Source organism: Clostridium peptidivorans (assembly GCF_900205925.1).
Classification (GTDB): domain Bacteria; phylum Bacillota; class Clostridia; order Clostridiales; family Clostridiaceae; genus Clostridium_AK; species Clostridium_AK peptidivorans.
The window spans coordinates 1-98658 of sequence record NZ_OAOD01000013.1 but is presented as its reverse complement, the minus strand read 5'-3'; the positions used below and the strand labels follow the sequence as shown (position 1 = coordinate 98658).

Sequence of the window (98658 nt, the reverse complement as noted above, 5' to 3'; positions counted from 1 at the left end):
GAACTTATATTAAATAAATGATAAAATTTAATTTACAAGTTAAAGATAAGGTAATACAATAAAAGATTTCTGATAAAAAATAGAATAATTAATATCTTACGACCTATCGGTCTGCGGGCTTATCAGCCTTTTGATAAGCGTTAATTTATTAAAAGGACTTTCGACAAAGCGAAATTTCTTCTTTTAGTTAGGTAAGCCTAAATGATATTTTTAATGTTGAACATATAGTATGGGTTCTGCATTGTAGAAATCATTGAGTAAGCATTAGAAGCTCTTTATTTCAAAATTCAAATCACCGTTAAGAACTTTTTACTGTCTGAGCGACTGCGAGTTTAAAAAGTTTAGGTGATTTAAATTCTGAAATATTAGAGCTTCTTTGCACAGCGAACCGCTTTCCTAAATGCAAAACCCATACAGGATGTTCAACATTAAAAACGTCGTCTTATTTCTAAACATCGCCTTTATATATATCCCGTATGGCTTTTACCACTTCTTCCATTTCCTCGTAGGTATTAAAATAGCCCGGACTGAGCCTTACAGTGCCAGTTTTAGCTGTACCTATTATAGGATGTATAAGTGCTGCACAATGATATCCTGTTCGTACTGCAATACCTTTTTTATTTAATAAATACCCAACTTCAGAACTATCCATATTATCTGTATTTATAGAAATAACAGCAGCCCTTTTTTCTTTACAATCTAATCCATATATTTTTATATAGGGCATCTTTTTAAATTCACTTAAAAGATAGTCTATAAGGCCTTCTTCATGTTTTTGAATATTTCTTCTTCCAACTTTCTGAATAAACTTAACTCCTTCACATAATCCTGCAATTCCAGGAACATTAAGAGTTCCACTTTCAAACTTATCTGGCAAAAAATCTGGCTGCGTCATGGACATAGAATTGCTTCCTGTGCCGCCTTCTCTAAAGTTTGTCATATCTATGCCATCTCTTATAAATAATCCACCAGTTCCTTGAGGACCCATTAATCCCTTGTGACCTGGAAAAGCCAATAAGTCTATATTATATTTTTCTACATCAATGTTGATAGTTCCAGCACTTTGAGACCCATCAACCATAAATAGTATACCTGCATCCCTTGCAATCTTTCCAATGGTATTTATATATTGTAGTGTTCCTAATACATTTGAAGCATGATTTACAACTATAAGTTTTGTATTTTTTTGTATTTCCTTTTTTAAGTTATTTATATCTAACTTACCATAGGTGTCTACTGCAAGCAATGTTACTTTGACTCCTTTTTTACTTAAACTATTTAATGGCCTTAATACTGAATTATGCTCTATTACAGTACTTATAACATGGTCGCCAGGCTTTAATACCCCCTTTATTCCTATGTTTAATCCTTCAGTTGCATTACTTGTAAATATCATGTTAAAAGGACTTGTTATATTAAAAAAATTACTCAATATTTCCCTTGTTTCAGATAATTTAGATGAAGACTCCAGTGCCATAGCATGTGTACTTCTACCTGGATTTGCTGCATAATTTCTCATGCAATTTAATGTTTCATTATAAACCTCTTCTGGTTTTGGGAAAGAGGTTGCTGCATTATCTATATAAATTCCCATATTCATCCCCAACTTTCATAATAATATACTCTAATACAATATATTATTTTTAAATGACTAATATGTGATATATTTACCCATAAAAAAATAAGTACCTCACCGGTACTTATTTTTTTATTGTTACTTCCTTACTCACAAATGGATAACTTTGTCTCTTTGCCTTAGCAAGTTCAACTTGAGCTTCAATTAATCTGTTTTGAAGGTCAATTGTTTTATACTTATTAGATTGCATTTGAAATTTATATTCTTTACATTCAGCTTTAAGTATGTTATTTCCCTCCATGTATTTTTTACAGGTTTCTTGAAGTATTTCTCTTTCCTTTGTAATGTTTTCAATTTCTTTTGTTGTTACTTCCAGTTCTTTTTCCTTAACTTCTAACTGTTCCTTATACTTAGGTTCTTCTAAGACAACTGTGATTTCTTCTACATAAGCCTCTAGCTGTGAAATTTTTTGTTTGAGTATATCAATTTCTTGTTTATAGTTTTTTTCTTCTTCTTCTTTTTTCTTAACTATTTCAAAAGCATCATGAACTTCTTCCTGCTTTTTTAAATACTCATCTACTGTATTTATAGCAGTAAGTATAGCTGCAGAAGATGTACTCAATTTAGGATTACTTTCTATAAGTTCCCTAACTTTTTTATCCACATAACCAGCAACTTTATGTAAATATTCTTCTCTTTCATCACCCTTTAAGTTGTACTCTACTCCATTTATCCTAACAGTTACTATGTTCATATAAACACCTCTCAGATAAATCATATATTATTATATCTATTTTAACACAAATTAACTATGGTTAAAATATCAATTTGTCAGATTTATCTAAGTTGTGCTCCAAGTCTATTTTCAAGAGTTCTTACTATTTTATCATGAACCTTATTTACTTCTTCATCAGTTAAAGTTTTATTTTCTAATCTATAAAGAATAGAGTAAGCTATACTCTTTTTACCTTCAGGTATTTGTTTACCCTTATAAACATCAAATAATTTAACCTTTTCTACCATCTTTCCACCTTGCTTTAAGATGATATCTTCTATTTCTTGTACTAATATAGCATCATCTATTAAAAGAGCCATATCTCTTGTTACTGCTGGAAATTTAGGAAGTACCTTATATATCTTATTTAAATTTGCATTTGCAAATAACACATCCATATTTAATTCCGCAATATAGCATCTTTCTTCTATACCATAGTTTTCAGCTACATCAGGGTGAACTTCTCCTAAGGTTCCTAAAATCTCTTTTCTTATATTAACACAAGCTGTCTTTCCAGGATGGAATGTAGGATTTTCACTCTCACGTGCAAAGTTAAGTTTTTCTACTCCTAAATGCTCTGCTATATTTTCTACTACACCCTTTAAGTTTAAGTAATCAACATCTCCATACAATCCAATAGTCAGCATATTTCTTTCTTCTGGAACTTCATTCTTATTTTCTTTAGACATATATACCTTACCTATTTCAAAAAGCCTTGCTTCTTCATTATTTCTTGAATAATTTCTAGCTAATGCTTCCATCATAGAAGGAATTGTAGTAGTTCTCATTATGCTATAATCTTCACCTAATGGATTTCTTATCTTTATAGCATTTCTAAGCTCACTGTCTTCAGATATTTTTATCTTATCAAATACCTTAGGACTTACAAATGAGTAACTTATAGATTGATTTAATCCACTTCCCATTAAGGCTGCTATTACTTCATCTTCTAGATGTTGTTTTTTACTTTTTCCTCCTCTTTCACTTACACTTCTTATAAGTGTTGTAGGAATATTATTATATCCATAAATTCTTGCTATTTCTTCTGCCACATCTTCTCTTATGTTTACATCACATCTAAAAGTTGGAACATTTATGTGAAGCGTATCTTCACTTATTTCAGTAAATAAATCCAATCTGTCTAAGCAGCCTTTCATTTCTTCCTTTGACAAATTTGTTCCTAAAAACTCATTTATCCATTTTGAACTTATTTCTAATGTGTGTGGTTCTAACTTTTCTTCATATATATCTATGGTTCCTTCCATAACTTCCCCTGCATTTAATTTTTCTACTAAATAGCAAGCTCTGTTCATAGCAATTTCCACTAAATTAGGGTCTAAGTCCTTTTCAAATTTTGATGAAGCTTCAGTTCTAACACCTAGCTTTTGAGAAGATACTCTTATATTTGTACCATCAAAATTAGCACATTCAAATATTATTGCAGTAGTATCTTCCTTAACTTCTGAATTAAGTCCTCCCATTATTCCTGCAAGTCCTATGTTTGTTTCTCCATCCTTTATACAAAGTACATCTGCATTTAATGTTCTTTCAACTTCATCAAGTGTGGTAAACTTTTCTCCATCTTCTGCTCTTTCAACTACTATTTTACCTGAAGTTATTTGTCGTGAGTCAAAAGCATGCATTGGCTGACCAAGTTCAATCATTACAAAATTTGTTATGTCTACTATATTATTGATAGGTCTTACCCCTGCATCTATAAGTCTTTCCTGCATCCAAGAAGGAGATTCTTCTATCTTAATATTTTTAACTCCACGAGCCATATATCTTCTACATAATTTATCTTTTACTTCTACCTTTAATGAATCTTTTATATTTTCATTACATTTTATGCTATATGCTGTTTCAGGCATAGTATATGCTGTATTTAAAGTAGCAGCAGTTTCCCTTGCAATTCCAACAACACTTAGACAATCTGGTCTATTTGAAGTTATTTCAAAATCAATTACTGAATTATTTAATCCTAAAACTTCTTTAATATCTTTTCCAATAGGAGTATCATCTGGCAATATCATAAGTCCATGTACATGTTCTTCTGAAGCTATACCTAATTCTTCTTCTGAACACATCATTCCATTGGAAACTATTCCTCTTAATTTACCCTTTTTTATCTTTAATCCATTTGGTAATATAGAACCGTGTAATGCCACAGGAACTATATCCTGTTCCTTCATATTATTTGCTCCTGTAACTATTTGCACTGGCTCTTCTGTTCCTACATTTAGCTGGCATACTACTAGCTTTTCTGCATCAGGATGAGGTTTTATTTCAAGTATTTTTCCTGTTACTACATTTTGTATTTCATCTCCTGAAGTTATAACTTCTTCTACTTTGGAACCTGAAAGAGTTAATGCATCTCCGAGCTCATCTGGTGAAATATCTATATTAACATAATCTTTAAGCCATTTAACTGGTACTTTCATTTTTTATTCCTCCTTAAGTGATTTTAAAGTTTAATAAAATATTACTCTTAGAACTGATTTAAAAATCTCATATCACTTTCATATAAAAGTCTTATATCATCTATTGCATACTTCATCATTACCATTCTATCTACGCCAAATCCAAAGGCAAATCCTGAATACACCTCAGGATCAATTCCACAGTTTCTTAAAACCTGTGGATGAACCATTCCACAACCTAATATTTCTATCCATCCGCTTCCCTTACAAACCTTACAACCATCTCCATTGCATACAAAGCAAGTAGCATCCATTTCAGCAGAAGGTTCAGTAAATGGGAAATGATGAGGCCTAAATTTAGTTATAACCTTATCTCCAAACATTTTTTTTGCAAAAAGATCTAGTGTTCCTTTTAAATCTGCAAAGGTTATTCCTTTATCTATTACGAGACCTTCCATTTGATAAAATATAGGTGAATGAGTAGCATCTACAGCATCAGAACGATAAACCTTTCCTGGTGCAATCATCTTTATAGGAGGCTCTTGCTTTTCCATAGTTCTTATTTGTATAGGTGATGTTTGAGTTCTTAAAACCAAACTGTCGTTTATGTAAAATGTATCCTGTTCCCCTCTTGCTGGATGATTTTTAGGAATATTTAAAGCTTCGAAGTTATAGTAGTCAAGTTCTACTTCTGGACCTTCCTCTATAGTAAATCCCATAGAAATGAATATTTCCTTCATGCTTTCCAAGGTTAAATCAAGAGGATGCCTTTTGCCTAAAAATTGTTTCTTACCAGGCATTGATATATCAATAGTTTCATTTTGTAGACGATTTGCCTTTTCCTTTTCTTTTATAGCTTTATATCTATCTTCTATAAGTTCTTCAATACTACTTCTTACTTCATTTGCAACCTTACCTATAATAGGTCTTTCTTCAGCACTTAAAGCACCCATTCCTCTAAGTATTTGAGTAAGTTCCCCTTTTTTACCAAGGTATTTTACTCTTATGCTTTCTAATTCCTGAGCTTCATTAACTTTTTTTAGTTCTTCTATAGCATTGTCTCTTATTAAGTTTAATTTTTCTTGCATTTTTATTAATACTCCTTTCTCTATATAAGTTTTAAGACATATAAAAAAAGCCCCTCCCCATGAAGGGACGAACTTTATATCCGCGGTACCACCCTAATTGACTTAATGTCCAGCTTAAAATTATAACGGCTTAGCCGCTAACTGCTACTATAAGTTCACAGCTAGAACTCAGAAGTGAACTTCAATATAAATATCAATAAAAGGGCTTTCAGTCTATGACCCCTTCTCCCTGAAGTGAACTTATATTTACTCTCTTCTTCATAGTTTCATTATTTTATTATAACATCTTAATTCTAAATTTTACTTATTTTAAATTGAATTGTCAACCTTTTTTAAGTTTTGCCTCACTCTTTCAAACATCATAATGGATGCTGCTACTGCAACATTTAATGATTCAGCTTTACCAGGCATAGGTATTTTAAACTTCTCGTCACTTAAATTTAGTATTTCATCACTTATACCTCTACCTTCATTACCCACACATATTATAATGTTTTTATTTAAATTTATATCATAAAAATCATGACTTTCTTCTAAGGAACTTACTAAGACTTTAAACCCATTATCTTTTAAAGTTTTAGTTATAGAAAGATCAGTATCTTCTATTATTGGAATATGAAATATCGAACCCATGGTAGACCTTAAAGTCTTATCGTTATATACATCAACAGTTCTCTTAGTTAAAATTACTCCTAGTGCTCCCGATGCATGAGCACTTCTTATTATAGTACCCATATTTCCTGGATCCTGAACTTTATCTGCTAATATGTAAAAACCATCTTTAGCTTTCAATTCAATATCCTTATATCTTGCTACTGCTAATATTCCTTGAGGACTTTCTGTATTAGTTAAAGTTTTAAAAAGTTTATCTTCTAATGAATATACCTTTGTATACTCCTTTATTTTACATTTAAAATCATATCCATAAAACCTTTCCAAAGCTTCTTCTGATATAAATAATTCTTCAATATAAAAATTTGATTTTACTGCTTCTTCTACAAATCTAAAACCCTCTACTAAAAACTTTTTATTAGCCGTTCTATATTTCTTTTCTTTAAACTTTCTTACTTCCTTAATAGATGAATTATCTTTACTAGTTATCTTTTCCAAAAATATTCCACCTTTTTTTCTATTTACTATTTCCTATTTGACTTTCCAATTTATTTAATTCATCTGCACCGCCAATTGCAACTATTACATCTCCATCTCCTAACACATCATCTGCCATCGGAGATACATTTATATCATTATCCTTTTTTACCGCAACTACATTTATTCCATAATTAGCTCTTAAATTTAACTCTTGAAGAGTCTTTCCTTGCCATACTCTTGGATTTGCTATTTCAGCTATACTATAATCTGGTGATAATTCTATATAGTCTAATATATTTGAAGATACTAAGTTATGAGCTACTCTAACCCCCATATCTCTTTCTGGAAGAACAACTCTATCTGCACCTATTTTATAAAGTACCTTTGCATGAAGCTCACTATTTGCCTTGGCTATTATGTGCTTTACCCCTAATTCCTTAAGCAACAAGGTTACCATAACACTAGCTTGCAGATCTGAACCTATAGTTACTACAGCTACATCAAAATTTCTTATTCCAAGAGATCTTAAAGTATTTTCATCCATAGCCTCTGCTTGCACAGAATGAGTTACACTATCCGATATACTTTGTACTGTTTCCTCATCTACATCTATTGCTAATACATCATTTCCTAATGAATATAATGTTTTAGCCACAGAAGTTCCAAATCTACCTAAACCTATAACAACAAATTGTTTCTTTGCCATAATAACACTCCTTATCCAACTAATATCTTATCTTCAGGATACTTTATTTTATTTGAATTTGCTCTCTTTGCTAAAGCAAGAAATACAGTAAGTGGACCTAATCTTCCACAATACATAGTAAATATAACAATTGCCTTTCCTACAAATGATAATTGAGTTGTAAGTCCTAAAGTCATTCCCACAGTACCAAATGCCGAAGTTGCTTCATATAATAAATACTCAAGTGTTGCACTTGGCTCCGTTATAGAAAGCAGCATAGTAACTGTTATTACCAATCCTAATCCAATTGTGGTAATTGCCAAAGACTTATAAACAGCATCCTTTGTTATTCTCTTCTTATATATTTCAGTATCTTCTCTTCCTTTTATAATACTGAGTACCGTCATAACCAAAACTCCTGCAGTAGTTACTTTAATTCCTCCTGCAGTAGACCCTGGTGCTCCACCTATAAACATTAAAATTATAGTTAAAAATACTCCTGCATTAGTCATATCGCTGGTAGAAATAGAGTTAAATCCAGCAGTTCTTGGAGTTACAGCTGCAAAAAATGAGGATAAAACCTTTCCCTTAAAGGACATATTCTTCATGGTTCCCGGATTATTGCTTTCAAATATAAACATGAGTATAGTTCCAATAATGAGTAAAAAAGCAGTACCCGAAAGAGCTACTTTTGAATGAAGTGATAGCCTCCTTAGTCCCTTAAAATTGTAAATTTCTTGCCACACATAGAACCCTAATCCACCTATTATTATAAGACTACCTATTGTTAGAATTATAACAGGATTTTCTGCATATACTGTTAAACTTTTAAATCCACCTACAAGATCAAATCCTGCATTACAAAAAGCAGAAATGGAATGGAAAACACTATAATATATTCCTTTCCAAAGTCCAAACTCAGGTATAAATTGAGTTGATAATAATAATGCTCCAGCGAGCTGTATTGAAAATGTAAAAATCAATACATATTTAGCCATTTTCACTAATCCCTGAAGGGAAAATGAATTAAGAGCCTCTTGCATAACTAATCTTTCTTTTAAAGTAATTTTCTTTCCTAATAAAAGAGCTATTAATGTAGCAAAGGACATAAAACCTAACCCGCCTATTTCAATCAAAAACATTATTACAGTTTTACCAAAATAATTCCAGTGAGTTCCTGTATCTACTGTTATAAGCCCTGTTACACAAGTGGCTGACGTAGAAACAAAAAGACAATCTATAAATGGAGTCCTGATCCCATCCTGCGTGGCTATAGGCAAGTTTAATAAAATTGCCCCTATCAATATAACTGTTGCAAAACCTATTGCCAAGATTTGTACTGGTGTAAGTTTAAAGTACTTTCCTATACTGATTTTCATTTTTAAGCACCTCATAATTACTATAATTTCATAGCATTAACAATTATTATAGCATTTACATGCAAATTGTCAAACTTATGTACAATAAAAATTTATATAAATAATTCCGTAAAATTTAAAAAATGCAGCCTTTAAAGCTGCATTTTTTTATTAAGCGTTAAGCTGTTTTTTTACTACTTCTACTAATTCTGCAAAAGCCTTTGGATCATTTATAGCTATTTCAGAAAGCATCTTTCTGTTTATATCTATTCCTGAAAGCTTCATTCCATTCATGAATCTTGAATAAGAAAGACCATTCATTCTTGTTGCTGCATTAATTCTAGCTATCCATAGTTTTCTAAAGTCTCTTTTTCTTAACTTTCTTCCTACGTAAGCGTTTCTTAATGCTCTTATAACTGATTCATTAGCAGTTTTGAATAACTTGCTTTTTGCTCCATAGTAACCTTTTGCAAGTTTTAACACTTTTTTATGATATTTACGAGCGTTCATAGCTCTTTTAACTCTTGCCATTTAATAAACCTCCTTTTAACGTACCTATTATAGGTATGGTAATAATTTTTTCATTACTTTTTCCTGTGTTTCAGATACATATGCTGTCTGTCTTAAGTTTCTTTTTGTTTTAGCGCTCTTTTTATTTAAGATATGGCTCTTGAAAGCTTTAGCTCTCTTTAGTTTTCCTGTTCCTGTAAGCTTAAATCTCTTTGCAGCAGCTTTTTTTGATTTCATTTTTGGCATAATCTTTTCCTCCTCTCAATATCAAGCCCTTTTAGGAGCTAAAATCATTGTCATATTTTTTCCTTCTAATTTAGCTGGCTTTTCAACTATACACACATCTTCAAGTTTTGTCAAAAATAAATCTAATATTTTTTTACCTAGATGTGAATAATCAGCTTCTCTGCCTCTAAATCTAACAGTTACTTTAACTTTATCTTCTGCAAGTAAAAATTTCCTTGCATTGTTAGCTTTAATTTCTATATCATGCTCTTCTATAGTTGCACTTAATCTAACTTCTTTTATGCTAATAACTTTTTGTTTTTTCTTAGCTTCTTTATCCTTCTTAGCCTGTTCATAAATGAATTTTCCATAATTCATTATTCTACAAACAGGAGGTTTTGCAGTAGGAGCTATCATTACTAAATCTAATTCTTTCTCTTCTACAATTTTCAAGGCCTCAGAGGCACTCAATATTCCTAATTGGTCGCCATTATCGCCAATTACTCTTAACTCTTTTTCCCTTATATCTTCATTCATAAGGTAATCTTTACTAATAACATTCACCTCCCTAGAGAAATAAACATCAAATTAAATAAATATTATATGTATTAAAAAAAGGACGGCAAATGCCGTCCTTTATATGCAACAAAACAAAGATTGTCATCCATATAACCCTACTAGCAATGCTGTAAGGTGAGAAACGGCTCGTTTCTTCTTAACATATAGAATTCTACTACAATATTATTTACTTGTCAACATTTTTTTTATAAAATACAGCCTTCAGTGGATTTAGCTTTGATTTCCTCTTCTATTTTAGCTATGAAATCATTTAATTCCATTGCTCCTAAATCTCCACCTCTTCTTGTTCTTAATGCTATTTTTCCTGCCTGCATTTCCTTATCTCCAATTACTATCATATAAGGAATTTTTTGAAGCTGTGCTTCTCTTATCTTGTATCCTATTTTTTCATTTCTATCATCTAATTCTACTCTTAATCCTTTTTCTTTAAGAGTTTCAACTATACCCTTAGCATAATCTTTTTGTGAATCCGTTATATTTAACACTCTAACCTGTACTGGTGCAAGCCAAGTTGGGAATGCTCCAGCATAGTTTTCTATAAGTATTCCTATAAATCTTTCTATACTTCCAAATACAACTCTATGAACCATAACTGGTCTATGTTTTTCTCCATCTGCTCCTACATAAGTTAAATCAAATCTTTCTGGCATTTGGAAATCAAGCTGTATAGTACCACACTGCCATGTTCTTCCTAAGCAATCCTTTAGATGGAAATCTATTTTAGGTCCATAGAATGCTCCATCCCCTTCATTTACATTATAACTTAATCCTGCAGCATTTAAAGCTTCTTTAAGTCCGTTTGTAGCTGCCTCCCAATCTTCCTCACTACCCATGGAATCCTCTGGTCTTGTAGATAATTCAACAAAGTACTCAAAACCAAAACTCTTATAAAATTCATCTATTAATTTAATTACATTTAATATTTCATCTCTTATTTGGTCTCTAGTTAAAAATATATGAGCATCATCTTGAGTAAAGTATCTTACTCTCATAAGTCCATGTAAAGCTCCAGAAAGCTCATGTCTATGAACCATTCCTAGTTCTCCAAGTCTAAGTGGAAATTCCTTATAAGAATGCATTGAACTTTTATAAACAAGTATTGATCCTGGGCAGTTCATTGGTTTTACAGCAAAATCTTCTCCATCTATTTCTGTAAAATACATATTATCCTTATAATGGTCCCAGTGGCCTGACTGATGCCATAATTTTTCATTTAATATGATAGGAGTTCTTATTTCTTGATATCCAGCTTTAGTATGTGTTTCTCTCCAGTAATTTTCAAGAAGATTTCTAACTACCATTCCCTTTGGATGGAAGAATGGGAATCCTGGACCTTCTTCATGTAAGCTAAATAAGTCTAATTCCTTACCTAATTTTCTATGATCCCTCTTTTTAGCTTCTTCTAACATATGTAGATATTCTTCTAATTCACTCTTTTTAGTAAATGCTGTTCCATATATTCTTTGAAGCATTTTATTTTTTTCATCACCTCTCCAGTAAGCTCCTGCCACTGAAAGAAGTTTCATAGCTTTAACCTTACCTGTAGATGGCACATGAGGACCTGCACATAAGTCTGTAAAATCTCCCTGCTTATAGAAAGATATTACTGCATCTTCTGGAAGATCTTCAATTAATTCAACCTTATATGATTCATTATTTTCCTTCATTAAATCTATAGCGTCTTCTCTTGAAAGTTCAAATCTTTCTAATGCATAATTTTCTTTTATAATATTTTGCATTTCCTTTTCTATTTTATCAAACATCTCTGGAGTAAAAGTAAAATCAGCATCAAAATCATAATAAAAACCTGTGTCTATAGCAGGTCCTATTGCTAATTTCACCTCTGGATAAAGTTTTTTTACAGCTTGAGCAAGTATATGTGAAGCAGTGTGTCTTAATGTTAATTTACCGCCTTCATCTTCAAATGTTAATATTTCGAGTGAACAATCATCCTGTATTTCTGTCATCAACTCACAAGCCTCACCATTTATTTTTGCACCTAATGCTTTTTTATAGAGGGCAGGACTTATCTTCATAGCTATATCTGCTACTTTAGTTCCCTTTTCAACCTCTAAAACTTTTCCATCTTTTAAAGTCACCTTAATCATAATAGATCCTCCTTATTTTATTTAAAATATATTACAAAAAATAAAAAAATCCTCCCATATACTGGGACGATTTATAACCGTGGTTCCACCCAAATTAATAATATATAAAAATATACTATCCTCTTTGTACCTTTAACGCAGGCAACGGTAATACTTACTAAACTTCAGCATACAGCTCCAAGGTGGTTTTCAACAATATTATTAAGAAAATCTTTCAGCCAGTGGACTTTCCTCTCTAGTAATAATTTAATTGTTTACTCTTCCTTTTCATTGCTTTTTTTAATTATAGTATTAACATTAAATTCTGTCAATAAAAACTATAACTTTTATAACGGGCTTTTTCTCTTTATCTTATTACACATTTTGCACTCAGTACAAAATTCCACTCTTTGAATAAATACTTTACTTATTGTATTTATTATTTCCTGATTGAACGAATTTTCTGGACAATGTATAACTATTTTTTCAGGGCAATAAGTTATTAAATTGCTTATAAGCATATCTTCAAAATTCACGCCATTTAAAAGTTCAGTATTCATTTTATTTTTATGCATATCACTCATAAAGCTTTCCGTTATATCATTGCCATCTTTATCCCTAAGTATATATCTTCCCTCTATATCTATTATTATATTTAATTCATCTATTCTACTTTCTTGTATATTTACAAAGTATTGAAGTAATTTTATAAATTCATCATATTCTTTTTCAACCATGTGGTCTTCTACTATTTTTTCAATTATATTTTCTAAGTATATCTCCAATTCCTTCATTCTAAACATTACAAATCCATTTATATTTATTTCTTTATTTTCTTTTATACAGTCTATTATCTTATCTATCATTTCATTTTTTCTATTTAAATAAAATATATTTTTATCATCTATTAAAAAAGTTTCATTATTAAATATTTCTACACTTTTGTTTTTTATTTCTGTTATTTCATCACCTGTAAGAAAAAAATAGTTATCTTCTAAAAAATCTACGAGATTTTTTTTATAAAATTTCTTTACAACTTCCCTATACAATATATTAGCTATATACAAATTAAAAATTTGAAAATACTTCTCATTAAACTTTTCTTTAGCAAAATATATTTTAAGAAAGTGAGTGTTTTCATGTATGCTTTCCCATATTCCAACTTCTATTTTTTTATTTTTAAAATATTCTTTTAAACTATTAACACTATCTATAATATCTTCTACTTCATTTTCATATACCAATGTAAAGTGCTCCATACCATTCTCACTCCTTTCTAGCATAGTATATGTGAAATTTAAAAGTGTATACATAATATGCTTGAACATATTTCCTAGGAAATTTGACAAAAATAGCATAACTAACTTAATATGTATTATGGGTGAGAAATATGAAATATGCATTAGTTGATTATAGAATAAATATTGTAGAAAAAAGTAGTTTGGAAAGTCTAGGTTGCAAAGTCTTAATTTGTCCTCCTTATGAAAAATTATACGAATCAGTGTGCGGTCATCCGGATATGCTTGTTCATTTGATAGATAATAAAAATATACTAGTACATAGAGATATGCCATTTCATTTTGTCGAATTGCTAAAATCCTTAAATTTCAATGTGTTAAAATCTCATTCATCAATTTTAGCTAAATATCCTTATGATATTACACTAAATGCCTTGAGTTTATCAAACTTATTTGTGCATTATTTAAAATATACAGATCGAACACTACTTAATAAAGCAAAAAATAAAATTTTGGTAAATGTAAAACAAGGTTATACCAAATGCTCTACTGCTATAGTTTCTGAAAGAGCAATAATGACCAGTGATAAGGGTATAGCTAACTCTCTTAAATCTAATGATATTGATGTACTTTTATTGCCTCCAGGTGATATTGAGCTTCCTGGACTTGACTATGGATTTATAGGAGGATGTTGTGGCAAAATAGATGCTAATACTTTAGCCTTTTATGGAGATTTATCTTATTACGCTTATGGCAAAGAAGTGTTATCCTTTTTAAAAAAGCACGAGATTCAGCCTGTTTATTTAAGAAATGGTAGATTAATAGATAGAGGGAGTATTATAGTGCCACCCACATGGGTGGCACTATAATTACTATTCGAAAAAGTTTTTGTGGGAGACATTAATGTTATTACTTGCACCTATCTTTAAGTTAAAACTTCCACTTGCATTTTTCCCAACAATTCTAACAATATACTTTCCACTATTAGGTGTAGTAAAAATTATGTTTCCTTTATCATTTAGCTCGTTCTTTTTAGCCATAATATTATAATTCTTATCTAATACCACAATATAAAATTTACCTTTATCAATTTTTGTGTTATCACTTATAGTTATTTTGTTTCCCTTATCCGAAGTAAACTCCATTAAAGACCACTTACCTGTAAACTTGCCAAAATCAAAGCTTTGACTATCCTTAGTACTTTTCTCATTTTGTTTAGAATAAAAACTCTTTTCTGTTTCTTCTTTACTTGCTAAATAGTCATTTGAAACATTACAAAATAAATTACTTTTATATAATGTTATTCCCGCTCCCAGAATAATTATTATTGCTGAAAAAATAACAATAAGTTTATTTCCCTTTCTCATTTCACTCCTCCTTTAACTTTTTTAATACTATTAGACGACACACTAAAATATTTATTTTTTAATATTAATAACCGCAATCTCAATCATATAATATTATAACATTTTTGCTTAAATATGTTAAACCTTTAGAGCACTTTATGAAACTTTTTTATAACAATTAAGAGAACAGAAGAAAACACCTTAGTAACAGTATAATTACTCCCAACATTACATAACAATTAAAATAAGAGTAAATATAAGATAGTTAAAGAAATTTAAAAAGTCCATAACATTTAAGTTACAGACTTGTGCTTAATTTGTTTCTTACATTCTTTATTACTCTTTGTATTTGTACTAAATTGTGTTATTCCGTCAACTCCAATTAATTCTCTTTGTGTAATCTTTGGGTCTAATATATAAGCTTTTAATATAGCTTCGCTCTCTCTGTAAAATATTCTGTGCCTAACATACAGTTAATTGTACAAGGCTTATAATTTTTACTGTACATCTAAGCTGCATACTCTAAAAACTCGCCAATAGTAAAGTTGCCTTTCTGCTCCCTTTCTTGATGTAACGGTTCCATTACCGCTCCTGCTCCATTCATTGTTATGCGTTTTCTTGCCATTTGTAGCCTTCCTGATAACATAATCCGTTCCCCTGCCAGCCAACAAAGGTCTATGCTGTAAAACAACACAAAGGTCTTAACAGCAAATAAAAACAGCCTATACTGTTAACCCTCTGACAAGTTACAGTATAAGCTACTTTTAAATCACTGAATTAAATTGGAGGCGCCACCCAGATTTGAACTGGGGAATAGAGGTTTTGCAGACCTCTGCCTTACCACTTGGCTATAGCGCCATATGAAATTGGAGCGGAAGACGAGATTCGAACTCGCGACGTTCACCTTGGCAAGGTGACGCTCTACCACTGAGCCACTCCCGCATGTGGTGGCTGGACCAGGAATCGAACCAGGGACACGAGGATTTTCAGTCCTCTGCTCTACCGACTGAGCTATCCAGCCATTTGGCGACCCAGAAGGGGCTCGAACCCTCGACCTCCGGCGTGACAGGCCGGCACTCTAACCAACTGAGCCACTGGGCCGCAGTATCATGGTGGGAACAACAGGGATCGAACCTGTGACCCTCTGCTTGTAAGGCAGATGCTCTCCCAGCTGAGCTATGCTCCCATAAATACTTGCGCGTCATTCAGACAATTATTATTATATAAGCTGATATAACTTTTGTCAATAAACAAATTCAAAAAAATTATATTTTTCACTAACTATTCGTCATTAATTTATAATTAATAAAAGTATAGTATAAGAAAATTACAACATTTTTAATGTTGAACCTACCGTATGATATGTTTCATTAATTATGCAAATCTCATATGGTAGGTTCAACATTACTTTAAAATGTCGCACTTTTTCTAAACAACCACTAGAAAAAGCTAATTTTCTCTAATGTCTACTAAAAATTCGCTGTTATGTATGCTAGCCTCCTGAAGGGTATGCATATCACTCATCACACATAAAGCAGATTCTATTATTAAAAATTCTATAGGACAACCAGAACCTTCTCCTAATCTCATATCTAAATTCAAGTTTGCTTTAAGACCTATTTCATTCATAACATAAGCTGCTCCTGCTTCTACTGAAAGATGTGATGGAAACATGAAATCTTTCACAGTTGGATTTAACTTATAAGCACATAATGCAGCTGCACAAGATATAATTCCATCTATAACTATAGGCACTCTATTTTTAGCCGCTGCTAAAAAGCAGCCACATAATCCTGCTATATCAAAACCACCTATTTTTGATAAAACATCTATAACATCATTTTTGTCAGGCTTATTTAACTCAATTGCTCTTTTTATTACATTTTTTTTATTTATAAATTGTTCTTCTGTAAGTCCAGAACCTTTGCCTACTATTAAGTCAGAATCTATTCCAGAAAATACGCTTATAATTGCTGCACTAGTAGCAGTATTTCCCATTCCTGCTTCTCCAGTACCAAATAAATCATATCCTTCACTTACATGTTTATCTACCATTTCTATTCCTACTTCAATGGCTTTTATAGCTTCTTCCCTCGACATAGCAGCTTCCTTTGCCATATTTTTAGTTCCATAAGCTATTTTTTTATTTACTATCTTAGGATTATTAAACTCTCCATTTACACCTATATCTACTACACACACATCTGCTTTAGCATAATTAGATAAAACTCCTATACCTGTAATACCTCTTGTATAATTATCTGTAATAATAGCTGTAAGTTCTTGAGGACATGCACTAACTCCTTCTTCCAATACTCCATTATCCGCACTCATAACTATAGTTACTTTTTTATTTATTTTATTTTTTACTTGTCCTGTAATACCTGCAATCTTTACAGCTATTTCTTCTAATTTTCCTAAACTTCCTATAGGCTTACTAAGGCTATCCATTCTCTGCCAACCCTTTTCTATTGCCTCTTCATTAGCTGGTGTAATACTTTCCAATGTTTTTTTAAATAATTCCATTTCCCATTCCTCCTAAAATTTAAAAGTAGCAAAATACTTTATAATACCAAATAGCATTTGTTTTAAAGACCTTAAATATTATCATACTTCTAATGGAAAGATAAAAAATAATAATCCCCCTAATCAATAGGGAGATTATTATTTTTAACATGTAATACTTATAATATAATGTTTTTAAATAACTTACATATATTAAATATCATTACAAAATAAAATCCCTTGCAAAAGCAAGGGAATACATATCTAAGCTTATATCTTCCCTCCGAAGCATTGTAGCAATGTATTTCAGGCAGTTGTCCTGGCTTAAGTTTCTTCCTCCTACCTCCTCCCTAGAAATATCTAGTGGATAAATGGGATTTGTCAACTCTTACAGTAGCGGGGGCTGCAGTGGCTTTTCACCACCTTCTCTTTTAAACTATATTAGCACCTAAAATAATTATATTAAATTTTAATTAACTATGCATGATTTATAGAAATTTATAATTTCGTTATAAATCAGCACATCTCAAGCTATTGAGATGTTTCATAATAAAATTATATTACAGTTTTTAACCAATTACAATGTATTTTAATGGTTGTTGGCTCATGCTTAATCATCACTTTCTGATTTTTTCAAAATTTCTCCTATTTGTTCATTAGTAAATTCATAGCGTGTATTACAAAAGTGACACTTTAATTCCTCAGTTTTATTTTCATTATATATTTCAGTAAGGTCTTTTTCTCCTATGCTCATAAATATTCTTTCTACCTTATCTCTTGTACAATCACACTGATACTTGGGAGTCATATTATCTAATATTTTTAAATCCATATCTTCAAATATAAACTGAAGTATTTCTTCAATACTCATTCCCTGCACTATATAATCAGTTACAGATTTCATATCCTGAAGTCTATAAGTGACTAAATCAGCCGCTAATTCATTTGCTCCTGGCATCATTTGAATAATAAATCCACCTGCTGCTTTAATACTTAAATCAGTGTCTACAAGAACTCCAAGTCCAACAGCAGAAGGAGTCTGCTCGGAAACGGTAAAATAATAAGCAAGATCATCCCCTACTTCTCCTGAATAAATAGGTATCTGACCAACATAAGGCTCTCTAAGTCCCATATCCTTTATAACGGTAACCTTACCATTTATACCTATAGCTCCTCCAACATCAAGCTTTCCTTTACTATTAGCAGGTAAATCCACCTTAGGATTTCCTATATATCCTTTTACACTTGCATCAGGATAAGCAGTAACAACAACACCCTTTGCCTCACCGCCTCCAGACATCTGAATAGTTAAAGAGTCCTTTTCTGATTTTAACATTGCTCCCATTAGAGTTCCTGCTGTAAGCATTCTTCCTAGTGCTGCTGCTGCTGTAGGAGCACATTCATGAATTTTTACTCCTTCATTCACAAGTTCTGTAGTAATAGCTGCGATAATTCTTATGTCACCATTACTTGCAATTGCTCTAACTAATTTATCACTCATTCTTATTTCCTCCTGATTTCTTATTTTCTGAGTACATACACTATTCTTTCACTTGTAGAAGATATATCGTCATGTTCATAATTATCCAATACTTTTACTATTTCAAACCCAGATTTAGTGATAAAGTCTTCTAACTCATCCTCAGTGTATGCTCTTTCTGTATGGTGTTCATCAAATCTTCTATAAAGCTCTCCTTCTTTTAAAAAGAAGGTCAAATACATGTCCACTATATTGTCTTCAAATACATTTTCCCAAGTATAATATACGTCTTCTTCATCATAGGTAAATGTATTATTTCCTAATACATTAGAAAGTTTATAATATGAATTTATATCAAATATAAAAATACCTTCTTCTTTTAAATGCTTATGTACACCCTTAAGATAGTTTAATATATCTTCATTTTCTGTTAAATAGTTAGTAGAATCCAAGCAGCATGTTATAAGATCAAATTTCTTATTTAAGTCTAATTCACTTATATCTTGACATACAAACTTTCCCTTTATCCCTTTGCCTCTAAGCTTATTTTCAGCTTCAGTAAGCATATCATCTGATAAATCTACTGCCCAGGTATTTAAGAAACCTTTTGCTATATGTTCTGTTAAATTTCCAGTTCCACAAGCTAAATCTAAATACTCTCTTCTAGACACATTAAGCTCATTACATAAATCTAATATAATATTTGCCCATTTTAAATAATCCACATCTCCCTTGATGAGATTATCATAAATATGAGCAAATTCTTTGTAACATTCCATAACCCTTCCCCTTTATTCAATGCAAATATATTCACACATGATTTATACAAATCTTTGATTTCGCTATAAATCAGCACATCTCAAAATTCAGATGTTTCTTTAATAAATTTATATTATAAATTGTTTTTTTGCAAGTCAATATTTCTAGGAATATTCATTTGTTTTTTTCTTCTAGTCATTATTCCTCCAATTCTTCCTGTTTCCTCTGAAGTTAAGCTGCTCCAGCCATATTTCTCTACCTTATCTATCAAGCCCAATTCATCAGCAATTTCGTATTTAATTTGTTCTCTAAGCTTTTCTGCTTCAGTAAGCTCTCTATTTGATTTTAATTTAGCCTTTATAACCTTTTTAAGTGGTGTTTTTCCCATAATAATCCCCTCCGTAAAAAAATTAATTACGTTAGTTAATAGTTTTTACAGATAGGGGTTTATTTATTCAATTTTGTAAGACAAAATTAAGTAGCTAGTCTCTAATCGCTAATCTCTAGTGTTTAGAATTTGTGCTAGCTAAGAACTTCATCCATAAATATTAATCATTCAGTATTAAACATTAACTAAATTAAATCTAACTATTTTATCAAGCAATTCTTTAGATTTGATATATAGATTGCTAATTAAGAACTAGGAATTAGTGACTGGCGATTAAAAGCGCTTATCCTAGCACCTAAAAATAGCCCCAAAATCAGCTATTACACTGATTTTAGGGCCTTGCATAATTTATAGAAATCTATGATTTCGTTATAAATTAGCACATCTCATGTTAATGAGATGCTTCATTGCATAATTTATTATTTATCTTCAAATAAATGACATGCTACGAAGTGATCTTTCTCAACCTCTTTGAATACAGGTGAAACTTCACTGCATACAGGTTTTGCATATTTACATCTTGGTGCAAATCTGCATCCTGGTTTTGGATTTATAGGACTTGGTACATCTCCTTCAAGCATTATTCTGCTTCTGCTTTGCTCAATTTCTGGATCAGGAATTGGAATAGCAGATAAAAGTGCCTGAGTATATGGATGTAGTGGTTTCGCATATAAGTTTTCACTTGAAGCAAGCTCCACCATAGTTCCAAGGTACATAACTCCTACTCTGTCAGATATATGTTTTACCATTGAAAGATCATGAGCAATAAACAAATAAGTAAGACCAAGATCATTTTGTAATTTTATAAGTAAATTTACAACCTGTGCTTGAATAGAAACGTCAAGTGCTGAGATTGGCTCGTCACAAACAATAAACTTTGGTTCTACTGCCAATGCTCTTGCTATACCTATTCTCTGTCTTTGTCCTCCTGAAAACTCATGAGGAAATCTTGACGCATGCTCCTTATTTAAACCTACTAACTGTAAAAGCTCATATATTCTATCAGTTCTTTCTTTCCCTTTATATATACCATGTATATCTATTCCTTCTGCAATGATATCCCCTACTGTCATTCTTGGGTCTAGTGATGCATAAGGATCCTGGAAAATTATTTGTGCATTTTTAGTATATTCTTTTTTTGCTTTACCCTTTAATTTGTGTATATCGGTGCCTTCAAATAAAACTTCTCCGTCTGTAGCTCCATATAGTCCGAGTACTGTTCTTCCACAAGTTGTTTTACCACAACCTGATTCTCCAACTAGTCCTAAGGTTTCTCCCTTTTTTATATTAAAACTTACACCATCTACAGCTTTTAAAGTAGCATTTTTTCCAACTTTAAAATACTTTTTAAGATTTTTAACCTGGATTAAAATTTCTTTTTCCACCTATATTGCACCTCCTTCAAATTTTGGAGCCTCAACCTTTGGTGCAAGAGGATGCTGTAACCAACACTGTACTTCATGAGTTTCTGAAATCTTTGTTACTTCAGGCATTTCTTCCTTACAAATTTCCATACAATAAGCACATCTTGATGCAAAAGGACATCCTACTGGAGGTTTTAATAAATCTGGAGGAGTTCCTGGTATAGAGTATAATTCATTTTTATGTTTTGTATCAAGTCTTGGTACTGATTGTAAAAGTGCCCAAGTATATGGATGCTTTGAATTATAGAATAATTCTTCCCTAGTACCTCTTTCAATTATCATACCTGCATACATAACCTGAATTTTAGTTGCTACACCAGCAACCACTCCTAAGTCATGAGTTATAAGTATAACTGCTGTACCAAGCTTATCTTGAAGTTCTCTTATAAGATCCATTATCTGAGCCTGGATTGTAACATCTAATGCGGTAGTAGGCTCATCAGCTATTAAAACTTTTGGATTACAAGCAAGTGCCATGGCAATCATTGCTCTTTGTCTCATACCACCTGAAAATTCATGTGGGTACTGATTTACTCTTTTATCTGCATTTGGTATATTAACTAATTTAAGCATTTTTATTGCTTCATCTAACGCTTCCTTTTTATTCATTCCTCTATGAATAATTAAGTTTTCAGCTATTTGATCTCCTATTTTCATTGTAGGATTTAAGGATGTCATAGCATCCTGGAAAATCATACTTATATCTTCTCCTCTTAAATCCCTAAGTTCTTTGTCTGACATCTTTAAAATATCTTTTCCATCAAATAATATTTGAGAACCTTCTTTTATATCTCCCGGAGGAGTAGGTATTAATCTCATTATGGATTTAGAAGTTACTGACTTACCACAACCAGATTCTCCAACTATAGCTAAGGTCTCCCCCTTATCTACATAAAAAGATACTCCTCTAACGGATTGCACTTCACCTGCATATGTGTGAAATGTAACTTTCAAATCTTTAACTTCAAGCAAATGTGACATAATTATCTCCTCCTTTACTGACGAAGCTTAGGATCTAGAGCATCTCTTAATCCATCACCAAGTAAGTTAAATGCTAACATTGTTAATGAAATAGCTAGTGCTGGGAAAATTAATTGATATGGATAAAAATCCATAACCGCTTGTCCAAAGGAAGTCATTGCACCCCAACTAGTTTCAGGAGGCTGTATTCCAAGTCCTATGAAGCTTAAAAATGCTTCAGCAAATATAAATGATGGAATATCAAAAGTCATATAAACAATTATTATTCCAATAGTATTTGGTATTAAGTGTTTAAGTATTATTCTTTTAGGGTCTGCTCCCAATGCCTGTGCCGCAAGTACATATTCTGATTGCTTAAGCTGCATAACCTGTCCTCTAACCATACGAGCCATACTTGTCCAACCAGTAATACATAATGCAATCAACAGTGACATCATACCTTTTCCCATAAATATGGATAGTATTATAACTATTAGCATATATGGTATACTTATAAGTATTTCCACAATTCTCATCATTATGTCGTCTACTTTTCCTCCAAAGTATCCACTAATACCGCCATATATACAACCTATAACTACTTCTATTATAGTGCCTACTATACCTATAGTAATAGAAACTCTACCACCAATCCAAAGTCTTGAAAATAAATCTCTTCCTAAATTATCCGTCCCAAACCAATATTCACTGTTTGGGGAAACATTCATTTTATCTGTATTTTGAACAGAAAACTTATGTGGTGATATCCAAGGTCCTATTATGCACATAAGTATTATAATTACCAATAATATCATAGAAAACATAGCAACCTTATTTTGCTTTAATCTTCTCCACGCATCCTGCCAGTAGGTCAAATTAGGTCTTACTATAATATCAGCATTTTCTGCATCATATCCTAAAACTTTAAATTTTTCTTTATTTAAATTTACCATTATGCCTTTGACCTCCTATCTTTTTTCACCAGTAAGTCTTATTCTTGGATCTACTACTGTATATAATATATCAACTATTAATAATGAAACAATGTACAGTGCTGAATAAAAAATTGTAAGTCCCATAATTACATTATAATCATTTGTTAAAATAGCATCTATCATTGAGTTTCCAAGTCCAGGAATATTAAATATTCTCTCTACTACTATAGATCCTGTAATAACTGCTGCTACCTGTGGTCCAAGTATAGTAATAACAGGTAATATTGCATTTCTTATAACGTGTTTCCATGCTATAGCCACTTTAGATACGCCTTTTGACTCTGCTGTTAATATGTAATCTTGTCCAACAACATCTAAAACAGAAGTTCTCATATATCTTGCATAAGTTGCTAAACTCGAAAAGGATAGTGCTATAGTTGGAAGTATAGTATATTTAAATCCACTTAAATATTCTCCAGGTGCAAACCACCCTGCACTAGGTAGTCCTATTTTACCACCTACTGCCTTTTGAAGTAACGCTGCCAGAACAAAGCTTGGTATAGAAACCCCAAGTATTGCAAGGAATATTACTGAATAATCCACCTTTGTATTTCTTTTAAAAGCAGCTATTATACCTAATATTATACCAATAGTTAGTCCTAAAGCTATAGCTTGTAATCCAAGCTTTAATGAATTAGGAAACTTATCTTTAATTATTTGTTGTACACTATATCCAGGAGTTATAAAGGAATCACCCAATTCTCCGTGTACTATGTTTTTTAGATAAATAACGTATCTAGTTGTAAGTGGCTTATTAAGCCCATATTTTTCTCTTAATATTTCCTGAGTTTCTGGTGGAAGTTTTTGTGCTTGAACCATTACAGGATCTCCAGGTATAGAATTCATCAAAAAGAATGTTATTGTAGTTATTACCCATAAAGTTATTATCATATATCCTAATCTCTTTAATATATATTTTGCCATTTATATCCTCCTTCCTTGATTTCCAATTAAAATTTATGTCATCACTAGAATTTATTAATTCCATATGTTATTTTCATGCCCATAAAATACCATTTACCCCTTAACATACAAATACTACAACAAGGCTCTGCAACCCTCATTGTAGTATTCATATTTATTATATAAACTTATTTTCCTTCAACATATGCCCATTTTAATTCATAGTGTGGTCCAAATGCTGGGTATTGAAGTCCCTTTACATTATTCTGATAGAAAGATCTTCTATCTTTATAGAATATAGGAGCTATACCTGCATCTTCATTAACAAGTAATTTTTCAGCTTGTGCAAATAATTCTAATCTCTTAGCATTGTCAGTTTCATTTAAAATTTTCTTATATAATTCTTCATATTTAGGGTTATTATACTTACCATAGTTATTTCCGTTATCCTTTTTGAATATTCCTATAAATGAATCTGGGTCATTGTAATCTGCACCCCAACCAGACATAGCTATTTCAAAGTTACCATCATGTGTTTTCTTTAAGTAATCTGCAAAGCTTGCTGCTGAATCAAGCTGTACATTAACGCCTATTTTTGACTCCCATTGATTTTGGAAGAATTCAGCTGACTGCTTGTCAAATGCACTGCTATCCTGTGGAAGGTATCTTACAGTATGCTTAGCTGGATCTGGATCTAATCCAAGTTCCTTTAATCCTTCTATAAATAATGCTTTAGGATCTTTGTTTTGAGCAATTACTTCCTTTAATGGCTCTTGAATCTTATCTCTATATACTACATCTCCGCACTTAAGTATTGTAGGTACAAGGCCATTAGAAACAAATCCTCTCTTATAAATCTTATTAACATAAGTTTCTCTATCTATTGCAATGGAGAAAGCTAATCTAATTTTAGGATTTGTAAGAAGCTTATTCTTTCCAGTTTGATTAAATATCATATAGAAGGCAGTTGGATCCGCTTGCTCTAGGCCTGCAATCTTACCTGATTTCACATCATTTTTAAGTTTTTCAACGTATTCACCAGTAATTTGTATTGCATCTATTTCTTTGTTCATAAGCATCTGATATCTTGTTTGCATTTCTTTTATAACTGTTAAGTTAACTTCATTAGTTTTAACTACATCTTTATCATAATACTTATCATTTTTCTTTAATGTTAATTTAGCACCCTTCTGCCATGCAGTAATTGTATATGGTCCACAATAAACCATCTTAGTTGGATCTGTACCATATTTATCTCCCTGTGCTTTTACCACATCTTCTCTAACAGGTGAAAGTAATGGGAATGCTATCATTTCTTCAAAGTATGGGATTGGTCTTTCAAGTTCTACTACAAAAGTCTTGTCATCTTTAGCCTTTAATCCAAGATCTTCTGCTTTAGCTTTTCCTGCTGTAAAATTCTTCGCATTCTTAACACCACTTAAGAATTCAATGTATGTTGATTTAGTGTTTGGATCTAATATTCTTGTCCATCCATATACGAAATCCTTAGCTGTAACTGGTTTTCCATCTGACCAATTATAATCTCTTAATTTAAAAGTATAAGTTTTTTTATCCGCTGAAACTTCCCAGCTTTCAGCCCCAGCCTTTTCAACTTTTCCATTGTTAGTTCTTGCAAGTCCTTCAAAAGCAGCATTTACCGCAGTAAATGATGCTACATCTGAAGCTAACCCTGGATCTAAAGTTTTAATATCTGCAAGCTCTAAATTCATTACCGTTGCTTTAGTTTCTCCACCTGCTGGCTTCTTATCTCCACCGCCGCATCCAACAAATGTTGTAAGTGTAAGCGCAGCCGTTAAGATAAGTGCTAGTATTTTGTTTCTTTTCACTATAAACTCCCCCTTATAATTACTTATATTTACTTATATTTATATAATTAAAAAATTATACTGTTAACCTTGAATAATTAATAAAAATTTGTGATTGGATTATAAATTAGTACATCTGAATTGATTGAGATATTTCCTTATATAGCATATATTTATTACAGCTTTTGATTTATTTTTAATTTCTTTTTATATATTTAATTGTATTTTTATATATTTATTTATATTTTTATATAAATACAAGATAAAAGTGCAAGTCTTGCAATAATTATATATTTGCACAAAGAATAACCTCTAAGTAAATATGTATTTTTATAAAACTCGTATGTCTTTGTCCTATTATTTGTTACGTTTTTATTACATTATTTTAACCATATTAACACAGTTTTTTTTCAGTGTCAATCAGATGACTTCCCACCGCAATCATAAATTCCTTATATTAATTCATTTTAATGAATGCAAATTCACTAAAATTTTCTCACTAATGAAGGATGTTATTCTTTTTTATTTATTAATCTTCTCATTTATTGCTTTTAATATTATTGATAAAAAATTATACATAGTATTTCATTTATATGTTTATTCATTATATAATATAATAATATAAAACATCTCAATATAATATAAGATGTAATTATTTTTAAGGAGGGACCTTTATGAATTACAATGTTGCAGTAGTTGGTTGTACTGGAATGGTTGGCAGGAAATTTTTAGAAATACTAGCAGAAAGAAATTTTCCTATAGCAGAATTATATTTGTTTGCTTCTGCTAGATCCGCAGGGAAAAAACTTTCCTTCAAAGGAAAAGAATATATCGTGGAAGAATTAAAAGAGGATAATATAAAGGACAAAAAAATTGACTTTGCATTATTTTCAGCTGGAGGAGATACAAGCAAAAGCTTTGCTCCTATTTTCGCAAATTATGGAGCTGTAGTTATAGATAACAGCAGCGCTTGGAGAATGGATCCTAATGTACCACTTGTAGTACCTGAAGTAAATCCAGAGGATATTAAAAAGCATAAAGGGATTATTGCCAATCCTAATTGTTCTACTATTCAAGCGGTAGTAGCTTTAAAACCTCTTTATGATACCTATGGAATTAAAAGAATAGTTTATTCTACTTATCAAGCTGTATCTGGTGCAGGTATGAATGGATATAATGATTTAATGGAAGGATATAAGGGAGAAGCCCCTAAAAAATTCCCATATGCTATAGCTGGTAACCTTCTTCCCCACATTGATTCATTTCTAGAAGATGGATATACAAAAGAAGAAATTAAAATGGTAAATGAAACAAGAAAAATATTTCATGATGATAATTTAAAAATAACTGCTACTACTGTTAGAGTACCTGTCTTAAATAGTCACAGTGAAAGCATAAACGTTGAACTCTTAAAAGACTTCGATATTAAAGAAGTATTTGAACTATTTAAAAGTTCTAAAGGAATAATACTTGAAGATGATATCGCAAACTTAATATATCCTATGCCTTTAAATTCATCAGGAAAAGATGAAGTATATGTTGGAAGAATTAGAAGAGATTTCAGCTTAGATTCCGGATTAAATTTATGGGTAGTTGCTGACAATATAAGGAAAGGCGCTGCATTAAATGCAATTCAAATTGCAGAGTATATGATTAATGAATAATTTAAAGCAATAATATTACTCTTTGGAGGTGAATTATGAGTATATTTAAAGGTTCTGGAGTAGCTATAATTACTCCTTTTGATGAAAATGGTGTAAATTTCAACAAACTTGAAGAGCTTATAGAATGGCATATTAAAAACATCACCGATGCAATAATAATATGTGGTACTACTGGTGAAGCTTCTACCATGACTGAAGTCGAAAGAAAAGAAACTATTAAATTTACTGTAGATAAAGTTCATGGAAGAATTCCTGTAATTGCAGGTACCGGTAGTAATAATACTAAAGCTACTATAGAATATAGCAAATGGGCAGAAAGCATTGGAGTAGATGGTCTTCTTCTAATTACTCCTTACTATAATAAAACTACTCAAAAGGGACTTGTAGAACATTTTAAAGAAGTAGATAAAAATGTAAATATTCCTATTGTGCTTTATAATGTGCCAGCTAGAACTGGAATGAATATAAATCCTTCTACTTTAGTGAAAATATGTGCTGAGTGCAAAAATATAGTTGCAATTAAAGAAGCTAGTGGTAATATCAGTCAAATAGCTGAAATGAAGGCTCTTTTAAGAGATACAATAGATATATATTCAGGAAATGATGATCAAATAATTCCTATAATGTCTTTAGGAGGTATTGGAGTAATTTCTGTAGTAGCAAATATACTTCCAAAAGAAATGCATGATATGTGCAAGTATTATATGGAAGGAAAACTTGAAGAGGCCTTAAAGATTCAATTAGATGCTTTAGCTTTAACAAATGCCTTATTTATTGAAACCAATCCTATACCAGTAAAAACAGCAATGAATATTTTAGGCATGTCTGTAGGCGATTTAAGACTTCCTCTATGTTCTATGGATGAAAATAATCTTGCTGTATTAAAAAATGAATTAAAGGCTTATGGATTATTAAAATAATCTTAGGAGGATACAATGGTTAAAATACTTTTAAATGGATGTAATGGAAGAATGGGTCAAATCATATCTCATACTTCTTTATCATTTAATAATTTAAAAATAGTTGCAGGAGTAGATATAAATACATCTACAAATTCATCTTACCCCGTTTTTGCAAAGCTAGAAGATTGTGATGTAGCCTTTGATGTAGTTTTAGATTTTTCTTCAGCTAAATCTTTAGATGATTTACTAAATTTTTGTATACTAAAAAATCTTCCTTTAGTACTTTGTACTACGGGATATACACAAGAACAGCTCGAAGAAATAAAAAAAGCTTCTGAAAAAATCCCTGTATTTAAATCTGCAAATATGTCTATTGGAATAAATATAGTGAACAATATACTTAAAGAAATATCCTCAAAGCTTTTTAAAGACTTTGATATAGAAATAATAGAAAAGCATCATAACCAAAAATTAGATTCCCCTAGTGGAACTGCATTATTACTTGCAAACTCTATAAAAGACAGCATACAAGAAGAAACTGAATTTGTTTATGGAAGAGAAGGACTCTCTAAAAGAGAGAAAAAAGAAATAGGCATTCATGCTGTTAGAGGCGGTTCCATCGTTGGCGATCATGACGTAATTTTTGCAGGCAGTGGTGAAGTAATTGAGATAAGACACTCCGCTATATCAAGGGAAGTATTTGCCGTAGGCGCATTAAGAGCTTCCGAATATATGTATGGAAAAGCTCCAGGCGTATATGATATGGATGACGTGCTAAAGTAAGAATCTGTAGTCACTATCACTAACCGGTAATCTAGAGTTTTTGTTGCATAAAATAACTAATGATGTATCTTAGTTATTTATCAATAGTGAATATTTAATAAATGAGGGTGGAATTTCGTTTTTACGAAATTCCACCCTCATTTATACAATTACAGAAATTCAGCTTACTAAATTTCTTCCCTCATCAGGTTAAACTGATATTTTTAATGTTGAATTATAGTATGAGATTTGCATCGTAGAAAACATTGAATAAGCTTTAAAACGGCTTTATTTCTAAATTTAAAATCCCGTATAGAGACTTCTACTGTCTGAGCATAGCGAGTTTAGAAGGCTTAGGGATTTTAAATTTAGAAATATTAGCCGTTTTTAGCGAAATGAACGTTTTCCTAGATGCAAATCTCATGCTACCTATTCAACATTATCTTAAAATGTCACATCTTTAAGCCAATTTTCCATTCTATCTAGTGCTTCTTCTAATTGTTCCATGCTGTAGGCATAGGATATCCTAAAATATCCTTCTCCCCCTGTTCCAAAAGCAGAACCTGGTACTGCTGCAACCTTTGCTTCAATTAAAAGCTTTTCGCAAAACTCCTCACTTTTCATATTAAACTTTTCAATAGACGGAAATATATAAAAAGCACCTTTAGGTAAGTTTACCTCGAAATTCATATTTCTCAGTCTTTTATATACATAATCTCTTCTCTTTATAAATTCATTTTTCATGTATTCCACATCTTGAAGACAGTTTTTAAGTCCCTCTAGTGCTGCCCATTGAGATATAGATGGTGCACAACTCATGTTATATTGATGTACCTTTAATATATGTTTCATATATTGTTCTTCAGCACATACATATCCTATTCTAATCCCAGTCATAGAAAACATTTTAGAAAAACCACTTATAAGTATTACCTTATTCTTTATATCTTTAAATTGAGCTACTGAATAATATTTATCAAAACATAAAGAACTATATATTTCATCTGTTATTGCCAAAATTTCATTGTTTTTAATTATAGAATATAAATTTTCTGCATCTTCCTTAGTTAAAATTCCTCCTGTTGGATTTGATGGGAAGGATATTATTATTACCTTTGGCTTTTCCTTTTCTATAACTTTTTTTATTTCATCTATATTCAATGTGAAATCTTCATTTAAATTATAAGTTATAGGTGAAGCCCCCAAAAGCTTAGCACAACTTTCATAAGCAGGATATCCAGGTGTTGGAATCAATATCTTATCACCAGGATTTAATACCGCTGTAAAAGTATCAAATATAGCTTCACTTCCTCCTGCTGTTATGCAAATTTCTTCTGAAGTGTAGCTTATATTAAGCTTATCTAAATAATTTGATATTTCTTCACGCAATTCTAATATTCCAATATTTGAAGTATATGTGGTTTTATTATCTTCTATGGCCTTTATCATGGCTTCTTTTACCTTTTCAGGTACTGGAAAATCTGGCTGTCCTAACGTTAATGATATAACATCAGGGTATTTACTTACTTTATTAAAAAATTTTCTTATACCTGAAATTTCAATGTTTTTTACACAATTTGACACATATTGTTCCTCTAAATTAAATTTTTCCATAGTTAAGCCCCCTTTGTTTACTTATAATACCCGTCAATAGAAATATAAACCTTTTGAACATGTGGTTTTGATGATAATGGATAATCTTTTAATCTTCCACCAACAGAAGTTGAATGTTGACAAATTAAATAATCTTCTACATATCCATTAGAATTATATACGTAATCTGAAATAATCATGCTATGGTAGGTTTGCGGATAATTTCCTCCTAATTGTACTATATCTCCCGGCATCATATCTGCTAAGTCAGCAAGATGTGCCTTTAATCCATAACCTTTATTATATTGCACATAATAATTAAACTCCTTTGCCCCAGTCCAAGGTGCCACTCTTTTATCATTTGAGTACCAATACCACTTAACATAATCAGATGTTCCATAAAAATCAAATGGTATTCCTCCTGCATATATGCATTGAGAAGTAAAATTAGTACAATCTCCACCATATTCTTCTGATTCATAGTTTCCCCATTTTGGATTTAATTTAAGCGCCCACATTCTTGCATAGTTTACCGCATCTATTCTATTGTAATTGTACAATTTTTCCTTACTGACTATATTTTGCACTACATCATTTCTGAAACTTATATTTCTTACCTTTTGATCTTCTAGATAATTATTATAGTTTTGTCTTAATATAATCTCTTTTATTTCGTCTAAATAACTCTGACTTTTATCATAATTCATTACAAAGCTTTTGTAGTAATCATTATAAATATCTCGTATTATATACCATTTATCTTTAAATTTTTCTAAATAAATTTTATGTCTTAAATTGCTCATTTGAGATTTTATATTAGATGAAAATTTAAAATAAACATCATGATTTTCATCTAATACTGCCATAGCTTTGTTATCGTTGATACTTAAGCTTATATAATGAAGATAATAGTTATACTTAGAAAATTTTAAATCATGCTTTTGTAACTTTCTCTGATTTACATGCATTTCTAAAGCTGCTATTTCAAATATATAGTATTTTTTAGATCTGTCGTCATTTGGTAAAAAGAACTCTTTTATATCTTCTCTTACTTTTAATTCCCCTATGCTTTTGTACTTAATATCAAAATAATTTTCAATTGTATTGAATATATCAGCTTTTTCCATAAAAACTCCCTTTATATAAGTATTATTTAATCATTATTATAAATAATAGTTAATATAGAAAACTTATATTATTAAGGTTTATTGAAATTAATGTAGATTATTTATTAATTATTAAAATTATACTATAATATAATAAATTTATGTATAATAGTAAAATAATAATATTATTATTTTAGTCAAAGGAGGCTTTATTATGAATTATGATTTTACTAATCCATATGAAATAGCTAAATATATAAAAGAAGTAAAAAAATCTACTCCTCTTAAAGTTTATGTGAATGGGGATTTATCTGAAGTAAATAGCGGCAATATCGAGGTTTATGGTTCAAATAATTTCTACATGTTATTTGGAGAAAAAGAAGAAGTTCTAGAATTTTTAAATTTCAACAAAAACAAAATAACAAAATACAGATTAGAAAATGACAGAAGAAATTCTGCTATTCCAATGCTTGATATATCCAATATAGAAGCTAGAATTGAGCCAGGCGCTATTATAAGAGATAGAGTAAGCATAGGGAAAAATGCAGTTGTAATGATGGGCGCTGTAATAAACATAGGGGCTGAAATAGGCGAAGAAACTATGGTAGATATGAATGCCGTGGTAGGTGCTCGTGGAAAACTTGGAAAAAGAGTCCATTTAGGTGCTGGTGCAGTTGTAGCCGGAGTACTTGAGCCACCTAGCAAAGACCCTTGTATAATAGAAGATAACGTACTTATTGGAGCTAATGCCGTAATACTTGAAGGAGTACATATTGGTAAAGATTCAGTAGTCGCAGCAGGTTCAGTAGTTGTAGAAGATGTTCCTGAAGGAGTAGTTGTAGCTGGAACCCCTGCAAGAATAATTAAAAACATAGACGAAAAAACTAAAAATAAAACTGAAATTTTAGATGACCTAAGATAAGTTTTGCAAATCAAGATTTTAGTTGCTAGTCGCTTATAATTTTAAAGGAATTTCGTCAAAACGAAATTCCTTCCATCAGCAGTTTTAGTGATATTTTTAATGTTGAACCTATAGTATAGGATTCACATTGTAGAAAGCATTGAACAAGCATTAAAAGCTCTTTATTTCTGAATTTAAAGCACCGTTAAGAACTTTCTACTGTTTGAGTAATAACGAGTTTAGAAAGTTTAGGTGATTTAAATTCAGAAATATTAGAGCTTTTTTGCGTAGTGAACGCTTTCTTAAATGCAAATCCTATACTGGAGTTTCAACATTATCTTAAAATTCTACACTTCTATTCTTCTATTTCAAAAATTTCTTCAGTTTCTTCAGTTTCTTCAGTATCTTGTTCAATTTCTTCAGTTTCGCCATCTTTATTTACTCTTTCCATTTTAGATATAGAAACTTCATAAGCTACCTTTTTTATTGATTCATCTTCTGATACTTTCTTTTGATATTCTCTGCTTTGAAGTCTTCCCCAAACTCTTATATTATCCCCAACTTCCAAATCATTACAGTATCTAGAATTCCTTCCCCATGCTATAGTTGGAATATAATCAGACTTATTGTAAGCTCTATTTACAGCTAATAAAAGATCCGCTATTTCTCTTCCAAAAGGAGTTGTCCTATAAACAGGTTGTTTACATATAAATCCATTTAAAACTATTAAATTAGGATTTTTACTTTTTTCTATACAAGGACTTATATTTCTTGCGAAAACAGTTAATACGAGTCTATTGCTTCCATCTATAAATTTATTATATGATCTCAGCTGGCCTTCTATTATTAACTCCGCTCCAACTTTTATTTCCATGCCTACCATAAGTCTTTCCGATAAAGTTATAAATAAAACATCCTTAGCATCGCTAAGTCTTGGAACTTCAACGTTAAATGTATAAAATCCTTCTCCATACATTTCATGGCTAAATTCCAACTCTGAGCATACCTTTCCTTCCAAATATATTTTGTTGTTTTGTAATAAATTGTCCATGATAACCCCTCTCTCTCCCTTAGTATATAAGAATATTTTCTTATTTATAAATATTCTTAAAATGTCAATAATATTACTATTCATTTAAATATTTCTTCATTATTAAATATAAAATTTAATGATCTTATATCTACATTTTCTAAAAGTGCTATAGTTACTACTATCATATATCCATAGAGTTCATTGTTGTTGTTAAAACTTCTTTTTATAGGAAGCTCACAAGGCTCTACTGTATTTTCGCACATATTCTTCATATATCTTTGAAGGCAGTATACTAAATATCTCTCATCTCTTTCTGCACTTGAAAGTGTAACTGTATTTTTACTTCCAAATCCATAAGTAATTACATTTCCACTAATATTTAAATTATTTTTAAATTTCGAGTCCATGTTTACAAGATAATACAAGCCCTTAATATTCTTCAAATTATAATTAGTCTCTTCATTTATAATTACATAATCTGCTACAATTTCAGTGTCTTTTAAATCAACTAATTCATATTTAATATTTAACTGCAATAACTCCTTTTTTATAATATAAATTAAGTTTGTATTTTCTCCCATTACTGCTATTCTTCTCATATTATCAACCCCTGCTTCAATTTTCTTCTATATGTATTTTTAGCAAAGGTTGATATTTTATGCATTATATATTTCCATTATAATACAGTTATTATTTACCATCAATTACTTATCTGCTTACCTTCCAAATTTATTTTATAATTTTCCTTATATATTAAGTCTCCAACCTTAACGAAACTGTATCCTTTGTCCTTTAAAGCTTCTATTATTCTTGGTAAATTATATGGAGTAAATTTTGCATCACTATGAAATAGCATTATAGAGCCAGGTTTAACTTTTTTCATAACCCTTTCATATTCCTTATCTGCTCCTTCTGCTTTCCAATCTATACTATCTACATCCCATTGTATACAATAATATCCTGCAGACTTTACTGCATTTACTGCATTATCATTATAAGAACCTGATGGACATCTAAATAATTTAGTTCCTTGTCCTGTAATCTTCATTATTTTCGCATCCGCTGCACTTATTTCTCTTATTATTCTTTCTTTAGAGACTTTAGCAAAATCCGCATGTGTGTCTGAATGATTTCCAATTTCATGTCCTCTTTTGTATATTTCCTTAGTAAGCTCTGGAAAATCATCTGCCCAATTCCCTATTATAAAAAAAGTGGCTTTTATCTTATATTTATCTAAGATATCCAATATTTCAATTGTATTATCATTTCCCCAATTTACATCAAAGGTTATACTTACCTTCTTTTCCTGTGTATCTACTGAATATATAGGAATATTTTTATCCTGAATAAATACTCCTTTGCTGACATTTAAAAATATACTTGAAACAGTACTTATTGCGAGTAATAACACTGCAAATAAAACCTTTTTGTAAACCCTGCTCTTCAATTTACATTACCCTCCATATAAATTCCTTCTTATTTTTTATATGTAAAATTTAAGTTAAATATTCTAGTGAAATTTAATTAGCTTACCTTATTAACCCTTTCTTTCCTAAAACACTACAGTATTTATATTTGATATGAACAAATACTATAAGTGACTAATACATAATCATTTATAAAAAGGAGGTAATTTATTATGGCATTAGGACAATCAGGAAGTGGAAGAACTCAGCTTGTACCAAACGCTCATAAAGCTTTAGATAATATGAAATATGAAATAGCAGAATCAATGGAACTTGGAGTTCATCAAGGCTCAGAGGATTATTGGGGAGAAGTAACTTCAAAAAATTGTGGAAGAGTCGGTGGAGAAATGGTTAAAAGACTTATTTCCATGGCTGAAGAACAACTTGCAAATGGTAGCAAATAATAACTTTATATAAAAGTCGGCTGTAACAGCCGACTTTTTTTAGTTAATACTCAATTGTTAATAGTTAATAAGTTGTGATATAATAATTGATAAGTTTAACAATCAATATAAGGTTACTAGGAGGATTATGAATGTTTGAAGATACTTTAGAACTCGCAGAAAACAAACTCCTGCTGCTATATATATTTCATAAAATAAATGCCCCTATTTCCAATAATCAGATTACCCAGATGATACTCGAAAATAATTTCATGAATTATTTTACTCTTCAGCAATATATTTCAGAACTTGTTCAAAATAACTTTTTACAAATACTTGAAGATGAAAATAAACATAGGCTTTTAATTACGGAACAGGGTGAAAAAGTACTATCTCTTTTTATAAACAGGATTTCTAAAGTTAAACTTGAAACAATAGACATATATTTAGAAAATCAACATGAAAATATAAAAAGAGAGGTTTCTACATCTTCTGACTATACAATTGAAAATAAAAATAAATTTGTTGTTAGTTTAAAAGCTATTGAGGGTAATATAAATTTAATCGATTTAAAGATAACTGTAGACAGCAATAATTTAGCTCGTGAATTATGCACTAAATGGAAAAATGATTCTTCTAAAAAATATGAAAGGATATTACAAATACTTTTAGAAGATTAAATTAAAAGCATACCAGTAGGCTCTCCCCCTATTGGTATATTTTTTTTATTCCCACTTTCTAAGTCAATTTTTATAAGAATATTATTATAATTATCTCCTACATAAAGTTCATTTTCTTCTTTTACTATTCCTCTAGGCATTCCCCCTATCCTTATCCTATTTGTTTCTTCATAGTAATTTATATCTACGAAACTCAAAGTGCCATCTCCAAAGTTTGAAACATAGCAAACATTATCGTCTATAACCATATCTACTGGTGAATTTCCTACAGATATTCTATATAACACTTTAAGATTTTTAGTGGATAAAATGCTTATACTTCCCTTTTGATCTGAGCCTAAATTACTTTCACACACTACAATATACTCCCCATCTCTGGTAAATAAAGCCTTTATTGGATAAGGTCCTACCTTTATATTTTTTATATATCCTTTTTTTCCCGCACTAATTAAGGTTAAAGTATCATTTCCCATATTTGACACTACAAATAAGTTATTTTTTTCATTGAACTGAATATTATGAGGTAAATTCCCACAGGGTATTTCCTCCACGACCTTATTTTGTACAATATCAAACACCACTATATTATTCAATTCTCCACATACTATATATGCATAATCCTCTACGGTAACTACGTCATTACAGTGCATCCCTATAAAACAATTTTGTATTTCAATATTCTTAGTAGTATCTATTATTGAAATACTATTTGAATAACTGTTTGCAGTTATTAGGTTATCTTTATAGCGACATATTCCATGGGGCCCAATTTTATGATATCCATTATTTAATGTTATCTTGTTTTCTTCTTTGAATGTAGACAAATTTATTCTCGATATACAGTCAGAAGATGTGTTGCATATGAATAAATGACTCATTGTTTTCCCCTCCTCACAGATATAATATGTAAGTACATAAGAATTGGGCATAGCAAAATTAAACATCTCAAATAAATTGATATATGCTCTAAAAGATTAGTACTTGTGTATTAAATTTTAATAAGTTATAATTTCTTATATACTTTTAAAGGGGGAAATTTTGATGTATTCATATACTACAAAAGGTGTTTGTGCTAGAAAAATTGATTTTGATATAGTTGATAATAAAGTAACAAATGTTCGCTTCCTTGGAGGATGCAACGGGAACTTGCAAGGACTTGCAAGCTTAATTGAAGGAATGGATGTTAATGAAGCTATTAAAAGATTAAAAGGAATTCATTGTAAAGAAAAACCTACATCCTGCCCAGATCAGCTTTCAAAAGCATTGGAAGAAGCTTTAAATTCAGTTAATAGTTAATGGTTAATACTTAATATTTAAAGTTAAAAACCTTCCACTTTATGCGGAAGGTTTTTTAAACTTAGAAATTCATCAGATGAATTTCTACCATAACTATTCACTATTAACTATTAACTGCCCTTATGGTTTTTCTCATTTCTCCTATCATGTAAAGTGATCCACATATAAGTACTAAGTCGTTTTCATTGGCATAAGATAAAGCTTTTTCGTAGGCTTCTTTATAGTTTTCCATAGCTTCACAGTTAGTATTGTATTTTTTTATTATTTCCACTAGTTCAGAGGAATTTTCTGCTCTGTAACTTGGCGGAGTTACAGTTATTATATTTGAAGCTTCTGGCGTGATTACTTTTACCATATCTTCTACTTGCTTGTCTGAAAGTATGCCCACAATTAATATAAGCTTATTATATTTAAAATAAGTATTTATGCTATTTTTAAGACTTGTAATACCATCAATGTTATGAGCTCCATCTATTACAACCATAGGCTTTGACTTTAACATTTCAAGCCTTCCAGGCCACTTTACCTTTTTAAGTCCTTCTATAATATGTTCTTTTTTAATATCAACCCCAATATTTTGTAATTCTTCCGCTGCGTTTATCGCTACAGAACAATTTAATAACTGATGAGTTCCTAAAAGTGATAACTGTACTTCATAGGTATCCTTATTAGTATTAATAACAATTTCTTGACAAGGTACATTGTAAAGCTTTTCTTTTAGTATTGAATTTTCTCTTTTTACATATATTATAGGACTTTGTTTTTCATTAGCTACCTTTTCAATGGAAAGTTTAGCCTCTTCTTCCACAGGATATAGTACCACGGGAGTTTTTTCTTTTATTATTCCTGCCTTTTCATATGCAATTTCTTCTAATGTATTTCCAAGAATTTTTATATGATCATAACTTATTGAAGTTATTATACTTATCAAAGGATTTATTACATTTGTAGCATCTATTCTTCCTCCAAGCCCTACTTCAACTACTGCATAATCTACCTTTTCCTCATGAAAATATACAAACATTACTGCTGTTATTATTTCAAATTCTGTAGGCTCATCATATCCTAGCTCACAGGCTTTATCTACTGCTATTTTTACCTTTTCTACTACTTCACATAATTTTTCTCTAGGAATGTTATTATTGTTTATTTGTATTCTTTCTTCAAATTCCTCTATAAATGGTGAAGTATACATTCCAACCTTATGTCCAGATTCCATAAGTATTTGAGTAAGCATTGCTGTAGTAGAACCTTTGCCATTAGTTCCTGCTATATGAATACATTTTAAATCTTTATGAGGATTTCCTAAAAGCTCCAATATTTTGTTGGTTCTCTCAAGCCCCTTATTTCTACCAAACTTAGCTGTATTTTCTATATAACCCATGGCTTGTTTGTAATTCATATAAACCCTTCCCCTTTTCTACAATTAGTAACTAATAGTTAATAATTATGGAAGAAATTCAGCAAATGCTGAATTTCAACCTAAATTATTATTTATTAATTTTTAATTGTTATTTAAACTTTCTATTCTTTCAAGTACTGATGTAAGCATTTCTTTGTATTTATCACCTTTAGCTTTTTCTTCGGCTACTACTGCTTCTGGAGCCTTCTTTACAAAGCTTTCATTTGAAAGTTTCTTTTCTACACGTTCTATTTCGTTTTGAAGTTTTTCTTTTTCTTTATTTAATCTTTCAAGTTCCTTTTCAAGGTCTACTAAGTCAAGTAATGGCATATACATTTCAGCACCTTTAGTTACTGCTGAAACAGCATTTTCTGGTGCTTCTTCTTTAGAATTTAAGAAACTAACTTCACTTGCTGAAGCAAGCTTTTCAAAGTATACTGTTCCTTCCTTAAATGCTTCTTTTCCTTCTACTGCAAATATAGTAACTTTAGCCTTTCTTGAAGGTGGTACATTCATTTCTAATCTTACATTTCTTAAAGCCTTAATAGCTTCAATTATATAATTCATATTTTCTTCTGATTTTTTATCATTTAACTCTTCTCTATATTCAGGCCACTTAGAAGTAGTTATAGTATTTTCTGTGCTTTGAACATGAGTATAAATTTCTTCTGTTATAAATGGCATAATTGGATGTAAAAGCTTAAGTCCTGTAGTTAATACATCAAATAATACATTATAAGTTATACCTTTAGCCTTTTCATCTTCTCCATATAATACAGGCTTAACCAGTTCTATATACCAGTCACAAAACTCATTCCACATAAAGTCATAAACCTTCTGTGATGCTATCCCTAGTTCATATTTATCTATGTTTTCAGTAACTTCTTTTACTAAAGTATTTACTCTTGATAATATCCACTTGTCTGCTATAGTGTAATCCTTAACGTCTTTATATTTATCCATAAGATCTTTATCTAAGTTCATCATAACAAATCTTGAAGCATTCCATATCTTATTTGCAAAGTTTCTTGCCGCTTCAACTTTTTCTTCATAAAATCTTATATCATTTCCTGGAGCGTTACCTGTTACAAGCATAAATCTTAAGGCATCTGCACCATATTTATCAATTACATCTAGTGGATCAACTCCATTGCCAAGAGACTTTGACATCTTTTTACCATTTGAATCTCTTACTATACCATGAATAAGTACAGTTTCAAATGGAATATCATTCATACTATGAAGTCCAGAGAAAATCATTCTTGCTACCCAGAAGAATATGATATCATATCCTGTAACAAGTACACTTGTTGGATAGAAGTATTCTAAGTCTTCTGTTTTATCTGGCCATCCAAGGGTTGAGAAAGGCCAAAGAGCAGAACTAAACCAAGTATCTAATACGTCATTATCCTGTTTTAACTTAGAGCTATTACATTTATGGCAAGCAGTTGGTTCTTCTGTAGATACTATCATTTCGCCACAGTCTTCACAGTACCATACTGGAATTCTGTGTCCCCACCAAAGCTGTCTTGATATACACCAATCCTGAATGTTTTCCATCCAGTTGAAATATGTTTTGTCAAATCTTTCAGGTACAAAATTTACTCTTTTCTCTCTCACTGCATCAATGGCTGGCTTTGCAAGTGATTCCATTTTTACATACCACTGTTTTGAAATCATAGGTTCTATTACAGTGTTACATCTATCATGACATCCTACATTATGAGCATGATCTTTTATATTTACTAAGAAACCTTCTTTTTCCAAATCTGCTACTATAGCTTTTCTTGCTTCATATCTATCCATACCAGCATATTTTCCGCCAAGTCCATTTATTGTTCCATTTTCATTCATAACAATTATTTCTGGAAGGCTATGTCTCTTTCCAACATGATAATCATTTGGGTCATGAGCTGGTGTTATTTTAACTGCACCTGTTCCAAATTCCATATCTACATAATCATCAGCAACAATAGGAATTTCTCTATTAACAAGTGGAAGTATAAGAGTTTTCCCTACTAAATCAGCATATCTTTCATCCTTTGGATTGACAGCTACAGCAGTATCTCCAAGCATAGTTTCTGGTCTTGTAGTTGCTATTTCTATAAATTTGTCCTCTCCCTTTACAGGATATTTTATATGCCAAAAATGACCTTCATGCTCACTGTATTCTATTTCTGCATCTGAAATAGCTGTCATACATTTAGGACACCAGTTAACTATTCTATTTCCTCTGTAAATTAGTCCCTCTTCATAAAGTTTAACAAATACTGTTCTAACAGCTTTATTTAAATTTTCATCCATAGTAAATGCTTCTCTTGTAAAGTCAGCAGATACCCCTAGTTTTTTAAGCTGTCCTTTTATTCTATCTCTATACTCATGGCTCCATTCCCATACCTTTTCTAAGAAAGCTTCTCTTCCCATTTCCTTTTTCTTAAGTCCCTGCTTAAGAAGTTCATTTTCAACCTTAACTTCTGTAGCAATACTTGCATGGTCCTCTCCTGGAAGCCATAATGTACTATATCCCTGCATTCTCTTAGCTCTAATTAAAAAATCTTGAATACTATTATCTAATGCATGCCCTAAATGAAGTTTTCCTGTAATATTTGGGGGCGGCATCATTATTGTATAAGGTTTTTTATTCTTATCTACCTCTGGAGTAAAATACTTATTTTCCTCCCAATTTTTATAAATTCTGTCTTCAAACTCTTTAGGGTTATAGGTTGTAGCTATGTTTATATTTTCGTTCATATGTATACCTCCTGTTTTATTAATTTAAAATCTCTAGTCGCTAATCTCCGTATTAGCAACCAGGTTTTTAGTAGACAAATATTGTTGAAATTCAGCAAGCTGAATTTCTTCCTTTAGTTAGTACATATTAATTTACCTTTTTTAATGTTGAACCATAGTATGAGATTTGCATTGTAGAAGGCATTGAGCAAGCCGTAGAAGCTCTTTATTTATGAATTTAAATCACCGTTAAGAACTTTTTACTGTCTGAGCGACAGCGAGTTTAAAAAGTTTAGGTGATTTAAATTCATAAATATTAGAGCTTCTTTGCGCAGCGAACCGCCTTCCTAAATGCAAATCTCATACGAGAGGCTCAACATAAAAAAGCGCCCTGACATCCTTAAAAGGACGACAGCGCGCGTTACCACCTTTTTTCTTGAGTAAAACTCAAGCTCTCATATTATTAACGGATGATTAAACCCGTCTTTGCTTACTAAAATTTCAGCAAAGAAGCTCCAAAGCTACCTTCAAGGTCATTTGCACAGAAAGTCTTTCAGCCCATGAACTTTCCTCTCTTAGAACTATTAACCTTTACTCCTCTTTTTCAAAGCATTTTGATATAAAATTGTTGTTTAATTTATAATTTTTATTATAGCTTAAATCCTAAAACTGTCAACAATTATTTCATGTAATAATTAATAAATAATAATTGAAGAGGGGAAATTTAAGTTTTACCTAAATTTCCCTTTCACAGCTATTAAGTATTAATTCTTTTTTATTAATTTAACTAAAGTACTACTTTAGAAAGAAGGCCTTGCTCTATTTCATTTACATTTGATTCTAATTCTTCTATTTCCTTTTTAGCTTCATTTACAAACTCTTCGTCTTTTATAGATCCTAAGTTTATCTTTACATTATATAATGCTGAAAGTACTGCTGTTCTTGAAGACATTGCAGCTACTGCTCCATCTGTTACTGCATTTTGATTTCCTTTTTCTATTACAACTTTAGCTAAATCTAGTAATTTAAATGCATCCTTTGCAACATTTAAAGGTACTGTAGCTGCTCCCTTAAATGCACTTTGAACTGCTGCTGTTCTTACTTTCTTTTCTTCATCAGTTTCCTTTGGCATTTTAAAAGCTACCATTATTTTGTTAAAGGAATCTGAATCCTCATCAATATAATTTACAAACTTATCTTTGTATTCTCCTGCTATTTTCTTTATTTCTTCCATCTCACCTTGTACTGCTTCATAGCCTTTCTTACCTAAAGTAAGATTAGCTACCATAGTAATCAAAGCTGCAGCGGAAGCTGCACTTAATGCAGCTATACTTCCGCCACCTGGTGCTGGTGATTCTGAAGCTGTTTCATCTATAAAATCTTTAACTGTTAAATCTCTTAGCATGTTACTTTCCTCCAATTTTAAAATAATCCTGATATAACTCCGTTTTCATCAATGTCCATTCTATTTGCAGCAGGTACTTTTGGAAGTCCTGGCATAATCATTATATTACTTGTCTGACAAACTATAAATCCTGCTCCTGCTGATACTCTTACATCTTTAACATTTATTTTAAATCCTTTTGGAGCACCTACTAAACTTGGGTCATCTGAGAAAGAGTATTGAGTTTTAGCCATACATATTGGAAGTTTGTCTAAGCCTAATTCTTCAAGCTGCTTAATCTTTTTCATAGCAGCTGGATCTATTTCTACTCCATCTCCACCATAAATTTCTTTTACTATAGTGTTTAATTTTTCTGGAATTGATGCTTCAACTTCATAAAGTGGTGTATAGTTACTTTCTTCAGTTTCAATTATTTTTACTAGCTTTTCAGCCATCTCAACTCCACCTTGACCGCCTTTTTCCCATACTTCATTAAGTGAAACTTCTATTCCATGTTCCTTACATTGATTTGTTAATGCTTGTATTTCAGCTTCAGTATCATTTGAAAATTTATTCACAGCAACAAGTACTGGTAATCCAAACTTTCTAATGTTTTCTACTTGTTTTTGAAGGTTTGCAAATCCATTAGTTAATGCTTCTACGTTTTCAGTTCCAAGTTCTGTTTTCTTAACTCCACCATGCATTTTTAGTGCTCTTATAGTTGCAACTAATACTACTGCAGCTGGCTTTAAGTTTCCATATCTACACTTAATGTCTAAGAATTTTTCTCCACCAAGATCTGCACCAAAGCCTGCTTCTGTAACAAGATAATCTGAAATCTTTAATCCAAGCTTTGTAGCAATTAAACTGTTACATCCATGAGCTATATTTGCAAATGGTCCTCCATGAACAAGTGCTGGAGTATTTTCAAGTGTTTGAACAATGTTTGGTTTTATAGCATCTTTTAATACCAATGCCATAGCTCCATGAACATTTAAGTCCTTAGCTGTTACTGGCTGCCCTTCTCCATTATAAGCTACGATCATTTTTCCAAGTCTTTCTTTTAAATCCATAAGATCTGCTGCTAAGCAAAGCACTGCCATAACTTCTGAAGCAACAGTTATCATAAATGAATCTTCTCTTGGATAACCATTTGCTTTTCCACCTAATGCTACAACTACGCTTCTTAAGGCTCTATCATTCATGTCTAAAACTCTTTTCCAAACTATCTGTCTTATATCTATGTTAAGAGTATTTCCATGATTTATATGATTATCTATTGCAGCTGCAAGTAAGTTGTTTGCTGCAGTTATTGCGTGCATATCTCCTGTAAAGTGAAGATTTATATCTTCCATAGGAACAACCTGAGCATATCCACCACCAGCTGCTCCCCCTTTTACTCCAAATACAGGCCCTAAGGATGGTTCTCTTAAAGCAATAATTGCTTTTTTACCTATTTTATTAAGAGCTTGTCCAAGTCCTATAGTTGTAGTTGACTTTCCTTCTCCTGCTGGAGTTGGAGTTATAGCTGTAACAAGAATTAATTTCCCGTCTTTCTTATCTTTTAATCTATTAAAAATATCTAGTGAAATTTTTGCTTTGTATTTTCCATAAAGCTCTAATTCATCATCTAATATGCCGTACTCTTCTGCTACCTCAGCAATTTTCTTCATTTTTGCGCTTTGTGCTATTTCAATATCACTTGGTACTTTATTTGTCATAATATTTACACCCCATCTTCTTTAAATTTATAACATAAAAATATATATTAATTATTTATTGAACTACATTATTAATTTTACTAACCATGGAACTATTTCTCAAGTAGTATAGTATGCTTGTAAATACTATTATCTCAACTGGAAGCATTATTAAATCCTTTACAAGTCGTGGTGCTATAATTACCATAAATGCTTTTCCGGTAAGCATACTTAACCATATAGTATTCAAACCTAAATTTACTATGATAGTTTTTAAAACTGTAGCTAAAATAATGTTTTTATAGCCTATATTTTTCTTATAGAAGAAAAGTCCATATATTACACCTGATACAAAGGCACTTAGTGTAAATCCTAAAAATACAGCTCCTGTAGGAAAAACTGTAGCCCCTATCAAATCAATTGCTGCATCTACAATTCCTGCAAACAGTGGGCTAAATAACACTCCTGAAAGCATAGTTGGGATAAATCCAAATCCTATTCTAACTATTGGAGTAGTTATTGAAAAAAACCTACTTACTATAATTCCCATAGATATAAATAATGCTGTATATACTATCTTTTTAGTATTCACTTCTTCCCCCCCTTAATGCCCTATGTATTTTTCAAACGTCTACAAACCCTTATGGTATTTGCAGACGTCTGTAATTTTAAAAGAAACATCTCAAATAAATGAGATGTGCTGATTTACAACGAAATCATATATTTCTGTAAATCATGCAAGGTGGATTAGGAAATTATTCTAACAATCTCTTTTCAAGAATTTGGTTAATATCAAAGTTTTCAATTTGTAAGTAGTATTCTGCAGCATCAAGTAATGCCTTCATAGGAACTGTTCCTATAACTTCGCTGCCTACAACTGGAACTCCATATCTTTTAGCTTCTATCTTTATCATTTCAAATGCTCTATATACTGCTGTTTTTTCATAGTTAACTAAGTTCATAGACACTTGAACTTGGTTTCTTTCTTCTAATTTTAATCCTATAGCTTTTACAAATCTAAGACCGCCACCTATGAATCTAACCTTTTTAGCTATAGCATCTGCAACTTCAAGTCTATCAGTTCCTAAGTTTACATTAAATGCTACTAATGCTACTCTAGCGCCTACTGCTGTACATCCACTCTTTGCATTCATTTCTTGTGGACCAAAATCTGGTTTCCATTCTGGCTTTACAATCTTTTCAAAGAATCCTTCATATTGTCCTTTTCTTACATCTGCAAGATTTTTTCTTTCTGGTTTTGTTGCTGCATCCTCATATAAGTATACTGGAATTCCTAAACTTCCGATTTCTTTTCCTACTTCTTTTGCTATTTCTATACACTCTTCCATAGTTATATCTGCTACTGGAGTAAATGGTACAACATCTACTGCTCCCATTCTAGGATGTGCACCATGGTGAGTTGTCATATCTATTAATTCAGTTGCTACTTTAGCCATATTTACAACAGCTTCTTTTACCTTTTCAGGTGATCCAATGAAAGTTACAACTGTTCTGTTATGATCTTCATCTGATGAATAGTCTAAAAGCTTAACTTCTTTTACCTTTCTTACTTCATCTACTATCCTTTCTACAACTTCTTTATTTCTTCCTTCACTAAAATTTGGTACGCATTCAACTAATTTTGCCATAATAAGATCCCCCTTAATATATTAAAAATGTTATTTTATTTATTTTCATCCTTTGTCCAGCATCTTTATTACGTATTTTTTATAATATGTATTTAGAAGCTGTACTTTTATGAAATCATTTACTTTACACTTAAATTATATCATCATTTCATCAATAAAACGTCTAATTTTTATAATATATTCAAACAATTTAAAATCTTCCTATTATTTTGTAGACGATAAAAAATACGAATCATTTTTTTATGTTGAACCTCACGTATGGGATTTGCATTTAAGAAAGCGTTCGCTGTGCAGAGAATCTCTAATATTTCTGCCTTTAAATCACCTAAACTTTTTAAACTCACTTCGTTCAGACAGTAAAAAGTTTAGGTGATTTAAATTCAGAAATAAAGAGATTCTAGTGCTTGTTCAATGCTTTCTACAATGCAAATCCCATACTATATGTTCAACATTGAAAATATCTCCTATGCCTACCAAATGAAGAGATTGAATCACCTGAATTACTAGAACTATATTAATTTATAGGAGGTTTCGCCAAAGCGAAATTCCTTCCTTCAACAGTTTTCATGAATAAATTTTTAATGTTATGGAGTATAGAATTTTCATCGTAGAAGGCATTGAATGAGCTTTAAAACGGCTTTATTTATAAATTTAAAATACCGTTAAGAGCATCCTACTGTCTGAGCCATAGTGAGTTTAGGAGGCTTAGGGATTTTAAATTTATAAATATTAGCCATTTTTAGCGAAATGAACGCCTTCCTAGATGAAAATTTTATACGACCAGTTTAACATTAAAAATGTCTTTACTTATTTAAAGAAGTTAATAAACCATACGATGTTTGGTATTCCTATTAAATCTATTAAAAATGCTCCAACTAAAGGTACTATTAAAAATGCCTTAGTGGATGGTCCATATTTTTCTGTTACAGCTCCCATATTTGCTATAGCATTTGGAGTTGCACCAAGTCCATGACCTGCCATTCCAGATGCCATAACCGCTGCATCAAAGTCTTTTCCTAAGGATTTAAATACTACAAATATAGTATAGAAAATCATAAATGCTACTTGTGCAAATAACACTATTACCATTGGTCCTGCAAGAGTTGCAAGTTCCCATAACTTTAATGACATAAGGGCCATAGACAAGAATATTCCTAAGCAAACATCTCCTATTAAGTCTACAATATAGAAGTCAATTTTTATAAATTTAAACTTGTCATTGAGATTTCTAAATGCAACCGCTGTAAACATTGCTCCTACATATCCTGGAATTACTGTTCCAGTTTTAGCAATCCAAGCACATACTACTGAACCTATAGTCATACAAATTGTTATTATAGCTAATTGAACTAAAAACCCATGAGATGTAACATTTGAATTTGAGGCTATACCTGCTGCTTCTCTATAGGATTCTCCTTCAAAATCTTCCACTTCAGTAGGTTTTAAATTATTTTTATCTATTAAATATTTTGCTATAGGTCCTCCTATAAGGCCTCCAGATATAAGTCCAAATGTTGCTGCTGCCACTGCTACAGTAGTTGCACTTGCAACACCTAAAGCTTCTGCTGTTGGTCCAAAGGCTGCTGCTGCGCCGTGTCCACCTTCCATTGATACAGCACCCATCATTACTCCAAGCACAGGATGAATTCCAATCATTTTAGCTGTAGCAACACCTATAATATTTTGAGAAATTGCAAGTATGCTACAAAGTATCCAGTAAATTATTAAAGGTTTTCCACCCTTTTTAACTAAAGAAAAACTTCCACCTATTCCTACTGTTGTAAAAAATGCAATCATAAATGGGGACTGAAAAGTTGTATCCATGCTAATGGTGATTATATTGCTTTGTTTCAATATTAAAGCTAATACTGAAAATAAAAGTCCTCCAATAACTGGTGCTGGAATACAAAACCTTTCAAAGAATTTAACTTTCTTTCTTAAATAATACCCTAAAAATAATAGCAGTAATGCAACAGTTAATGTAGCAATCATGTCCATCTTAAATGTTAAGATACCTTTTACAGTTTCAATTTTCATAAAAATACCTCCCACCACATTTTATTATTTCACTAATTTATTAAAGCAAAATCTATGCCAAATATTTATGATCGAATTTTCTATCTTTTCTTAATATTTCCACTTGCTCTGCACTGCAAATTTTGCCACCCTGCAAATTTTGCCTAATTTCTACTATATATTTGCTAAATATATGGACTAAGAATTAACCACTGGATATTTAAGAAACCTTTAGCATTTTTAAAAGGAATCTTAGAGTTTTTGCAGAATACTCATAATAACTAATATAAATAGAAAAGAGGATAACTATGGAAGAAAGAATTCTTATTAACGGAAATATTAAAAAAGATACGGAGGTGCATCCTGGTTATATTATTTCAAATTTAAATACAGGCCTAATTGAGGAAATTAAGTTAGATGAAGTTTTTCAAGGTAAATTTCCAGGAATAGTGTATGATTATTCAAATGAATATATAATAGAAGCTGGAGATTTTAATGCTCATTCTCATCCCGAACAATCTATATATACAGATATTGTAGATAAATCTTGGGATCTAGGAACTTGGTGCCGTAATACAATCTATAAATATAGCGTAAAACTACAACCTGAATACATATATTATGGATGTTTAAGAGCATTTTCTCGTATGCTTACACTTGGAGTTACATCAGTTATGGTATCCTTTTATTGCCATGGCAATAAAGGCAACACTTTAGATAAAGAAGTATTAAGGGCTGCAAAAGACACAGGCATTAGACTTTATTTTGGCAGAATGAATTATGATATATTAACTGAAAATGCATATGAATCAAAAAAGAACTCTCAAAAAAGTTATTTCGAAACTGTCGACGAAGCAGAAATGAATTTTTACATGTTATTTGGAGAAATGTGTGATAAGGATATAATAGTTGCTCCTTCACTTCACAGCATACACGCTTCCACAAAAGAGGCTATAGTAAAAGGAATTAATTTAGCTTTTGAAAATGGAAAGTATATTCAATTTCATCTATCGGAAGATAAAGGAGATGTAGACTTATCCCTTGAGTTATACGGTATGCGTCCATTAAAGTTCTTAGAATCCTTACTTAAAAATAAAGAAATTAAAAGTCTTGAGCATGTAATTTTATCCGATTGTATCTGGCTTGATGATGAAGAATATGAAGTTATCAAGAAATATAATATGAATGTTGTATTAAACCCAAGAATGAATGAAAGAATAAAGGCTGGAGAAGCTAACTTAGAAAAATTCTTAGAAATGAATATACCATTATATCTAGGTACCGATGGAGAAGCTAGTAATGATGATTTATCAGTAACAGGAGAACGTAACTTTCTAAAAAATAAATTTACAAATATTAATCCTGAAGTAATTAATTCTCTAGGTAAAACCCCATTTAAATTTAACCAAGGATGCATTGGAACACTTGATAATGGTCATTTTTGTGATGTAAAAGTAACTAATAAAGAAGGCTATGTATCTGATGTATTTGTAAGCTCCAAAAATGTGGTTAAGGACGGAATTTTAATTACTTTAGACATGGACAAGGATATTGAAACTCCACTTAAGAACTTATTATCCAAATTATTTGTTGATTAAAATATACTAATGTTTTTCTATAAAAGTAGCATACATGGATTTTAATCGAAATCTATGTATGCTTTAAATTTTTAATCATTATTTTTGTATAAAAAGCCACCTCACTATTAACTGTGAGATGGCTTTTCTTTTAGTGCTCTAATTTAACTAATTTTTCAACTGCTTCTAATAACTTTCCGCTGCTTATTAATTCTGTAGCTTTATCCAATTCTTTATACATCTGTATATCAGTATCAAATTCTATGAAGTCTAAAGATTCTCTTACTACTTTATATGCTTCTTTAGTTCCTTTTCCTAATTCGAAACCTTTATCTTTTCTAAAATCTATAGCTTGGCATGCTGCCATCATTTCTGTTGCCACTACTCTCTTAGCATTGTCGATTATATCTCTTGCCTTTCTTGCAGCTATTGTTCCCATACTTACTAAGTCTTCTTGGTTAGCTGAAGATGGAATGGAGTCTACTGATGCAGGGTGAGCAAGAACTTTATTTTCTGATACTAAAGCTGCTGCTGCATACTGAGTTATCATAAATCCAGAGTTTAATCCACCATGCTTTGCAAGGAATGCTGGCAAGTCATTTAATTGATGATTTATAAGTCTTTCAATTCTTCTTTCTGATACGTTTGCAATTTCTGCTGCTCCAATTCCTAAGAAGTCAAAAGGTTGTGCCATTGGTTCTCCGTGGAAGTTACCTCCAGAAATTACATCTCCTTCTCTTGTTATTATTGGATTGTCTGTAACTGAATTGATTTCTATTTCAACTTTTTTCTGAACATAATCAATAGTATCCTTGCTAGCTCCATGAATTTGAGGTACGCATCTTAGTGAGTAAGCATCCTGCACTCTAAGTTCTCCTTGTCTTGTTACATAAGTACTTCCCTCAACTAATTTTAAGATATTTCTTGCTGTAGCCATTTGTCCTTCGTGAGCTCTTATTACGTGAGTTCTAGAGTCAAATGCATCTGTAATACCTCTTAATGCTTCCATTGAAAGAGCTGCTACTATATCACTAACTTTTAAAAGTTCAATTGCATCATATGTTGCTAACGCTCCTGTTGATGTTAAAACCTGAGTTCCATTGATTAAAGCTAGTCCTTCTTTAGCATCTAATTCAATTACTTCAACTCCTGCTTTCTCCATAGCTTCTTTACCTGACATTACTTCTCCATTATATTCAGCTTCGCCAAGTCCAAGCATTGGTAGAACCATGTGAGCAAGTGGTGCTAAGTCTCCTGATGCCCCAAGAGATCCTTTTTCAGGTATTTGTGGATGTACTCCTGCATTTAACATTGATATTAATGTATTTAATGTTCCTATTCTTATTCCTGAATATCCCTTTGCTAATGCATTTGCTCTTGTTAGCATTATAGTCCTTACTATATCTGCAGAGAATTTTGGTCCATATCCACAAGCATGTGAACGAATAAGATTTTCTTGCAATGTTTTACAATCTTCTTTTGATATACTCACATTACAAAATTCACCAAATCCTGTAGTTACTCCATACACTACTCTTTCATTTTCAACTATATCATCAATAATCTTTCTTGATTCTAATACGCCATTTTTAGCTTCCTCACTTAAAAAAACTTTAGCACCATATCTAGCTACAGATACCACTTCCTCTAAAGTTAAGTCATTTCCAGTTAATAATACTTCTCTTATTTCTTTCATCTTAAGTTCCTCCCTTTCAGTTATGTATTTATGTTAATTTAAAACTATTGTTGTCCATGCCATAATTATGGAAGAAATTCAGCTAAAGCTGAATTTCAACCTAAATTATTATTTATTAATTCTTACTTATCAATTATTATAAAAACATTGCTCCAACCATACCTGCTAGGAATAATGGTATATCATAGAATATAAATGTTGGTACACAAGTATCCCAAATGTGATCATGTTGTCCATCTACACTTAATCCAGAAGTAGGTCCAAGTGTACTATCTGAAGCTGGTGAACCTGCATCTCCAAGTGCTGCTGCTATACCTAATAAAAGTATAATTAAAGCTGGACTCATTCCAAGTTTTATTCCAAGCGGGCAGTATATAGCCGCTATAATTGGAACTGTACCAAAGGATGTTCCTATACCCATTGTTACAACTAGTCCAACGAAAAGCATTAAGAATGCTCCTCCCATTTTACCTCCTATCATACCTGCTGTAGCAGTAACTAGCGCTTCTATAGCTCCTGTTTCTCTTAAAACGTTACCATATCCTGCTGCCACAAGCATTACGAAAGCTATGAATCCCATAAGTTTCATTCCGCCATCCATAAGTTCGTCTACATCTTTCCATACTATTGATTTTGTTAACACCATAATTACTAAACCTGCCAATGCTCCAAGTGGAAGAGATTTTGTTAAAAGCTGAACCACAAATGCAGCTACTGCTCCAAGTAATGCAAGCCAGTGTTTACCTGTCATCTTTTCATCCACTGCTGCTGCTGCCTCATCAGCTTCATTCATCATCATTTCTCTATATTCTCTTGGTTTTCTATAGAATATGAATACTGCAAGGAATAAGCCTATAACCATACTTGCTCCGCCTATCCACATTACTGATGCAACGTCACTAGTTGTTACATTAACTCCATTTTGTATCATCTGGTCTCTTATAGTGTTATGGAATATAAGTCCAAATCCTACTGGTAATGTTACATAAGGTGCCTTAAGACCAAAGGTTAATGCACAAGCTACTGCTCTTCTATCTATTTTCATCTTATTCATTAAAGGAATTAGTGGTGGTATCAAAATTGGAATAAATGCAATGTGTACTGGAATAAGATTTTGTGAAAAACAAGCTACAAATGCAATAAGTAATGTAAACACTATAGCTTTTCCCTTAACTACCTTTGCAATTTTTTTTGCAAGTATTGTAGCAAGGCCTGTCTTATTGATTGCAACAGCTAAAGCTCCAAGTAATACGTAGCTTAATGCTGTTTCTGAGTTTCCACCCATGCCCCCTATTAAAGTTGTCATGGTGTCTGCTATTGGCATTCCAGCAGCCAAACCTGCAACAATTGCAGCTATAAGTATTGCTAGCATAACATTTAGCTTTAAAAGACACAGTGCTGACATTATAATAACTGATAATATAACCGGGTTTAATAATAGCATAATAATTCCCCCTTTTTAATTTTTATATGTGTAAAGTCCCCTCTGCTACGATGGTAACTTTTCCATCCAATTTTATACTTTTTATTTTTCCTTCACACCAGTTTACTTCAACTAAAAGTTTTCCACCTGGCTCATTTATTTCTATATTTAAATTTTCTTTTTTATCATAAGATAATGCATAAGCTAAGGCCGTAGTACCTGAAACACAACTTCTTTCCCAAAATAAGCTTTCAGTTTCTCTCACATATACTAGTGGCTCTAAAAAGGTTTTACGAGGTTCATAAAACATTACCCCAAAAGCATCAAGCTTGTCTAAATTAAGCTCAGATTTAAATTTTGTAAAAAAGTCTTGTTTATCTTTTATTCCATCACAATCTACTATAAAGTGAATTATACCAGGAAGTTCTACTTTTATTATATTTAACAAACCGTTTTCATAACTGAATTTAATTTTATCTATACTTACTGGTAAAGGCATATTAATCTTGGAATAAAATTCATTATTATTTTCTGTAGTGGATACTTCACACAAAACCATATCCCTTGCTCCAGATACCTCTAACTCTATCAAGTATTTATCTTCAACCTTATTTAAACTTGGATAAGAGCTATATACCATATAGGCTGCCAAGGATCTAGCTGCATTTCCGCAAAATTCTCCACCCATCATTTGAAGTCTTAAAGTTTCCTTTTTTTTACCTTCTTCTGTAACTGGTGTTTCAATAAATCCAACTTGTTCTGCATATATATTTCCATACTGCATTATTTTTTTTGCTATATCCTTATGTGTTCTTCTAGGTAAGTTGTCCTTTATAAACACCGTCATATTTTCCACTGGACTTACTTTTACAAAATTTAGCTTAATACCTAACCCCTCCCCTCAAACCTTAACCTCATGTTTTACAAGACTATTATATCATAATCTTCGTCAAATAATAGTCTATTGTGAATTTTTAAAAAAATAAAAATATTATTATGACTTTATACCTTCATTATCCTTTATTATAAATTATATACTATAATTTGGAAATAATTCACTTGTATTTTTATGAAAAAGCTATATTCTTCTATTATATGCACCTATTTTAGGGAATATTACCGTCTATAAAACGTCAAATGTCTTTATTACTTTCTCAATTTATTATACTAAATTGCCTCACTTGTCAGCTTAAAAATAAATAAAATATTTCAAATTTTCAACACAATGAAATAATTCAGTAATTTATTAAACTATTAACTTACTATCAAAGCATCTTTTTAATTCATTATCACTTTAATAATTTATCTTAATAAATTATTAAAACAATATATTAAAACTCTGTGTATAGCATTTTCTACAAATAAATACAATAAAAAAAGATTGCTCAAATCAAGAGTAATCTTTTTTCGTCATTAATTTCTAATTTACGTTAATAAGATACACCAATCACTCACAGTATGAGAAATGCAATTGGTGCAGTTAATATTAATGTAAATATAGTTCTTTCAATCCAAATTATAACTATATCTGTTAAGCTAATTGGAATATCCGTGGATAAAATACATGGTATTGAAGCTGAAAAGAATAATATGGAAGAAACTGATACTACAGCTATAATAAATTTAGTTACAAGTGGTGCCCCAACTACTAGCATCGCAGGTAAAAACATCTCTGCTATTTCAACCGAAGAAGCTTTAGCTGCTAAAAGTGGTTCTGGAATCTTTAATGCTAAAGTAAATGGATAAAAAATATAACCTAATATATCAAACACAGGAGTATACTTTGCAAGTATAAGTCCTAAAAATCCTACAGACAATATGGAGGGTAGTATTCCCATTGCCATTATAAATCCATCTCTCAAATTATCCTTTATATTTTTCCCTAGCGGTACTGCTTGAGCCGCTGATTTCATACCTTCATCCCAAGCATTTTTAAGCCTATTCCCCTTCACAACGGGCTCTGGGTCTCCTACTCCTGTATAGTAAGTATCTGGTTTTTTACTAAGAGGATATATTCTCGCAGTTATAGCAGTTACTATAAATGTAACAATTAATGTAACCCAAAAATAAGTGTTCCATAGATGCATAATATTTAATGTGCTACATATTATTATCATAAAAGTAGCTGAAACTGTCGAAAATCCAGTAGCAATTATAGCTGCTTCCTTTGCTGTATATTTACCTTCTTTATAAACTCTATTTGTAATTAATAGTGCTATAGAATAACTTCCAACAAAGGATGCAACTGCATCTATAGCAGATCTTCCTGGAGTTTTCCAAACAGGTCTCATAATAGGCTGTACTAAAGCTCCTGTGAACTCCATAAGACCATATCCTACTAAAAATGCAAGAAATGCTGAACCTATAGGAACTATTACTCCTACTGGAATAACCAGCTTATTGAACAAGAATGGTGCCATATCACCTTCAAACATCCAAGATGGTCCAATCTTAAAGAATATCATAACTCCAACTACAATTCCCATAAGTTTAAGAATAGAAAATACTAAAGTTACTTTATTTTTATTCCAAGTTTTTTTAATAAATGGATATAATCCTCCAAGAATTATAACTATAAGTGCATAAATATTGACAAGCTGTGGAGATGCTGCTTTAATAAAGTTTACCATGTGATCAATCGGAATAGTAGAACTGCCTTTAATCTTTATAGGAACAAAGAACATAAATATTCCTATAAGACTATATACCACAAAACGAAATACATTGGTAGTATTAGTAGGTGCGTTTGTACCTTTAACCGTTTGCATACAATTCCCCCCATTGATTATGTTTTATTATAGTTATATTCTACCATTTTAACTAATTTTAGTAAATAAGAACTCAACAGATTCTGCCATCTGATTCCCAATTTTTTCACCTTTGTTAATAGCAGTGTTAATAGCAGTGCCACCCACATGACAAGTGACAAGTATTGCTTACTTGTCACTTGCCATGTGGGTGGCACTAGTTTCCTCTCTTTATAACTTCTATAACTTCAATGCTATATTTATCCCCTGCTTCTTTTAAATATTTAATTGCCTCATCACAATAATAAGATACCCCTTTATCTAAATACTTACTAAAAACTTTATTTAAAGCTTCATTTAAAATCATATGAGATTTAATTTCAGCTTTTACTCTATATACAATTCCAAACTCTTGAGGGTTTTTAAGTCTTTCTGAATACATATCAGCATTTTTTAAATACTCTAAAGCTTCTGTATAGTTTCCTTCCTTTACATTTAATAGTGATAGAAAGGCTTCGACTATAGATCTTTTCCATATAGAATCTAATTGTCCAAAAATATTATATGCCTTTTCAAAATGTTCCTTTGCTCTATCATAATCCCCCATATCAAATGCTGAAAGTCCTGCATTTATATTAAATACAGATAGACTTACAAGAGCATTCTTATTTTCACATATAGATAATGCTTTATCAAAATAAGAAAGAGCTTCTGAAAATTTCATATTATATCGTCTAATTTCTCCAATATAATTATATGCTGCTGCAATATTTAATGCATATTTATCTGCAACTTGCTTTGTAACATTAAATATATTTATAGACTCATTTAAAAGTCTTTCCGCTTCATTATATTTTCCGCACATTATATTATAAAGACCTTTTAGTCTTAAGAGTATCCCTATTTCCTTATGATAATTACATTCCACTGCTAAATTTAAAGCTAAATCTATGTAATTTACCATAGTTTCTGTATCATTGGTTTGTACGCAATAGTATATCATTTGCTTATAGCCTTCTAATGCATAATCATTATCTTTTATTTCTATAGACTTTTCTATCATTTCTTTTATAAATACAGTACCTTCATCATAATCCCCTTCTCTTATAAGATACCTTCCTCTAATATGAAGATATGAAACTTCAATTTTCTTTAATTCATCTCCATAAACTTCTTTTTTCTTTACTTCCTTTAAAGACTTTTCTAAATGCTTAAGATGTTTTTCTGTTTGCTGTTTACTAAAATAAGCATACTTATACGCATTGCTTTCCTGATTAAATAATATTGGAAAGAGCTCATGACTAAAGTTCAAATAATAGCTTAAGCTTTTTATTCTATAGTTTAATGCTGCTAATTCATTATCACCGCTACTAAAATGATATATAAGTTTATGATAAGTATTTATATCACTCTTATCATTTTTAAGCTGCTTTTCTAATATGCTAGCTATCTTATTATGCAAAATTCTCTTTCTGCCTTCTGATTGCTTCAAATATACAAATTCTCTAAGTTTTTGATGAGTAAACTTAAAACTTGTCCCATTCTCTGTTATTACTTCTTTTAAAATAAATTTATTTGTAAGTTCTTCTATTATATCAATTATTTCTAGTTCATCCTTTTGAGTTATATTTTTTATAATCTCTAGAGGCGCTTCATCAAAGAAAAGAGATGCTATATTTAATATCTTTTTTCCTTCTTCAGAAATATATAAAAATCTACTTTGTAATACATCCTGCATTTTAACAGACATTATATTTGTATCACCTTTGGACTTTAATATATTTAAATATTCAGTTATAAAAAAAGCATTGCCTTCTGTCTCATCATATACCTTTTTAAATACTTCCTTTGAAAAGTTTTTTTGAGGTAATGCCTTAGTCACAAAACTTTCTACTTCTTTTAGATTAAATCTCTCAAGATTTACACAATGTATTTTTTCATATCTTTTCATTGTAGTTATGAAATTATCTATATTTTCATCATATTCATTTCTGCAAGTTGCCATAAACATTATATCGTTTTTATTTCCGTGAAGTATTATGCTACTTAAAATAAGCAAGCTCAAATTATCCATCCATTGTATATCATCAAAAATCATTATTATTTTTTTCTTTATTGTTATTTTTTTTAAGATATCTAGTAATGCTTCCGCTATCATTTCACATTTTAAACTATCTAAGTTTTCAAGCAATTTTATATTTGATGCAGCTTTTTTTTCTCCAAACTCAGGAAAAACATTTGATATAATATCTTCCCAAATAGTAGGAATACTAATATTATTAGCTTTTAAGATACTTGACACTTGAGAAATAATGCTGTTCCATGGCTTTAATATATATTCCTTTTCTAATTGATAACAGTTGGTTTCAAATAAGAATATTTCTTTTGTATCTATTCCTTCTAAAAATCTTTCTTTTAATCGGGATTTACCTATTCCAGCTTCTCCTTTTATTATGATTGAGCGTGCATTAGATGTTCCTTTAATAAAGCTATTATAATTATTTTCTAAAATTCTAAGCTCATTACATCTTCCATAAAAAAAATTCTTAGCTGCTTTAATGCTTTCTTTATCTGTAGAATTTATCTTATCAAGTATGGAATCAAATATAGCTGTAGTTTCTTCATCAGGAGAAATTCCAAGTTCCTTGTCTAAAATTTCTGTAAGTTTATTATAAAGCTCTAGCGCCTTGCCATAGCTACTATTCTCTTTATAATAATTCATAAGAGCTCTATATGCTTTTTCATCAAATTCATCTATTCTTATAAGAGTTTTTGTATACTTTTCTATTAAGCTATTTTTTGAATCTCCATTTGTAATTTTAGAAGCTATTTCTTCATATAAAGAGGATATATATACGCTCTTGTAATGTTCTCTAGTTTTATCTAACCAACTTTCAAATTCTTCTGCATTTTTTACAAAGAAGCCTTGTAAAAATTCCCCTTCGTAATCCTTAATATCTTTCTTATTACTTAAAAACTCCTCTACATCTGTTTTTATTTCCATCTCTGGATTTAATAAAATTACAGACTTTTTAGGAGAGATTATAACCTCTTCATCAAATGCTTTTTTTATCTTATATATAGCATTTCTCAAATTTTTCTTTGCTATATCTTCATCTTCCTCCGCCCAAAGCATTCCAGCTAACTCTTCACGACTAGCCTGCTTATTTATAAGCAAGTAATAAAAAAGAGCCTTTACCTTTCCATAAGGAAATAATATTTCCTGTCCATCCTTTGTAACTTTTGGTGTACCAAATAGTTTCCCATATATTTTACTCATTCTCAACCCCCCAATCTTCTTTCTAGGTGCCAGTTCTAGGGAGATCTTAATCTCCAGTTACTAATCGCTAAACTAAAGTTTTTAATACAATTTATAGACTATATGTTCTTTATAATTTCTATCTTTTAGAACCCTAAGCTTTACTCCTTACTTCTTAACCTTAACCACCGGTAAATGCAGTCCCTGTTTTATTGAAATCATTCTAACTGCAAATGTAACGAAAAAGCATATGTATGAAGCTCTATTTATACCCAAACTTTTATATGTAAGTATAAAACTTATACCTCCCAGTATGGAAGCCACTGCATATATTTCTTTTCTAAATACAAAGGGAATTTCCTGTGCAAACACATCCCTAAGTATTCCTCCTCCCACTCCTGTAAAAAGCCCTAAGGATACTATCATGAAGCTTGTAGGAAGTGTATGTAATGCTACATTTCCTCCTATAGCAGTAAAGGCCCCAAGCCCTATAGCATCAGAAATTTGTACAAGATGAGAAAGTTTATTCAATCTATTATAAAAAATAAAAACTATTATTGCTGTAGCTATACTTATAAAGCAATTAGTTGGGTTTACAAAGGATGTCGGTGGCAGTATTCCTACTACTATATCTCTAAAAATTCCTCCTCCTATAGCTGTAGTTATAGCAAGTATAATTGCCCCAAATATGTCCATTTCCTTTCGTATTCCAACTATAGCTCCTGAAAAAGCAAAAGCTACAGTTCCTATAAGTTCAAAAGCACTCATAAGGTTCAAATTTTTCTCACCTACTTTCTGATGTCGTTTACATATTATTATTGTAACAAAATTCAGAAGAAAATCAAATATTAAGAACTTACCTATTATTAGTATATATTACAAAAGGAAGTTTGCCTTTTACAAACTTCCTTTTCTTTCCTAGAGATTGGTTGCTGGCTAATCATTGCCTATTGGTTACTCATCACCACAACGCCATCTTTAATAGTCTTTTCTACTATATTTACTCCAGTATGATATGGCAAAAATTTATAAGAAGGATATTTTAATATTACTAAATCTGCTTTTTTGCCTTCTTCAATACTTCCTATGCTGTCTGCTCTTCCTATAGCTGCAGCACCGTTTAAAGTCATTGCTGTTATTGCTTCCTCAATACTCATATTCATATATATTGTAGCTAATGCAAACATAAGTGGTATAGAATTTGTAAATCCGCTGCCTGGATTAAAGTCTGTAGCAAGTGCCACAGCACATCCATTGTCTATCATAAATCTTCCTCTAGCATATGGCTCTTTTAAGCAAAATGCTGTGGTTGGAAGAAGAGTACTTACAACTCCTGCCTTTGCCATGTCCTCTATGCCTTTATCCGATGCATGTAAAAGATGATCTGCTGATACTGCACCTAATTCTGCAGCAAGTTCTGCTCCTCCAAGTTGTACTATTTCATCTGCATGAAGTTTTAATTTCATACCTAATTCCTTAGCTTTTAAAAGTATTTCTCTGGATTCTTCCACTGAAAATACTCCCTTTTCACAAAATACATCACAAAAATCTGCCAAATTTTCCTTTGCAACTTTTGGTAGTACTTCTTCAAGCATGAAATCAATATATTCTTGAGTTCTTCCCTTATATTCAGCTGGTACTGCATGAGCACCTAAAAATGTTTTACATATATCTACAGGATGTTCTTCATTTAATTTATCCATTACTTTAAGCTGTTTTAATTCTGTATCCAAGTCTAATCCATATCCACTTTTTCCTTCTACAGTAGTTACTCCAAAGGATAGCATGGAATTTAATCTTTCTTTACCTAAATTATATAATTCTTCTTCAGAAGCATCTCTTGTTCCTCTTACGCTGTTAACTATGCCCCCTCCTCTATTCATGATTTCCATGTAGCTTACTCCACTAAGTCTCCATGAAAACTCTTCTGCTCTATATCCCCCAAATACAAAATGAGTATGAGAATCTACAAATCCTGGTAAGATTGCTTTTCCTTCTGCATCTATAACCTGAAAATCTTCTTCATTATATGCATTTAATATTTCTTCTGTAGTTCCTACCTTTTCAATAATACCATTTCTTATAACAACTGTTCCATTTTTTATAATATTTAAATTGCCCATTTCCTTACCAAAGCTTGCTTTGCTTCCTAAAGGCGTTACTATTTCTGCTGCATTTTTTACTATTAAATTTCCTTTTAACATAAAATCACCTACTCCATTAATTTATATTCTATCACTTGCTCCATAGAAAAATCCTCTAATTGCAAATAGTACATTGCACTGTTTACTAAAGCTTCCATAGATACAAGTCCACTTATTTCGGTACCTATAATATTTAGTCCAAATTTTTCACTTTCTCTTTTAATCATCTCAAAAACTGTATAAAGACCTGTTTTATTATAATCGGTTAAAACCACAGCAAGATCTACAGTATCATTACTGCTTGGTTTTACTGCCAATGCCCTACAACATTTAAACCCTCTTTCAGAGCCGCGTATGCTTTTACCTATTTTTTTAATAAGTGTATCATTTGATGTATTAAACTTTATATTAAAACATACTAGAGGCATTCTAGCTCCTACTATGGTAATACCTCCTGTAGGATGTGGTTTATCAGGTCCAAAATCTGGTTTCCATTCTGGTCTTTTAAGTTTATTTTTTATCCCCTCATATTGACCCCTTCTTATATTGCATAAATCCACTCTATTAGGTCTTGAAGCAGATTTTTCATATAAGAATATTGGTATATTATAATTTAGAGATACTTCCTTTGCAAATTCTTTTGAAAGAACTATAGCTTCTAACATACTCATATTCTTTAATGGTATAAAAGGTACCACATCAACAGCTCCTACTCTTGGGTGATTTCCAGTATGTTTTTCCATATCTATAAGTTCTAAGGCTATCCCCATTGCATTCATCATTGCATTTTTAACATCCTTAGGCTTTCCCATTATAACTGCTGATGATCTATTGAAACTTTTATTATAACTATAATCTAAAAGCTTTATACCTTCAATTCCTCTAAATTCATCCATAATTTTATCTATCTTTTTTATATCTGTGCCTTCACTAAAGTTAGGGGCACAAGTTATTATCTTATCCCCATTCCCCATAAATCCTCCGTAAATAATTTATTAAATATCTCAATAAGTTAACATGTTATTAATAGAAAAGCCGGCATTTAACCGACTCTTCATTTTGAATTATTATTTATTATCTATTAATTATTATTTGTTAAAAACTTTTACTACTGCTTCTTTTACCATATTTTCATCTGCAATATATGGAATTGTTATATGATCAGTTCCTTTGTTCATCTTATTGTATTCAATAACAGTTTCTACTGAATGTTCATTTCTAGCCCATGAACGTCTAGCAACTCCGCCCATAACATCCCATGCCATAGCTGATTTTATTATTTCATCTACTCTATGACTTCCGTCAAGAACTAGTCCAAATCCACCATTTACGGATTTACCAATACCAACTCCACCACCATTATGAAGAGCTATTAGGCTCATTCCTCTTGCAGCATTACCAGCATAGCACTGTACAGCCATATCAGCCATTACATTACTTCCGTCTTTAATGTTTGAAGTTTCTCTAAATGGTGAATCTGTACCTGAAACGTCATGATGGTCTCTTCCAAGCATTACAGGTCCTACTTCACCTTTTCTAACCATATCATTAAATTTAAGAGCTATTTTGATTCTACCCATAGCATCTTGATATAATATTCTAGCTTCAGTTCCTACAACTAATGCATTCTTTTCAGCATCTTTAATCCAGTTATAGTTATCTCTATCTTGATATCTTCTTTCTGGATCTATACATTCCATAGCAGCATGGTCTGTTTTTCTTAAGTCTTCATGTTTTCCGCTTAAGCATACCCATCTAAATGGTCCATATCCATAGTCAAATAAATGTGGTCCCATGATATCTTCAACATAGGATGGCCAAATAAATCCATCTTTTTCATCTGTTCCATTTTTAGAAATTTCTTTAACTCCTGCATCGTATATAGCCTTCATAAAGGAGTTACCATAGTCAAAGAAATATACTCCTCTTTCAGTTAAAGTCTTTATAGTATCAAAATGATGTCTTAAAGTCTTGTCCACCAATTCTCTGAACTTAGCTGGATCTTCTGCTAAAAGTCTTGTTCTTTCTTCAAATGTAATACCTTCTGGACAATATCCACCTTCATAAACATTATGGCAAGAAGTTTGATCTGAAAGTAAATCTATATGGATATTGTGGTCTATTGCATATTGAAGTAAATCTACTATATTACCATGGTAAGCTATAGACATCGCTTCTTTTTTAGCTTTAGATTCTTCAGCCATTGCCCAAACTTCTTCTAAGTTTGATGACCATTTTTTAATCCAGCCCTGTTCAAGTCTTGTATCTACTCTTGACTTATCAACTTCCGCAACTATAGCAACAGCATTAGCTATTTCTCCTGCTTTACCTTGAGCACCACTCATTCCGCCAAGTCCTGAAGTTACAAATATTCTTCCTTTTAAATCTCCATCATTAGGAATTCCAAGTTTTGTTCTTCCTGCATTTAATATAGTGTTGAATGTTCCATGAACAATACCCTGTGGTCCTATATACATCCAACCACCTGCTGTCATTTGTCCATAGTTTGCAACTCCCATTTCTTCAGCAACTTCCCAATCTTTTAAGTTATCAAACATGCCTATCATAAGTGCATTTGTAATTATTACTCTTGGTGCCTCTGGCTTGGATTTAAATAATCCTAGAGGATGTCCTGATTCTAAAACTAAAGTTTGGTCTTGAGTCATTACTTCTAAATATTTTTTAATTAATCTATACTGCATCCAGTTTTGGCACACGCTACCTGTTTCTCCATAAGTTACAAGCTCATAAGGATAAAGTGCAACATCAAAATCTAAATTATTGTCTATCATTACTTGAAAAGCTTTACCTTCTACACAATTTCCCTTATATTCATCAATTGGCTTTCCGTAAAGTCTTCCTTCTGGACGAAATCTATATCCATAAATTCTACCCTTTGTAGTAAGCTCTTCTAAGAATTCCGGAATCAACTCTGCATGATACTTTTCTGGTATATAACGAAGTGCATTTTTAAGTGCTACCTCTGTTTGTGCCTGTGTAAGATGAAAACCTCTATTTGGAGCTCTTCTTATTCCTTGAACAACCTTAGGCATTTGTGGTAAATAATCATCAAGTTTAATTTCCATAGCATCTGAAATATCAAAATTTCCTATCATTTTAAAATCCCCCTATATATTAAATATTTATATCGCGTATTAATGTTATACTCTTATTATATATAAGCTTCGTCGTTAAAACGTCTATGTATTTTATAAATTCAGAAATTTCTAACTTAAATTTTACTTTTTTTGACGTTTATATTTATAGACGGTAAAAGTTCCATATCATTTCCGTAATCTATAGTCTCTAAAATTGTTATTTTCAACTTAATTTATATCAATTAACAATTAATTTAGCGACTAAGATTAGAGACTAGTGATTACTACAATCCGTATTCCTTAATCTTATATCTAAGATTTCTTTCACTAATTCCCAAAGCTTCCGCAGTATTTTTTCTGTTTTGTTTAAATTTTTTTAGGTTATATTCTATAACCTTTTTTTCTATAGTCTTCATATCCTCTCCCACATAAATTGGTATAAGATGATCTTTTAATAGGAGTATATTTTCTCTTTCAAAAATTTCTGGAGGCAAATCTTCTTTATCTATATATTCGTCTCTTGTTAGTACCACAGCTCTTTCCAATATATTTTGAAGTTCACGCACATTTCCATTAAATTTGTATCTTTCCAAAGCTTGTAGAGCTCCTGCTGTTATACCTTTTATTGCCTTTTCAAATTGATTACTATACTTTTTTATAAAGTATTCTATAATTTCAGGTATATCTTCCATTCTTTCTCTTAGAGGAGGAAGTTCTATATTTATTACATTTAATCTATAAAACAAGTCCTGTCTAAAATTGCCCCTTTTAACCTCTTCTTTTAAATTTTTATTTGTAGCAGATATAAATCTAACGTCTACTTTTATAATTTTATTAGAGCCAACAGGTCTTATTTCTCTATCTTGAATCACTCTTAAAAGCTTTGTTTGTAGATTTATATCCATATCACCTATTTCATCTAAAAATAATGTACCTTCATTTGAAAGCTCTATTATACCTTTCCTATCTTCTGTGGCACCTGTAAAAGCACCTTTTTTATATCCAAAAAGCTCACTTTCCAAAAGATTATCTGGTATTGCTGAGCAATTTATTACATTAAAAGCCTTGTCTTTTCTTTTCGCATTAAAATGAATTGCCCTTGCAACAAGTTCTTTTCCTGTGCCGCTTTCTCCTGTTATAAATACATTTATATTTACATCCTTAACTCTATCTATAAGATTAAAGACTTCCTTCATTTTGGAAGAGCTTCCTATTATATTATAATTTTTTTCTACCTTATCGCTTAAGTATTTTATTTTACTATTTAATCCTATATACTCCTCAGCTTTTTTCATAAGAAGGCTAAGTTCTTCCATATTAATAGGTTTTGTAATGTAATAAAATGCTCCATTTTTTATAGCCTCCACAGAGGACTCTATAGTTCCAAAGGCAGTCATCATGATGACCATTATTTCTTTATTTACAAACTTTATTTTTTTTAACACTTCTAGCCCATTTTCATCTCCTATTCTTAAGTCTAAAAGTATAATATTTATATTCACTTCATTTATAATAGCTAACGCAGTTTTTTCATCTTTTGCTGTAAAAACCTCATAATTATCTTCTAATGCAAAACTTAATGCTGTGCATATAGAACTTTCATCATCAATAACTAATACCTTAAACATTTTTATCATCTCCTAAGTTCTTAAATTCCAATATAAATGAAGTTCCTTCATCTCTTGTACTTGATACATGAATCTTGCCGTTATTTTCTTCCATAAGCTGATAGCATACAAAAAGTCCTAATCCCGTTCCAGATGCCTTTGTAGTATAAAATGGATCATATATTTTATTTAACTCTTCTTTATCCATGCCACAACCATTATCCCCTATCGTTACATAAGTCTTACCCAAGCTCTCCATTGCACTTATATTTATTGATTTTTGCTCCTTATTAAGCGCTTCTATTCCATTTAATATTAAGTTTATAATTATTTGCTTAAGGTGATTTTTATCTGCATATACAAATATATCTTTGGTAATATCTATATTTATTTTCACTTTTTCTTTTTGTATTTTATTAGATATTAAAGCTAGTATCTTTTCTATAATCTCATATATATTTACATTTTCTTTAAATGCCTTTTTAGGTTTAGAATACTCTAAAAGCTCACTTATTAAATTATTAAGTCTTTCTATTTCATAAGGTATATCTTTGCTTATCATTTCTCTAAACTTTGGATTATCATATTTTTTAGGGAGTAATTCTGCATAAGTTTTAATAGATGTTAATGGATTTCTTATTTCGTGGGCAATACCCGCCATTAAAATTCCGAGAGATTCCATCCTATCTTTTTTCCTTAAAGATTCATTAGCCATTTCTAAACTTTTAGTTTTCTTTTCCACTTCTTCTTTAAGCTTGTCATTCCACATATAAAGACAAAAGAGTATTACAAGAAATGTACACATAGCTATTAATGAATATTTAAGTGTATTTTTTACATACCAATTAGAGTATTTAAAAGATTGTCCAAACCATTTTCTATAAATCATATCATAGGTGCCATTTTCTTTTATTTCCTTTATGCCTTTATTTAGAAGTTCTAAAGTAGCTTTATCTCCTTTTTTTACCGCAATACTATATGCTGTAGAATTTAAAGGAGCACCTACAATTTTTAGTTTATTATTTATACTTAGCTTATTTGCATAATACACTCCAGTTAAGGTATTACCTATAAACGCATCTACTTCTTTATTTAGAAGCTTTTTAAAGGCATCTTCTTGATCCTTTGTAAATATTATATTTACCTTTTCCATGCTTTGTAAATTATTAATTGCCACATCTCCCTTTTGTATAGCTACTGTATTACGAGCTAAATCTTCATATTTATTTAAGTAATTATTTTCAGATAACACAAAAATACTTTGAGAATTTGTAAGTATTTCTTCAGAGAAATCATACAGTTTGTCTCTTTCAGTTGTTCGCTTCATCCCCTGTATTATATCTACTTCTCCCTGCTCAAGCTTTTCACAAGCATCCTCCCATTTCATAGGATTAAACTTGACCTCTATTCCACTTCGTAGTGCTACAGCTCTTATTAAATCCACATTAAACCCTACATATGTATGATTTTCATCTAAATATTCAAATGGTGGAAAATTTATATCACCTGCCACTTCTAGTACAACATTTTGTGGTTGTTTTATATCAAACTTATTCTTATAGACATAAAATATTATTAAACTTAATATTGATACAACTAGCACAAATATCAATACATTTTTTTTATTCCGTTTCAAAGTTATCCCCACCCAATTTTAGTTAATATTTAATAGTGAATAGTTTAAAAAAATTTTGCATGAGTAAAATTTCAATAAAAGTATTAATTGTTAAGTATTAACTATTCACTATTAAAACTATATTATCACATTTAATAATATCTTACATATTATAAGAATATAAAAAAGTTTAATCGGAGGATTTTATGAAACATAAAAAACATAAACTTATTTCTTATGTTATTATTATCATAACTTTAATGGTAACACTTGTATCTTGCAGCGGTAAGACTAAAACTGAGGAAAAGAAGATAGTAAAAGTGAATGTCAATGAAGTTGTTCGTTCTGTTTTCTATGCTCCTTTTTATGCAGCAATAAATAATGGCTTTTTTAAAGAAGAAGGCATAGAAATCAACCTTACAACAGGACAAGGTGCTGATAAAACTATGCAGCAGGTATTGAGCGGAAGTGCTGATATAGGTTTTTGTGGACCTGAACAAGTTATCTATATTTATAATCAAAACAGAGAAGATTTTCCAGTGATATTTGCAAATTTAACTCAAAAAGATGGTTCTTTCCTTGTAGGCAGAACAAAAGACGATAACTTTAAATGGGAATCTTTGAAAGGTAAAACCATAATTGGCGGAAGACCTGGTGGAGTACCTGAAATGGCATTAGAATATGCTCTTAAAAAGCATGGATTAGATCCTGCTAAAGATGTTAAGCTTATTACCAATCTAGCTTTTACTGCAACTTCAGGAGCCTTTAAAGCTGGCACTGGGGATTATGTAGCTTTATTTGAACCTACAGCTACAATGCTTGAAAAAGATAATTCAGGTAAAATAGTAGCTTCTATCGGAGAATCTGTTGGAGATATGGGCTATACTGCGTTTTTTGCAACCAAATCCTTCATACAAAAGAATGAAGCACTTATAGAAAATTTCACAAGAGCTTTATACAAAGGTCAATTATGGGTTAAAAATAATAGTGATGAAAAGGTAGCTGAATCTATAATATCTTTCTTTCCTGGAACAGACAAAGATGTAATAGTATCTGTTGTAAAGAACTATAAAAGTATAAATGCTTTTGCAGAAGACCCTATATTAAAAGAAGAATCCATGACAAAATTAATGGATGTAATACAGTCCTATAAATTAGATCTAATTCCCAAAAGACCAGCGTTTACTGATATTGTTAACAATAATATAGGAAAAAAAGTCATAACTAAAATTAAGTAAAAAATCGTATGATAAAAACCGCCTTATTTTTCGATAAGACGGTTTTTATTTTTTCTATTATTTAACATTTTTAAATAATTATAAATAAACATTAAGAAATTAATTTATAATTATAAATATTCAATCTTTATTATGCATTTTTTAAACACATTTGAAATTTTAAAAAATAATTACTTCATTTGTCAGATTTATGAAATTGACTTTATTTTAGCAAGGTATATAATGTACATATAGGAAATATTAACATTAAATTGATATTTTATGGAATTATATTTATTTAAATTAAGGGGGAATTTTTATGGAAATTAAATTGGACATGATGCAAACCACTGCATTAGCCGTAGTAATTTACTACTTCGGCGGTTGGGTAAAATCCAAATGGAAATTACTCTACAAATTTTGTATTCCAGACCCTGTTGTTGGCGGACTCATTTTCTCAATCGTAAACCTTTTCTTAAGACAAAGCGGTACTCTTAAATTAACTTTAGACACTACATTACAAAGTCCATTTATGATGGTTTTCTTCACATCTATAGGATTTACAGCAAGCTTGCAACTTGTTAAAAAAGGCGGACTTCAGGTTGCTATATTCTGGTTAGTAGCATCTGTTCTTGCTCTACTTCAAGATGCACTAGGTGTAACAATCGCTAAAGCATTAGGCCAAAATCCTCTACTTGGACTTATATGCGGTTCTGTTACAATGACCGGTGGTCATGGCACCGGCGGTGCCTTCGGTCCAGTATTTGAACAAATGGGACTTCAAGGAGCTACAACCTTCGCTATGGCAGCTGCAACTTTTGGACTTGTATCCGGTTCATTAATGGGAGGTCCTCTTGGTAGAAGATTAATAGAAACAAGGAATCTTAAATCTCATCCTGAATTATATGTTTCTCAAGAAGAAGTTAATGCTGCAAGTGAAGAAGCTGTATCATATGAAGAATTTTTCAGAAGCTTCGCTTTACTTTTAATAGCTCTTGGAATTGGCGCAGTACTTGGAAACTTCTTTAAAAAGTTAGGAATAACTCTTCCAGCTTACGTTAGCGCAATGATTATAGCTGCTATCATATTAAACGTTGGAGAATCTACTGGAAAATGGCATGTAAACCAAAAATGTACTGAAATAATAGGTTCAATAGGACTTAACATTTTCTTATCTATGGCATTAATTTCATTGAAACTTTGGGAACTTGCGGCAGTAGCAGGTCCAATGCTTGTAATATTATTAGCTCAAGTTGTTATGATGTGGTTATTTGCTTATTATGTAACATTTAATATAATGGGAAAAGACTTTGATGCAGCTGTAATGTCTGCAGGACACTGTGGATTTGGTATGGGAGCCACTCCAAATGCTATGGCTAATATGAGATCAGTCGTAGAAAGATTCGGAGCTGCACCAAGAGCATTCTTCGTATTACCTATAGTTGGTGCATTCCTAATAGACTTTACTAATGCAATAATCATAACTACCTTCGCTAATTTCTTTGGTAAATAGTTATATATAAATAGATATAAATAAGTCCATTCCTTATACCAGTATATTTATATACTGGTATTTTTTTATATTTTTTTGAATTTCGACAATAAAAATATTTCATATATTATTTTTTGCGCAAATATTATTAAATTGAATTTTTAGTAATAATATGGAATTTATTAGATTTTATTCCGTTAAAATTAACATTTTATTCACATTACCATTAATTTTTGAATTAGATATAAATATATATACATATTTTTTATATATTTTTTAAATCCAATCCAATCAGTTTATTTATTTAAAAGTCACATATCGCTTATAGAGCCTATAACAGTGATGCCTAGCTCTGCTCCCCTGCTAAGAATAGTGCTAACTTTATTTAATATGATTATATTTACTTGACTTATTTCGCCCAATATAGTCAATTTTTATATATTTTTTTGAAACTAATATAATATAATTATTAATTTTTTAATAATTTTTTGTATTATTATAAATTTAATCTTATATTATTCATTTTTAACTGACAAATGAAATATTTCGAAATGAAATTTCATTTTTTTCATTTTTTTGATTGCTTTTTTTATTATTATATGTATAATAATAATTGTACTGATGATTAACGTTTTCAGTACAAGCTATTAAACTTATTTTTTTATTAAATTTATATTAAAGGAAGGTGGACTTATTATGGAATTTAAATTAGACATGATGCAAACCACAGCTGTGGCAGTGGTAATGTACTACCTTGGAGAATGGATAAAAGGTAAACTTCCAGTTCTTCAAAAGTTTTGTATACCTGGACCTGTTGTAGGCGGTATAGTATTTGCTCTTGTAAACACTGTTCTAAGAATGAACGGAATACTTAAACTAAATATGGATACAACTCTTCAAAGTCCATTTATGATGGTATTCTTTACTACTATAGGTTTTACTGCTAGTTTAGATCTTATCAAAAAAGGTGGAATTCAAGTTATCATATTCTGGCTTTGTGCTGCTGCATTAGCTGCACTTCAAAATGGGGTAGGAGTTGCTATCGCTAAAGCAATGGGAGCTAATCCATTACTTGGAATTATAGCTGGTTCTGCTACAATGACAGGTGGACATGGTACTGGTGCTGCATTTGCTCCAATGTTTGAACAAATGGGACTTAAAGGTGCAATGACAGCTGCAATGGCTGCTGCTACTTGGGGTCTTGTGTTTGGCTCATTAATTGGTGGACCAGTTGCAAAACGTTTAATTGAAAAGAGAAATCTTAAATCAAGCGTTCAAACTCATGCTAATGATGCTGCAGCTAGTACAGCTGTTGACGAAGTTTTAAGCTATGAAGAATTATTTAAATCCTTCACTATAGTATTAGTAGCTATAGGTGTGGGAGCTGTACTTGAAAAGTTCTTTAAAGGTATGGGAGTTACCCTTCCATCCTACGTTAACTCAATGATTATTGCTGCAATTATATTAAACGTTGGTGAAGCTACTGGAAAATTAAAAGTTAATCAAAAATGCATGGATACAATAGGTTCAATTGGTCTTAACGCATTCTTATCAATGGCTTTAATAAGCTTAAAACTTTGGGAACTTGCTGATGTAGCTGGCCCAATGCTTGTAATATTAGTAGTACAAACAGTAATGATGTTCATATTTGCAACTTATGTTACATTCAACTTAACTGGTAAAGACTATGATGCAACTGTAATAGCTGCAGGACACTGCGGATTTGGTATGGGAGCTACTCCTGTTGCTATGGCTAACATGAGATCCGTTGTAGAAAGATTCGGACCAGCTCCAAGAGCATTCTTCGTATTACCTATAGTTGGTGCATTCTTAATAGACTTTGCTAATGCATTAATTATAACTACTTTTGCAAATGTATTCGGAAAATAATATTTTTAAATAAAAAAAGTACTGATGGACAAGTTCCTCAGTGCTTTTTTTATTTTATAAGCTTTATTAAATTGTAAAAATGCATAATATCTTAATTCCTTGGGAAAGATTTTAGATAGATATCTATTTAAAATATCAAGAAAGGATGAAGATATATGGAAATCAAACTAGACATGATGCAAACCACTGCATTAGCCGTAGTAATATACTACTTTGGAGAATGGTTAAGAACTAAATTTACAATACTTTATAAATTTTGTATTCCAGCACCTGTTGTTGGAGGACTTGTTTTTTCTATATTAAATTTAATATTAAGACTTAGTAATATTCTAAAAATCGACTTAGATACAACTCTCCAAAGCCCATTCATGATGGTATTTTTTACTTCCATAGGATTTACAGCTAGTTTAGAACTCATAAAAAAAGGTGGAATTCAAGTTCTCATATTTTGGGCATGTGCTGCTGGTCTTGCTGCATTACAAGATGCCCTAGGCGTGGCACTTGCAGGAATTTTAAACGTTAGCCCCCTACTGGGACTTATATGTGGTTCAGTTACAATGACAGGAGGACACGGAACCGGAGCCGCCTTTGCTCCATTATATGAAAGTATGGGACTTAAAGGTGCGATGACTGCTGCCATGGCTGCTGCTACTTGGGGTCTTGTATTTGGTTCATTAATTGGTGGACCAGTTGCAAAATCATTAATAGAAAGAAAAAAACTCCAACCAAATAAAGAAGAAAAGCCAAAAGGCAGTGTAGTAAATGAAATAGAAGAAAGAGTTACATATGAAGAATTATTTAGATCTCTTGCCCTTCTTCTTATTGCTATAGCTATAGGCGCAGTACTTGAAAAATTCTTTAAAAACTTAGGATTAACTTTACCTTCCTACGTTAACTCAATGATAATTGCAGCAATAATATTAAACACTGGAGAACTTTCAGGTAAATGGTCTGTAAATAGCAAATGTATGGATATATTGGGCAATATAGGACTTAATGTATTTTTATCTATGGCTCTCATAGGATTAAAGCTTTGGGAACTTGCAGAGCTGGCAGGTCCTATGGTAATAATACTTATAGGTCAAACAATAATTACAGGTTTATTTGCAATGTATATTACATTTAATTTCACAGGCAGAGATTTTGATGCCGCCGTAATGTCCGCAGGACACTGTGGGTTCGGCATGGGAGCAACTCCTGTTGCTATGGCGAACATGAAATCCGTTGTAGACAGATTCGGACCAGCTCCAAGAGCATTTTTCGTCTTACCTATAGTTGGTGCATTTTTAATAGACTTTGCAAACGCTCTTATAATAACAACCTTTACAAATATCTTTGCTAAATAAAAACTTATTTTAGTCGCTAATTTCTAATTGACATTAAATAACTTAATATCAATTAGAAATCAGCGACTATTTTTTTATTTTTTTAATCATTATTGGCCTCCCCTCTCTTTTCTCAAAATTTATATGCTAATGAAATATTGCATACGTCCTATTTCATATTTATGATAATACAACCAATATCAACATCTATTATTTTTTTATTTTAACTAATTATCAAGTAAGCTTATTCATAATTAATTAATACTTTTGTAAATATTTATAATACTCTATGCATTAATTTTATCATTATATTTAAATATATTAAAATATAGTATTTTAATGCATTTTATTGCTTAATAATTCATCTTGTAACCACTTATATTAGGACGTTTCATTGTTGTTTTTATATAATTATACTAACCCCATTTTACGACAAACTTAAATCCGTATTTGCATAGTAATTTTCAATTTATTTACATTATTTCTACTATATTTATAATTTTATAAACTTTTTGTTAAAAATTAAAGAATATTTATTCAAGAAGATAAATATTATTCAATTTTATTTGATAAATGAATTTTTTTTGATTTTTTATTCATTTTTTTAATTTTTTAGATTGATTTTTTTATCGTATTATGTATAATAATATGTGTACCCAATATATCGTTTTCATATTTTACAAATTTAATTAAATTTTTTATAAGAAAGGTGGACTTATTATGGAATTTAAATTAGACATGATGCAAACCGCAGCTGTGGCAGTGGTAATGTACTATCTTGGAGAATGGATAAAAAGTAAATTCCCAGTTCTTCAAAAGTTTTGTATACCTGGACCTGTTGTAGGCGGTATAGTATTTGCTCTTGTAAACACTTTATTAAAAGTAAACGGAATACTTACTCTTAGCATGGATACAACTCTTCAAACACCATTTATGATGGTATTCTTTACAACTATAGGTTTTACTGCTAGTATAGATCTTATCAAAAAAGGCGGAATTCAGGTTCTTATTTTCTGGCTTTGTGCTGCTGCATTAGCTGCACTTCAAGATGGAGTGGGAGTAGCTATTGCTAATGCAATGGGAGCCAATCCACTACTTGGAATCATAGCTGGTTCTGCTACAATGACAGGTGGACATGGTACTGGTGCTGCATTTGCTCCAATGTTTGAAGAAATGGGACTTAAAGGTGCGATGACAGCTGCAATGGCTGCTGCTACTTGGGGTCTTGTATTTGGTTCATTAATTGGTGGACCAGTTGCAAAGCGTTTAATTGAAAAGAGAAATCTTAAATCAAGCGTTCAAACTCATGCCAATGATGCTGCAGCTACTTCAGCTGTAGAAGAAGTTATAAGCTACGAAGAATTATTTAAATCCTTCACTATTGTATTAGTAGCTATAGGTATAGGAGCTATACTTGAAAAATTCTTCAAAGGTATGGGACTTACTCTTCCATCCTACGTTAACTCAATGATTATTGCTGCAATTATATTAAACGTTGGTGAGAGTACTGGAAAATTAAAAGTTAATCAAAAATGCATGGATACAATAGGTTCAATTGGTCTTAACGTATTCTTATCAATGGCTTTAATAAGCTTAAAACTTTGGGAACTTGCTGATGTAGCTGGCCCAATGCTTGTAATATTAGTAGTTCAGACAGTTATGATGTTCTGCTTCGCAACATTTATTACATTCAACTTAACTGGTAAAGACTACGATGCTGCTGTAATGTCTGCTGGACACTGCGGATTTGGTATGGGAGCTACTCCTGTTGCTATGGCTAACATGAGATCCGTTGTAGAAAGATTCGGAGCAGCTCCAAGAGCATTCTTCGTATTACCTATAGTTGGTGCATTCTTAATAGACTTTGCTAATTCATTAATTATAACTACATTTGTAAATATATTTGGAAAATAATATTTTAACATAATAAAAGGCATTGATGGACAAGTTCCTCAATGCTTTTTTATTTAATAATTCTTTATATAATAATCTTATCTATAACCCCAATTAAAATCTTCCCTATTCTTAATATATTTTATAATATGACCACACACCAATCAATTCCTTCATTTTCAATTAGTTAAAACTTTTCTATGCTTTATAAGTCGTCAGTTATACTTATAGATGACTATTTAAACTAAAATTAACTTACTTAAACTACTCCTAACTTAAACAAGTTACTTGTTTAACAATCACTTTACACTAATGCAAAATCCCATATAAATTAATGCTTATTTATTGTTTATAGACCCCTTTTTATCGACATTTTAACTTAAAATCTCTTAAGTTTTTCTGAAAAATATTGCATTATTAAAATTATTTATAAAAAAATGTTGAATTATGAAAATATTTATGCTAGTATATTAATTGTTCCTTAAGGATACCGGATATATACTTAATTTTTGAACTTTATATTATTTTTATATAATTAAAATTTTAACAATCTATGAATTAATTTATTAAGAAAGGTGGTATTTTTAATGCAGTTAAAATTAGACATGATGCAAACTGCCGCTATTGCAGTTGTTGTTTTCTACTTTGGTGGATGGCTTAGAACTAAAATAAGCTTACTTGAAAAATTTTGTATACCTGCACCAGTTATTGGTGGACTTGTATTTGCAATTGTAAACCTTATACTAAGACAAAACGGACTTTTAATGATTGATATGGATACTACATTACAAAAACCTTTTATGATGGTATTCTTTACTACAATAGGTATGGGCGCTAGTATAGAATTAATTAAAAAAGGTGGATTACAGGTTGTTATATTCTGGTTACTTGCTTCATTACTTTGTGTATTCCAGGATACTTTAAGCATTGTATTAGCAAACATTCTTGGAATTGATCCTAAACTCGGATTAATTGCTGGTTCTATAACTATGACAGGTGGACATGGTACTGGTGCTGCCTTTGGTGCTTTATTTGAAAGCCAAGGTATGCAGGGTGCCGTTACTGCTGCAATGGCAGCTGCAACATTCGGACTAGTTATGGGTTCTATAATCGGTGGACCTATAGGTCAAGGTCTTATTAAAAGAAAGGGTTTAAAACCTTCTGTTTCCACAGAAATTAAGCAAGCTGCAGCTACTACTGAAGTTGTAGAAGAAATTACTTATGAAGAATTATTTAAAACTTTTGCTATAGTTTTAGTTTCTATAGGTATCGGTGCAGTACTTGAAAAATTCTTTGTAAAAGCTGGACTTACATTGCCTTCATATGTAAGCTCAATGATAATTGCCGCTATAATATTAAACGTTGGTGAATCTACTGGTAAATGGCATATTAATTCAAAATGTACAGATGCAATTGGAAATATAGGATTAAATGTATTCCTTTCAATGGCTTTAATTGGATTAAAATTATGGGAACTTGCAGACATAGCAGGTCCAATGCTTATAATATTAATTTCTCAAACAATACTTATGGCTTTATTTGCAACATTTATTACCTTTAACTTCATGGGTAAAGACTATGATGCTGCAATTGGCGCTGCTGGACACTGTGGATTTGGTATGGGAGCTACTCCAAACGGTATAGCTAACATGACATCAGTTTCTCAAAAATTCGGACCAGCTCCAAGAGCATTCTTTGTATTACCTATAGTTGGTGCATTCTTAATAGACTTTACAAATGCAATCATAATCACTGCATTCGTAAACTTCTTCAAATAAATTTAATTAACATTTTATATTTGATAATTTTTAAAGAAGTTCCGCTTTGGTGGAACTTCTTTTTAGTTAAATTTTCTTATAACCTATTAATTATTATTTATATTTTAGATTCCTAAATGAACTCCTTCGTTGTATTCTTGAATAAAATCTTGCTTTTCTTCTCTATTACGTACTGTATTTTTTTCAAATTGAAGATTTTTATTTGCCACAGATAACATAAGTTTTATTCTATTTAACTGATTTACTTCACTGGCACCAGGGTCATAGTCTATAGCAGCTATATTTGCACCTGGATAAATCCTTTTAAGCTCTTTTATCATTCCTTTTCCTGTTACATGATTCGGAAGACAAGCAAACGGCTGCATACATATTATGTTTTTAACTCCACTTTCAATAAGCTCTACCATTTCAGCAGTTAAGAACCACCCTTCCCCTGTTTGATTTCCTAATGAAAGTATTTTAGATGCTCCTTCTGCTAAAACTTCAATACTTTGTGGGGCATTAAATCTATTACTATAGCCTAGTGCCTTTTTCATTTCTTTTCTGTAAAACTCCATAAATTTTATAGCTGAATTTGAAATAACTGCTGCAACCTTTGAACCTGCAAGTTCTTCATACATATATATGGCACCATGAGCACAATACATAAAGAAGTCTAATAAATCAGGTACTACTACTTCTGCTCCTTCTTTTTCTAAAATATCTACCACTTCATTGTTTGCAGTTGGATGAAATTTTACTAAGATTTCCCCTACCACTCCAACTTTAGGTTTTATAATATTCTTTATCTCCAAATTATCAAATTCTCTGACTATACCCCAAATATTATCTTGAAATTCGTTATGATTTCCACTTTTTATACTTTCCTTGCATCTATCCATCCATTTTCTAAAAAGCTGATTAGTAGAGCCAGGAATTTTTTCATAGGCCCTTACTTTATAAAGTACTCTCATAAGTAAATCCCCATAAATAAGAGCCATAAGTCCCTTATTAACAAGCCTTAAGCTTATTTTAAATCCTGGATTTTTTTCGATTCCTCCTACATTTGCAGATATAACAGGAATCCCACTAAAGCCTGCTTCCTTTAATGCTCTTCTTAAAAATGCTATATAATTTGTGGCTCTACATCCTCCCCCAGTTTGAGATATTATAACTGAAGTGTTGTTTAAATCATACTTTCCCGACTTTAAAGCTTCTATTATTTGCCCTACTACTACTATAGATGGATAACAAGCATCATTATTTACATACTTAAGTCCTTCATCTATTGCACTTCTATCTACAGATGGAAGTATTTCTAATTTATACCCTGCCTCATTAAAGGCTTCTTGTACTAATTCAAAATGTATTGGTGCCATTTGTGGACAAAGTATTGTATGCTTTTTTTTCATTTCTTTAGTAAAAATTACTCTTTTCTCTGGTTCAATTATCTTATGTGGTACAAATTGATTTTTATCTCTTTCTTGCATTGCCGCCATTAAAGATCTTACTCTTATCTTAACCGCACCTAAATTACTTCCTTCATCAATTTTAAGTACAGTATATATTTTACCATAGGAATTTAATATTTCCTGTACCTGATCTGTGGTTACAGCATCAAGCCCACATCCAAAAGAATTAAGCTGTATAAGTTCTAAATTTTTTTCCTTAGCTACAAAACTTGCTGCAGCATAAAGCCTTGAATGATAAACCCATTGATCTACAACACTTAGAGGTCTTTCTACATTCCCTAAGTGTGCTACAGAATCCTCCGTAAGCACAGCTATACCAAAAGATGTTATAACTTCAGGAATTCCATGATTTATTTCCGGATCTAAATGATAAGGTCTTCCCGCAAGTACTATTCCTTTTTTATCTGTAGTATTTAAATATTTTACTACTTCTTCGCCTTTTATTCTTATATCACTTTTAACTTTTCTATCCTCTTCATATGCAAGACTTAAGGCTCTTTCAAGTTCGATATTTGAAATATTAAATTCATTTAATTCTTCCTTTAGCCTTTTAAACATCTTCTTTTTATTATCAATAGGTAAAAAAGGATTTATAAATTTAATGTTTTTTTCCTTTAAAATATCCATATTATTTTTAATTACTTCAGGATAAGATGTAACTATAGGACAGTTAAAATGATTATTTGCCTCTTTAAATTCCTTCTGCTCATAAGGTATAGAAGGATAAAATATAAAATTTATTCCTCTATTCACAAGACTCATTATATGTCCATGAACAATCTTTGCTGGATAACAAGCAGACTCTGAAGGTATCGTTTCTAGTCCAAGTTCATAAATATTTTTAGAAGACCTTGGTGAAATTTCTACTCTAAATTTAAGCTCATTGAAAAGTGTAAACCAAAATGGATAGTTTTCATACATATTTAAAACCCTTGGTATTCCTACACTTCCTCTTATCGCCTTTTCCTTTTTCAAAGGTATATAATCAAATAATCTTTTATATTTATACTCAAACAAATTAGGTACATCTTCGCTAATAGTTTCTTTTTCTATTCCTCTTTCACATCTATTACCAGAAATAAATTTTGAACTATCTGAAAAATTATTAACAGTTAAAAGACAATTATTTGCACACTTTCCACATCTTTTCATAGATGTATTTGAGCTAAAATTTTCAAGCTTTTCTAAAGGAAGTAGTGTTGAGCCATGTCCTTCTTCATGTCTTTCCCTTGAAATAATTGCTGCTCCAAAAGCTCCCATAAGCCCTGATATATCAGGCCTTACAGCTTCTCTTCCCGAAACACACTCAAAAGCACGAAGCACTGCATCATTATAAAAAGTTCCTCCTTGCACAATTGGTTTTTTCCCTAAACTTTCAGTATTTCTTACTTTTATAACTTTGAAAAGTGCATTTTTTATTACAGAATAGGATAATCCTGCCGATATATCCCCTACAGTTGCTCCTTCCTTTTGAGCTTGCTTAACTTTTGAATTCATAAATACTGTACATCTTGACCCTAAATCCACAGGCTTTTTAGAAACAATAGCTTCCTTTGCAAAGTCTTGTACCTTCATATTGAGAGAATTTGCAAAAGATTCAATAAAAGAACCACAACCTGAAGAACAAGCTTCATTTAGCATTATGCTATCTATTACTCCATCCTTTATTTTAAGGCATTTCATATCCTGCCCACCAATATCTAATATAAAATCCACTCCTGGTAAAAAGAAATCTGCTGCTCTATAGTGAGCAATGGTTTCTACTTCTCCTATATCTACAGATAGTGCAGCTTTTATTAGTCCCTCTCCATAACCTGTTACTGTAGAATTTGCAATACTTGCTTCTTTAGGTAGCTTTTTATAAAGATCTTTTAAAATATTAATTACAGATTTTAATGGATTTCCTTCATTACTTCCATAATGCGAATACAAAAGTTCTGATTTTTCATTAATTAATGCTACCTTAGTTGTTGTAGAACCAGCATCTATACCTAAAAAGCAGTTTCCCTTATGTTCTTTTATATCTTTAGTTTTTACTTTATGCTCATCATGTCTTCTCTTGAATTTCAATAAATCTTCTTCAGATAAAAATAATGGTTGCAAAGCTTTAGTTTCTTCATTTAGATCTTCATTTAATACTTTTAATCTATCATTTAATTCATTAAAGCTAATTATCTTATCATCTATTGATGAAATTGCTGCTCCCATGGCAACAAAAATCTGGGAATTTTCTGGGAAAACAACTTGTTCTTCTTTCAAATTTAACGTTTCTATAAATCTTTGTCTTAATTCTGATAAAAAACAAAGTGGACCTCCTAAAAAAGCCACATTCCCTTTTATAACTTTTCCACAAGCAAGTCCACTAATGGTTTGATTCACTACAGCTTGAAATATAGAAGCTGCTATGTCCTCTTTAGCTGCTCCTTCATTTAAAAGAGGCTGTACATCAGTTTTTGCAAAAACCCCACATCTAGCTGCAATAGGATATATTACATTGTAATTTTTGGCTAGCTCATTTAATCCTCCTGCATCAGTTTTAAGAAGTGATGCCATCTGATCTATAAATGCTCCCGTGCCCCCTGCACAAGTTCCATTCATTCTTTGATCGAGCCCTCCTTTGAAAAAGGTTATTTTTGCATCTTCTCCTCCAAGTTCTATTGCAACATCTGTTTTAGGTATAAATTTATCTATAGTAGTTGTACATGCTATTACTTCTTGGATAAAAGGTATATTAAGCCACTTAGAAACTGCAAGGCCACCAGATCCCGTAACCATTATAGTTACGGGGTAATCACTAAAAATTTTATATGTTTCTTTTATTACTTTTATCATAGTGCTCTTAATGTCAGAAAAATGTCTTTCATATTTACTATATACTACATTAAAACACTCATCTAATACTGCAATTTTCACAGTGGTAGAACCCACATCTAATCCCAAATGCAATACCTTTTTCATAGCTCTCTCACCTTTTTAAACTTTCTATTTTATAATTTTATGCTTCAAAAAATACCCATATATTTTAAATATATGGGTATTATATAATTTTAATACCTTTAAAGCAAATCACATAAAAGGCTAATTTATTCTTAAAAGCGCCAACTTCTCTTACTTTTTCTTCTTTACAACTTTAAGCCTAAAGAAATCTTCTCTTTCCTTCTCTTCTAGTACTTCACTAATGTTTTTAACAGCTGCCTTAAACCTTGGTATTTGTATGTTTTCTAATGCATTGGCTCTCTTTTGTGTTTTTTTAACTTCCATTGCAAGTCTATATATTGCATTTTCTAGTTCTGCTAGCTCATATATGAGATATTTTACTTCATTGAAATCTTTATATGCCAAATCCATTGCAGTATTGCTCTTATAAAATCCATAAGATGGCTTTATATCTTCTTTATTAAAATATATATGTGGAACTTCTACTCCCATAACAGATTTAAAAAGTATATTATAATCATTTGCTTCAGGAACTGCCATAGCTATTTCTTCAACTTCATATATGCCTATGGTTATATTAGCTCTTTCAAGTGACTTATAAGCTTCAGAAAATATTTTATTAATTTTATCTTGAATACTTTTTGCCTTATCCACATATTCCATAAGTTCTCTTATAAGTACATTTCTTTTTCTATCTAAAAGTTCAAAACCTTGTTTAGAAAACTCAAGTGAACTTTTTGCACTTATTAAATTTGCTTTGGTAGGAGCTATATTTTCCATCAAGCTTCACCTCTATAGTATTCATCAAGTATTTTAGGATTTACCCTATCAAGTTCTGACTTAGGTAAAATTGAAAGTATATTCCATGCTAAATCTAAAGTTTCCTCTATACTTCTATCTTCTTCAAATCCTTGCTTTAAAAATCTTTCCTCAAATTGTCTTCCAAATTCCATATATATTTTATCTGTTTCCGACAATTCATCTTCTCCTATTACTTGAGCCAGTGCCACTACATCTTGAACATGAGAATAACTTGAAAAAAGCTGATTTGACACATCTGGATGGTCCACTCTTGTGTAATCTTCCCCTATTCCGTCTTTCATAAGTCTTGATAATGAAGGAAGTATATTTACTGGAGGATATATATTTTTTTGATATATCCCTCTATTTAAAACTATTTGCCCTTCTGTAATATACCCTGTCAAATCAGGTATAGGGTGTGTTATATCATCATTTGGCATGGTAAGTATTGGTATTTGTGTTATAGACCCCTCTCTTCCTTCCATCATTCCAGCTCTTTCATAAAGAGAAGCTAAGTCTGAATAAAGATATCCAGGATATCCTTTTCTACTTGGCACTTCTTCACGAGAAGATGAAATTTCTCTTAATGCTTCCGAGTAGTTTGTTATATCAGTCATTATTACTAAGATATGCATTCCCTTTTCAAATGCAAGGTATTCTGCTGCAGTTAATGCACATCGTGGAGTTGCAATTCTTTCTACTATGGGATCATTTGCTAAATTGGTATACATAACAACTCTCTCTAGAACCCCAGCTTCTTCAAACTTTTTTCTGAAAAAATTTGCATCATCATGCTTTATCCCCATAGCTGCAAATACCACTGCAAACTCTTCCTTTGAACTTTCACTTAACTTTGCCTGCCTTACAATTTGAGCAGCCAATTCATTATGGGGCATTCCATTTCCGGAAAATATAGGAAGCTTTTGCCCTCTAATAAGAGTAGTCAAGCAATCTATGGAAGATATTCCTGTTTGTATAAAATTTCTTGGATATTTTCTTGCAGCAGGATTCATAGGTCTTCCATTTATATTATACTTATTACTTGTATATATTTTTCCGCCACCATCACGAGGTTCTCCTACTCCATTAAACTCTCTCCCTAAAATATCCTCTGAAAGATTTATAGAAAGGGGCTCTCCTGCAAAACTTACAGCCGCATTTTGAGTAGATATGCCCGTAGTTGTTTCAAATACCTGTATTACCACCTTGTCTCCATATATTTGAACAACCTTGCCCTTTTTTCTTTCATTTTCATTTACTACTATATCTACTACTTCATCATAGGCTGCTCCCTTTACTTGAGATAATACTATTAAAGGTCCTTGAATTTTATCTAAAGTTAAATACTCCTTTTTCATATATTCCCCTCCCTTCTGCCATACTCATCTATAAGTTCTTTATAAAAACTTCTAACTTTTTCTTCTATCACATCTATACCACTTAAATCATCATTTGGTATGTTATATTTTATTTTTGTAATTTCTTCATATAAATCTTTATTCTTTATTTTAGAAATTGGAACGCCTTGCTTTACTACCTTATATGCATATTCATATAAATTATTTATAAGCTTTAGCATTTTAAATTGCTTATTTAATGGTACGAAGGTATCTTCTTTGTGATAAGCATTTTGCTGAAGAAATCCAACTCTTATTATTTTTGCAACTTCGAGAATAAGTCTTTGGTCATCTGGAAGTACATCTTCTCCTACAAGCTTTACTATTTCTTGAAGCTTATCTTCTTCAAATAATATCTTAAGCATTTTTCCTCTTAAATCCATCATTTCATCTGAAATATTTTCTTCATACCAATCTGTAAGCATAGGAATGTATCCACTATAACTTGTTAGCCAATTTATAGCTGGATAATGTCTTGAATAAGCAAGTTTTTTATCCAAACTTAAAAATGAACTTACAAATCTTTTAGTGTTCTGAGTTACAGGTTCTGAAAAATCTCCTCCTGCTGGTGATACAGCTCCTATAACCGTTAAGGACCCTTCCGTTCCGTTTAAATTTTCTACATAACCTGCTCTTTCATAAAACTCTGCAATTCTTGTAGGCAGATATGCCGGATATCCTTCTTCAGCAGGCATTTCTTCAAGCCTTCCTGAAATTTCTCTTAAAGCCTCTGCCCATCTGGAAGTTGAATCTGCCATTATAGCAACATGATATCCCATATCTCTAAAATATTCTGCAATTGTTATACCTGTATAAATAGAAGCTTCTCTTGCCGCTACAGGCATATTTGAGGTATTTGCAATTAAAACTGTCCTATTCATTAAAGGCATATTTGTTTCAGGATCTATTAATTTAGGAAAATCTTCTAACACCTCTGTCATTTCATTTCCTCTTTCACCACAACCAATATATACTATTAAGTCAGCATCAGACCACTTTGCGAGCTGATGCTGAGTCATGGTTTTTCCTGTACCAAATCCCCCTGGAATTGCAACAGTACCTCCTTTTGCTATAGGAAAAAAAGTATCTATTATTCTTTGTCCTGTTATTAGTGGAATATTTAAAGATTTTCTTTCCTTTACAGGCCTTGGCTTTCTTACAGGCCACATTTGATAAAGTGGAAGTTCATATTCCTTGTCATCTTTTGATAACCTTACAACTATTTCTTCTATATTGTAATTTCCACTTTCCGCTGCCCATGTAACCTTTCCTTCCATACCTGGTGGAACCATAAGTTTATGTTTTATAAGGGGCGTTTCCTGAACTTCAGCATATACATCCCCAGATTTTAAATATTCTTCTGTCTTAGCTTTTATAGAAACTTCCCAAAGCTTTTTATCATCTAAAGAAATAAGTCCTATACCCTCTGGAATAAATCCATAGGATATCTCATTTAATTTTTCTAAAGGCCTTTCTATTCCATCAAATATATTTCCTATAATACCTGGACCCAATTTTAATGATAAAGGACTACCAGTAGATACAACTTTTTCTTCTGCTTTAAGCCCTGCTGTCTCCTCATATACCTGTATGGTACCTATATCCCCTTCTAAAATAATTACTTCTCCTATAAGTTTTCTTTCACCTACCATTACCATTTCTCTCATTAGAAAATTACTCATACCTGAGGCTTTTACAACAGGACCATTTATTCCAATTACTGTTCCTTCTTTCATAAGATTTTACGCCTCCTCATTTAACTCATCCATAACCTTTGTACCTACTACTTCCTTTAATTTATATATCTTATAAATCAAACTATTATCCATTCTAAAACTTTTTTCTTCATCCTCTAATATAAATCCTCCAATTATGGGAGTTTTTGACGGTTTTATATTAAAAGACTTGGAAATGTATTGTAGCTCCTTTTCTATATCATCTTTAAATTTTTTAATATCCTTCTCAGACAAATATAAAGTAAAGCTTTCTGGAATTTCTTGACTTTTTAAATTTCTAATTTCACTTAACAGATAATTTTTATATTCCTCTGTACTACTGTATTCTTTTACACCTTCCTTTACTTCTTCTATTGTTTCTCTTATTATTTCTTCTTTTATATTTAAGAGTTTTCTTTGTGTATCCATTTTAACTTTAGATATATTTTCTCTTTGTTTTGATGTAATCTTCTTTTCTATATCCTTTATAGTTTTTTCTTTATAGTTTTCTACTTTTTCATTTTCTTTTGATAGAATTTCATTTATTTCGCTCCTATTTTTCTCCTCTTGCTTTTTAAATTGCTCCTCTATTTCATTAAATACTATTTTGGTAAATAACTTTAACTTATCTTCAATAGTAGTCATATATATCACCTCAAACCTTTAAAGTTTTAGCCCTATAGCTTCTTTTACATAATTTAAAAGATGATCTTCTCCTTTTTTAGAACCATGTCTATCAGGTATTTCTACCACAAGAGGTAAGAATTTAGATAATTTTATTTTACTTAACTCCCCCGGAATAAGATCTGCAATTTTTTCTGTAACTATTATAGTGCTTATTTCCTTGTCCTTTAATAAATCCTCTAATACTTCTAACACTTCTTCTCTTTCATGAACCACAGTTCCTTTTATTCCTGCTATTTTAAGTCCTACAAAACTATCTACATTATCACTTATTAAAAAAGCTTTCATACTTGTGAACTCCTTAGGTTAAATTCTTGAAAGTATCATTATAGAAATTATAAGCCCATATATAGCAATACCTTCTGCAAGGCCTACATATATAAGTGTTTTACCTAATATTTTAGGGTCCTCTGAAACTGCACCAAGGGCAGATGATCCCACAACCCCTACTGCATAGCCTGCACCTATAGTTGCAAGCCCTGTACATAGTGCTGCTGCAATGTATCCCATTCCTGAAGCTGTAGCAATTGAAGTAGTTCCTGCTGCACTTACTATATCTGGAATCATAAGTATTATTGCAGCACTTATAACTGGAATAAATGCTCCAAGATTTATTTTAAGTGCCCTTTTAACTTTTTTATTTCCTTCTAAATCATCCTTAACCTTTTGTGTAAATCCATAAGTTATTGTTCCTAAAACTATACAAAATGTAACTAATAATAAATAAAACATTATTTTTCCTCCTCATTTATCAATTTAGATATTTTCATTAATTAAATTTTCACTATTATCAAGCTTTATTGGCTGAAATTCTATGCCTCCTCCTTCATAATACTTACTAAATAACTCATAATATTCAAGTCTCAATCCTTGAATAAACACTATAAGCCCTTCAAGTCCAATTATTATGATATTTCCTAAAACATACATAAATATACTTCCTGCTTCAGAATTCATCATGTTTGCTAGTGAACTAAATGCTATAAATAATCCAACATGATTCAAAGCAAAAGCTCCTACCCTTATAAAAGATATAGTATTCGAAAACATTCCAAGAAGAGTTTCCAGTACTCCGAATCCTCCCTCAATAAAGTAATCACTTTTACTTTCTCGATAAAGTGGCCTTCTACCCGTTAGTAAATTTGCTAATGGCTCTTTAAATACCATAATCATGAGCATTGCTATAAATAAAACTATCCATATTGAAGTTCTAAATGTATTTATCCCTAAAACCTTTGAATAAACGAAGTAAAGCAAGAGCAGATAAAACAAAAGACCATTTACTCCATCTTTCCCAAATACCCCATTTTCTAGATCTCTTCTTTTAAAGTTATTAACTAAGCTAAATATAAATCCTATTACTAGAAGCATGCATCCAAATATTATTGCCATAATTAAGATATCTTGTATATTTTCCATAGGTCTTATAAAGGCTGCCGGAATTACATCTTCAAACCCAAATACGCTTCCATATAAAAACCCAAATATAGTTGAACTTATTCCGAGCCTTGCAAGTATTCCTCCTAAATTTACTCTCCTCATCTTATACTTTAAAAACAACCCTGCAAGTAAAAATACTATCCCTTGACCCACATCTCCAAACATGGCTCCAAATATAATCATATAACTAATTCCTAAAAACAATGTAGGATCTGTTTCATCATAGCACGGAGTACCATACATATTTACCATAACCTCAAAAGGTTTTACAATAAAATTGTTTTTAAGCCTTGTTGGTGGAGTTATAGTTTCATTATTTACTTCATCAGATTCTTTACTTAAAACAATTATTTTATCTCCAAAATTATCTAACTTTTTATTAAGATTTTCTATATCCCCTTCTAAAACCCATCCACAAAGATAAAAAAATTCACTTGTGCATGCAGCATAATTTTTAAGCTCAGAAGTTTTAAGCTGAAGTTTTAAGCTTATATTTAGTATATTTATTTCTTCCTTGTTTTCCTTATATATTTTTCTCATTTGTCCTTCTAACTGTAATATTTCTCTTTGCAGCACATTAAACTCTTGTTTAAGCTTTTCGTATATTTCAAGCGGTGTTCCTTCATATTGCCAAGGAATTTCGATAGTTTCTAAGTTTAAAGAACTTAATATTCTATCTGATTCCTTTTTTAACATTTTAGGAGTTATAATCAATTCTATCCTATAATCTTTAGCCTTATATATTTTTTTCACCATAGAAGGTATATTTTCATAATTAACCTTTAGCTTATGTGAACTTTCCAATGATAATTTGTATACCCCCACATAGAAATTGCTTAAGTTTTTTATTTCTTGTAAAGGTACGTCTATATCTTTAAGGTAAGCTATATTATTTAGGAATAACTTTAATTTTTCCTGTGCTTCTTTTTTATCCAGTAATTTTTCATAAATTTCTTCAAACTTACCATCCATCTTTATTATTTCATCTAAAAGTTCTTCATAATTTAAAATAAGTTCTTCCTCTTGTACCGGAAAATTTTCCTTCACGTTTACAATTTCTAAAATTCTTTTTACATGCGTTTCTATAGGTGTATAATCCCTTTCATGCCCATAAGGTTTTACATAATTTAAATCAACAATTTTTTCCAAGTTGTCCTCTGTAGCAGAAATAGTAAACTCCGTAGTACCTATTTCATTCATGGCATTTACAGGATGCAATCCATTAAAAAGCACCACCTGTTTAGCTACATTTTCAAGCAAATCCATAGTTCCTATAATATTTACCATTTTCATTTTTTCTACGGACACAAAGCTTCACCCCCCTTAAATTTTAATAATTATCTATATATCTATAGATCTCTTCTGAACTTAATGAATATCTTTTACCTTCAACTATTGATACTATATATTTTATTTCTAAGAATACTAATTCCAAATAAGAAACTACTACAGATACATCCATTGAATTTTCTTTGGCATATTTTAAATACAAACTTTTCATATATCTTAATATATCGCCTACTACTAAATAATCATCTTTTTTTCCCTCCCCAAATATCTCTACATATGGAGAATATTTTATTAAGCTAAAAAGTTCTTCTATACTTTTTGAATAGCATAGATTTTTTAAATCCTTTAAGTGAAGTCTATATCCATCATATATTGTGTAGTTTAATAAAATTTCTGGTGCTATATTATAGTATTTTTTGCCTCTAAAGATCCATTGTATATTTAAAAGATCACTGTATACACCTATTATATTTTTAAGAATTCCACGGCTTTCCTTATGAACTTTTTCCTCAATCTTTCTAAGTTCACTAAAATATGAAAAATCCAGTGACATTTCTATCCTAAACATTCCCCCTTCTTTTATAGAATTGAGTAGTGGGAAAATATGATTATAATATTTTGTATCTTTAAGTGTTTCAATAGCTTCTTCTATACTTCTTGCCGAAATTAAAGTGTCATAATTTATTTCACTTAAGGGACTTTTGTAGGTCATAAGTGACTCTATATCTTCTTTTTCTCTTCCTATATATTTACCCCTAAGTATTACCTTTAAGTCTTCTATTTCAAGCTTCATAAAAAGTACTTTTATTAAATTTTTATAGTCCCCTTTAAAATAGTGACTAAGTTTATAAAAAATTTTAGTATAATATTTTTTTAATATTTTTTCTAATTGTCCTCTGTGCAAATCCTGTACATTATAATCTTTTAGCACTTCTTTATAATTTGTATTTTCTTTTAAGTAGCTAAGAGCCTGTACATAATCTTTTGCATTTATAAGTTCATCATACTGCTCTTTTGTAAGGAGTTTACCCTTAAGTGCCTTTGCCTTAGTATTAACTGCAGCAAAATTTGCAACACTTCCCATAATTATTCCTCCTTAGTTAATGCAACAATATTTTCTATAGCATCCCTTACTACTTTATTTTTTATTTTTTCATATTTACTTTTAAATGCCTTTTCTTTTTCTTCTAATTGCTTTTCAATATCTGATATTATCATCTCTTGTTCAAGTTTCTTTTTGCTTATGATCTCTTCTTTTATTTTAGAAATTTCCTCATCTGTTTTCTCCCATAATAATTTTATTTTTTCTTCTACTTCCATTTTTTCAGTTTTTAATTCCTCTTCTTTTTGCATTTTTAATTTTTCAGCTTCTTTATCTATAGATATAATGCTTTTAATTGCATTTTGCATATATTCACCCCATTCATATAATTATCATGATAATTTTTATTATTTTTTATTCCTTTTTTTATATTTATTGTCTATTGTACTCCTGTAATTTTAGATTTAAAAGGCTCACATACCGTAAATTGCTTGAACTAATTAGTGCAAAACTAGTAATTTCTGCATGTAATCATCCTAGGTAGCTTGCTATTTGCTTTTATGGCATATTTCAGATGATTCATAAAATAAAATTAAGATTTAAAAATTTACTTAGGGATTATCTATTATTATTATTATTATTATTTAAACAAAGTTTTTTTATACTATCTCTTAATATAATATTCATTATCACTTTGTTCTTCATTCACATATACTAAAATATAGCTTTACTGATTGAAAATATTAAGGAGTTGGTTTTAGTGGATAAAGTAGCTGTTAAAGAGATATTTATGAATTATCACTCTTTATCAAATTCTACGATGGCAATTAACAATATATCATTTACCGTCAAAGATGGGGAATTTTTAAGCATAGTTGGTCCTTCTGGCTGTGGTAAATCAACAGTTTTAAATATAATAGCAGGACTTTTAAAACCATCTTCTGGAGAAATATTTATAGATGGTGAAAAAGTAGATAAAGTTTCTCCTAAAGTTGGATATATGTTTCAAAGGGATCATTTATTTGATTGGCTAACAGTGCGGGACAATATTTCATTAGGTTTGAAAATTCAACATAACTTAACAGAAGAAAGAAAGGACAAAATAAATCAACTTTTAAAGGATTATAATTTATGGGATTTTAAAGACCATTATCCTAAAGAGCTTTCTGGAGGAATGCGTCAAAGAGCTGCGCTTATAAGAACTCTTGCCTTAACTCCTGAAGTACTTCTTCTAGATGAACCATTCTCTGCACTTGATTATCAAACAAGACTTAATGTAAGTGATGATATATATAATATATTGAAAAAAGAAGGAAAAACAATAATTATGGTAACTCATGATTTATCAGAAGCGATTTCCATGTCTGATAGGGTAATAGTTTTATCTAATAGACCTGCTGAAATTAAAAGAGAATTAGAAATAAGTTTTTCTGGCTTAGAATGTAAATCCCCCTTAAAATGTAGAGAAGCTTCAAACTTTAGAGTGTACTTTAATGAACTTTGGAAGGAGCTGAATTCCTGATGGTTGACTTTAACAAAGAGCGTGAAAATTATATTGAAAATATCAAGAAAACAAAGTGGAAAATTACCTTAACTAGACTTTTCATATTAATATTATTTTTTGCATTATGGGAAATTGCTGGACAGCTAAAATGGATAGACCCATTCCTAACCAGCACCCCATCTAGAATGTGGAAGAGCCTTTTAAAAATATACAGTGAAGGTACATTATTTAAGCATATAGCAGTTACATGCTTTGAAACAATTATTGGATTTTTACTTGGCACCGTACTTGGGACCCTTATAGCAATACTTTTGTGGTGGTCTGATTTTTGGTGCAAAGTTCTTGATCCTTATCTTGTAGTTCTAAATGCCCTTCCTAAAGTAGCACTGGCACCCATCATAATATTTTGGGTAGGTAATGGAATGAAGGCAATAATAATGGTTGCATTACTTATATCCATAGTTGTAACTATAATAGGTGTACTAAATGGATTTAAAGAAGTGGATGAAGATAAAATAAAACTTTTAAAAACCTTTGGAGCTAACAAGTGGCAGATACTCTCTCACTTAATTGTGCCAGCATCTATTCCTACTTTAGTTTCGGCTCTCAAGATAAACGTTGGCCTTTCTTGGGTTGGAGTTATAATGGGAGAATTCTTAGTAGCTAAGGATGGATTAGGATTCTTAATAATATTTGGAGGACAAATTTCTCAACTTGATATGGTAATGATGAGCATAATTATACTTTCTGTACTTGCCTATATTATGTATGAAGCTGTAGCTCTAATAGAAAAAAAATTTAATACTCAATCTCGTAGATAAATTATGAATATTTTTTTAAGTTTTGGTTATTATTTCTAATGTAATATTTAAAGATCATATGAAATATATTAATAATAGGGGAAATGTAACCAAAGGAGGAAGTTTTCAATGAATTACTTTCAAGAGGCAAATGATTACTATAATTTAAAAGAATATAAAAAAGCTATATCTCTTTATCAAAAATCAATACTTGTTAAAGAAAACGAAGCAGCTTCTTTATATAATTCTGCAGTATGTTTTATAAAACTTAAAGATTATAACAATGCAATTCCTCTTTTAAAATCTGCAGTAAACTTAAAAAGGGATAGTAAGTACTTTTTTAATTTAGGATACTGTTATGCAATGCTAAAGGATAATAAGAAAGCTTTAATATATTTTAACACCGCTTGGGCACTAGACAACGAAGATAAAGATTGTGAAAAGGCTATAAATATAATTATGAAAAAATATAAAGTCTAAAAAATACGAAGCGATTAAAAATTGCTTCGTATTTTTTCTACCACTCTCCTGCGATATTTGCATCTTTATGATCTAGATCAAATCTTTTGCTATTAAAATAATCTCCGCCCTTATAAAATGTAGGATCTACATTTATCCACTTATCTTCCTCAGCAATGTATACTTGATTCCAAGCATGGCTTACCCAGCTTACTCCGTTAAATCCTTGCCCTGTAACTAATCTTACAGGTATATTATTTGCTCTCGCCATGGCTACATAAAGACATGCATAATCAAAACATATTCCTTCTCTAGTTTCAAATGTTGGTATCGCTCCTGACTCTACTTGGAAATTGTTATTTAAAACCTTATGTGCTTTATTATAATCGTACTCTATATTTTTCCCAATCCAAGTATATAATGTCCTTGCCTTATCTTTAGTTGTTTTTTGTTTAGATACGAGTTCCCTTGAAAAATTATCTATTTGCTTATTAGATTTTATACCCTCATTTAAAGTTACCCCGTTATAATATACAACAGTTCTCTTTGCTTGATTTGTTATATTTGTTGAATTATTTGATTCTTTTACAACTATTTTAAATGAATTGTTTATAACTTCTGGAAGCTTTTTGGCAAGATTTGAATTTGTTACAGGAATTATAGTAGTTTTACATACATAATTATATACCTTAGAATCTTCTAAATACTTATTAAACGAATCATTGGTATAAAATATTGATGCTATATTTAATGCTAAAGTAACAAATAAAATATAGGATATCGCTTTAGGAAACTGAAATATTCCACCTACTATACTTTTGAAAAATCCGCTTTTTTGCCTTAAGTGACTTTCTATTCCATCTAAAAGAGGATAAGATGTTATGCTATTTAAGGCATTAAGTATAAATAATGCTATCCTATATATAATTATCATTATTGCAGGTATTATAAATATATATATTATAAAAGGTTTACCTTCTATATACTCTACTATATTAGGAGGTATTGATTCATATAACCTTTTATATACTCCTGTATCATGCTGAATAAAAAGTTTTTTCCCATAAACTATACCTAAAAGCAGCGATATAATAAATGATATACTTTTGTTCATTTCTTGTATGTCAAATTTCAAATTCCTAGATGAGAACTTAAATACAAATCCCTTAATTATTGGATATATAAACACCAAAACCAAAGCCACAGTAATTGGATTTACACTCTTTAACATACTATCATCACTCCTTTCATGATTTGTAGAAATCTTTGATTTTGTTGCAGAATTTATAGAAATCTATGATTTCGTTATAAATTAGCACAGTTGGATTAATTTCAAATGTTTAATTACAAATCAGCACATCTCAATTAATTTAAGATCTCTCCTTTAACACCCGATTTAAAAATGACTTTACATCCTCCCAAGGGTATCCCCTTCGCATAAGATAATCTCCTAACTTTTTATATATTTTACGAGTATCCTCTTCCCTTTTTATAAGCTGTCCATACTTTGACATGCCAAGCTTTTCTAGAGAATCTTCTTCTTTTTCCTTATCTATATTTTGAAGTTTTTCTTTAATTATAGATTCATCTAATCCCTTTTGAATTAAAGAATACTTTATTTTATTTCTTCCTTGACTTCCCAATTTTTCTTTTACATACATCTCTGCAAACTTACTATCATCTAAAAAGTTATACTCCTTTAAAAATAAAATCACCTTATCTATGGTTGATTTTTCATACCCCTTTATTAAAAGCTTTTCCACAATTTGTTTTTGTGTTTTATAAGCCTTTTCTATGATATGGAGAGCGTCATTTTTGCACTTTATATAATTATCTTCTTCAATTATGCTTTTTATCTTGTCTATATCTATTTTTTCTCCAGATTTAAGTCCATAATTATAAATTATTTCCGCACTGCATGCAAATAAGAAATCTTCATTTACATAAACATTAACTCTATTTTTATTTCTCTTTTGTACTTCAATTTTTGTTATAATGTGTTCCAAAATACCCTCCTGCTATCTATAGTTAATAGTTTTAGTTGAAATTCATCCATTCTGAATTTCTACATTAATTATTATCTACTAGTTTTTAAAATGTGGATTGTTGGATTTGAAAGCACAGTATGTGCTATTTTATATATATCTTCTTCCTTAATTTCCTCAATTTTTTTCATATCATCTAAAAATCCCTGTATACTTTCTCCATCAATCATCTGATGTATTACATAATTACTTAAGTCAGTAGGATCTTCTAATGTAAATACTATTCCAGTCTTTAATACCTTTTTCATAAGATTTATAGTTGCATCATCAAATGATATTCTTGCCTCATTTATGTCTTCTAAACACTTATCTATAACTTTAATGCTTTCCTTTATATTTTCTTCTGCAACTGCAGTGTAAATATATAAAGATCTTACATAATCAGTAGTATCAAGATTTGTATATACATCATAAGCAAGTCCTCTTTCTTCTCTTAAGTTTCTAAATAACATAGAATTACCGCTATCTCCTAATTTATGATTTAATATTTTAAGTGCCATTTCTTCTTCTTTAGTAAGCTTTGGAAACGTAAATAAATAAATTATTGTACTTTGTTCTATATCATTTTTATAAGATGTGTGGATTCCAGGAATATTTGTTTCCACATTAACTTTTTTAATAATGCTTTCCTTAGCTGCAGCATTCTTAAAATATTTTTCTACTAATTTATACACAAAATCATGATCATAAGGTGATACTATACTTACATACATGTCATTAGGTATATAATGATTTTTATAAAAATCCATAAGTTTTTTTCTTGTAAAACTTTTTACATGTTTTTCTGTACCTAAGGTATCATATTTTAAAGGACTATTAAGATATGATAATTCATTTATTCTTTTAAAACTATAGTCTTCTACATCATCTTTGCTTGTCCTTATTTCTGCCAGAACTACTCCTTTTTCCTTTTTCAATTCCTCCTCAGGAAAACTAGAATTCAAAAGCATATCACTTACTATCTCCAGTGACTTTTCAAGCTCTTCACTTAAAGCAGTAACGCTGCAAACTGTGCACTCAAGATCTGTATAGGCATTATACTCTCCACCTAATTCCTCTAACTCCTTATTTATAACTTCATTACTTCTATTTGTAGTCCCCTTAAAAAGCATATGCTCAATAAGATGACAAATTCCCTTTCCATCTTCCTCTTCATATATAGAACCTATTTTAACTCCTGCATGTAATGAAAATACCTGCGTATCCTTTTTTATAGAAACCAAATTTAAACCATTTGGTAGTGTACTTAGTTTTGAATCAAACATATATTATCTCCCTCTATTTAGTTAATAATTAATACTTAATACTAAATCTTAAAGTATTGCAATTTTATTATAATTTATATACCCTTAAAAGTGAAATGAATATTTTACTACATATTTTTATGTTAATCTTAGTAAAATTACTTTTTGTAAAATACTGTGATATAATACAAGCAAATATATCCATAATTTATAAATTCAAGGAGTGGTTTTATGAAAAAATATATCTTAATTTGTGTTTTATTTATATCTTGTTTTTTTATGTTTGTAGGTTGTAATGACTCATCCACTAAAGAAAATGAAAAATCCCTAGTGATTTCAGCTGCATCAAGTCTTACGGACCCATTAAATGAAATAAAAACTAATTTTGAAAAAGAAAATAATATTAAAATAAATATAAACTATGCAGGTTCAGGCACTCTTAGAAAACAAATAGAAGAAGGCGCACCTGTAGATATATATTTTTCTGCGGATAAGGATAACTATGAAAAACTTTTAAAATCTAATACAATAGATAAATCTTTAGAAGGATACACTATAAAAAATGAAATAGTTCTTATAATAAATAAAAACTTTAAAAACCATGGAGATATTAAATCTATTGAAGATTTACGTAAAATAAAGTTAGACAAGTTATCCATAGGAACTCCAGAAACAGTTCCAGCAGGCAAATATGGACTTGAAGCTCTTAATTATTATAACATTTTTGATAATTTAAAGGATGATATTGTTTATGGAAAAACTGTAAAAGATGTCCTAAACTATGTACTTACGGGAAATGTAGATGGTGGAATAGTATTTAAAACAGATGCCTTAGGTAAAGAAGATAAAATAAGTATTATAAATATTCCATCACAAAGCCACAGCGAAATAGTTTATAAGTGCGGAATACTCACAAACTCTAAAAGCAAGGAAAATGCTCAGAAATTTCTACATTATTTAAATGAAGAGTCTAGTAAGAAGATATTTGAGAAGTACGGATTTAACTATTAATTGATAATTACCATTGTTAACATTGTGATATGAAAATTTCTTCTAAAAATCATTATTTATACGAAAGGTTTGGGACTTGCTATGGGTAATGCAATAATTTTATCTTTAAAGATTTCCATTATATCTACAATTACAGTTCTTATATTAAGCTTAATTGTTTTAAAACTTCTTTGGAAGAACAACTCTATAATGAGAGATTTTATTGAAACTATATTAAGTCTACCCTTAGTACTCCCTCCTTCAGTTATAGGATATATATTACTTATAGTTCTTAGTAAAAATAGCACCTTAGGAAAATTACTATATAATAACTTTAACCTTCAAATTATATTTACAACTAGTGCAGGAATTATAGCAGCTGTTATAGTATCCTTTCCTCTTATGTATCAAAGTATAAAATCTTCTATAATAAGTATAGACAAATCTTGTATCGAAGCGGCCCGTACTATGGGTGCCTCAGAGCTCCAAATATTTTTTTATATAATGATTCCCATGTGCTGGCCAGGACTTATAAGTGGAATTATCTTAGCCTTTTGCAGATGTATTGGAGAATTTGGAGCAACACTTATGGTTATGGGAAACATCCCTGGTAAAACTCAAACAATACCTCTTGCTATTTACTTTGCAGTAGAATCAGGTAATACTGATTATGCAAATATCCTTGTATTTATAGTTATTTTACTTAGTTTTTCACTTAACCTTATATTAAACTTATATTTAAAGAAAAAGCTCTCTTAGTATAATATATATTAACTTTAATATCATTTCGTTAAAAACATTTATACATATAAGAAAAGTCAGCCTATTGGCTGACTTTTTTAATTAATGGTTAAATTATTTTCCTATAAACATTTGTGTCCAGTAATTATTATAGAAACCTACACCTATTTCAGTAAAGTTACCATTTAATATGTTTGCTCTGTGTCCTGGTGAATTCATCCATCCTTTTACAACTTCTTCTGGAGTTCTTTGTCCATAAGCAATGTTTTCTCCTGCTGCTCTATAGGAAATTCCAAAAGATTTCATCATATCAAATGGTGAACCGTATGTTGGTGAATTATGGTCAAAATACTTCTTATCAACCATATCTTTAGATTTTATTCTAGCAACTTTGCTTAATTCAGCATTTAATGTTAGTGGTTTTAAACCTTGTTTTGATCTTTCAATATTTGTAAGTCTTACTACTTCTTT

80 protein-coding genes, 5 tRNA genes, 1 riboswitch and 4 other annotated features are annotated in these 98658 nt (G+C 30.8%); of the genes, 20 read left to right on the top strand and 65 right to left on the bottom strand.

Annotated elements, in window-relative coordinates; genetic code table 11:
• Nucleotides 1-448 precede the first annotated feature (448 nt).
• The 12 genes from CRN98_RS11725 to ytxC all read right to left on the bottom strand — a co-directional run bounded on the left by CRN98_RS11725 (nucleotide 449) and on the right by ytxC (nucleotide 13654).
• Nucleotides 449-1594, bottom strand: a complete 1146-nt coding sequence (locus CRN98_RS11725; RefSeq protein ID WP_097027612.1) for an aminotransferase class V-fold PLP-dependent enzyme — start codon at nucleotides 1592-1594, stop codon at nucleotides 449-451.
• A gap of 106 nt (nucleotides 1595-1700) precedes the next feature.
• Nucleotides 1701-2330 carry a cell division protein ZapA gene (locus tag CRN98_RS11720; protein WP_097027611.1) on the bottom strand — a complete coding sequence of 210 codons (630 nt, stop codon included), beginning with the start codon at nucleotides 2328-2330 and terminating at the stop codon, nucleotides 1701-1703.
• Nucleotides 2331-2413: 83 nt separating this feature from the next.
• The gene (gene pheT / locus CRN98_RS11715) at nucleotides 2414-4792 is read right to left on the bottom strand and encodes a phenylalanine--tRNA ligase subunit beta (protein ID WP_097027610.1); all 2379 of its coding nucleotides are present in this window, start codon (nucleotides 4790-4792) and stop codon (nucleotides 2414-2416) included.
• Between the two features lie 47 nt (nucleotides 4793-4839).
• Nucleotides 4840-5859: a phenylalanine--tRNA ligase subunit alpha gene (gene pheS / locus CRN98_RS11710; protein ID WP_097027609.1), complete on the bottom strand. Its 1020-nt coding sequence runs from the start codon at nucleotides 5857-5859 to the stop codon at nucleotides 4840-4842.
• A 60-nt stretch (nucleotides 5860-5919) separates the two neighbouring features.
• Nucleotides 5920-6130 (bottom strand) — a binding site (T-box leader).
• A gap of 38 nt (nucleotides 6131-6168) precedes the next feature.
• Nucleotides 6169-6969, bottom strand: coding sequence for a TrmH family RNA methyltransferase (locus CRN98_RS11705; protein WP_097027608.1), 801 nt, complete (start codon nucleotides 6967-6969; stop codon nucleotides 6169-6171).
• A 19-nt stretch (nucleotides 6970-6988) separates the two neighbouring features.
• Nucleotides 6989-7657: a potassium channel family protein gene (locus tag CRN98_RS11700; RefSeq protein WP_097027607.1), complete on the bottom strand. Its 669-nt coding sequence runs from the start codon at nucleotides 7655-7657 to the stop codon at nucleotides 6989-6991.
• 11 nt (nucleotides 7658-7668) lie between these two features.
• Complete coding sequence (locus tag CRN98_RS11695; RefSeq protein ID WP_097027606.1) at nucleotides 7669-9015, bottom strand: TrkH family potassium uptake protein; 1347 nt, start codon at nucleotides 9013-9015, stop codon at nucleotides 7669-7671.
• A 150-nt stretch (nucleotides 9016-9165) separates the two neighbouring features.
• Nucleotides 9166-9525 carry a 50S ribosomal protein L20 gene (gene rplT, locus CRN98_RS11690; RefSeq protein WP_035308179.1) on the bottom strand — a complete coding sequence of 120 codons (360 nt, stop codon included), beginning with the start codon at nucleotides 9523-9525 and terminating at the stop codon, nucleotides 9166-9168.
• A 27-nt stretch (nucleotides 9526-9552) separates the two neighbouring features.
• Nucleotides 9553-9750 carry a 50S ribosomal protein L35 gene (gene rpmI, locus CRN98_RS11685; protein WP_097027605.1) on the bottom strand — a complete coding sequence of 66 codons (198 nt, stop codon included), beginning with the start codon at nucleotides 9748-9750 and terminating at the stop codon, nucleotides 9553-9555.
• A 21-nt stretch (nucleotides 9751-9771) separates the two neighbouring features.
• A complete protein-coding gene (gene infC / locus CRN98_RS11680) occupies nucleotides 9772-10266 on the bottom strand; it encodes a translation initiation factor IF-3 (protein WP_242960925.1) in 495 nt (164 codons plus the stop codon).
• A gap of 68 nt (nucleotides 10267-10334) precedes the next feature.
• Nucleotides 10335-10452: a sequence feature (ribosomal protein L20 leader region), on the bottom strand.
• A 41-nt stretch (nucleotides 10453-10493) separates the two neighbouring features.
• Nucleotides 10494-12416, bottom strand: a complete 1923-nt coding sequence (gene thrS / locus CRN98_RS11675) for a threonine--tRNA ligase (protein WP_097027603.1) — start codon at nucleotides 12414-12416, stop codon at nucleotides 10494-10496.
• 59 nt (nucleotides 12417-12475) lie between these two features.
• Nucleotides 12476-12696, bottom strand: a binding site (T-box leader).
• Between the two features lie 46 nt (nucleotides 12697-12742).
• A complete protein-coding gene (gene ytxC / locus CRN98_RS11670; protein WP_097027602.1) occupies nucleotides 12743-13654 on the bottom strand; it encodes a putative sporulation protein YtxC in 912 nt (303 codons plus the stop codon).
• A 131-nt stretch (nucleotides 13655-13785) separates the two neighbouring features.
• Here ytxC and CRN98_RS11665 point away from each other — a divergent pair, with 131 nt between their 5' ends.
• Nucleotides 13786-14502, top strand: a complete 717-nt coding sequence (locus CRN98_RS11665; protein WP_097027601.1) for a DUF6873 family GME fold protein — start codon at nucleotides 13786-13788, stop codon at nucleotides 14500-14502.
• A gap of 3 nt (nucleotides 14503-14505) precedes the next feature.
• Here the strand turns inward: CRN98_RS11665 and CRN98_RS11660 are convergent, their stop codons facing one another.
• From CRN98_RS11660 to CRN98_RS11590, 15 genes are all read right to left on the bottom strand, one after another.
• Nucleotides 14506-15000 (bottom strand): hypothetical protein, encoded by a 495-nt coding sequence (locus CRN98_RS11660; protein ID WP_097027600.1) that lies wholly within the window; start codon nucleotides 14998-15000, stop codon nucleotides 14506-14508.
• Nucleotides 15001-15762: 762 nt separating this feature from the next.
• A tRNA-Cys gene (locus tag CRN98_RS11655) sits at nucleotides 15763-15837 on the bottom strand.
• Between the two features lie 9 nt (nucleotides 15838-15846).
• Nucleotides 15847-15921 (bottom strand) — tRNA-Gly (locus tag CRN98_RS11650).
• Between the two features lie 3 nt (nucleotides 15922-15924).
• Nucleotides 15925-16000 (bottom strand) — tRNA-Phe (locus CRN98_RS11645).
• Between the two features lie 3 nt (nucleotides 16001-16003).
• Nucleotides 16004-16080: transfer RNA gene (locus CRN98_RS11640), tRNA-Asp, on the bottom strand.
• A 9-nt stretch (nucleotides 16081-16089) separates the two neighbouring features.
• Nucleotides 16090-16165, bottom strand: a tRNA-Val gene (locus tag CRN98_RS11635).
• Between the two features lie 263 nt (nucleotides 16166-16428).
• Nucleotides 16429-17505 carry a nicotinate-nucleotide--dimethylbenzimidazole phosphoribosyltransferase gene (cobT, locus tag CRN98_RS11630; protein ID WP_097027599.1) on the bottom strand — a complete coding sequence of 359 codons (1077 nt, stop codon included), beginning with the start codon at nucleotides 17503-17505 and terminating at the stop codon, nucleotides 16429-16431.
• Between the two features lie 271 nt (nucleotides 17506-17776).
• Nucleotides 17777-17951, bottom strand: a riboswitch (cobalamin riboswitch).
• Nucleotides 17952-18094: 143 nt separating this feature from the next.
• Nucleotides 18095-18985 (bottom strand): Hsp33 family molecular chaperone HslO, encoded by an 891-nt coding sequence (gene hslO, locus CRN98_RS11625; RefSeq protein WP_097027598.1) that lies wholly within the window; start codon nucleotides 18983-18985, stop codon nucleotides 18095-18097.
• 20 nt (nucleotides 18986-19005) lie between these two features.
• A complete protein-coding gene (locus CRN98_RS11620) occupies nucleotides 19006-19743 on the bottom strand; it encodes a class I SAM-dependent DNA methyltransferase (protein ID WP_097027597.1) in 738 nt (245 codons plus the stop codon).
• Nucleotides 19744-19856: 113 nt separating this feature from the next.
• Nucleotides 19857-20111 carry an alpha/beta-type small acid-soluble spore protein gene (locus CRN98_RS11615; protein WP_097027596.1) on the bottom strand — a complete coding sequence of 85 codons (255 nt, stop codon included), beginning with the start codon at nucleotides 20109-20111 and terminating at the stop codon, nucleotides 19857-19859.
• A gap of 419 nt (nucleotides 20112-20530) precedes the next feature.
• Nucleotides 20531-21496, bottom strand: coding sequence for an ABC transporter ATP-binding protein (locus CRN98_RS11610; protein WP_097027595.1), 966 nt, complete (start codon nucleotides 21494-21496; stop codon nucleotides 20531-20533).
• Nucleotides 21497-22516: an ABC transporter ATP-binding protein gene (locus CRN98_RS11605; protein WP_097027594.1), complete on the bottom strand. Its 1020-nt coding sequence runs from the start codon at nucleotides 22514-22516 to the stop codon at nucleotides 21497-21499. It lies immediately after the preceding gene.
• Between the two features lie 14 nt (nucleotides 22517-22530).
• The gene (locus tag CRN98_RS11600; RefSeq protein WP_097027593.1) at nucleotides 22531-23448 is read right to left on the bottom strand and encodes an ABC transporter permease; all 918 of its coding nucleotides are present in this window, start codon (nucleotides 23446-23448) and stop codon (nucleotides 22531-22533) included.
• Between the two features lie 15 nt (nucleotides 23449-23463).
• Nucleotides 23464-24414, bottom strand: a complete 951-nt coding sequence (locus CRN98_RS11595; protein ID WP_097027592.1) for an ABC transporter permease — start codon at nucleotides 24412-24414, stop codon at nucleotides 23464-23466.
• Between the two features lie 167 nt (nucleotides 24415-24581).
• A complete protein-coding gene (locus CRN98_RS11590) occupies nucleotides 24582-26240 on the bottom strand; it encodes a peptide ABC transporter substrate-binding protein (protein ID WP_242960924.1) in 1659 nt (552 codons plus the stop codon).
• Nucleotides 26241-26893: 653 nt separating this feature from the next.
• On the opposite strand from CRN98_RS11590, the gene CRN98_RS11585 reads away from it, so the two are divergent.
• Genes CRN98_RS11585 through dapB form a run of 3 tightly spaced genes read left to right on the top strand, consistent with a single transcriptional unit; the run spans nucleotide 26894 to nucleotide 29568 of the window.
• Nucleotides 26894-27883 carry an aspartate-semialdehyde dehydrogenase gene (locus CRN98_RS11585; protein WP_097027590.1) on the top strand — a complete coding sequence of 330 codons (990 nt, stop codon included), beginning with the start codon at nucleotides 26894-26896 and terminating at the stop codon, nucleotides 27881-27883.
• Between the two features lie 35 nt (nucleotides 27884-27918).
• Nucleotides 27919-28803, top strand: a complete 885-nt coding sequence (dapA, locus tag CRN98_RS11580) for a 4-hydroxy-tetrahydrodipicolinate synthase (protein ID WP_097027589.1) — start codon at nucleotides 27919-27921, stop codon at nucleotides 28801-28803.
• Between the two features lie 15 nt (nucleotides 28804-28818).
• Entirely contained in the window at nucleotides 28819-29568 is a 750-nt protein-coding gene (gene dapB, locus CRN98_RS11575; protein WP_097027588.1) for a 4-hydroxy-tetrahydrodipicolinate reductase, read from the top strand.
• Between the two features lie 423 nt (nucleotides 29569-29991).
• Here the strand turns inward: dapB and CRN98_RS11570 are convergent, their stop codons facing one another.
• Complete coding sequence (locus CRN98_RS11570; RefSeq protein WP_097027587.1) at nucleotides 29992-31161, bottom strand: pyridoxal phosphate-dependent aminotransferase; 1170 nt, start codon at nucleotides 31159-31161, stop codon at nucleotides 29992-29994.
• Between the two features lie 17 nt (nucleotides 31162-31178).
• Complete coding sequence (locus CRN98_RS11565; protein ID WP_097027586.1) at nucleotides 31179-32267, bottom strand: amidase domain-containing protein; 1089 nt, start codon at nucleotides 32265-32267, stop codon at nucleotides 31179-31181.
• A gap of 193 nt (nucleotides 32268-32460) precedes the next feature.
• Here CRN98_RS11565 and dapD point away from each other — a divergent pair, with 193 nt between their 5' ends.
• Nucleotides 32461-33168, top strand: a complete 708-nt coding sequence (gene dapD, locus CRN98_RS11560) for a 2,3,4,5-tetrahydropyridine-2,6-dicarboxylate N-acetyltransferase (RefSeq protein ID WP_097027585.1) — start codon at nucleotides 32461-32463, stop codon at nucleotides 33166-33168.
• Between the two features lie 334 nt (nucleotides 33169-33502).
• Here the strand turns inward: dapD and CRN98_RS11555 are convergent, their stop codons facing one another.
• The 3 genes from CRN98_RS11555 to pdaB form a co-directional block, all read right to left on the bottom strand.
• On the bottom strand, nucleotides 33503-34198 hold the full coding sequence (locus CRN98_RS11555; protein ID WP_097027617.1) for a single-stranded DNA-binding protein: 696 nt from the start codon (nucleotides 34196-34198) through the stop codon (nucleotides 33503-33505).
• An 80-nt stretch (nucleotides 34199-34278) separates the two neighbouring features.
• Nucleotides 34279-34779 carry a hypothetical protein gene (locus CRN98_RS11550; protein WP_097027584.1) on the bottom strand — a complete coding sequence of 167 codons (501 nt, stop codon included), beginning with the start codon at nucleotides 34777-34779 and terminating at the stop codon, nucleotides 34279-34281.
• 101 nt (nucleotides 34780-34880) lie between these two features.
• Nucleotides 34881-35627 (bottom strand): polysaccharide deacetylase family sporulation protein PdaB, encoded by a 747-nt coding sequence (gene pdaB, locus CRN98_RS11545; protein WP_097027583.1) that lies wholly within the window; start codon nucleotides 35625-35627, stop codon nucleotides 34881-34883.
• Nucleotides 35628-35819: 192 nt separating this feature from the next.
• Between pdaB and CRN98_RS11540 the strand changes: the two genes are divergently transcribed.
• Both CRN98_RS11540 and CRN98_RS11535 read left to right on the top strand, forming a co-directional pair.
• Nucleotides 35820-36050, top strand: coding sequence for an alpha/beta-type small acid-soluble spore protein (locus CRN98_RS11540; protein WP_097027582.1), 231 nt, complete (start codon nucleotides 35820-35822; stop codon nucleotides 36048-36050).
• A 131-nt stretch (nucleotides 36051-36181) separates the two neighbouring features.
• Complete coding sequence (locus CRN98_RS11535; RefSeq protein WP_097027581.1) at nucleotides 36182-36709, top strand: DUF4364 family protein; 528 nt, start codon at nucleotides 36182-36184, stop codon at nucleotides 36707-36709.
• Here CRN98_RS11535 and CRN98_RS11530 read toward each other — a convergent pair.
• Nucleotides 36706-37587, bottom strand: coding sequence for a YncE family protein (locus CRN98_RS11530; RefSeq protein WP_097027580.1), 882 nt, complete (start codon nucleotides 37585-37587; stop codon nucleotides 36706-36708). The genes CRN98_RS11535 and CRN98_RS11530 overlap by 4 nt on opposite strands.
• Before the next feature lie 163 nt (nucleotides 37588-37750).
• On the opposite strand from CRN98_RS11530, the gene CRN98_RS11525 reads away from it, so the two are divergent.
• Entirely contained in the window at nucleotides 37751-38005 is a 255-nt protein-coding gene (locus tag CRN98_RS11525) for a TIGR03905 family TSCPD domain-containing protein (protein WP_097027579.1), read from the top strand.
• A gap of 103 nt (nucleotides 38006-38108) precedes the next feature.
• Here the strand turns inward: CRN98_RS11525 and CRN98_RS11520 are convergent, their stop codons facing one another.
• From CRN98_RS11520 to gltS (CRN98_RS11490), 7 genes are all read right to left on the bottom strand, one after another.
• Nucleotides 38109-39407: a bifunctional folylpolyglutamate synthase/dihydrofolate synthase gene (locus CRN98_RS11520; RefSeq protein WP_097027578.1), complete on the bottom strand. Its 1299-nt coding sequence runs from the start codon at nucleotides 39405-39407 to the stop codon at nucleotides 38109-38111.
• A 102-nt stretch (nucleotides 39408-39509) separates the two neighbouring features.
• Nucleotides 39510-42158, bottom strand: a complete 2649-nt coding sequence (locus tag CRN98_RS11515; RefSeq protein WP_097027577.1) for a valine--tRNA ligase — start codon at nucleotides 42156-42158, stop codon at nucleotides 39510-39512.
• A gap of 380 nt (nucleotides 42159-42538) precedes the next feature.
• Nucleotides 42539-42754 (bottom strand) — a binding site (T-box leader).
• A gap of 170 nt (nucleotides 42755-42924) precedes the next feature.
• A complete protein-coding gene (locus CRN98_RS11510) occupies nucleotides 42925-43542 on the bottom strand; it encodes a cyclodeaminase/cyclohydrolase family protein (RefSeq protein WP_097027576.1) in 618 nt (205 codons plus the stop codon).
• A 17-nt stretch (nucleotides 43543-43559) separates the two neighbouring features.
• Nucleotides 43560-45242: a formate--tetrahydrofolate ligase gene (locus CRN98_RS11505; protein WP_097027575.1), complete on the bottom strand. Its 1683-nt coding sequence runs from the start codon at nucleotides 45240-45242 to the stop codon at nucleotides 43560-43562.
• A gap of 55 nt (nucleotides 45243-45297) precedes the next feature.
• Nucleotides 45298-45813: a folate family ECF transporter S component gene (locus CRN98_RS11500; protein WP_242960922.1), complete on the bottom strand. Its 516-nt coding sequence runs from the start codon at nucleotides 45811-45813 to the stop codon at nucleotides 45298-45300.
• Nucleotides 45814-45976: 163 nt separating this feature from the next.
• Nucleotides 45977-46870: a glutamate formimidoyltransferase gene (gene ftcD, locus CRN98_RS11495; protein WP_097027574.1), complete on the bottom strand. Its 894-nt coding sequence runs from the start codon at nucleotides 46868-46870 to the stop codon at nucleotides 45977-45979.
• An 807-nt stretch (nucleotides 46871-47677) separates the two neighbouring features.
• The gene (gene gltS / locus CRN98_RS11490; RefSeq protein WP_097027573.1) at nucleotides 47678-48907 is read right to left on the bottom strand and encodes a sodium/glutamate symporter; all 1230 of its coding nucleotides are present in this window, start codon (nucleotides 48905-48907) and stop codon (nucleotides 47678-47680) included.
• 287 nt (nucleotides 48908-49194) lie between these two features.
• On the opposite strand from gltS (CRN98_RS11490), the gene CRN98_RS11485 reads away from it, so the two are divergent.
• On the top strand, nucleotides 49195-50484 hold the full coding sequence (locus CRN98_RS11485; RefSeq protein ID WP_097027572.1) for an amidohydrolase family protein: 1290 nt from the start codon (nucleotides 49195-49197) through the stop codon (nucleotides 50482-50484).
• Between the two features lie 130 nt (nucleotides 50485-50614).
• Here CRN98_RS11485 and hutH read toward each other — a convergent pair whose 3' ends face one another.
• The 11 genes from hutH to CRN98_RS11425 all read right to left on the bottom strand — a co-directional run bounded on the left by hutH (nucleotide 50615) and on the right by CRN98_RS11425 (nucleotide 68073).
• Entirely contained in the window at nucleotides 50615-52159 is a 1545-nt protein-coding gene (gene hutH / locus CRN98_RS11480; RefSeq protein ID WP_097027571.1) for a histidine ammonia-lyase, read from the bottom strand.
• 136 nt (nucleotides 52160-52295) lie between these two features.
• A complete protein-coding gene (locus CRN98_RS11475) occupies nucleotides 52296-53603 on the bottom strand; it encodes a Na+/H+ antiporter family protein (RefSeq protein WP_097027570.1) in 1308 nt (435 codons plus the stop codon).
• A gap of 22 nt (nucleotides 53604-53625) precedes the next feature.
• Nucleotides 53626-54468 (bottom strand): histidine racemase CntK family protein, encoded by an 843-nt coding sequence (locus tag CRN98_RS11470; RefSeq protein WP_097027569.1) that lies wholly within the window; start codon nucleotides 54466-54468, stop codon nucleotides 53626-53628.
• Nucleotides 54469-55033: 565 nt separating this feature from the next.
• Nucleotides 55034-56350: a YjiH family protein gene (locus CRN98_RS11465; RefSeq protein ID WP_097027568.1), complete on the bottom strand. Its 1317-nt coding sequence runs from the start codon at nucleotides 56348-56350 to the stop codon at nucleotides 55034-55036.
• Nucleotides 56351-56546: 196 nt separating this feature from the next.
• The gene (locus CRN98_RS11455) at nucleotides 56547-59609 is read right to left on the bottom strand and encodes an ATP-binding protein (protein WP_097027566.1); all 3063 of its coding nucleotides are present in this window, start codon (nucleotides 59607-59609) and stop codon (nucleotides 56547-56549) included.
• Between the two features lie 147 nt (nucleotides 59610-59756).
• A complete protein-coding gene (locus CRN98_RS11450; RefSeq protein ID WP_097027615.1) occupies nucleotides 59757-60356 on the bottom strand; it encodes a trimeric intracellular cation channel family protein in 600 nt (199 codons plus the stop codon).
• Between the two features lie 179 nt (nucleotides 60357-60535).
• The gene (gene hutI / locus CRN98_RS11445) at nucleotides 60536-61792 is read right to left on the bottom strand and encodes an imidazolonepropionase (protein WP_097027565.1); all 1257 of its coding nucleotides are present in this window, start codon (nucleotides 61790-61792) and stop codon (nucleotides 60536-60538) included.
• 8 nt (nucleotides 61793-61800) lie between these two features.
• Nucleotides 61801-62706, bottom strand: a complete 906-nt coding sequence (gene ftcD / locus CRN98_RS11440; RefSeq protein WP_097027564.1) for a glutamate formimidoyltransferase — start codon at nucleotides 62704-62706, stop codon at nucleotides 61801-61803.
• 114 nt (nucleotides 62707-62820) lie between these two features.
• Entirely contained in the window at nucleotides 62821-64848 is a 2028-nt protein-coding gene (locus tag CRN98_RS11435; protein WP_097027563.1) for a urocanate hydratase, read from the bottom strand.
• A gap of 266 nt (nucleotides 64849-65114) precedes the next feature.
• Nucleotides 65115-66458: a sigma-54-dependent transcriptional regulator gene (locus CRN98_RS11430; protein ID WP_097027562.1), complete on the bottom strand. Its 1344-nt coding sequence runs from the start codon at nucleotides 66456-66458 to the stop codon at nucleotides 65115-65117.
• Complete coding sequence (locus tag CRN98_RS11425; RefSeq protein WP_179632115.1) at nucleotides 66451-68073, bottom strand: transporter substrate-binding domain-containing protein; 1623 nt, start codon at nucleotides 68071-68073, stop codon at nucleotides 66451-66453. Before CRN98_RS11425 ends, CRN98_RS11430 begins: the two co-directional genes overlap by 8 nt.
• 185 nt (nucleotides 68074-68258) lie before the next feature.
• On the opposite strand from CRN98_RS11425, the gene CRN98_RS11420 reads away from it, so the two are divergent.
• The 6 genes from CRN98_RS11420 (at nucleotide 68259) to gltS (CRN98_RS11395) (ending at nucleotide 77647) form a co-directional block, all read left to right on the top strand.
• Nucleotides 68259-69290, top strand: a complete 1032-nt coding sequence (locus tag CRN98_RS11420) for an ABC transporter substrate-binding protein (protein WP_097027560.1) — start codon at nucleotides 68259-68261, stop codon at nucleotides 69288-69290.
• A gap of 298 nt (nucleotides 69291-69588) precedes the next feature.
• On the top strand, nucleotides 69589-70782 hold the full coding sequence (gene gltS, locus CRN98_RS11415; RefSeq protein WP_097027559.1) for a sodium/glutamate symporter: 1194 nt from the start codon (nucleotides 69589-69591) through the stop codon (nucleotides 70780-70782).
• A gap of 675 nt (nucleotides 70783-71457) precedes the next feature.
• On the top strand, nucleotides 71458-72651 hold the full coding sequence (gene gltS, locus CRN98_RS11410; protein WP_097027558.1) for a sodium/glutamate symporter: 1194 nt from the start codon (nucleotides 71458-71460) through the stop codon (nucleotides 72649-72651).
• Nucleotides 72652-72806: 155 nt separating this feature from the next.
• Nucleotides 72807-73997: a sodium/glutamate symporter gene (gene gltS, locus CRN98_RS11405; protein WP_097027557.1), complete on the top strand. Its 1191-nt coding sequence runs from the start codon at nucleotides 72807-72809 to the stop codon at nucleotides 73995-73997.
• Between the two features lie 699 nt (nucleotides 73998-74696).
• Nucleotides 74697-75890 carry a sodium/glutamate symporter gene (gltS, locus tag CRN98_RS11400; RefSeq protein ID WP_097027556.1) on the top strand — a complete coding sequence of 398 codons (1194 nt, stop codon included), beginning with the start codon at nucleotides 74697-74699 and terminating at the stop codon, nucleotides 75888-75890.
• A gap of 566 nt (nucleotides 75891-76456) precedes the next feature.
• A complete protein-coding gene (gene gltS, locus CRN98_RS11395; RefSeq protein ID WP_097027555.1) occupies nucleotides 76457-77647 on the top strand; it encodes a sodium/glutamate symporter in 1191 nt (396 codons plus the stop codon).
• Between the two features lie 104 nt (nucleotides 77648-77751).
• Here gltS (CRN98_RS11395) and CRN98_RS11390 read toward each other — a convergent pair whose 3' ends face one another.
• The 10 genes from CRN98_RS11390 to CRN98_RS11345 all read right to left on the bottom strand — a co-directional run bounded on the left by CRN98_RS11390 (nucleotide 77752) and on the right by CRN98_RS11345 (nucleotide 90772).
• A complete protein-coding gene (locus CRN98_RS11390) occupies nucleotides 77752-82056 on the bottom strand; it encodes a 2-hydroxyacyl-CoA dehydratase (RefSeq protein WP_097027554.1) in 4305 nt (1434 codons plus the stop codon).
• A 150-nt stretch (nucleotides 82057-82206) separates the two neighbouring features.
• Nucleotides 82207-82815, bottom strand: a complete 609-nt coding sequence (locus CRN98_RS11385; RefSeq protein WP_097027553.1) for a V-type ATP synthase subunit D — start codon at nucleotides 82813-82815, stop codon at nucleotides 82207-82209.
• Nucleotides 82815-84194 carry a V-type ATP synthase subunit B gene (locus tag CRN98_RS11380; protein WP_097027552.1) on the bottom strand — a complete coding sequence of 460 codons (1380 nt, stop codon included), beginning with the start codon at nucleotides 84192-84194 and terminating at the stop codon, nucleotides 82815-82817. Before CRN98_RS11380 ends, CRN98_RS11385 begins: the two co-directional genes overlap by 1 nt.
• A complete protein-coding gene (locus CRN98_RS11375) occupies nucleotides 84191-85969 on the bottom strand; it encodes a V-type ATP synthase subunit A (protein WP_097027551.1) in 1779 nt (592 codons plus the stop codon). The genes CRN98_RS11380 and CRN98_RS11375 overlap by 4 nt, the downstream gene beginning before the upstream one ends.
• Nucleotides 85970-85975: 6 nt before the next feature.
• Nucleotides 85976-86593 (bottom strand): V-type ATP synthase subunit E, encoded by a 618-nt coding sequence (locus CRN98_RS11370; protein WP_097027550.1) that lies wholly within the window; start codon nucleotides 86591-86593, stop codon nucleotides 85976-85978.
• Nucleotides 86594-86611: 18 nt separating this feature from the next.
• On the bottom strand, nucleotides 86612-86920 hold the full coding sequence (locus tag CRN98_RS11365) for a V-type ATP synthase subunit F (protein WP_097027549.1): 309 nt from the start codon (nucleotides 86918-86920) through the stop codon (nucleotides 86612-86614).
• A gap of 18 nt (nucleotides 86921-86938) precedes the next feature.
• Nucleotides 86939-87364 (bottom strand): ATP synthase subunit C, encoded by a 426-nt coding sequence (locus CRN98_RS11360; RefSeq protein WP_097027548.1) that lies wholly within the window; start codon nucleotides 87362-87364, stop codon nucleotides 86939-86941.
• A gap of 24 nt (nucleotides 87365-87388) precedes the next feature.
• Nucleotides 87389-89380, bottom strand: a complete 1992-nt coding sequence (locus CRN98_RS11355) for a V-type ATP synthase subunit I (protein ID WP_097027547.1) — start codon at nucleotides 89378-89380, stop codon at nucleotides 87389-87391.
• 22 nt (nucleotides 89381-89402) lie between these two features.
• Nucleotides 89403-90446 (bottom strand): V-type ATPase subunit, encoded by a 1044-nt coding sequence (locus CRN98_RS11350; protein WP_097027546.1) that lies wholly within the window; start codon nucleotides 90444-90446, stop codon nucleotides 89403-89405.
• Nucleotides 90447-90448: 2 nt separating this feature from the next.
• Nucleotides 90449-90772: a hypothetical protein gene (locus CRN98_RS11345; RefSeq protein WP_097027545.1), complete on the bottom strand. Its 324-nt coding sequence runs from the start codon at nucleotides 90770-90772 to the stop codon at nucleotides 90449-90451.
• A 392-nt stretch (nucleotides 90773-91164) separates the two neighbouring features.
• Between CRN98_RS11345 and CRN98_RS11340 the strand changes: the two genes are divergently transcribed.
• The 3 genes from CRN98_RS11340 (at nucleotide 91165) to CRN98_RS11330 (ending at nucleotide 93188) form a co-directional block, all read left to right on the top strand.
• Nucleotides 91165-91926, top strand: coding sequence for an ABC transporter ATP-binding protein (locus tag CRN98_RS11340; RefSeq protein WP_097027544.1), 762 nt, complete (start codon nucleotides 91165-91167; stop codon nucleotides 91924-91926).
• The gene (locus CRN98_RS11335; protein ID WP_097027543.1) at nucleotides 91926-92729 is read left to right on the top strand and encodes an ABC transporter permease; all 804 of its coding nucleotides are present in this window, start codon (nucleotides 91926-91928) and stop codon (nucleotides 92727-92729) included. The genes CRN98_RS11340 and CRN98_RS11335 overlap by 1 nt, the downstream gene beginning before the upstream one ends.
• A gap of 108 nt (nucleotides 92730-92837) precedes the next feature.
• A complete protein-coding gene (locus CRN98_RS11330) occupies nucleotides 92838-93188 on the top strand; it encodes a tetratricopeptide repeat protein (RefSeq protein ID WP_097027542.1) in 351 nt (116 codons plus the stop codon).
• A 37-nt stretch (nucleotides 93189-93225) separates the two neighbouring features.
• Here CRN98_RS11330 and CRN98_RS11325 read toward each other — a convergent pair whose 3' ends face one another.
• From CRN98_RS11325 to CRN98_RS11315, 3 genes are all read right to left on the bottom strand, one after another.
• Complete coding sequence (locus tag CRN98_RS11325; RefSeq protein ID WP_097027541.1) at nucleotides 93226-94398, bottom strand: transglutaminase-like domain-containing protein; 1173 nt, start codon at nucleotides 94396-94398, stop codon at nucleotides 93226-93228.
• A gap of 139 nt (nucleotides 94399-94537) precedes the next feature.
• Nucleotides 94538-95173, bottom strand: coding sequence for a recombination regulator RecX (recX, locus tag CRN98_RS11320; protein ID WP_242960920.1), 636 nt, complete (start codon nucleotides 95171-95173; stop codon nucleotides 94538-94540).
• Nucleotides 95174-95244: 71 nt separating this feature from the next.
• The gene (locus CRN98_RS11315; protein WP_097027540.1) at nucleotides 95245-96477 is read right to left on the bottom strand and encodes a M16 family metallopeptidase; all 1233 of its coding nucleotides are present in this window, start codon (nucleotides 96475-96477) and stop codon (nucleotides 95245-95247) included.
• A gap of 210 nt (nucleotides 96478-96687) precedes the next feature.
• On the opposite strand from CRN98_RS11315, the gene modA reads away from it, so the two are divergent.
• Both modA and modB read left to right on the top strand, forming a co-directional pair.
• A complete protein-coding gene (gene modA, locus CRN98_RS11310; protein WP_097027539.1) occupies nucleotides 96688-97467 on the top strand; it encodes a molybdate ABC transporter substrate-binding protein in 780 nt (259 codons plus the stop codon).
• Nucleotides 97468-97548: 81 nt separating this feature from the next.
• Entirely contained in the window at nucleotides 97549-98205 is a 657-nt protein-coding gene (modB, locus tag CRN98_RS11305) for a molybdate ABC transporter permease subunit (protein WP_097027538.1), read from the top strand.
• A 96-nt stretch (nucleotides 98206-98301) separates the two neighbouring features.
• Here the strand turns inward: modB and CRN98_RS11300 are convergent.
• On the bottom strand, nucleotides 98302-98658 hold a 357-nt coding region (locus tag CRN98_RS11300), incomplete at its 5' end, for a CAP domain-containing protein (RefSeq protein WP_242960918.1).

Bases quoted from the DNA above. Each gene is read 5' to 3' on its own strand.
- gltS (WP_097027559.1), top strand. From the start codon at position 69,589: ATGGAAATTAAATTGGACATGATGCAAACCACTGCATTAGCCGTAGTA.
- cobT (WP_097027599.1), bottom strand. From the start codon at position 17,505: ATGGAATTATTTAAAAAAACATTGGAAAGTATTACACCAGCTAATGAA.
- CRN98_RS11555 (WP_097027617.1), bottom strand. From the start codon at position 34,198: ATGGACAATTTATTACAAAACAACAAAATATATTTGGAAGGAAAGGTA.
- CRN98_RS11660 (WP_097027600.1), bottom strand. From the start codon at position 15,000: ATGAGAAAGGGAAATAAACTTATTGTTATTTTTTCAGCAATAATAATT.
- CRN98_RS11385 (WP_097027553.1), bottom strand. From the start codon at position 82,815: ATGGAAAATATAGCTCCTACCAAAGCAAATTTAATAAGTGCAAAAAGT.
- CRN98_RS11615 (WP_097027596.1), bottom strand. From the start codon at position 20,111: ATGGGAAAAACACCACTTAAAAAGGTTATAAAGGCTAAATTAAAATCA.
- CRN98_RS11345 (WP_097027545.1), bottom strand. From the start codon at position 90,772: ATGCAAAATGCAATTAAAAGCATTATATCTATAGATAAAGAAGCTGAA.
- CRN98_RS11315 (WP_097027540.1), bottom strand. From the start codon at position 96,477: ATGTTTGATTCAAAACTAAGTACACTACCAAATGGTTTAAATTTGGTT.
- CRN98_RS11525 (WP_097027579.1), top strand. From the start codon at position 37,751: ATGTATTCATATACTACAAAAGGTGTTTGTGCTAGAAAAATTGATTTT.
- CRN98_RS11595 (WP_097027592.1), bottom strand. From the start codon at position 24,414: ATGGCAAAATATATATTAAAGAGATTAGGATATATGATAATAACTTTA.
- CRN98_RS11435 (WP_097027563.1), bottom strand. From the start codon at position 64,848: ATGATAGGAAATTTTGATATTTCAGATGCTATGGAAATTAAACTTGAT.
- CRN98_RS11600 (WP_097027593.1), bottom strand. From the start codon at position 23,448: ATGGTAAATTTAAATAAAGAAAAATTTAAAGTTTTAGGATATGATGCA.
- CRN98_RS11325 (WP_097027541.1), bottom strand. From the start codon at position 94,398: ATGTTAAAGAGTGTAAATCCAATTACTGTGGCTTTGGTTTTGGTGTTT.
- gltS (WP_097027556.1), top strand. From the start codon at position 74,697: ATGGAATTTAAATTAGACATGATGCAAACCGCAGCTGTGGCAGTGGTA.
- CRN98_RS11520 (WP_097027578.1), bottom strand. From the start codon at position 39,407: ATGAATTACAAACAAGCCATGGGTTATATAGAAAATACAGCTAAGTTT.
- CRN98_RS11360 (WP_097027548.1), bottom strand. From the start codon at position 87,364: ATGTTTTATTTATTATTAGTTACATTTTGTATAGTTTTAGGAACAATA.
- pheS (WP_097027609.1), bottom strand. From the start codon at position 5,859: ATGCAAGAAAAATTAAACTTAATAAGAGACAATGCTATAGAAGAACTA.
- ftcD (WP_097027574.1), bottom strand. From the start codon at position 46,870: ATGGCAAAATTAGTTGAATGCGTACCAAATTTTAGTGAAGGAAGAAAT.
- gltS (WP_097027555.1), top strand. From the start codon at position 76,457: ATGCAGTTAAAATTAGACATGATGCAAACTGCCGCTATTGCAGTTGTT.
- CRN98_RS11515 (WP_097027577.1), bottom strand. From the start codon at position 42,158: ATGAACGAAAATATAAACATAGCTACAACCTATAACCCTAAAGAGTTT.
- CRN98_RS11420 (WP_097027560.1), top strand. From the start codon at position 68,259: ATGAAACATAAAAAACATAAACTTATTTCTTATGTTATTATTATCATA.
- thrS (WP_097027603.1), bottom strand. From the start codon at position 12,416: ATGATTAAGGTGACTTTAAAAGATGGAAAAGTTTTAGAGGTTGAAAAG.
- CRN98_RS11370 (WP_097027550.1), bottom strand. From the start codon at position 86,593: ATGACTACTATTGAAGATAAGTTAAAGTTATTTACCAAAATAGTATTT.
- CRN98_RS11335 (WP_097027543.1), top strand. From the start codon at position 91,926: ATGGTTGACTTTAACAAAGAGCGTGAAAATTATATTGAAAATATCAAG.
- gltS (WP_097027557.1), top strand. From the start codon at position 72,807: ATGGAAATCAAACTAGACATGATGCAAACCACTGCATTAGCCGTAGTA.
- gltS (WP_097027558.1), top strand. From the start codon at position 71,458: ATGGAATTTAAATTAGACATGATGCAAACCACAGCTGTGGCAGTGGTA.
- rpmI (WP_097027605.1), bottom strand. From the start codon at position 9,750: ATGCCAAAAATGAAATCAAAAAAAGCTGCTGCAAAGAGATTTAAGCTT.
- dapB (WP_097027588.1), top strand. From the start codon at position 28,819: ATGGTTAAAATACTTTTAAATGGATGTAATGGAAGAATGGGTCAAATC.
- CRN98_RS11365 (WP_097027549.1), bottom strand. From the start codon at position 86,920: ATGAAAGCTTTTTTAATAAGTGATAATGTAGATAGTTTTGTAGGACTT.
- CRN98_RS11330 (WP_097027542.1), top strand. From the start codon at position 92,838: ATGAATTACTTTCAAGAGGCAAATGATTACTATAATTTAAAAGAATAT.
- infC (WP_242960925.1), bottom strand. From the start codon at position 10,266: ATGAATGAAGATATAAGGGAAAAAGAGTTAAGAGTAATTGGCGATAAT.
- CRN98_RS11455 (WP_097027566.1), bottom strand. From the start codon at position 59,609: ATGAGTAAAATATATGGGAAACTATTTGGTACACCAAAAGTTACAAAG.
- CRN98_RS11550 (WP_097027584.1), bottom strand. From the start codon at position 34,779: ATGAGAAGAATAGCAGTAATGGGAGAAAATACAAACTTAATTTATATT.
- CRN98_RS11430 (WP_097027562.1), bottom strand. From the start codon at position 66,458: ATGTTTAAGGTATTAGTTATTGATGATGAAAGTTCTATATGCACAGCA.
- CRN98_RS11570 (WP_097027587.1), bottom strand. From the start codon at position 31,161: ATGGAAAAATTTAATTTAGAGGAACAATATGTGTCAAATTGTGTAAAA.
- CRN98_RS11535 (WP_097027581.1), top strand. From the start codon at position 36,182: ATGTTTGAAGATACTTTAGAACTCGCAGAAAACAAACTCCTGCTGCTA.
- CRN98_RS11720 (WP_097027611.1), bottom strand. From the start codon at position 2,330: ATGAACATAGTAACTGTTAGGATAAATGGAGTAGAGTACAACTTAAAG.
- CRN98_RS11585 (WP_097027590.1), top strand. From the start codon at position 26,894: ATGAATTACAATGTTGCAGTAGTTGGTTGTACTGGAATGGTTGGCAGG.
- hutI (WP_097027565.1), bottom strand. From the start codon at position 61,792: ATGTTAAAAGGAAATTTAATAGTAAAAAATGCAGCAGAAATAGTAACG.
- CRN98_RS11540 (WP_097027582.1), top strand. From the start codon at position 35,820: ATGGCATTAGGACAATCAGGAAGTGGAAGAACTCAGCTTGTACCAAAC.
- CRN98_RS11450 (WP_097027615.1), bottom strand. From the start codon at position 60,356: ATGAGTGCTTTTGAACTTATAGGAACTGTAGCTTTTGCTTTTTCAGGA.
- CRN98_RS11350 (WP_097027546.1), bottom strand. From the start codon at position 90,446: ATGGGAAGTGTTGCAAATTTTGCTGCAGTTAATACTAAGGCAAAGGCA.
- modA (WP_097027539.1), top strand. From the start codon at position 96,688: ATGAAAAAATATATCTTAATTTGTGTTTTATTTATATCTTGTTTTTTT.
- ytxC (WP_097027602.1), bottom strand. From the start codon at position 13,654: ATGGAGCACTTTACATTGGTATATGAAAATGAAGTAGAAGATATTATA.
- dapA (WP_097027589.1), top strand. From the start codon at position 27,919: ATGAGTATATTTAAAGGTTCTGGAGTAGCTATAATTACTCCTTTTGAT.
- CRN98_RS11605 (WP_097027594.1), bottom strand. From the start codon at position 22,516: ATGTCACATTTGCTTGAAGTTAAAGATTTGAAAGTTACATTTCACACA.
- ftcD (WP_097027564.1), bottom strand. From the start codon at position 62,706: ATGGGGAATGGGGATAAGATAATAACTTGTGCCCCTAACTTTAGTGAA.
- CRN98_RS11695 (WP_097027606.1), bottom strand. From the start codon at position 9,015: ATGAAAATCAGTATAGGAAAGTACTTTAAACTTACACCAGTACAAATC.
- CRN98_RS11565 (WP_097027586.1), bottom strand. From the start codon at position 32,267: ATGGAAAAAGCTGATATATTCAATACAATTGAAAATTATTTTGATATT.
- CRN98_RS11505 (WP_097027575.1), bottom strand. From the start codon at position 45,242: ATGACAAATAAAGTACCAAGTGATATTGAAATAGCACAAAGCGCAAAA.
- rplT (WP_035308179.1), bottom strand. From the start codon at position 9,525: ATGGCAAGAGTTAAAAGAGCTATGAACGCTCGTAAATATCATAAAAAA.
- dapD (WP_097027585.1), top strand. From the start codon at position 32,461: ATGAATTATGATTTTACTAATCCATATGAAATAGCTAAATATATAAAA.
- hslO (WP_097027598.1), bottom strand. From the start codon at position 18,985: ATGAGTGATAAATTAGTTAGAGCAATTGCAAGTAATGGTGACATAAGA.
- CRN98_RS11725 (WP_097027612.1), bottom strand. From the start codon at position 1,594: ATGGGAATTTATATAGATAATGCAGCAACCTCTTTCCCAAAACCAGAA.
- CRN98_RS11380 (WP_097027552.1), bottom strand. From the start codon at position 84,194: ATGAAAAAGGAGTATTTAACTTTAGATAAAATTCAAGGACCTTTAATA.
- CRN98_RS11475 (WP_097027570.1), bottom strand. From the start codon at position 53,603: ATGCTATTATTAAACCCGGTTATATTATCAGTTATTATAATGTCAGCA.
- CRN98_RS11700 (WP_097027607.1), bottom strand. From the start codon at position 7,657: ATGGCAAAGAAACAATTTGTTGTTATAGGTTTAGGTAGATTTGGAACT.
- pheT (WP_097027610.1), bottom strand. From the start codon at position 4,792: ATGAAAGTACCAGTTAAATGGCTTAAAGATTATGTTAATATAGATATT.
- modB (WP_097027538.1), top strand. From the start codon at position 97,549: ATGGGTAATGCAATAATTTTATCTTTAAAGATTTCCATTATATCTACA.
- CRN98_RS11390 (WP_097027554.1), bottom strand. From the start codon at position 82,056: ATGAAAAAGGTATTGCATTTGGGATTAGATGTGGGTTCTACCACTGTG.
- hutH (WP_097027571.1), bottom strand. From the start codon at position 52,159: ATGAAAGAAATAAGAGAAGTATTATTAACTGGAAATGACTTAACTTTA.
- CRN98_RS11375 (WP_097027551.1), bottom strand. From the start codon at position 85,969: ATGAAAGAAGGAACAGTAATTGGAATAAATGGTCCTGTTGTAAAAGCC.
- CRN98_RS11510 (WP_097027576.1), bottom strand. From the start codon at position 43,542: ATGCTAAGAGATTTAACAGTTAAAGATTTTATAGATGAAACAGCTTCA.
- CRN98_RS11465 (WP_097027568.1), bottom strand. From the start codon at position 56,350: ATGCAAACGGTTAAAGGTACAAACGCACCTACTAATACTACCAATGTA.
- CRN98_RS11620 (WP_097027597.1), bottom strand. From the start codon at position 19,743: ATGGAATGTTACAAAGAATTTGCTCATATTTATGATAATCTCATCAAG.
- CRN98_RS11485 (WP_097027572.1), top strand. From the start codon at position 49,195: ATGGAAGAAAGAATTCTTATTAACGGAAATATTAAAAAAGATACGGAG.
- CRN98_RS11530 (WP_097027580.1), bottom strand. From the start codon at position 37,587: ATGAGTCATTTATTCATATGCAACACATCTTCTGACTGTATATCGAGA.
- gltS (WP_097027573.1), bottom strand. From the start codon at position 48,907: ATGAAAATTGAAACTGTAAAAGGTATCTTAACATTTAAGATGGACATG.
- CRN98_RS11665 (WP_097027601.1), top strand. From the start codon at position 13,786: ATGAAATATGCATTAGTTGATTATAGAATAAATATTGTAGAAAAAAGT.